Source organism: Amycolatopsis sp. TNS106, assembly GCF_019330265.1.
Classification (GTDB): Bacteria; Actinomycetota; Actinomycetes; order Mycobacteriales; family Pseudonocardiaceae; genus Amycolatopsis; species Amycolatopsis lurida.
The window spans coordinates 5832461-5944963 of the sequence record NZ_CP024972.1 but is presented as its reverse complement, the minus strand read 5'-3'; the positions used below and the strand labels follow the sequence as shown (position 1 = coordinate 5944963).

The window sequence follows — 112503 nt, the reverse complement described above, 5'->3', positions numbered from 1 at the left end:
TCTCGACGGGGTCGCCGACCAGGGCGCCGTCCATGTACGCCTTGGCGTTCGCCGGCGCCAGGTTCACGCAGCCGTGCGAGATGTTCTTCTTGCCCTGCGCCCAGATCGAGGGCGCGTAGCCGTGGATGAACTCGCCGTTGGTCGAGAACCGCACCGCGGACGGGACGACGATGTTCTCGTAGTTGTAGCGCTCGTTGGTCATCGAGTACGTGTCGTGCTTGGACATCACCACGTGCGTGCCGCTCGGCGTGACCCGGCCCGGGTCGGCGTCGAGGCCGTAGCTGGCCGGATAGTCCGCGATCTGCTGCCCGTCACGGATCACCATGAGCCGGTGGGTCTGGGTGTTGCCCTTGACGATCTGCGAGCGGCCGATCGTGAAGCTCGCCGAGCGGTCTTCTTTGCCGTACACGCCTTCGCCGATCTTGACGCCGTAGATCTTGGCGTTGAACTTCACCGTGGTGCCGGGCTGCCAGTAAGCCTTCGGCCGCCAGTGCACCGAGGTGTCGTCGTGGACCCAGGCCCACGATCCCTCGGTCTTCGGCGTGGTCTCGACCGACAGCGCCTTCTCGACCGACGCCTTGTCGGTGACCTTGCTCGGGAACGTCAGCGTGATCGGCATGGCGACGCCGTACGTCTGCCCGTCGAAGACGTTGATGTTCGCGCCCACCTGCTTGCGCGGCTTGACGGTGGTGAAGTTGCCGCCGATCTCGACGGGTTTGCCGTCGGTGCCGGTGGCCTTGCCGGACCACGTGTACGCCTTGCCGTAGCCGAGCTGTTCGGTGGTGGACCAGCTCTTCTTGTCCTCGGACGGCTGGCCCGCGACCTGCTTGCCGTCCGGATTGGTCAGCACGACCTGGTCGAGCGTGCCGTCGGCGACGGTGACCTTGATGGGCTGCCCCGGCGCGACGTCCTGCGCACCGGCGGCGGGCTCGTACGTCAGTTTGGCGGGGGCGGGCGCCTTCCCGCCGGTGTCACTGCTGACCGGTCCGCCGCCGTCCGGCCCGCTGGCCGACACGGTCGGCTCGCTGCTGCACGCCCCCAGCGTCAGAACGGCCACCAACCCCAGTGCCGCGAACGCCGCCCGGCGGCGCGCGGTTTCCGAAAACCTCAAAGCTTCCCCTTTGCTCCCCTGTACACCGACCATGACGTCCGGACCGCCCCTTAAGTTGATCCCACGGAGAGTGATGCGAGTCACAATCGGGTGGGCCGTGGTTCACGATCGGGGCATGACCGACTTCGGTCCGTGTCCGGCGATGACCTGAGGTCGGCGCGCGGCGAAAGGGTAGCGAGGGGGTCCGGCAGAAGCCGGATCGGCATACGACGTTCCGGTGACCTTGGTACTTGGGGGCGCCCAGAGTCCGATCACGGGCTTCAAATATGGCCAGATCCCGGTACGCTGCCATCAGGCCGTCGTTTTGCGTGTTCGTGGCTTCACACTCGCGGAACTTCTGACGCGAGCCATGAGCCGGTGACGCGCTCTTCGCTCGACTCGTTGGAACCGCCCGGGACGGTCTGGGTGTCGCTTCGGAGGCACTCGAAGCGGATGTGCAACGAGGAGTAAAGCGGTGGCGCAAGGCACTGTGAAGTGGTTCAACGCGGAGAAGGGCTTCGGCTTCATCGCGCAGGATGGCGGCGAGGGCGACGTCTTCGTTCACTACTCGGAGATCGAGGGTCGCGGTTTCCGCACGCTCGAGGAGAACCAGCGAGTGGAGTTCGAGGTCGGTCAGGGCCAGAAGGGCCCGCAGGCCCAGAAGGTCCGCGCGATCTGAGTCCGCCCTTCAGGCGTTGCTCAGACTGATCGGAAAAGCCCCCGGCGATCGCCGGGGGCTTTTCTCTTGCCTTGAAGGCTTCTTCTGTTGTGCTGTTCCGTTCCGGGCGACGGGTCAGCGGGGGACGGGCTGCTCCCACGCGTTGGCGTCGAAGCGGAATTCGTCGGTGTGGGCTTCCTCGTGGCGGCGCTGCTGGGCCGAGTTGGCCTGCGACTCCCACGAGAGGCGCTCGAGGATCCATTCCTGCGCCAGCGCCTGCGGCGACAGGTTGCGCTCGGCGGCGGCGTCCTTGAGCTGTTCGCAGGCGATGAGGTTCATGCGCAGCTGGAACACCTGTGCTTCACCGAAGCGCTTGCCGGTGCCGGTGCTTTCCGGGTCGTTCTCAGGGGCGAGGGCACGAAGGTAGCTGGTGAGCTCCGTGTCTTCGACGACCGCTTCGGCCTCCTTGGAGGCGGAGTTGCGGTGACGACCGGGGTTGACCGGCTTCAGGTTCGTGCGGCTGCCGCTACGACGGCTCAAGGAAGGAAGGGGCACCGGGCCACGATAACGGTTCGGTCTCGGCAAACCAACCACAGTGAGCCACGACACACCCATTTATTTGTCTCGAATGGCCCAACCCCGACAGGAAAACCTTTTCCCGTGATCACCACCCGCAACCGGAAGAGGAAAAACCAACGGGACCGGACCTGGGCTGCCAACCGCCGCCGCCAGGAACCTGGGGTCTGGGGGTGGCCCCCAGAAAACGGAGCGACCCCCGCGCCAGGGGGAGGAACGCGGGGGTCGGAGGGGATCTCCACAGGCGCTGACCGGGGGTGTGTCAGCAAATCGATTGTTGCACGGTTTGCTGAGAAGGGCGAGTGGGCGCGGGCAGAATTCCGGGCAGGGCGCCACCTGTGGTTCGCCTGGGGTTCATGTGGCGCGGACATACGCGTGCTCGCTCTGCGTTGTGCGGAGCGTGGCGACAGGTTCACTCTCCGGGGGGCTGTGTGTCGCGGCCGGCTCTGGCTAGCCTCGCGGCCAAGCTGTTCGTTGGCCGTCTGGAGGAACCATGGGTGGGTCTGTGGAAGTTCGACAGTTCCTCCTTCGGTACGAAGGTGCCGATGGGGGAAGCTCGACGACGTTGGCCGGTGGTCTGCCGGCGCAGCGCACCGGTCAGGGGGACGCGCAGCGCGTGTCCGACGACCAGGTGCGCCGTGCCCGGCTGGCGGTGGCCAACGGGGCGTTGGGTGTCGATGACTGTGTCCAGCTGCTGGACATGCTGGGGTTGACGCTGGACGAGGACGGGCAGGCGCCCGTTCAGCGCTGAGTTCGTTCACGGGGCCCGGCCGCGCGGAGTGTGCCGCGCGGCCGGGCTTCGTTTCAGGTCCGGACGGCGGCTCGGGCCTGATATCCTGAAGTCACCGCGTTCTCGCAGGTCCCAGCCCTGTGAACAACTAAGGGACCCCCTGTGCGGAAGCGGAATCGGGGGTGTCCTATAGTTATGTTCGCTCCCGGGGACACCGGAGAGCGCGGGTCGGTCGGTTCGCCGAAACCGAACCGGGCTCCCATCGTCCAGCGGCCTAGGACTCCGCCCTTTCAAGGCGGCAACGCGGGTTCGAATCCCGTTGGGAGTACGCAGTACAGTTACAAAGCAGTATGCAAGGCCCTGTGGCGCAGTTGGTTAGCGCGTCGCCCTGTCACGGCGAAGGTCGCGGGTTCGAGTCCCGTCAGGGTCGCAAGATCGTTCGGCTCCTTGCCGGCGTTCCCGGCCAGGTAGCTCAGTTGGTACGAGCGTCCGCCTGAAAAGCGGAAGGTCGCCGGTTCGACCCCGGCCCTGGCCACCGCTCAACGAACCGCCTTGATCCAGATCAAGGCGGTTTTTTCATGCCTGGGGCGGATTCACGCGACCGCGCGGTGGCGACCGATGTCGCAGGAGCATCGGGCGCCACCGCGCGGTGCGGGACTCGGCGTCTACTTACCGGTCTGCTGCTTGATCCAGTCGCCGAACGCGGTCACGTCGGTGTAGATACCCGGCATCTCCGGGCAGCTCGCGGTCTGACCGCGGCTGGTGGCGCCGACCAGGGTCCACTTGTCACCCGACTTCACGACGGCGGGGCCGCCCGAGTCGCCGTAGCAGGCGCTCGCCTTGCCGCCCTGGTTGTCCATGCACAGCTCGGTCTGCGCGTCGTAGGCGCCGGAGCCGGAGCATCCGCTGTCTTCGGCGATCTTGGTGTCGAGCTGCTGGAGCACCACCGGTGCTTCACCACAGCCGCGCGTGGGGCAGGTCAGTCCCCAGCCGATCTCCCGCACGTCGGTACCCGCGGCCGGGGACTGGCCGATCTCGATCGGCGCCGCCTCCGCCGGCTTGGTCAGGTGCACCAGTGCGATGTCGTACGGGCCCGAGCCGTCGTACTTCTCGTGGACCACGAACTTGTCCACCTCGGCGACCTCGCCGCCCTTGGTGTGGTCGGTGGTGTTGAGGCGGTACTGCCAGTTCGACGGCTGCTCACCCTCGACGCAGTGCGCGGCGGTCACCAGCCACTCCGGTGAGATCAGGGACGCACCGCAGTTGTGGTCACCGCTCTTGGTCTGCATGGACGCCATGAAGCTGTAGGTCTCGGTCGCGTCCACACCGCCCACGATCAGCGGCTGAACGCCCGAGGGCGGTTCGGCGGCGGAAGCCGGCATCGCCAAGCCGAGTACGGCGGCCGCTCCGGTCAGCAGACCGGCGACGAGGGTACGAGTCCTCATCTGCTTTCTCCTTCCATACCGGTGTGTTTCACCGGCTCACTCCGGAAGGGTGGCCAATCGTCACTCGTCCGTGGAAGTGACGAAAGTCGGTGGCCGTTGCCAGTTACCAGTTGGCGGACCTTGACCTCCAGTTAGGTGGAGGTGTCAATCTCGGAGCATGACAATCGCACCTGAGCAGGTCGACGAATGGACCGTCGACGCCCTCGACCTCGACACCTACCTCGGCCGGATCGGCCAGGACCGCGCGAAGCCTTCCGCCGCCGCGCTGCGTGAGCTGGCGAGGGCACACGTCCTGGCCGTCCCGTTCGAGAACGTCGACGTCGTTTTGGGGCAGCACAAGGGAATCGCGCTCGAAGACGTGATCGGCAAACTCGTCTCCCGCCATCGCGGCGGTTACTGCTACGAGCACGGAAGCCTTTTCGCCGCGGCCGCCGAGCAGCTCGGCTACCCCGCACGCCGTCTGGTCGCACGGGTGCAGCCGCAGAAGAACGGGCCGTACACGCATATGACGCTCGTGATCGAGGCGGACGGCATCCCGCATCTGGTCGACGTCGGATTCGGCGCCGGGATGCTGGTTCCGATGCCGCTGGTCGACGGCGCCGTGGTGGATCAGGCCGGCTGGCCGCACCGGCTCGTCGCCGACGGAGACTGGTGGCGCCTGCAGAAGAAGGAGGGCGACGACTGGACCGACCTGCACGCCTTCACACTCACGCCGATGCACCGGATCGACTACGAGGTCTACCACCACTACACGTCTACGCATCCGCGGTCGCCGTTCACCGGACAGCTGGTGGTCATGCGGCTGGAGGAAGGACTCAGCCGCAAACTGGTCGGTGAGGAGTTCATCGTCGAACGCCCGGACGGGACCAAGGAGACCACCACGATCCCGCCCGAGCGGCTCGACGCGACACTGCGCGAACTGGACGTCGTCCTCACCGAGGACGAGCTCGCGAAGCTGCTGACGATCTATCCGGGCTGAGGCTCAGAGTTCGAATTCGGCGCGCTTGTCCTCGGGGACGAGGTCCTCGTACTCGCGGTGTTTCGCGATGAACGAGCGCACGTACGGGCAGTAGGGCAGGACGGACCTGCCCTGCGCCCGGACGTCGTCGAGCGCCGCGGTCACCAGCTTGCCCGCCAGGCCCTGTCCCGCGAAGTCGTCCGAGATCTCGGTGTGCAGGAACAGGATCGCGTCCGGGCGGGTGCGGGTTTCCAGGAACCCGGCGGTCTTCCCGTCCACGACGATGTCGTAGCGGTCTTCTCCGGCTTTGATCTCGACACTCATCCCACGGCTCCGAAAAGTTCGTCCGGCGGGGCGGGGCGACCGAGATGGAAGCCCTGCGCCTGGTCACAGTGCAGCTCACGCAGGATCGCGAGCTGCTCTTCGTCTTCGACACCTTCGGCGACGACGATCAGGTCGACGGCGTGCGCCATCGCGATGATGCTCTTGACGATCGCCGCCGCGTCGCGCGATTCCGCGATGCCGGTGACGAAGGTGCGGTCGATCTTGAGCGTATCCAAGGGGAGCCGTTGCAGCTGGGCGAGCGACGAGTAGCCGGTGCCGAAGTCGTCGATCGCCAGTGAGACACCGAGATCGCGCAACGACGTCAGGACTTCGGCGGCCGCGGCCTGGTCCCGCATCAGCGCGCTTTCGGTGACCTCCAGGGTCAGCGCACGCGGCGGAAGCCCGGTGGTCTTCAGCGCGTCCTGCACGCCGGCGACCAGATGCGGGTCGTCCAGCTGCCGGGCCGAAAGGTTGACCTTGAGGTTGAGGTCGATGCCGAGTTGCTCGCGCCGTCTGGCGATCTCGCGGGTGGTGGTGCGCAGGACGTACTTGCCGATCAGGTTGATCAGGTCGCTTTCCTCGGCGAGCGGGATGAACTCGGCGGGCGAGATCGTGCCGTGTGCCGGATGTTTCCAGCGCAGCAACGCTTCCACGGCGACCATCTCGCCGGATTCGATGTCCACGACCGGCTGGTACGCCGTCCAGAGTTCCTCGTTCTGCAGTGCGTCGCGCAGGTCCTGTTCCATGCGGAGCCGCCGCTGCATCCGTTCTCGCAGCTCGACGTCGAAGAACTCGTAGCGCGCCCGGCCGAGCGTTTTCGCTTGGTACATCGCGACATCCGCGTCGCGCAGGAGGTCTTCGGCGGTCCTGGTGTCGTCGTTGGCCGCGGTGACGATGCCGATACTGGCGTCGATGTGCAGCTGCCTGCCGTTGACGGTGATCGGTTCGGTCAGCGCTTCGCGCAGATGCTCGGCCAGCGCCTTGATCTCGTGCGGCTCGGTGATCTCCGCGGTCACGACGACGAATTCGTCGCCGCCGAGCCTGCCGACGAGATCGTTCTCGCCGATCCCCCGGCGCAGCCGTTCGCCCGCGATGCGGAGCACCTTGTCCCCGACCGAATGCCCGAGGGAATCGTTGATCACCTTGAACTTGTCGAGATCGATGAACAGCAGCGTGGTCAGCTCGGCGCGGCCGGCGCCGGACAGCGCCTCGGCCAGGCTGTCCAGCACCAGCGTCCGGTTCGCGAGTTCGGTGAGCGGGTCGTGCGTCGCCTCGTGGGCGAGCCGTTCACCGATGGCGCGGCGTTCGGTGATGTCGGTGAACGAGGCGACCACCGCCTGGGCCGAGGGGTCTTCCGGGGTCAGCAGCCGCGACGTCAGCGAGATCCAGACGTCGTCGCCGGCGGGCCTCCGCAGCCGCAGTACGAGACCGGTCAGCGTGGCCCCGGTGCGCCGGGTGATCACCGACGGCATCCGGGCGGGCGGGATACGGCCCTGTTCGTCGTACAGCTCCAGTGTCACGCACGGGACGCCGATGAGATCGTCGTGGCCGACACCGATGATCCGGCACGCCGCGGGGTTGGCCGATTCGATGAGACCGCCGGGGCCGATCACGACCACGCCTTCGTCGAGGGACGCGACCACCGTGCTGTAGTGCTGTTCGGCGCGCCGCCGGGCCGTTTCGTCGGCGCAGACCAGGACGAACCCGTCGTTCATCTCCGCGGCCGAGATGCGGATGGCCAGAGTCGAGCCGTTGCGATGGCGGTGGGTCGTCCGCATGACGCCGCCCCTGCGCAGCACCGTTTCCGGGTCCAGCTCGGCGCCGACGAGTTCGCTGACCGTGCCGCCGATCGCCTCGCCCGCCGTCCAGCCGTAGACGTTCTCGGCGGCGGGGTTCCAGCTGGTCACCACGCCGGTGCCGCTGGTCGCGATGATCGCGTCGCTGACGTGGCTGATCAGCGCGGCCTGGTAGCGCAGGGTCGCCTCGGCGGCCTTCTGCGCGCTGATGTCACGCATGATGACTTGGAACGCGGGCCTGCCTTCCCACGTCGTGCGCACCGAAATGCTCTGGACCAGGTACTTCGTGCCGTCGAGGCGGAGCATGACGGTGTCGGCGGGGTCGGTCGACGCGCCTTGGCGGTGCAGCGAAGCGATCCTGTCCAGCAGGGCCGGGAGCGACTCGTCGGCGACGAAGTCCATGATCGGCCGCCCGATCAGCTCGGCGGTCGAAGACGCTCCGAGTGCGGAGACGGCCGCTCGGTTGACGTACGTGACAACCCCGGCTTCGTGGACACAGACCGCGTCGGGGCTGAGTTCCACCAAAAGCCGGTAACGGTCAGTGAGATCTTCGAGGGCTTGCCGGTTCTCGCGGATGTCGGTCACGTCGGTGGCGATGCCGAGCAGGCCCGTCGAACCGTTGTCGTCACCGATGGTGCGCGCACGCAACCGGACCCAGCGGACCTCGCCCGCCGGGTTCCGGAACGACTGTTCGAGTTCGAATTCGCGCCACGGCGGGGAAGTGCGGGTGCCGGAGGTCAGCGGGGCCACCAGGTCGGCGAGCCTCGACTCGATCTCGGCTTCGGTGAGGACGCCGCCACCCAGCAGGTTCTCCAGTCCTGGCAGCCAGGACAGGGTCTCCTGCTCGAAGTCGTACGACCAGATGGCGGCGTGGTCGCCCGCGAGGCCGAGATCGCCGACCGGCCCGTTTCCGAGCGGGGTACCTGCCGGATGACCGGAATTCCCGGCTCCGGGCACGGCGAGGGCGTCAGCCTCCATGGTCCGTCCGAATCCCCTCTTCCGGTGCTGGCAACGTCGATTACACCACCCGCGGGGGGCGCTGTATACGCGAACCGAAGGTCGGCCACCGCCGATAGGAGCGGAAGCGGATGAATGCACGCTGTGTGACTGGCCTACGCTGGCGTGTTCCATCGGGTGAATAATTTTTGGTTAACTTCACCCATTCGGCGGTGAGTTGCGGTAAAACTACTCCTCGCTCGTTCCCGGTGTGAAAGGTTTCAACTGGTGGATGACGACGACGTTTCGGTCGCCGACCTGCTTATTCGCGAGGGCTGGGACGACCACGAGGAGTCACGGGCAAAGTCACGCTGGAGAGTTGTCGCGGTGGTGATCGCCGTGGTCGTCGCCTGCGGCACGGCCGCCGTCCTCGTGGGGTTCGATTCGGACCCGGAACCGAACGCGGCGCCGCACCAGATGAGCGTCATCGAAATGCCGAAGCGGCCTTCGGAGAACGGGGGAGCCGGCGCGACGTCAGCGGTCCCGGCCACCGAGACGGTCGAAACCGGCGAGGGGGAGCCCTCCTCGCGGCCCAGCCGGACGTCGTCCAGCCGCCGCACGTCGAGTTCGGCCGCGTCGACGTCCGACTCCCCGGATCCGACCACGCCGACCTCGTCGAACGAGCCCGCCGATCCGCCGAGGACGACCGGATCCACTGTCGTGCCGCAGCCGCCCAACCCGACTCCGCCACCGCCCTCGACGACGCCGACCGAAGAGTGCAAGCTGTGGCCGAAATGGCTCTTCTGCTAAGGCGCTTGCAGTAGATCCGGCTCCCGGCGTTTGCCCAGGTGGTTGAACAGCAGGTTGAGGCTGAAAGCGACGATCGCGGCGACCGTGATCGGGCTGCCGCAGATGGTCTGAAGCCACGCCGGGAAATGCTGGAAGAAGATCGAGTTCCCGAACCGGTTCGTGGCGAACGCGGGCAGCAGGCCGACGCCGACCGACACCGCGACGATGAAAGTGTTGTGGTTCCCGGAGAACTCCACCTTCTTCAGGTTCTGTACGCCGACCGCGGCGACCATCGCGAACATGACCACCGCGACCGCGCCGATCACCGGCTCCGGCACGGCCGCGACGAAGGCACCGACCTTCGGCACCAGGCCCATCAGCACGAGCAGGCCACCCGCCATCGCGACCACCCACCGGCTGCGCACCCCGGTCATCTGCACGAGACCGACGTTCTGCGCGAAAGCGGTGTCCGGGAACGAGTTCATCGCGCCGCCGAGGATGGCCGAAAGGCCGTCGGTGGCGAGGCCGCGCGCGAGGTCGGAGTCCGTCGCCTGCCGTCCGGTGATCTCGCCGACGGCGACGAGGTCCGCGGTGGATTCGGTGTAGGTCACCAGCATCACGACACACATCGAGAGCACGGCCGCGATCGGGAAGGTCGGCGGGCCGAAGTGGAACGGCGACGCGAGACCGAACCAGCCGGCGTCGGCGATCCCCTTGAAGCTCACCAAGCCCATCGGGATGGCCGCGACCAGACCGATCAGCAGCGCCAGCAGCGGGCCGATCTGGCTCGCGAACCCGCGCAGAACCCGGGTGAACAGGACGATCACCGCGATCACGCCGAACGCGAGCGCGACGTTGGCGGGCTTCGCGTAATCCGGCGATCCGGTGTCGTGGCCGGCGATCAGGCCGACGCCCGGGCCGATGAGCGAAACGCCGATGACCACGAGCAGCGTGCCCGAAACCAGCGGCGGGAAGAATCGGATCATCTTCGCGAACGGTTTCGCGATGAGCAGGCCGAAGACGCCCGACGCGATCATCGCGCCGTAGACGGCCTGCATGCCGTACTGGGACGCGATCATGATCATCGGGTTGACCACGGTGAACGTCGCGCCCGCCACCACCGGCAGCCGGATGCCGAAGATCTTCCCGATCCCGACCGCCTGTATCAGCGTCGCGATGCCCGCGACCAGCAGATCCGCGTTGACCAGCAACGCGATCGTCGCCGCGTCCAGCTTCAGCGCGCTGCCCACGACGAGCGGGACGGCCACCGAGCCCGCGTACATGATCGTCATGTGCTGGAGGCCGAGCAAGGTCAGCTTCGGCAAGGGCGGGCGGGCATCGACCGGGTGGACCTCGGGCCTGGTCATGGAGCCCCCTTCTCACGTGCGGGAACAAGCAGTGGACTCGCCGGGCATGACCGTAGCGCGTCCTCCGCGTGAGGATCACGTTGCGAAGAAGCGGTGTTGAATGGACATCGGGCACAACGGAAGGAGCGCCGATGGAGACCGTCCTCGTCGTAGGGGCCGGGCAGAGCGGGTTCGGAGTGGCGACCTCGCTGCGGGACAAGGGGTTCGACGGCCGGGTAGTGCTGATCGGTGACGAACCCGGCCTGCCGTATCAGCGGCCTCCGCTTTCGAAGGGGTATCTCACCGGGACCGCGGGCGACGCCCAGTTGCGTTTGCGGCCCGAGGACTTCTTCGAGGAGAAGGACATCGAGCTGATCCCCGGCCGGGTCGCTTCGGTGGATCGCGAGGGCACGAAAGTGGTGCTCGAGGACGGGAGTGCCCACGCGTACGACCATCTCGTTCTGGCGACAGGAGCGGACAACCGCGTTCTGCCGGTCGCCGGGTCCACTTTGGACGGTGTGTTCACCCTGCGCACCAAGGATGACGCCGATGTCTTGCGTGCCGCGCTGGAAAGCGCGGAGAACGTGGTGGTGATCGGTGGCGGCTTCATCGGGCTCGAATTCGCCGCGCACGCCGGGCGGCCCGTGACGATCGTCGAGGCGCAGGACCGGTTGCTGGCCCGTGTCGCGACTCCCGAAGTCTCGGCGTACTTCGAGGCTCTGCACGAGGGGGCCGGGCACACGGTCCTGCTCGGCACGGGCGTCACCGCGTTGCACGGTGACGGCCGGGTGACCGAGGTGGAACTGAGCGACGGCAGCCGCCTGCTCGCCGACCTGGTGCTGGTCGGGGTCGGGGTGGTGCCGCGGACCCGGCTCGCCGAAGAGGCGGGGCTCGCCGTGGCGAACGGCGTCGTCGTCGACGAACACCTGCGCACGAGCGACCCGAAGATCTCGGCGGTGGGGGACTGCGCGAACTTCCCGTGTGTCCAGGCGGGTACGGCGACCCGGCTGGAGTCGGTGCAGAACGCCGTCGACCAGGCGCGGGCCGTGGCGGCCGTTCTCGTCGGTGAACCCGCGCCCTACGAGAGCCTGCCGTGGTTCTGGACCGACCAGCTCGGCGCGAAACTGCAGATCGCCGGGTTGCTGACCGGGGCGGACAAGACCGTCGTGACCGGGGATCGGGAAGGCGGGAAGTTCTCGGTGCTGTCGTTCCGCGACGGCGTGCTCGTCGGAGTGGAGTCGGTGAACCGGCCGCCGGACCACATCGCCGCGCGCCGCCTGTTCGCCGCGGATCCGGAGCCGCGGTTCGAAACGCTGGAGGCCAACGGCTTCGATCTCAAAGCCACCTTCGCGTCAACCCGAGGTTGACGACTCGGGGAGCGTCAACCTAAAGTTGACGACATGACGAATCCAGTCCGGCTCGACGACCTCATCTCCCATATCAAGCAGCAGCATCCCGACGGCGACGTGCTCGGCCAGCTCTCCGACGCGGTCTACCTCGGCGAGCACCTCGGCGAAGTGGCCGACCATCTGATCGGCCACTTCGTCGACCAGGCGCGCCGCTCCGGTGCGTCCTGGACCGAAATCGGCAAGAACATGGGGGTGTCCAAACAGGCCGCCCAGAAGCGCTTTGTCGACTCCAGTGGTTCTTCGCTCGAAGACCTGGTGAAGGTGTTCAGCCGCTACACCGATCGCGCGCGACAGGTCGTCGTCGCGTCACGGGACGCGGCGGTCTCGGCGAAGAGCCCGCAGATCGAGCCTGTGCACCTGGTCCTCGGCCTGCTCTCCGAGCCGGCCGCGCTCGCCGCCGGGGCGATCGTGGCGCAGAAGGTGACTCTCGAAGCCGTCCGCGAGGCCGCGGAGGCGAGGCTGCCGGAACCCGCCGACGAACCGGCGGAGGCGGCGAAGATGGCGTTCGGCGCGCAGGCGAAGAAGGCGCTGGAGCTGACCATGCGGGAGTCGCTGCGGCTCGGGCACAACTACATCGGCACCGAGCACATCCTGCTGGCCCTGTTCGAACTCGGCGACGACCTGCTGACCGGGCTCGGACTCACGAAGGAGAAGACCGAGAAGCTGATCCTGCAGGCGCTGGCGGAGATCGTCGCCGCACGCGGGAAATGACACGGGTCGCGCTCACCGTGCTGGTGTTCGTCGCCTTTGTCCTGTTGGCCGCGTGAAGGCCCTCTCGCGGTTTGCCCTCCGTCGGCGGAGGGCGACGACTCTCGTGCCGAATCGGACGTCACGTGGGATTGGGCGGACGTCGGGCGTGATTGGGCGGACGTCACGTGTGGCTGGGCGGACGACGCGCGCATCGTCCGTCCAGCCACACGGGAACTGTCAGGCGGAGGACTCGGGGCGGCCGTCGGCTGCCCAGGCGGTGTGGAACGAACCTTCGCGGTCGACGCGGCGGTACGTGTGGGCACCGAAGTAGTCCCGCTGCCCCTGCACCAGCGCGGCGGGAAGCCGCTCCGCGCGCAGACCGTCGTAGTAGGCGAGCGCGGTCGAGAAGCCCGGGGTCGGGATGCCGAGCCGTACTGCCGTCGAGATCACCGAACGCCATGAGTCCTGGGCGTCCTCGACGGCCTTGCGGAAGCCGCCCGAGGTCAGCAGCGTCGGCAACGCGGGCTCTTCGGCGTACGCGGCCGTGATGTCGTTCAGGAACTTCGCGCGGATGATGCAGCCGCCGCGCCAGATGGACGCGACCTTGCCGAGGTCGATGTCCCAGCCGTATTCGGCGCCGCCCGCCTGGATCTGGTTGAAGCCCTGGGCGTACGCCACCACCTTCGACGCGTACAGCGCCTGCTCGACGTCGTCCGCGAAGGTGTCCAAAGCGGACCCTGTCAGCGGAGCGCGCGAGGGACCGCCGAGGCCGCGGGAGGCCTCACGCAGGTTCGACGAGCCGGACAGCGAACGCGCGAACACGGCTTCGGCGATGCCGCTGATCGGCACGCCCAGATCCAGTCCGATTTGGACGGTCCAGCGACCGGTGCCCTTCTGCTCCGCCTGGTCCGCCACGATGTCGACGAACGGCTTGCCGGAAGAGGCGTCCGTGTGGGCCAGCACCTGCGAGGTGATCTCGATCAGGTACGAGTCGAGCCGCCCCGAATTCCAGGTGCGGAACACCTCGGCGATCTCCGCGGGGGAGTATCCGCCCGCACCGCGCAGGAGATCGAACGACTCGGCGATCAGCTGCATGTCGGCGTACTCGATGCCGTTGTGCACCATCTTCACGAAATGCCCGGCGCCGTCCGCGCCCACGTGCGTGCAGCACGGTTCGCCGTCGACCTTCGCCGAGATGTCCTCGAACAGCGGCCCGAGCGACTGGTACGACTCCTTGGACCCGCCCGGCATGATGCTCGGCCCGTGCAGCGCGCCCTCCTCGCCGCCGGACACTCCGGTGCCGACGAAGTGGATGCCCTTCTCGCGCAGCGCGGCCTCGCGGCGCCGGGTGTCCGCGAAGTGCGCGTTGCCCGCGTCGACGATCACGTCGCCCTTTTCCAGGAGCGGGACGAACTCGTCGATCACGGCATCCGTCGGCGCACCGGCCTTGACCATGATCACGACCTGGCGTGGCCGCTCCAGCGCGTCGACGAACTCCTGCGCCGAATACGCCGGGATGAAGTCGCCTTCGTCGCCGAACTGCTCGACCAGTTCCTTCGTCCGCTGCTCGGAACGGTTGTGCAGGGCCACCGTGTGCCCGTGCCTCGCCAGGTTCCTGGCCAGGTTGCGGCCCATGACCGCCAGGCCCGTGACCCCGATGCTCGCCTTCTTGCTCATCCGCACCCTTCCGCTTCGATTCCCGTGCCGAGCCTATCCCCGTCGAGGGATACGGCGCCGGGGCGAGAACGGATCAACCGGGAGTTGTCCACAACCTGGCCGGCCTGTGGACAACTCGGCTCACCTGGTGCTCGCGGCGGCACGCTGGGGTTCGAGGGTTCCCAGTGCCGCATTGGGGACACTGAGCGTCTCTAATGCGACATTGGGAACACCCGAGCGGCAGGAGCGTGTCACGAGAAGCACCGGATCGGTGCGCCGTTGAAGGTGACCATGTCCGCCAGCGCGGCCCCCAGGTCGATCGGCGCGCCCCACGCCAGCCCGTCCAGTTCGGCATACGCCCGGTGCAGGTTCGCCGGAAGCCGTTCCTGTTCGGACAGTGCCGCGTAGGGCCCGAGATCCGCTTCGCGAGCGGCCTGAAGCGGCGTCAGCCCGGCGGCCTTCCCGTGTGAAGCGAGTTTCTGCAGGAAACCCAGGTATCCGTCGACGACGTCGATCGCTTCGGGACCGCATACCGGGCCGTGGCCCGGGACGATCGTCTCCGGCTCCAGCTCGCGGACCAGGTCCAGTGCCTTCCGCCAGCCGGCAGGCGAGCCCATCAGCGCGAAGGGGCTGCCGCCGTTGAAGATCAGGTCGCCGACGAACAGCACCCGCCGCTCCGGCAGCCAGACGAGGACGTCGTTGGTGGTGTGCGCGGCGTGTCCAGGGTGGATCAGCTCCAGCCGGACGTCGCCGGCGTGCACGGTCAGCCGGTCGTCGAACAGCACCTCGGGCGGCCGCAGCTCCAGATGGCCCCAGTCGTTGCCGGTGAACGAGTTCTCGTAGGTGTTGATCCCGGTCGCGACCATCACCTCGCGCGTCTTCCGATGGCCGACGATCGTGGCGTGGGCCGCCAGGTGGTTGCCGTTCGTGTGGTCGCCGTGGTGATGCGTGTTGACCACGGTGGTCACCGGCGCCCCGCCCGCCGATTCCGCCGTCGCCAGCAGCGCCTTGGTACGCCGTTCGGTGGAACACGTGTCGATCACCACGGTGTGATCGCCCGCGGCGACGAAGCCGCAGTTGTTGATCCACCACGATCCGTCCGGCTGGACGTACCCGAAGACACCGTCGGAGACCTGCCTGGCGAAGGGGGATTGGTCCACTCGGTCACTATGCCCGACCGGCGTGCCCGAAATGTGACGAGATCGCTCCGCCACCAGGGTGACGTACCAGGTGACTGGTGTTTTCGGCCGTTTCCTGGAACGCTGCGCAATGTCATCATCGAACCCCGCAAGGTGAAGTACCCTGGGTGGGTTCGAGTATTCGCGCGCAGGACGGCGGGCAGCCGCGGTCCTGGTTATGAGGTCCGGGAGAGCAAGGCGATGGCCAGCACCGTCACCTCGCGCCGGAAGCAGCTCGGAAACGAGCTCCGGCATGCCCGCAACGCCGCGCGGATGACACAGCAGCAGGTCGCCGAGGTTCTCGGCTGCACCCAGGGCAAGGTCAACAAGATCGAGTCCGGTGCCGTCGGGGTCAAGCTCGGGGATGTGCGATCCATGCTGAACGCGTTCGGGATCAACGGCGACGAGGCCGACACGTTGATGAACCTGGCCCGCGCCGCGGCCGGGCAGCGCGGCCACTGGTCCGGCTACCGATCCGTGGTGCCGCACTGGTTCCGCACCTTCACCGACCTCGAACCCGCGGCCGCGGAGATCCTCACCTGGCACGGCGAGCGCATCCCCGGCCCGTTGCAGTCCGAGCACTACATGCTCAAGCAGTTCACCGAAGCGGGCGCCACCGACGTGACCTCACTGGTTCGCAACCGGCTGGACCGCAAGGCCGTCTTCGAACAGCAGCAGCCGCCCTACTACCGGTTCATCATCAGCGAAGGCGCCTTGCGCCGCGCTCCGGGCGGCTCCGCCCCGGCCGTGATGCTGGACCAGGTCGAGCATCTGCTGGCGCTGGACAAGCATCCGCGCGTGTATGTGCACGTGTTGCCGTTCGGCGCGCGGCTCGCCGCGGTGCCCAACGATTTCACCATCATGCGGTTTCCCGATCGCACCAGGGATTTCGTCTACATCGAACATTCCGCGGGCGGGTTGTACCTCGACGACGTCAAGGACTTCAACATCTTCGTCGACTCCTGGGACCGGCTGCGCGGCGCCGCGCTGGAGCGCCAGGAGACCCGGCAGTTCCTCAAGGAACTCGCCGAGCTGTACAGAACCCAGATGCAATCCTGAGATGGACCCGCGATTCCTGCCCGACGGCGTGGATCTCGAGCGGCCCAACGCCGCCCGGATCTACGACTGGGCGCTCGGCGGAACCGCGAACTGGGCGGTGGACCGGGAATTCGGCGAGCAACTGGTCAAGGCGTTCCCGCTCATCCGCTCGCTCGCCAGGGCCAACCGCGCCTTCCTCGGCCGCGCGGTGCGGTATTGCGCCGAGCACGGCGTGAACCAGTTCCTCGACCTCGGCTCCGGCGTGCCGACGGTCGGCAACGTCCACGAGATCGCCGACGACGTCGACGGCGACAGCCGGTGCGTGTACGTCGACAACGAACCGGTCGCCGTGGCGCACGCCAGGATCCTGCTGGAGCGGAACGGGGATCCCGCCAGGCACGCGGTGCTCGGCGGCGACCTGCGCGACGCGGACGACATCTGGGAACGCGCCATCGACACCGGCGTGCTCGATCCGGCGAAACCGGTGGCCCTGCTCACCGTCGCGGTCCTGCATTTCGTGCCCGGCCCCGGGCTCGACGGCGTCATCGCGCGCTACCGGCGCCTGCTGCCCGCGGGCTCCTTCTACGTCCTGTCCCACGTCACGCTGTCCGATGTGGAAGGCGACGAGCTGGGACAGGTCCAGCGCGTCGTGAAGCAGTACGAGCAGTCGAGCACGCCCGCGTCCTTCCGCGACAAGGAAGAGATCCTCGGTTTCTTCGGTGATTTCGACCTCGTGGCACCGGGTCTGGTCCCGGTCGGCGCATGGCGGCTGGACGATCCCCACTCGCCTGCGCTTAACTGCGCCATCGGCGGGGTCGCCCGCAAACCCGGTTTCTGACGAGGTGTGACGGTATGACGACGCAGCAGGACCCCATCGACCCGGTGGCCCCCGAAGGGGTCGATCTCGAACGACCCAACGTGGCGAGGGTGTACGACTGGTTCCTCGGCGGTTCGGCCAACTGGGCGATCGACCGCGAGTTCGGCTCGCAGGTGCTGAAGCAGTTCCCGGAGGTCAAGACGTTCGCCCGGGTCGGCCGTGACTTCCTCGGCCGCGGTGTGGGGTATCTGGCACGCCAGGGGATCACGCAGTTCCTCGACATCGGCTCCGGGGTGCCCACCGTCGGCAACGTCCACCAGATCGCGAGCGCGGTCAATCCGGACAGCCGGGTCGTCTACGTCGACATCGAGCCGGTCGCCGTCGCGCATTCCCAGCTGTTGCTGGAACGGGAGGGGCTGCTCGGGCGGCACGCGGTCCTGCAGGGCGACGTGCGGGATCCCGCCGACATCTGGAAACGCGCCCTCGAGACCGGGGTGCTCGACCCGCGGCAGCCGATCGGGCTGGTCATGGTCGGCCTGCTGTACTTCCTCGGCCCGGAGGAGCCCGTCCACGAGATGGTCCAGCGGTATCTCGATTTCCTGCCGTCGGGTTCGTACTTCCTGTCGTCGCATCTGACGGAGGACGGGGTCACCCGTAAGGAAGGCGACAACCGGGAGAACGTCCAGGAGCTGTACAAGAAGACGAGCGCGCCGTTCCATCTGCGGTCGCGCGCGGAGTTCACCGCGTTCTTCGACGGGCTGGAGCTGGTGGAGCCCGGCATCGACTGGATGGCCACCTGGCACCTCGACGAAGCGGATTCCCGGGCGAGCGACCGGTTCGCGGACGACCCGACCTTCACCGGCGGGCTCGGCGGGCTGGGCCGCAAGCCCTGAGCGGTCAGGCCCGGCCGGTCAGATGCCCGATCAGGGGCGTCAGCTCGAACTGACCTTCGAGCGGCCGGCCGGTCCTGATCAGGTCCCGGTGCGAGCCGGGCGAATCGACTTCCGAGTTCCACGGCGGCTGTTTGCGCAGTGGTGCCTGGATGAGGCTGAACCCGAACCGCTGACGCAGTTCGAGCCCGATGGTGCGGTGGTGATGCTTCGCCGAGGCCAGGCGTTCGTCCTCACGGCGGAACAGCAGCGTGGTGAGACGGACGGCCACGACGGTCACACCCCCCGGCTCGGACGCGGCAACCGCGCCTGGTCGGCCGAACCGGCGAGGCCGAGACAACGCTCACAGGGCATCCCCGAACCGACGGGAACCCATTCCAGGTGGTCGTACGGCATCGCCGCGCCGCAGCGGGCGTGCAGGAACTCGGGGTGCGAACCCCCGGTGTGCAAGTCGAAGAGATGAGCGGAGCGGCGGCTTTCGCCCGCTGTCCCGGCCATGAGCCTGCCGACGGCGAGTACCGTCGCCGGCATGGTGTCCTGAATGATCACGCTGATCCTCCCCCACGAGGTCGGCGGTGGGTGGTCATGCGCCGCGGGGTGGGTGTCCCTGCCGGTCACCTGCCGTCGGTGGCCTGCCGGAACGGCGAAACTCCCTGCTGACGCACCCGGTGACGTCCGTCGCCGGGGTGTCCGCGTGCTGCGAGCGAATCACCAACAACCGAGCCCCGGCCGCTGCGATTAATCCTACTCCTGGAATAATCTTCATGTCGAGGGTGGGCGGAGTTGATCACCCACTTGGCCGTGCGGGATAGTCCCGTTGAGGCAGGGAGAAGCCGGGACGGTGACGGTTCGCGCAGGTCGCGGCCCGCACCCCCGACCGACGTTCGGAGGTACGACCAATGGCCGATTATCCATCGGCGGCGGATTACGATCCGACCACGGCCGTGTCGCTGTTCGACGACTCCGCGTGGGAGAAGTCCTTCGCGAGTGAGCCCAACGGGGGGAACTGCGTCGAGGTCAACCTCGGCAAAGAAGGCCTGGTGGGGGTCCGTGACACCAAGCTGGCCCAAAGTCCCGTCTTCGTCTTCGATGCCGGTGAGTGGAACGCCTTCCTCGTGGCGGTCAAAGCCGGACAGTTCGATTTGAGCCCATGACGAACGGCTCGCGTGCCCATCGGGACACGCGAGCCATCCGATCTTCGGTCACTTCAAGTCACACCGTGGCGGGGAGCCCGTTCCCGCGCAGCCTGGATTTCGTCCTGCGCCAGGCGACGGCGATCAGCACGGCGAGGACGATCAGCGGGATCAGGCTGATCGACCAGCTCACCGCCATCGGCGGTCCCGGCTGTTCGAGTACCGCCAGCTCCCGCAGTTCTCCCGTGCCCTTGCCCGCGGGTCCCTCGATCTCGAACCGGAACGTCCACGAGCCCTGCGTCTGCAGGGCGCGGATGTCCAGTCCCCACACCTCCAGTTTCCGCGGATGCTTCGCGAGCGGCTGCGGACGGCCCAGCCGCCCGGTCTCCGGATTGACGAACGCGAGCGTCCCCGACTTCCCGGCGATCCCGTCGTCCGGGATGAACGTGAAGTCCAGCGATTGCATGGCGCGCAACGGCCACGTGCTGAAGCCGACCGTCATCCCGTACGGTCCGACCTGGACCCGTTCGGTGTGGACGATGTTCACCGGTTCGTAGGCGTTCGCCGCCGGCGTGGTCGCGAACAGCAAGCCGATCGCGGCCGCCAGGGCCAGCAGTGTCTTACGCATGCGCGTTGTCCCCCTTCGCCGGGGCGAGCAGCCCCAGCATCCCACCGAAGCGCCACCCGGCGAACCCGCCGAGCAGCCCGACCACCGCGCCGGCGCCCGCCGTCGCGAACACGACCGCCCACGGCATCCGGTCGGCGCCGTAGACGATCGCGTTCTGGATCGGCATGCTCGCGCCGACCAGGAGGCCGCCGACCGCGCCTGCCAGCACCGAAACGCGGCCCGTGGACCAGCCGCGCCGCGAAAGCAGGTACACCGCTTCGAGTACGGCCGCGATCGGCAGCAGCGCCATCGGCATCATCGAAGGCATCGCCGGAACGCCGTCGATGTAGTCGCGCATCGGCAGGCCGACGGCTCCCGCGTACGCCTCCGCTGCCCACGGCGAGAACCACCAGGTGATCGCCTGGATGACCGCCAGCGCCGCGGCGACCCGGACCGCGCCGCCGGGCCGCGCCCAGAATCCGGCGCCCGCGGAGACCAGCAGCACCGAAAGCAACGCGATGCCCACGGAGACGACGTCGAGCCCGTCGACGTCGACCTGCTGCAACCCCAGCACGGTCACCGTGCTGAACGCGATCAGCACACCGAGGCTGCCGACCACGCCGACGGTGCCCCAACGGTGCTCCCGCGCGGCCGCGAACACCATGACCGTGCCGATGATGCTCAGCGTGATCGACAGCAGCAGCCCGATGTGCGGCGGCGAGTCGATCACCGCGTCGAAGCCGTAGAGACCGTGCCACCACTGGTCCCACAGGCCGTACAGCAGGAACATCGCCGCGCCGGTGCCGGTCACCAGATAGCCGGCCGGTGCGGCGAAGACCTTGCCGAAGACGTTGATCGCGCGGCCGCCGACGCGCGCGTCGACCGGGCGGCCCGCCCGGCGCGCGGCCGTGGTCATCAGCACGACCACGAGGCTCGCGAGCCCGGAGATCGCGCTGCCCGAATACAGGAACAGATGCGGCATCGTGAAGAACGTGTCCGGGCCGACGTCGCCGTGCCATTGGATGTCCCAGGTCAGCCCGATCAGCGAGATCACCGATCCGGCCAGCACGGTGCCCGCCGGTACGAGACCGGTGCGTTCACTGCGTGCCACCGAGACGGTCCTCGCCCCTCCCGCGGTGAGATCCATACCCCCGACCTCCCTCTCTTTACTTGACCAGCAAAGGAAAAACGTGCTGCGTGGCGCCGGACGGCCCGCGCAGTGAAACGGTGATCTCCCATTGCCCCGACATCGGCAGCAGGACGTCGCCGGTGCGGAACCTCCCCGGGCCTTCCGCGATCGCGGGTGACGGGGCGAGCGCGTGCCCCATCTGCGGCATCACGGGTTCGAGGGTGACGACGTCCGGCGTGGCGCCGGTGACGGTCAGCGTGAAGACGTTGCCGCCCTGATGCGGATCTTCGACCGACAGCTGCACCGTGTACGGGCCCTGCGTCGAGCGCTGGACCTGCGCCCCGCCGCCGCTCGGCCACACCAGCCAGGCCACGATCGCCACCGCGAGCACCGCGACCACGGAGATCAGCAGGACGGGCTTACGTCTGTCCACTGTGGAAATCACTGAGGTGCCCCTTCCGCCGGGACCTCGATCTGCATGGGCACGGTCAGCACCGTGTAATCGCGTTCGGCCTGCACCCAGATCCGGTACTTGCCGGGTGTGGAGAAGGTGTAGGTGAACGGGACGTCGGGGCCGTACGCGGCGACGGTCTCATCCGGTTTTCCCGGCATCCCAGGCGATTGCGGGATCATCGAATGCACATGGGCCCAGGTCGGCGCGGCAGCGGCATCCGCGCCGACCCGGCTGTCGCCGGTGATCGGGCCGACGACGATCAGGTGGCCGAGCATGCCCAGCCAGGGTTGGAGATCCGCCTTCCCGAACCGCGCGGTGATCGTGGTCGGTTTCCCCTGCCGGACCTCGACGTCGATCGGGTTCCCTTGCACGACTCGCTTTCCCGCTCCGGCGGGCACGGGTTCGGCGGGAGAGTCCGTTCCGGTCGCGACGCTCAGCGTGGTGCGGGCCAGTTGCACGCCGCCGCCTCGACGGGCGAGTTCCGCGGCGACGGCGTAGGTCCCGGCCTCGGGCGGGGTGAACTTCACCCGGTAGTCACCGGGGCCGACCCGCACCGGATGCAGATGCCAGAGCCTGCCCGTCGGCGAGATGACGACGAGGTGGATCAAAGCGTTGTCGTGCACCAAAAGGTCGTCGACGGGCCGGCCGGTCGCGCCGTCGGCGAGCGCGACCCGGACCTCGGCGAGCGCCCCCGATCGCGCGTTCGGCGAACGCACGGCCAGATTCACCGGTGGCCGGGAGAAGTCCACAGTGGACATCTGCGCGTTCGCGTACGGGTCCTGGATGTTGTCGATCGTCGGGTCCAGCGCCGTACCGGGCGCGGGCGGCGGCGGGGTGGACGCGGAGAGCATCGCGCCGGTGATCGCGACCGCGAGCGCGGCGACCATCCCGCCGGCGGGGATCAGCGCGAGTTGCGGACGGCGCACCCGCAGCGCGACGACGAGACCGAGTACCAGGAACACACCCGCGGCGACGAAGCCGCCGAAGGTGGCCTTCTCCCACGGTGGGATGACCCTGGCCGGGACGATGAACGGGATCGACGCGGTATCCGTCCCGTCGTCGAGACCGAGTTCCCACGGCCCCGGTTGGTCGACCTGGAGCCGCCCGGAATGCGCGCCGGGTTTGCCGTCCAGCCGCACGGTGGTTTCGGAAAACGTCGCCCCGGCGGCCGACGCGCGCAGTTTCAGCGTTCCCGGCGCGCTTCCGGTGTGCGTGACGACGTCGACGTGCAGCGGCCCTGGCGCGATGTCCATCCGGCGCAGGATGACCGTGAGATCACGGGTGCCCAGTGTCTGCGCGACTTGGACGTCCGCGCCGCTCGACACGCCGTCCGCCTGGGCCGTGCCGCCCAGCAGCAAGGACGCCAGCGCGCAGAGCACGAGTACGCGGGCGATGACCAACGGCGTCGTGCGCCGCCCCCTCGGTGAATTCCCCATCCCGGCCGAAGTTAACGACGATGGTCCGGGAAAGCGTCACGGCGCGGGGTGAACCGGGGTCCCCCGTAAAGGGGACCGCACCCCTTACCGCAGGTGGGGGATTCAGCTGAGCAGAAACGGTTTCAGGTTTTCCAGCAGGGCGCGAGGGCGTTCTTCGGCGAGGAAATGGCCGCATTCTTCGATCGCCGTACCGGAGACGTCGTTCGCGTAGTCCTTCCAGATCTCCAGTGTCGGCAGCTTTCTCAGGAGACCGCTCGCTCCCCACAGCGCCAGCACGGGGAGTTCGAGGCGGCGACCCGCGTCGAAATCGGCGTCGTCCGCTTCGGCGTCGTGCGGGAAGGACGCGCGGTAGTCGTCGAAGCCGGCTCGCAGGGCGCCCGGCGCGGAGAACGCGCGGACGTATTCGTCGACGGCCTCCCGGCTCAGGCCCTGCCGCTGATGGGTCCAGCGTTCGAAGAAATAACCGAGATAGGCGGCGATGTCCCGGCCGGCGAGCAGTTCCGGCAGATCCGGCTGGAGGTGGAACAGCCAGTGCCAGTAGGCGCGGCCGATCCCGGTATCGAGGCGTTTCCAGAGTTCCCTGGTGGGGATGATGTCGAGGACGGCGAGCCGGTCGACCTGATCGGGCCGGTCCAGTGCCCAGCGGTGGGCGACCCGACCACCGCGGTCGTGCCCGACGACGGAAACCCGCTCGAAACCCAGGTGGGTGGCGAGGGCGGCGACGTCCGCCGCCATCGTACGTTTGTCGTAGCCGTCGCGTGGCTTGTCCGATTTTCCGTAGCCGCGCAGGTCAGGGGCGATGACGGTATGCGTTTCGGCCAGTTCGCCGATGATCTCGCGCCAGCAGAAGGACGTCTGCGGCCAACCGTGCAGAAGGAAGAGCGCGGGGCCCTCTCCGGCGCGCAGGTAGTGCAGGCGGATGTCGTCGACCGAAGCGGTCTCGCTGTCTAACCGGTTCATGGGGTTAGAAGTTAGACCGGCGTCCTAACCGATGGCAAGGGTTAGAATCCTGGGATGGAGTGGGTCTTCGACGGCGGGCGACCGTGTCTCGACCTCGTGAACACCGTGCGCGAGCGGCACGAGGAAGGCCGCGAGCTGCTCACCGGCCCCGCCGCCCTCGCGGAATGGCTGCGGCTGATGGGCTTCGCCGTCGCTGGGGCGAGCGTGGGGGAACTGTCGGCCGCACGGGCCTTGCGGGAAGCCGTCGACAACGTGCTGTTGGGGGAGCCGCGGCCGCCGGATGTCCTCCTGGTCAACGAGATGGCGTCCGATGCGCCGTCGCCGTGGTTGAGTTACGACGACGGCAAGCCGGTCAAGGAGCTGAGGCCGGTGTCGGTCGTCGCTGCTCTCGGCGCGCTCGCGGCCGACGCGATCGACCTCGCGACCGAGGCCATCGCGGTCCGGATCTGCGCCGCCGACGACTGTGGCCTGCGCTTCTGCGACGCCTCACCCCGGCGTTCGCGCCAGTGGTGCTCGATGGCGCGCTGTGGCAACCGGGCGAAGGCCCGCGCCCATTACGCCCGCACCCGAAAGCGCGATTAGCGGACTAACCGCCGAGGAGCCGATAGGCGCGGGGGTGCGCCCGGAACCAGACGTTGAGCCTGCCGATCCGGCGCACGAGCGCAGACCGCAACGTCACCGGCACCAGGCCGCCGACCAGCCGCACCGCCGCGCTGAACCGGTCGAACCGGCGCTGGTCCCGGCCTGTCCACTGTAGACCGAGGCGATCGCGGAACGCGGGTGGCAGCGTGGCGCGGATGACGAACATCTGCCCCCGATGTTGCCATCGCTGAAGCCGGGTCCAGCGTTGGTCGGGCAGCCATCGCCACGGTTTCTTCACCGTGCGGATCGTTTCGAACAACGTCGCGATCGTCTCGTTCGGGCCGAAACCGTCGATCATCTCCGCGTAGTACCGCTCGAATTCCGGCCATGTCGGTGGCATGTCCTGCTCTCGCAGACCGAGAAGCCGTCCGACGTCGCACATCTGCGCGTAGTATTCGTCCAATTCGGACGGAGTCATCGGAGTTCCGTAGAACCGTTGTGTGTCAACGGGAACCATGACGAGCGTGGCGTGCACCCAGGCGTACGCGTGCGGGTTCAGCGCGCTGTAGCGGCGGCCGTCGTCGTCGACACCGGTGAACGACCGGTGCAACTCGCGCAGCCGATCCGCCTCGTAACGGGCGCCCTCGGGGCCGCCATAGATGTAGATGGACAGCGACGCGGCCGTGCGCATGAGCCGGGTCCACGGATCTTCGACGTAGTCGGAGTGATCCCGCACCCCGGCCGCGACGACCGGATGCGCGACCTGCAACACCAGCACCTGGCCCGCCAGCAGCCCGGCCCGGAAGTCGCCGAAGTACCTCCACGCCGCCGTCCCCTTGACGATCGGCGGACCGCTCATGACGCGCCGCGGACGAGCATCATCAACGACTGCGCCACCTCGACGCCGTCGTCGCCCGTGGCCAGCCTGCGCAACTGCAGGCCGGCGATCAGCGCGACGACCGGGCCGGTCAGGCGCTCCGGCGACGGCACGCCGAGCGTTTTCAGGATCACCAGCGCCAGCTCGTCGTAAGCGGCGAAACACCGGGCGGCCGCGTCCTGGAGCCCGGGGTCGCGCGCGGCCTGCAGGTACAGCTCGTGCGCGCCGAGTTCGTCGGTGCCGAAGGGCAGTTGCGCGATGACCTGCTCCACCACCGACGCGGCCTGCTCGACGCTCAAGCCCTGCTCGCGGTACGCGTCGACGAATCCGGTCAGCTTCGCGGTCTCTTCTTCGACGAACAGCAGCATCGCCTCACGCAGCAACGCGGTCTGGCTGGGGAAGTGGTAGGTCAGCGTGCCGAGCGAGACACCGGCCGCGGTCGCGATCCGGCGGTTGGTCAGCCCGCCGACGCCCTGTTCCCCGACCACCTTGAGCGCGGCGTGGAGGATGGCTTCGCGGGTGTTCACCAAGCGGTCTCGGGTTTGCGGTCCTGCCACCGTTCGACCTCTTCCAGTTGCGCGGCCAGCGAGATCAGCCGTTCCTCGGCGTGCGAGGGGCCGAGCAGTTGCCCGCCGAGCGGCAGTCCTTCCCGGCTCAGCCCGGCGGGGACGTTGACGCCCGGCCAGCCCAGCACGTTCCACGGCCAAGCGTAGGGGCACGCGGCGATCATGGCCTGATCGGTCTGCCAGCCGGAGAGCGCGTCGAAACTGCCGATCCGCGGTGGTGGCGTGGCCGTGGTCGGCGTGAGGACGACGTCCACCCGGCCGAACACCGAGCCGATCTGCCGTTGCAGCAACGGTTCCGTGGCGCGGGCGAGCCGCAGGGCCGGTCCGGCCAGCGCCGAGCCCTGCCGGGCGTTGGCGCGCGTGCGCGGATCGAGCCGCGCCTGGTCCGGGACGCGACGGGACCAGTCACGCACGCCGACGAGCGAACGCGGCAGGAAGGTCAGGCCGATCAGCCGGTAGTCGGGTTCGACCTCGACGATCTCGTGGCCGAGTTCGGCGAACCGTTCCGCGAGCCGGACGACGGCCGCGTGCGCTTGCTGGTCGAGCCGGGTTTTCGTTGCGGTGAAAGGAATCCTGGTGGAGAGCCCGATCCGCAGGCGGCCCGGTTCGCGGCGGGCGGCCGCCTGGAACGCGGTGCCGGTCCCGGCGGCGACGTCGAGCAGCAGGGCCGCGTCGGCGACGGTGCGCGCGAGCGGGCCGACCACGGTCAGCCCGTGGAAGAGCTCGCGTTCGGTCGGGACGCGGCCGCGCTGCGGTTTGATCCCGACCAGATCGGTCCACGCGGCGGGGATCCGGATCGACCCGGCCCCGTCGGAACCCAGCGCGGCGGCGATCACCCCCGACGCGATGGCCGCCGCCGCGCCGCCGGAGGAACCGCCCGGCGTGCGCTCGGTGTCCCACGGATTGCGGGTCGCGCCGAACGCCGGGCCTTCGGTGAACGGCCACTGGCCGAGTTCGGGGGTGTTGGTCTTGCCGATGAGCACCGCGCCCGCCCGGCGAAGCGCGGCGACCGGCGGGGAGTCCGTCGTCGCGGCGGCGAAGTCGCCTTCGCAGCCGAACGCCGTCGGCAAACCGGTGACGTCGAGGTCGTCCTTGATGGCGGTGGGAACCCCCAGCAGGGGAGCGGTCTCGCCTGCGGCGAGCCTTCGGTCCGCCTCCTCTGCCTCGCGAAGGGCTTCTTCAGCGCGGAGGCATTTGAAGGCGTTGAGAACGGGTTGGCTGGCCTCGGCCTTTTCGAGCGCCAGACGCGTGAGCTCGACCGACGTCGTGGCTCCGGTGGCGAGCATCGAGGCCTGTTCGGCCAGGCCGGTGAACGCGAGGTCCGCCTTCGAGGTGGTCATGGGCTCCCCCTGCTGTATCGTTCGTTCAAACGAACGATACCACCGGGTAGCGTGCCGTTCATGAACCTCGATCGCTTTCCCCGCGTCGACCTCGGCGGCTACCCCACGCCGCTGCATCCGGCACCGCGGCTGGGCGAGGCCCTCGGCCTGCCGAACCTGCTGCTCAAACGGGACGACATGCATCCACTCGGCGTGGGCGGGAACAAACTGCGCAAACTCGAGTTCCTGCTCGGCGCGGCGATCGAAAACGGCGCCGACACGGTGATCACCTTCGGCGCGCTGCAGACCAACCACGGCCGCCAGACCGCCGCGGCCTGCGCGAAGCTCGGATTGCGGTGCGAGCTCGTGCTGACGGCGAAGGTCCCTCGCGAAGGTGACGCGTACGAACGGTCCGGAAACGTGTCCCTCGACCATCTCTTCGGCGCGAACGTACACATCTGCCGCGACGGCGAGGAGACCGGCAGGACCTACGAGTGGCTGATCACCGAGGCCGCGGCCGAGGGCCGCGAGGTGGCCACGTTCCCCGTCGGCGGTTCCGACGGCGTCGGAGCGCTCGGGTACGTGGCGGCCGCGCGGGAGATCGCCGGGCAGCTCGGCGAACTGGGCATCGCCAAGGCGCGGCTGGTCGCCCCGCACGCCAGCGGCGGGACCTCCGCCGGCCTCATCGTCGGAACGGCGGACCTCGACTGGCTGACGCTGGACATCGCCTGCGTCAGCCATCCGGTCGACGAAGCCCTCGACAATCTTGCCGACCTCACCATCGCGGCCTCCGTACTGCTCGGGAGCGAGCCGCCGTCACTCGACGGTCTGCGCATCGACGACCGCACGATCGGCCCCGGCTACGGGATCCCGACCGCCGGGACGTGGGACGCGGTGCGGCTTTTCGGTCGCACGGAAGGGATCGCGCTCGATCCCGTGTACACCGGCAAAGTGGGCGCCGCGCTGATCGAGTGGGCCGCCGAAGGCCACTTCGCGCCCGACGAGCACGTTGTCTTCCTGCACACGGGCGGGCTGCCCGGTCTCTACGGTTACGCCCCCGAATTCGCCGACGCGGTGCGCCGCTGACGCGACCTTCAGCATCCCGGCGATCAGGATCACGTGCGCCACCAGCGAAACCCGTTGCATGACGCCGACCGGCGCGATGTCGGTGAGCGTCTTGAAGAACGGGATGTCGGACAGGCGGACGAAGATGAAGCTGAGCCCGAAGACGATCAACCCGGCCGCGCTGCCCCACGCCAGACGGCCGACCAGCTTGGCCGCCGGCGTGCCGCGCAGGTTGTCGCGCAGGGTGAATCCGGCGGCGGGCAGGCTGAGGAACGCGATGAGGCAGGCGTACAGGTGGATCTCGCCGCTGACCGGATCCGGGAATTCGGGGTAGCTCGCCGGGAAGATCGCGGCCGCCGCCAGCCCGAGCGACCACAGCACGAACAACAGTTTCGTGGTGCGGCTGAGCGGGATTCCCGCCGCGGCCAGCGCGCCGAGCGCGGTGAGCGAGCCGATGGACAGGGAGAGCACGCTGGCGCCGAGCATGCCCGTGCCGCGATCGACGTAGGCGTAGCTGGACAGCGTGTCGAACACCGGATCGCGTGAGCTGATCAGGTGGAGCACGACCATGGTGAACAGTGCCCAGCCGATGGCCGCCCCCGACGCGATCAGCCAGGGCTTGGTCCGCGATCTCTCCCCAGGGAACGTCATGCGTTCAGCCTGCTCGCGCGGGCGCGGATTGCCGATCCGGGAAGCCCCCGGTTTTACCCTGGGGCTACCCCGAAGTCGACCAGTACCAGTAGCTGGTCATCGTGCCTTTTCGCGCGGGGCCAGCGCTCGCCGTCCGGGTCCTGTTTCTCCGCCGTGCGCACCGCGTCGAGGACGGCGTCCGGCCCCCTCTCCCGGCTGATGGCGAGCACTTCCGGCCAGTCGAAGAGGTCGTATTCGTCGACACCGATCGCGACGCCGTCCGTCGCCAAGAGCAGGGCGTCGACCTCCGAACGAGGCCAGCTTCGGCGGACGGCTTCGGCCGCCGCCCTCGGCTCGGCCTCGGCGACCCAGAAGCCGTCCGGCGCGTTGCGTTTCACGCGGACGTCGGCGCCAGTGCGAAGCTGGCCGCTTTCGCGGAGCGAAACGAGCCTGTCGTCGGTGAGCGGATCGGCGCCGGAAGGACCGAAGGCGACGATCGGGCTGTCCGCGAGCACGAGTCCGTCGACAGTGTCGTCCGTCCAGCGCGCGATCGCGACCGTGCTCGACGGGGATCGTCCCGGTTCGAGGCCTTCGCGGCGGGCGACGTCGGCGATCGACTCGGCCAACAGCACCCCGAGATCCGCTTGGGGTTCCGCGGTCAGCGCCCGCGACAGGCTGTGCACGAGCAGGCTCGCGTACCAGCCGCCGGACGGCAGATCCGGCCGTGGCGCGGTCGCCCCGTCGAGCACCACCACGGCGTTGCCGAGTACGGCGACGTGGTCTTCGGTCGGGCGCGTCGCTCCGTCCGCGCCTACTCCGTCCCTTTCCGCCACTGCGATTTCGACCATGACCCGACCCTAACTGTCAACTGAGGTTGACATGCGCGAGATGTCAACGTAGGTTGACGTCATGACCGAAGCGACAGATCTGGCCGCGCGAGCCGGCGACCGCGATCCCCGGGTGGGATTGCGCGCCGTCGCCGCCTTGCGCCGGCTGTTGGAACAACTCGAGGCCGTGCAGGTCCGCAGCGCGCGGGTGCACGGCTGGTCCTGGCAGGAGATCGCGGCCGAGCTGGGGGTCAGCAGGCAAGCGGTGCACAAGAAGTACGGGAGGCATTGATGTTCGAACGCTTCACCACCGAAGCCCGCGATGTCGTCGTCGGTGCCCAGCGCGTCGCGACGGACGAGGTGTCCGGGAACGTCGACCCGCTGCACCTGCTGACGTCCCTCGCCCGGCACACCGGCGTGCTCGCCGCACTGGGCTGCCCGGCGGACGAACTGGCCGACGACCTCCGGCGCGTCCGGCGGCGGGGCGGGATGAGCGACGCCGACGTCGAAGCCCTGAGCGGGTTCGGCATCGACGTCGAGCACATCGTCGAGCGGGTCGAGCAGACCCACGGTCCCGGCGCGCTGACCGGCGGACGGCGCGCCGGGCGCGGCCATCGGCCGTTCACACCCGAGGCGAAGAAGGTGCTGGAGAAGAGCCTCCGCGAAGCCATCGATGTCGGCAGCAAGCGCATCGAAGGCGAGCACCTGCTGCTCGCGATGACCGCCGTTCCCGGTGCCGCGGCCGACGTGCTCGCGCAGCGGGGCATCGACTACCTCGCCGTCCGGCGCCTGCTGGAACAACGGGAGGCCAGCTGACATCCCGCTTCGCGGAACTCGCGTGATCAGACGCGTGACTCGCGTGATTGGAGGCGTAACTCGCGTGCTTGGAGGCCGCACACGTGAGTTACGCCTTCAATCACGCGAGTCACGTCTGTGAGCACGCGAGTTACGCCCCCGATCACGGGCGGGCGCGCTCCCGCCAGATGACGTACGGCAGGAATGCCTGCGTCAGTGGTCCGATCGCGAGCGCGTAGAGGACCGTGCCGACGCCCACGGTGCCGCCGAGCAGCCAGCCGGCGGCCAGAACGGTGATCTCGATGAGCGTCCGGACGAGCCGGATCGACTTGCCCGTCCGGGCCGAGAGCCCGGTCATCAGGCCGTCGCGCGGGCCGGGGCCCAGCCTGGCGCCGACGTAGACGGCGGCGCCGAGGCCGTTGAGGACCACGCCGGCGACCAGGTTGACGATCTGCCAGCCGAGCACGTCCTGGTCGGGCAGGAAGAGCCGCACGAAGTCGACGGTGAGCGAGATGACCACGATGTTGGCTACGGTGCCGATCCCCGGCCGCTGCCGCAGCGGGATCCACAGCAGGAGTACCAGCACCGACGCGATCGCGGTGACCGTGCCGAACGAGAGGCCGGTGATCTTCATCAGCCCTTCGTGGAGCACGTCCCACGGGTCGAGGCCGAGCCCGGACCTGGTCAGCATGGCCATGCTGCCGCCGTAGAGGACGAGCCCGGCGACGAGCTGTACCGACCGGCGGGTGGTGTCCTGGGAGATGCCGACCGGTCTGAGATCCAGTTTGAGTGCCACGCGTCCACCATCAGGGGTAAGTGGCTGCCTTGACCATGACCAATCTGGAACAATTGGCCTTATGGAACCGCTGATCCCACTGACTGGACGCGTTTCAGGTGCGAAATTGGCTATTTTGCTGGGGAACTGGCGCCAAAGTGGTTCTCGACACGGTGCCGCGGACCTCGCGGCGGCCGTCGAGCTGCTGGTGCTCGACGGCAGGCTGCCACTCGGCACGAAACTCCCGGCCGAACGCGAGCTCGCCGACGCGCTGGAGGTCAGCCGCACGCTGATCGGCGCCGCGCTGGACAAACTGCGCGCCGACGGTCTGGTCGCCAGCCGTCGCGGGGCGGGCTCGTGGATCGCGTCTCCCGGCGGCCGGGGCCGGGACGCGATCCTCCCGACCGGCGAGGACCTCATCGACCTCGCCCAGGCCTGCCCGCCCGCCGTCGCCGGCCTGGTCCCGGCCGTGGACGCCGCGCGGAAGGCGCTGGTGGACCACCTCGGCGAGAACGGCTACCAGGTGCGTGGCCTGCGGATCCTGCGCGAGCGGATCGCCCGCCGCTACACCGAACGCGGGCTGCCGACCAATGCCGGCCAGGTGATGATCACCAACGGCGCGCATCACGCGTTCGTGCAGATCCTGCGGATGCTGGCCGGTCCGGGCGACCGGGTGCTGGTCGAGCAGCCGACGTATCCGAACTCGCTGGAGGCCATCGGCGCCGCCCATGCCATCCCGGTGCCGGTGCCGCTGGATCCGGCCACCGGTTGGGACATCGTCGGCATCGAGGCCGCGCTGCGGCAATCCGCGCCGAGGCTCGCGTATTTCGTCGCGGACTTCCAGAACCCGACCGGCCTGCGCATGGACGCCGACAGCCGTCAGCGCCTCGCGGCCGCGCTGAACCGCACCCGTACCCCGGCGATCGTCGACGAGACGCTGGTCGAGCTGGACCTCGAAGGCGATCCGGCCGATGGACCGCCACCGCTGGGCGCGTACCTGGGCGACCTCGGCATCACGATCGGGTCGGCGTCCAAATCGCATTGGGCGGGCCTGCGGCTCGGCTGGATCCGCGCTTCCGAGGACGTCATCGGCAGGCTGATCGCGGCCCGGTTCGCCGTCGACCTGGGGTCGCCGGTCTTCGAGCAACTCGTCCTCGCCGAACTGCTCGACGACGGCGGGGCCGCGCTGGCGCACCGCCGTCAGGAGGCGCTGGCGTTGCGGGACGCGCTGACCGGCGCGCTGAACTGGTACTGCCCGGAGTGGACGTTCACCGTGCCGCGGGGCGGGCTTTCGCTGTGGTGCCGTCTGCCGGAGCCGATGAGCACGCGGCTGGCCGTCGCCGCGGCCGGGCACGGAGTGCAGGTGGCGCCGGGTTCGCGGTTCGGTGTCCACGGTGGACTGGAGCGCTGGCTGCGGCTGCCGTACGCGCTCCCGGCCGAACGGCTTTTCGAGGCCGTGCGGCGGTTGGGCACGGCCGCCGCTTCGGTGGCCGCGACCCCCGCCACGGCCGCTCCGGCCGCCGTCCAGGTCACCTGACTCGCTGGGCTGGAAACGGAAATAGCCGGTGCGCCGGCGGGGCTGCCGATGCTCCAGGGAGGGCATCGGCGCCGCACGACCAGCGCACCGGCTATCCGGCCCGCCCCGAGGCCGAAACCTCGGGACGGGCACCGCGGCGGTTACCCGGCACAGCCCCTCGACGTGCCGGGAACCGCCCGCGGTTCAGGCGGGCTTCGAGCTTGGCCGGCTCCTGCTCGGCGCGGTGAGCAGAAGCCCCCGAAGTCCACCCGGTGCTGGTCCCGGCGCCACAGGGGCAGCGCGGCGCCGGGGCCGGGATCCGAACCGGCCGGGCGCGGTCGGCCGTTCGGGAAGACAGGGGGATGCCTGAAAAAGGGGCAGGCGAAAAAGCGGCTTGAGCCGGCGGGATCAGCAGACGTCGAAACCCGAAGTTGATCTTGGTTTGGACGTGGTTCTCCCCGGCGACCCGGTCAGGTCAGTCGGGGGAAGTGGCGGGAAGCGCGGCTTCCCTGCCGGTGCGCTCGCCTTCGTGGTCGCAGCCGGTTCCGAGGAGTTTCAGCTGCGTGGCGGGCACACCGGAGTCGAGCACGGCGAGCGGCCCGCGGCCGCCGCCGGTGTTGTCGTGGCCCGGCTGGGCGGTCGTCGTGGGCGCGATCGGGGCCACCGGGGTGTTCGGCAGGCCACCGCCGCCACCCGAGCCGCCGCCGTCCGGGGACGCGTGCGTGTCGGATTCGACGGGCGCGGGCGGAGCGGGCTGAGCGTCGGTCTTGACCCGGACGGGCAGCGTGACGCGGTGGTGCTGGCTCACCGTCGCCGGAGCGGGGCTCTCGGCGGGAACGACCGGGCGCGGGGCCGGAGCGGCGGGCGCGGGCGCGTTCTGCGTGACGGCCTTGGCCGGGACGGCGATGGTGACCGAGCCGCTCGCCGATTCACCGGAGCCGCCGCCGAAGACAGGGTCGAGCATGTCGCCGGTACCCGGCAGGATCACCGGGGCACCCGAGCCGCAGCACGGATTCGGCGTGATGATCGGCGCGACGACCTGGTCGCCGATTCCATCGACGACACCGACGACACCGCCGACGGTGTGGACGACGCCGCCGACCGTGGTGGTGACGACGTCGAGCACGCCGCCGATGAGGCCGCCCAGCAAGCCATTGGACGCTTGGGTCTTCGCGGTCTTGGTCGACGCCGGTTCCGGAGAAGAAGTCGTCTCGACGGAACTCGCGCTCGAGACCGCCTCTGCCTCTGGGGCCTCAGGCTCCTCGTTCACAACGGGAGCGGGCTCTTCTTCAGAGGATTCAGTGGTCTCAGCGGGTTTCGCGGTTTCGGTCGCGGTGGAGTCCGAAGTGGACTCGGCAGGCTTCTCGGGAGTAGTCGTTTTCCCGGCCCCGGTTTCGTCCGCGGGCTGGACCACCGAGGTCTCCGGTGTCACGGGCGGCTGTTCGTCCGCCGAAGCCGGGGTGCTCAGCACGGCGCCGAGGATCCAGCCGGTGAGTACGAGTCCGCCCGCGAAAAGGATTCGCTTCGGGGTGGTGAAGCCGCCACGGCGCACGACTGCCGTACCGCTCACAGCAATCACCACCGTCCGCGCCTGAAACCCACGTTTCCCGCGTGAGTTCGATCTTTCTTGGGGTCTCTTCCGGCCAGGTCGCAGTTCCCCCGGGGCTGCACCAGTTTTAGCACCGGAGGGGAGTGTTTCACTTCAGCCGCCGCCGATCCAGCCCGTTAGGCGGAACGACGCAACCGGCTCCGGTGCCTGGAGTAGCGAAGTTGATCACTCTCGGTATGTGCCGAGCGGCCATCCGGGGACGGGTGGAACTACTCAAATCCTGGGTGACCTGACCTTTTCCGGATCCCTGCTGCGGTGCGTGCCGTCGAAGTCGCGTTCGGTGATCGGCGCGGCGGCCGCGAGCCGCCGGGAGGGAAGGGTCCGGGATGTGGGACGTGAACGCGCTGTCGGCGGTGGTGCTCAGGACGTTGAAGGCGTATCGGCTGAGCGAAGCCGACGCCAAGGACGTCTGTCAGGACGCGTGGCTGGACCTGCTTCGCGCGCCCGGCGCACTACGCGACGAAGCGAAGCTCGGCGCTTGGCTGACGACCACCGCGCGGCGCCGCGCGCTCCGGATGATCACCAGGAACAGGCGCGAAATCCCGCGCCCGCTCCCTGAGGCGGAGACGACCCCGGAGGCCGAAGTCGTCCGCGCCGAACGTGACCGTGCGCTCTGGGCGGCGGTCGATCGGCTGCCGGAGTCGCATCGGCGGATGATGCGGCTCCTCGCGTACCGGCCGGAGCTGTCCTATGCCCAGCTCGCGGGGGAGCTGGGCATCAGCCCGGCCAGTGTGGGCAGGCTGCGAAGACGATGCCTGGACCGGCTCAAAAGGACGCTCGAAAAGGGCGGCTGGGCGTGAGCAGTGCCGCGAACATCGGACGAGTCACCGAAGTTTGCGCAATCGGGTGACCGCTTCGTCGATGACCTCGTTGCGTTTGCAGAACGCGAAGCGCAGGAGGTGTTTCCACTCTTCCGGGTGATCGGTGAACACCTTTACGGGCACGGCCGCCACGCCCACCCGTTCGGGGAGCTCCCAGGCCAGTTCGGCGGCGTCGTCGAAGCCGAGCGGCCGGACGTCGACGCAGACGAAGTACGTCCCGGCGGTCGGCCGGACCGCGAACCCGGCCTCCGCGAGACCCGCCGCGAGCCGGTCCCGTTTGCCCTGCAGGCTTGTGCGCAGGTCTTCGGCCCACGGCAGTTCGTGGTCCAGCGCGTGGGCGACGGCGGGCTGGAACGGGCCGCCCGAGACGAAGGTGATGAACTGCTTCGCCGCCTTCACCGCCGCGACCAGTTCGGGGCTCGCGCAGACCCAGCCGATCTTCCAGCCGGTGCAGTTGAACGTCTTGCCCGCGCTGGAGATCGAGACGGTCCGGTCGCGCATGCCGGGAAAGGTCGCCAGCGGCAGGTGCTCGGCGTCGTCGAAGACCAGGTGCTCGTACACCTCGTCGGTGATCGCGATCAGATCGTGCTCCACGCAGAGCGCGGCGACGGCCTCCAGTTCCGCGCGGGTGAACACCGTGCCCGTCGGGTTGTGCGGCGAGTTGATCAGGATCGCCCTGGTCCGGCCGGTCACCGCGGCGCGCAGGCCCTCGACGTCCAGCGCGAACCGGCCGTCGCGTTCCACCAGGCCGACGACACGCCGCTCCGCACCCGCCATGGCGACCGCGGCCGCGTACGAGTCGTAGTAGGGCTCGATGACGATGACCTCGTCGCCCGCCTGGGTCAGCGCGATCAGCGACGCCGCGATGGCCTCGGTGGCGCCGGCGGTGACCAGGATCTCCGTGTCCGGGTCGTATTCGACGCCGTAGCGGAGACGATGCCGCGCGATCGCCGCGCGCAGCTCCGGCCGTCCGGGACCCGGCGGATACTGGTTCGCGCCCCCGAACAGCGCGTTCTTGGCGGCGTCGAGCATTCCGGCGGGGCCGTCGGTGTCGGGAAAACCCTGGCCGAGGTTGACGGCTTCGTGGCGGACGGCCAGTGCCGTCATCTCCGCGAAGATGGTCGACGTGAAGGGCTGGAGGCGGGGTACGAGGACAGGTTCGCGCACGATGAGCCATCCTCACGGACAATGGCGGTGTGGAGCAACTGACGCCCGCCAAGGTGACCCCAGCCGATCCGCCCGGTGGAACCGCCGCCGAGGAGGAGAAGCGCCGCGGCCTGCGCAAGATGAAGATGGTCGCGCTGTCGTTCCTGCTCGGCGCGACGGTGATCTTCCTGTTGACCAGCTGGGCCGAAGCCGCCGGCTGGCCCGCCTGGGTCGGCTACGTCCGCGCCGCCGCCGAAGCCGGGATGGTCGGCGCGCTCGCCGACTGGTTCGCGGTGACGGCGCTGTTCCGGCATCCGCTGCGGATCAAGATCCCGCACACCGCGATCATCCCGAACAAGAAGGACGCCCTTGGCAGCAGCCTCGGTGACTTCGTCGGTTCGAACTTCCTGTCCGAGACCGTGATCCGCGAGAAACTGAGCCGGATCGAGGTCTCGAAGCGGCTCGGCGGCTGGCTCTCGCAGCCCGCCAACGCGGAGCGGGTGACGTCGGAACTGGCCACTGTCGTCCGGGCGGCGGTCAAGGTGCTCCGCGACGAAGACGTCCAGGCGATCATGGAACAGGCCGTGGTCAAGCGGATCGTGGACAAGCCGTGGGGTCCGCCGCTCGGCAAGATCCTGGCCGGGGTGTTCGCCGACGGGGCGCACCACAAGCTGGTCGACCTGATGTGCGACCGCGCCTACGAATGGGTGCGGGACAACCACACGACGATGCTGCGCGTGGTCTCGGACCGGGCGCCGAGCTGGTCGCCGAAATTCGTCGACGAGATGCTCGCGGACAAGGTCTACGGCGAGGTGCTGTCGTTCGTCTGGGCGGTGAAGACCGACGTCAACCACCCCATGCGGCTGGCGCTGGACAAGTTCCTCGGCGAGTTCGCCCAGGACCTGCAGACCGACCCCGAGGTGATGGCGCGTGCCGAGCAGGTCAAGTCCCAGATGCTGGGGCACGACGAGGTGCAGAAGCTGATCGGCTCGGCGTGGGCGACGGCGAAGGAGATGCTGCTCAACGCCGCCGAGGACCCGTCGAGCGAGCTGCGGCGCCGCGTGCGCACCGGCCTCGAGTCCCTCGGCGGGCGGCTGGTCTCCGACGACCACATCCGGTCCAAAGTGGACACCTGGGTGGAGGGTGCGGCGGCCTACGTGGTCACGCACTACTCCAAGGAGATCACCACGATCATCACCGACACCGTGGAGCGCTGGGACGCCGAGGAGACCTCGCGCAAGATCGAGCTCCAGGTCGGCCGGGATCTGCAGTTCATCCGGATCAACGGCACGGTGGTCGGCGCGCTCGCCGGGCTGGTCATCTACGCGGTCGCGCAGCTGCTCTTCTGAGCGGCTGCGCCTATACCACACTCCGGAGGCCTCACCGGGAGTTGTCCACAGGAAGTGGAGTCATCCCCAGGGTTATCCACAGCTTTTCACGTCTTTGGCCTAACGGTGTGCACAACCCCTGGGGGTAACTCCGGGGTGGGTGACACCAGAAGTTGTGGTCGGAGGCCGTAACTCGCGTGCCTGGAGGCGTCACTCGCGTGCTTGGAGGCGTAACTCGTCCGATCACGCGAGTTACGGTTCTGATCACGCGAGTTACGCCCTCGATCACGCGAGTTCCGCGCGCGGCTCGCCCCGCAAGTAGGTGACTACTTGCGCGAAGTGGCTCAGGTCGAGATGTCCGCCGTCCGCGCCCGCCAGGCCCGCGCCTTCTCCCGGTTGCCGCAGGCCCGCATCGAGCACCACGTCCTCGACCGGTTCCGTGATTCGTCGTAGAACGCCCACAGGCAGTCGTCCGCCGGGCAGATCTTGAGCCGGATCCATTCGCCGAGCACGGTCAGCCGCGTCGACGCCGCCATCACCGCCTCGCAGACCGTTTCCGAGACGAGGAGCGGGCCTTCCGGGCCGAGGACGATCTCCGCCGGCGCGCGCAGGCCGGGCCGCGGGAGCCGAGGGTCGCCGATCGCGGCGCGCAGCGCGTCCCGGGTTTCGCGTGCGGCCGCGGGGGTATCCGCGCGAAGCCGGTGATCCCGCGCCCAGTGCTGCCAGGACTCCAGATCATCCAGGAGGTCGGTGCCGCGTTCGACGTTCACCGTGTTCAGAAACTCGACCACCAGGGACGCGTCGGTGTTCACCTTCCCCAGTGTACGGGCGAGACCGGTTGTCATCGGCTCCGATAACCCGCATACTCATTTCACTGGTTACTCAATCATCTTGGGAGGCTGAACCATGGGTGCGGTACCGACCTTCGGCGCGGTGGCGCTCGACTGCCCGGACCCGGTCGCGCTCGCGGAGTTCTACCGCGAGCTGCTCGACTGGGAAGCGGCAGAAGTCGCCGAAGACGGCCATTGGGTGACTCTGCGGAATCCGGAGGGCGGCGCGCGGTTCTCGTTCCAGCGCGTGCCCGACCACCGGCCGCCCGCGTGGCCGTCCGCCGAGAACCCGCAGCAGGCCCACGTCGACCTCGACGTCACCGACATGGAGGCCGCGCACGAGCGCGCGCTGAAGATCGGCGCGAAGCTGCTCGACGACTCGCCGGAGACCTTCCGCGTGTACGCGGATCCGGCCGGGCACCCGTTTTGTCTGTGCGCCTGCTGACCTCGGACGAGAAAAATGCGTAATCTCTGATACGTGATTTGTCCGAAGTGCCAGAACGCCATGAAGACCGTCGACAAGAACGGCATCCACATCGACCAGTGCCAGGGGTGCCGCGGCATCTTCCTGGACCGGGGTGAGCTGGAAGCCATCGCCGGTGCCGAGAACTCGTACTACGGCGGAGGGCACCAGCCGCCCCCGCCGTACCAGGGAGGTGGACACGCGCCGGCGCCGCACTACGGACGGCCGGACTCCCCGCGGCCGCATCGCGGCGGCTACGCGGACTCGCCGAAGGGCTACCGGGGCGGTTACGCCGACTCGCCCAAGGGGTACCGCGGCGGCTACGCGGACTCGCCCCACGGTTACGGCCACAAGCGTCGTAAGGGCGGCTTCCTCGAAGGCCTCTTCGACTGACCGTGGTCCTCGATCTCAAGATCTGCCCGGCCTGCGGTGATCGCGCCGAACGGCCACGAGTCGAGAGCGAGCTGCTGGTGTGCGCGGTATGCGCGCACCAGTGGCCGTTCCGGCGGCTCCCGCTCTTCGCGCTGACCGGCCCGAGCGGTGCCGGCAAGTCGACGGTCGGGCCGCGGCTCGCGGAACGGCTCGGCGATCTCGCGCTCGTGGTCGAGCAGGACGTGTTGTGGACCGGGGCGCTGCGGGACGACGTCCCCGGCCATCCCGCGTTCCGCTCGACCTGGCTGCGGATGGCGGCGATGCTGCACCAGAACGGGCGGCCGGTCGTGCTCTGCGGCACCGTCGCGCCGCCCGAATTCGAGCGTTTGCCCGAGCGCGTCTTCTTCTCCGACATCCACTACCTGGCGCTCGTCAGCGAGCCCGAAGCGCTGCGCAAGCGTTTGCTCGCGCGGCCGGCCTGGCGCGAGTGGGACGAGGAGCGCGTCGAGGAGATGCTGGAGTTCAACGAGTGGCTGCGAGCGGAAGCGCCCTCGATGGAGCCGCCGGTCGAGTTGTTCGACACCACCCACATCCCGGTGGACGACGCCGTCGACCACGTCGAGCAGTGGGTGCGAGGCCTGCTTTCAGGGAAACAGCGGCCAAGTACGGCCGTCGGGTGAATCCAGCCAGATCACCTGTTCTACGCCGTCGAGGCTGAGCCCGAACCGCTCCCGCCCCGGTTCCCCGAGGCCGAGCCAGTCTTCGTGCGCCGCTTCGACGATCTCCCACAGCCGCCGCGGGCCTCCTTCGGCCACTTCGAACTCGCCGCCCCGCTGCCGATGCCGCATCCATGAGCCGTCCGGGTGGACCAACGTGGTGCTCTGGCCCGCCCGCGCGGCCGTCACGCCGGGGAGGTGGAGCCCGGCGAAGAACTCGAAGCGGCTGCGGACTTCGGTGAGCACGCCCATCGGCAGCCGGGTCGGCCGCCAGGAGACATCGCCATCGAGCGCCTTCGACGGCTTGAAGCGGTGTGCGCGCAGTGGCATGAAGCGACCGTCGCGCGCGAGCACCCGCCCCTGTCCCGTCGCGCCCTCGCCCGCGACGATCCGGACGAGCCCACCGCCGATCGGCCGGTTCAGCGTGGTGACGATCAGCCCGCCCGGCACCGTCTGCTCCAGCCACGCGGGCGGGATCGACGACACCGAACAGGTGCACAGCACCCGGTCGTAGAGGACACCCGCCGGGAAACCCTCGGCGCCGTCGGCCGCCGCGCACGAAGGCGCGTACCCGATCTCCGCCAACCGTTTGCGCGCGGCGTCGACCAGTTCCGGATCGATGTCCACCGTGTACACGAGCCCGGATCCGAGTCGATGGCACAGCAGGGCGGTGTTGTAGCCGGTGCCCGTGCCGATCTCCAGCACGCGATGCCCGTCGGTGACCCGGAGCTCTTCGAGCATGATCGCCATTATCGACGGCTGGCTGGACGAACTCGTCGGCGTTCCCGGCTGGGCGCCGAGATAACGCGCCCGTTCCCAGAGTCCCGAGTCGTCGTCGAGCTGGACGACCAGCACATCGGGGGAGTACACGCGCCGGAGCCACTCGTCGTCGCCGCTTTCGACCGCGGCCCAGCCGTTCGCCGCCGGGACGAAGAACCGCGGCAGGAAGACGTGTCTCGGCACGGAGCGGAACGCGGTCATCCAGCGCGCGTCGTGCAGCACGCCCTCGGCGAGCAGATGCTCGACGAGGCGCCGCCGCAGCCGCGTCGCGTTCGACATCCCTCCACGGTAGCGGGGTGAGGACCAACACACCCGATGGTTGCAAGCAGAGTGCTTGCAATTGCTAGCACCCGCGCGTAGCGTTGAAGACGTCGCGAGGAGGTGACCGATGTCAGACATCGACCGGGATCAGCCCGCATCGGGTGGACCGATGGAGAAGGTCGCGGACATCGCTTCCGACATCGGCGAGTACATCCGCCAGCAGCGCAGCAACGCGAAGATCTCCTTGCGGCAGCTGTCGAAACTCGCCGGCGTGTCCAATCCGTACCTGAGCCAGATCGAGCGCGGGGTCCGCAAGCCCAGCGCGGAGATCCTCCAGCAGATCGCCAAGGGCCTGCGAATCTCGGCCGAGGCGCTCTACGTGCAAGCGGGAATCCTCGATCTGCCCACGGGCGGCCCGGTCGGCGACGCGATCCGCGCCGACGCCGAGCTGACCGAACGGCAGAAACAGGTCCTGCTCGACGTCTACGAATCGTTCCGCCGCGAGAACGCCGCCGCGAAACCCGCGGTGGCGGCCAAGGCGAAAACCGAAGACCAAGTCACCGAAACCAAGGAGTCAGCATGACCACGGCCACCAAGACCGACCGCAAGCACACCGCCCTCGACCAGGTCCGCACGCCGCTGCTGGCCGCGCTGGGCGCCGGCAACCTGGCGGGCCAGGCCGTCGTCGACGCCGTGTCCAAGGCCAAGGAGAAGGTCGTCGAGGGCAGCGAGACCGCCCGCAAGAACATCGAGGAGCTCCCGCACGACGTCGAGGGCCTCCGCGAGAAGCTGGACCCGGCCGAGCTGCGCAAGGTCATCGACGAGTACACCGAAGCCGCGCTGAAGCTGTACAACAAGCTGGCCGAGTCCGGCGAGCAGGCGTGGGACAAGATCGCCGCGCAGCCGCAGGTCAAGAAGGCCATCGAGCAGCTGGAAGACGCGATCAGCACCGCGCAGGACCGGGTCGAGGGCGCGACCACCGACGCCCGTGAGCGCATCGACACCGTGCTCGGCAAGGTCACCAAGGGCACCCGCTCCGTCGGCGAGAAGACCGCCCGCAAGGTGACCGAGGTCGCCGGCGAGATCGCCGACGAGGTCGAGGAGATCGGCGACGACCTCGCGCACGAGACCCGCTCGGCTTCGCGCAAGGTCGCCAACAAGACCGCGCCGAAGACCACGACCACCGCGCGCCGCACCACCACCAGCCCGGCCGCCAAGAAGCCGGCCACCGCGCCGAAGACCACCGAGAAGTAAGGTCCGCGTGAACTCCCGGGCCCCCGTCACCGCCTTCGGTGCCGGGGGCCCGGGTCATTCGCCCGGTTTGACGTAAGCTGAGTTCGTGTTCGTTGCCACCTGGATCCTCATCGCCATCCATTGGGGCGGCGCGCTGACGGGGCTGTTCGCTTTCGTGCATGCGCTGTTGCAGCGCGCGGACGCGTACTCGGCCGCCGATCGGAAGACCAAGCCCATCTGGATGCTCATCACCGGTGGGTCCACCGTGGTGCTGACGTTCTTCCAGTTCTACGGCGGCGGCATGATCCTGTGGCTGCCCGCGCTGGTCGCGGTCCTGGTCTACCTCGTGGACGTCCGCCCCAAGCTCATCGAGGTGCAACGCGGCGGCCGCAACTGGTGATTATGGTGGGCCTGTGACCACTTGGACCATCGCCGGAAGCCTCACCGTCGCCCCCGCCCTCTCCCGCACGGACCTGCTCGCCGAGCCTGTCGCCAAGGCGCTCGCCGCCCTGCCCGACCCGGACGCCGTCGGCGTCGTCGAGATCGACGCCGAGCTGGCCGACACCGCGGCCTTCTGCGAGGCGTACGGTTCACCGCTCTCCGCGTCCGCGAACTGCGTCGTCGTCGCCGGCAAACGCGCCGGCGAGGTCCGCTTCGCCGCCGCGATGATCCTCGCCACCACCCGCGCCGACGTGAACGGCGTGATCAAGCGCCGTCTCGATGTCCGCAAGGCCTCCTTCGCCCCGATGGACGAGGCCGTCTCGCTGACCGGCATGGAGTACGGCGGCATCACGCCGGTCGGACTCCCCGCGGAGTGGCCGATCCTGATCGACCAGCGCGTCGCCGACGAACCCGAACTGGTCATCGGCAGCGGTATCCGCGGCGGCAAGCTGCTGATCTCGGGCTCGCGTCCCTGCCCGGCGCCGAAGTGATCGACGGGCTCGCGCGCCCCGTCGAGTGAAGCTGTCCACAAAGGACTTCCCGCTGGCCTCGGCCTTCGAAGCCGGTTTCCTCGAGATCGATCCCGCGTTGCTGGCGGAGCTCGGCGAGAACCGCACCCGTGTCCTAGCCGCGCTGACCGACCGCCCCGTCTACGGCGTGAACACCGGGATGGGGCGGCTCGCGGGGATCGCCGCGCCCGCGTCGAGCGCGCACCAGCGGAACCTGCTGATCGGCCGCGCCGTCGGCGGCCCGCCCTGGCTCTCGGCGGACGAAGTGCGATGGCTGATGCTGGTGCGCCTGCGGGATCTGCTCGCGCCCGAGGCGGGGGCGAGCCCGGAGCTGGTGACGTTCCTCGTCGACCGCCTGAACGAGGGGTTCACTCCCGCCGTACCGCGGACGGGCCTGGGCAGCGCCGGCGAGATCATCCCGCTGGCGCACGCCTTCCAGACCTTCCTCGGTGTCGGCACCGTGCTGGTGGACGGCGTCGAGACGCCCGCGGCGGAAGTGCTGGCGGAGCCGTACGAGCCAGGGCCCAAGGAAGCCGCGACCCTCATCCAGGGCTCGCCGGTGGCGGAGACGCTCGCCGCCCTCGCGCTCACCGAAGTCCGGCGGCTCGTGGACCTGCAGACGCTGGCCGCGGCGATCGCGATCGACGTCCTCGGTGCGCCGCAAGCGGTCTATCGTCCTTCGCTGGCCGGAGACGACCAGGTCCTGCGTTCGGTCCTGCGCGAAGTGAGCGGACTGATCCAAGGTGCCGCCGAACGGCCGGAAGTCGTGCAGGCGCCCGTTTCCGTACGGGTCGCTCCCCGCGCGCTCGCCCATCTGACGCGGGTCGCGGGAGAACTGGAGGAGGTGCTCCGGCGCTCGGTGCCGACCGACTCGCCGGTGTTCCTCGACGGCGAATTCGTGTCCACGACAGGATTCCACGCCGTCGAACTCGGGCTGCGGATGGACGCGGTGACGGCGGCGTTGGTGCATCTCGGCGAAGTGAGCGTGCAGCGGACGCACCGGTTGCTCGACGAGCGATTCAGCGGCCTTCCCGCGCAGCTCGCGGTGGATCCGGGCCCGCAGGCGGGGCTGGTGCCCTTGCACAAACGAGCGGTGGGGGAACTGCACGCGCTACGGCGGCTGGCCACGCCTGCGACGCTGGGTTCTGTCGACACTTCCGGCGGGCAGGAGGATGTGCAGGCGTTCGCCTGGGCGGCGGCGAATCAGCTCCGTGACGCTTGTGCGCGGATGTTCGCCATCACGGCCGGCGAGCTGATCACGGGTTCGCAGGCGCGATGGCTGGCCGACGGGGAGGGGCCGCCCGGACTTCGCACCGCCTATGAGTGGCTCCGGACGGTGGTGCCGCCGGTGGCCGAGGATCGGTCATTGGGGCCGGAAGTGACTGCTCTCGCCGCCGTAATGAATTCTGATTCTTTCAGGCCGTTCCGGCGAGCCACGCGCCCCCGGGAAATGCCTCCGTTCGCGCGATGACGGAAATATCGCCCCTCGAATGACGGAGTGCGTCCGGCGATGCCGCTCCTTTACCGTGGGCGGTCCGAATTCGTTCTCTGAACGGGGATACCGTGAACCGTCGAAGATCCAGTCGTAGCGTACTCGTTGTCCTGCTGGCGATCCTGTCCGTCGCCTCGGTGCAGAGCGTGGCGCTCGGGGCACCCGGGGACATTTCCCCTCAATTCTCCCCGGCCGAGCGGAATACGCCGGAGCCGGTCACCTTCGGCGAATGCTCGCCCAGCCGCCCGGATCCGTTGGCAGGATACGTCAAAAACAGGTTTTCCAGCTGTCAGATCACCAATGTGCGTTATACCCGGCACGCCTGTCCGGAGGCGTCCTGCCCGCTCGTCGCCCAATTGCTCGCGCAGGTGATCGTCATCCGCAACATGGAGCCCGCACAGCGCCGTGTCGTCATCGGTCATCAGGTGGGCATCTTCTCCTACCGCGGCCTGCCCGACACCACACGCTTCGGCATCGGCATGACCCGCACCGCGAAGAACCCGGCCGGGACCGCGAACTGTGACGCGCCGGAAACCAAGATCACGAAGAGCATCGCGGAGTGGAAGGCCCGGCCGGTCGAGTACACCGGGTTCACGATGGGTGGCGAGGACGACCCGAATCCCGCCGACCCGCCGCTGATCCAGGACGAGAAGCGTACCTGGTACCGGCTGGGCCGGTCCCTGTTCATCGAGGGCGAAACCGGTGATCTGGGCGCGCCGCCGCTCTCGTCCGACGTGCGGTGCGACGTCGCCGGCTACGTCCAAGGAAGCAGGTGTGTCTTCCCGAAGACGCCCATGTTCCTCCTGGATGTCCGCGATCCGTACGAAAAACTGGTGTCCGAGGCTTTCCGCGGCGATATCGCCGCCACGTACCCCGGGCGGGCGGAAGGCCGCTACTACGCGGGGAACGCCTCCACGAGCAGCGGAAGACGTACTTACCCGCTCACCCGGATCCACCACGACGGGGCGACCCGGGACGCCAACAAGGCGGTCGCCGAGCGGTACTGTGCGGCGCGATGGGGCCCGGACTGGCATACGGGTCCGGACGGGACGGCCCTCGAGTGCGCCGTGTACCCGTTCACGACGACGCTGGACGGGGCGGCTCTTTCACCGGGGACCACGGAGGGGCCGACGTTCACGGTGAAGCCGGTCGTCGAGCCGGTCTACCGGGCGATGGAGGAGAAGCTGGGAGAATTCCTCGGCCGGAACCACGTTCTCGACGGTGACCAGTACTGGGTCTGGCTTCTCGGCTAGCGGCGGATCAGGTCCGGGCATCCGCGCGGGACTGGAGCGCCAGCCCGCGCGGGGTCACCCAACGCGTGACGAGTGCGAAAACCCCTTCGCACACCAAAGCCAGTACGACGACCGCGATACCACCCGCCAGGATCTCGCCGTGGCCGGGATCGCCGAGGGCGAAACCGTCCACAATGTACCGGCCGAGCCCGCCGCCGTCGTTGACGATCGCGCCGATCGCGACCGTCGCCACCAGTTGCAGGAACGCGACACGGGCACCCGCCAGGATGACCGGCGACGCGAGCGGCAACTCCAGCCGCAGCATGATCTGCCACTCGCGGTAGCCGGTTCCGCGCGCGGCGTCGACGGTTTCCTGCTCCAGCTGGATGACGCCCGCGTAGGTGTTCGTGAACAACGGCGGCAGCGCCAAGGCCACGAGCGCGAGCATCAACGGCCAGAACGTCGTGTCGGCCCCGAGTCGGGCAGCCAGGAACCAGAACAGGATCACGAGCCCGAAGCTGGGGATCGCGCGCCCGATGTTCACCGCGCTCGTGGCGAGGAACTGCGCGCGACGGTAGTGCGCCAGCCACAACGCGGGCGGGATCGTCAGCACGGCCGAGATCGCCAGCGCCAGCAAGGAGAACTGGAGATGCTCGACCGTCCGGTACGGCACACCCGCCGGATCCGTCCAGCTCCAGCGATTCGGTTCGCCGAACCACTCGATGGTCTGGTCGATGATGCTCATCGCGACGCCGCCTTCCGCGACCACGGCGCGAGCGCGCGCCCACCGAGCCACAGCAGCAGGTCCACCACCACGGCCAGCACCACGGAAAGCACGACGCCGACGATGATCGACGTGGGGTTCGGCGTCGCGGTCTGGATCCCGTTGCGGATGAAGTACCCGAGGCCACCCTTGCCGAGCATGGAGGTCACCGTCACGAGCCCGATCGTGGTCACCGCCGCGACCCGCAGCCCCGCGATCACCACCGGCAGCGCGAGCGGGAGTTCGACCTGCCACAGCAACCGCGAACGCGTGAAACCCATGCCAATCGCGGCTTCGCGGACTTCCTTGGGCACTTGTTCGACACCGGTGACGATGTTGCGGATGAGGATCAGCAACGTGTACGTGGCCAAGGGAATCACCGCGGTGGTGAAGGACGTCAAGCCGGTGAAGGGCACCAGTACGGCGAAGGCGCCGAGGCTGGGGATGACGTACAACGAACCCGCCGTGCTCAGCGCGATGACGTAGAACCACCTGCGACGCAGCGAAACCACGGAAACACCGATCGACACCACCAGTCCGATGGCGAGGGCCGCCGCGGTCAGTGTGATGTGCTCGCCGAGCCGCTCGAAGATCTCGTCGAGGTTGCGGTCCACCCACCGCCACTCGAAGAGCGGCCGTCCGCCTTGGGCGGGAACGGGGAACACGGAGGATGCTCGCACCGGCCGACCTTACCCCGATCGGGCGGTCGGATTCCGCTCTCTGGGAGCAGAGGGGGCGCAACTCTCAAAATGTGGATTCTGTCGTGACCCGGGGATACGGTTCATTCCTCTGAACGAGTCATAGGAGTGTGTGCACGTGCGCTGGACACGGAACGTTCGAGTGGGCGCGGTGCTCGCCGCCGCCCTCCTCGGTATGACCGCCTGTGGGGGCGGAGACGACGCGGCGGCCCCGGCCGCGCCGAGCAAGGGCGGGGCGCCGATCGTGGTCGCCTCCTTCAACTTCACCGACAGCCTGATCCTCGCCGAGCTGTACGCGAACGCGTTGGAGGCCAAGGGTTATCCGATCACCCGCAAGCTGAACCTCGGTTCGCGCGAGCTGATCTACCCGGCACTGAAATCCGGCGAACTCCAGTTCATCCCGGAGTACCAGGGCGCCGCCATCACCACCGGCTTCGGCAAGGAGGCCGCGAAGGACGCTGCGGGGGAGCACGAACAGCTCAAGAAGCTGTTCGAGGCCGACGGGATCGCCCTGCTCGACTACTCGCCCGCCGAGGACAAGAACACCTACATCGTGAAGGCCGACCTCGCCAAGGAGAAGGGCCTCGCGAAGATCAGCGACCTGTCCAAGGTCGACAACGTCATCGTCGCGGGCGGGCCGGAGTGCGCGGAGCGGCTTCCCTGCTTCAAGGGCTTCACGGACATCTACAAGCTGAAGGCCACGTTCCAGACCGTGCAGGAAGCGGGCCCGCGCGTCGAGCAGCTGCGGTCCGGCAAGGTCACCGTCATCCCGGTCGACTCGGTGAGCCCGCTCGTCGGGGACCCGCAGTTCGTGGCGCTGGAGGACGACCTCGGCATCGTGCCGACCGAGAACGTCGTGCCCGCGGTCAACAAGAAGGTCCTCGACGAGCGCGGCGCCGACTTCGCGGCCGCCGTCAACGCCGTGAGCAAGGCGCTCGACACCGCACAGCTGCGTGAGCTGAACAAGCGCGTCGACTCGGACGGCGAGAAGCCGGCGGACGTCGCGAAGGACTGGCTGAAGGAAAAGTCCCTCATCTAGAGCTTGAAGTACGTGAAGGCCCCCTTCATTGCGCTAGACGCAGTGAAGGGGGCCTTCACGTACTTGCGCCGAGGGGCCGCCCGCTCCGGCTGCGAGCACCGGTGGAATCGTGGACGCTGTCGTTGCACCACGGGTGAAAGGGAGTGGGATGGGAAAGGTCACGGCCATCGCGGAGCGCACCATCGAGGCGCCGGCGGACAAGGTCAGGGCGCTCGTCGCGGACTACGCCGAAACCCGGCCGAAGCTGCTGACCGAGCACTACCGCGACTACGAGGTCACCGAAGGCGGTGTCGGCGCGGGCACGAAGGCGCGCTGGAAGCTTCAGGCCACGTCGAAGCGCGTGCGTGACGTCGCCGCGACGGTGACCGAGCCGTCCGAAGGCACTCTCGTCGAGACCGACGCGAACTCCAGCATGGTCACCACCTGGACCGTCCGCGAGGTGCCGGACGGCACCGTCGTCCGCATCGAGACGACCTGGGACGGCGCGGGCGGCATCGGCGGCTTCTTCGAGAAGACCTTCGCGCCCGGTGGGCTCAAGCGGATCTACGAGGGAGTGCTCGGCAAACTCGCCGAGGTCGTGTAGTGCTCGCCACAACCGGAATGGTCGCCCCGGTTCGCTCGTTGTACCCGTCGTGAATACGGGGCGATCGCCCCGCTTGGGCAACAGACTTGGAGTTACCTCGTGAACGCAACCGAGATCCGGCTCGCCTCCCGTCCGCACGGCGTCCCCACGCTCGAGAACTTCGAGATCGCCGACGTCGAGATCCCGGTGCCGGGCGAGGGGCAGATCCTGGTCCGCAACCAGGTGCTGAGCGTGGACCCGTACATGCGCGGCCGGATGAGCAGCGCGAAGTCCTACGCCGAACCGTACGAGGTCGGCAAGGTCATGCACGGTGGCGCCGTCGGTGAAGTGCTCGAGTCCACCGTGGACGACTTCCGGCCGGGCGACATCGTGCTGCACGGTCTCGGCTGGCGCTCCCATGCCGTCGTCGACGCGAAGCACGCGGTGAAGGTCGACCCCGAAGCCGCGCCGATCACCGCGTACCTCGGTGTCCTCGGCATGACCGGGCTCACCGCGTACGCCGGCCTGCTCGACGTCGCGGAGTTCAAAGAGGGCGACACCGTCTTCGTGTCCGGCGCGGCGGGCGCGGTCGGTTCCGTCGTCGGTCAGCTGGCCAAGCTGAAGGGCGCGAAGCGGGTCATCGGCAGCGCGGGCACCGACGAGAAGGTCAAGTGGCTGACCGACGAGCTGGGCTTCGACGCGGCGTTCAACTACAAGGACGCCCCGGTCGCCGAGCAGCTGCGCGCGGCGGCGCCCGAGGGCATCGACGTGTACTTCGACAACGTCGGCGGCGAGCACCTCGAAGCCGCGATCGACTCGATCAACCTGCACGGCCGGATGGCGATCTGCGGGATGATCTCGGTCTACAACAACACCGAACCGGCCGCAGCCCCGCGCAACCTCGCGTCGATCATCGCGAAGCGGTTCACCATGCGCGGCATGCTGGTCGGCGACCACTTCGCGCTCCAGCCGCAGTTCGTCAAGGAGGTCGCACCGCTGGTCGCCTCCGGCGAGCTCAAGTACTCGGAGACCATCGTGGACGGCATCCGCAACGCGCCGCAGGCGTTCCTCGACCTGCTGGGCGGAGCGAACACCGGCAAGATGCTGGTCCGCGTCTGACCCCGCCTCCCGATGCTATGAACGGGCCGGTCCTTGCAAAATTTGCAAGGACCGGCCCGTTCATAGCGCGCGCGAGGGCTCAGTACTGAGTGGTGAGCGCGCCTTCGGTCAACGCGGCGTCCAGCGCCTCCGCCGACATGTCCAGCTTCATCTGGTCGCGGAAGATCTGGCCGGCGGTCGGCAGGCTGGACCGCTCCGGCCAGGTTTCCGGCTTCCACAGCGAGGACCGCAGGAAAGCCTTGGCACAGTGCATGTACAGCTCTTCGACCTCGACCATGATCGCCAGCGCGGGCCGCTTCCCCTTGACCACGAGGTCGTCGAAGAACGGCGCGTCCGCGACCAGTTTCGCGCGGCCGTTGATCCGCAGCGTCTCGTTCATCCCCGGGATCAGGAACAGCAGCCCGGCGTGCGGGTTCTCGAGGATGTTGGTCTGGCTGTCGAGCAGCTTGTTGCCCGGGCGGTCCGCCAGCACCAGCGTCTTGTCGTCGAGGACCTTCACGGAACCGGCCGGATCGCCCCGCGGGGAGACGTCACAGGTCCCGTCGGAAGACGCCGTCGCCAGCAGGTAGAACGGCGAGTGCTCGATCAGCGTGCGGGCATGCTGGTCGAGGAAGGGGATGATCTTCCCCTTGGTGCGCTCGGCCGGGTGGCCGAGATGTTCACGCAGCGCTTCACGCGTCTCGATCACTTTGATCTCTGAGGTCCCCATGGAACCAGTGAACCACTAGAACACGACAGTCCGGTTCCCGTGCACCAGCACCCGGCCTTCGAGGTGCCACCGCAGCCCCCGCGCCAGCGTCACCTTCTCGATGTCGCGGCCCTTGCGGACCATGTCCTCCACGGAGTCGCCGTGGTCGACGCGGATGACGTCCTGGTCGACGATCGGGCCCGCGTCGAGATCCGCGGTGACGTAGTGGCAGGTCGCGCCGATGAGCTTCACCCCGCGCGCGTGGGCCTGGTGATACGGCCGCGCGCCGACGAACGACGGCAGGAAGCTGTGGTGGATGTTGAGCGCCCGCCCGGCCCACGCCTCGCACAGTTCCGGGGGCAGGACCTGCATGAACCGGGCGAGAACGACGGCGTGCGGGTCGTGCTCGTCGACGAGTTTCCGCACTTCGGCGAAGGCGGACGCCTTGGCGGCGGCGTCACCGGCGGGGAACGGGACGTGGTGGAACGGGATGCCGTGGGCGCGGGTGATGTCGCCCAGCGAAGCGTGGTTGCCGATGACGGCGGCGACGTCGACGTCCAGTTCGCCCGAGGCGACCCGGCCGAGAAGGTCGTAGAGGCAGTGCCCGGCCTTGGAGACGAGGATCACGGCGCGACGCCGCTCACCGGTGTCGCTGACCTGCCAGCTCGACTCGGCCGAAAGCGACTTCGCGACGTCGGCGAAGCGGGCGCGCAGTTCGGCGGCGTCGAACGGGAGCGAGTCGGCGCGCACGACCTGGCGCGTGAAGAACCAGCCGGTGTCGGGGTCCGTGTGGTACGCCGCTTCGACGATCCAACCGCCGTGTTCGGCGAGGAAACCCGAGATACGGGCGATGATGCCGGTGCGGTCAGGGCAGCCGAAGGAGATCACATAGCGACGTTCAGGGTTCGACACGGACTCCATTGTCGCTGGTCCCGGCCGCCGTGCGGCGCCGGGTCAGTATCCGGACGCGGACCCGCCGCCCGACCTCGATCGCCGCGACGAGCAGCAGGCCGAGCCCGAAGGACAGCAGAAGGCCCTTCTCCGGTTCGTCCGCGAAGGCCGCTCCGCCGACGAGACCGATGAAGACGCTGTACACCGCCCAAATGCTCGCGCCGAGGGCATCCAGCGGGACGAACTTGCGCGGCGGGTAGCCGAGGCTGCCGTTGGCGAGACCGCTCGCGACCCGGCCTCCTGGCAGATAGCGGGCGGCGAGGATCAGCAGGACGGCGTTGCGCCGCACCTGGATTTTCGCCCATTCGTAGCGCCGGACCCCGTCCGGACCGCGCTGCAGGCGGGCGAGCGCTCGCGGACCCGCGGCCGTGCCGACGGTGTAGCCGAGACAGTCGCCCAGCCAGGCCCCGAGCGCGGCGACCAGCGCGAGCAGCGCCAGCTGGGAGAAGTCCGTGCCGATCAGGACGGCGACGGTGATGACGGTGGTCTCGCTCGGCATGAACGGCAGGAGCGCGTCCAACCCGGACACGAGGAACACGATCACCCACAGCCAGGGCGATCCGAGCGTGCCCTCGAGCAGCTCGGTGACGTACTCCAGCAGTTCCACGGTTCCATGGTGATCACCGCAGGTCGCTTTGGGGTGACGGAGCGGGGTTCGACCGATGAATTCCTAGTCGGGAGCCACCGACGACCACGGCACGGTGAGTTCGCCGAGCCGCCACCGCGAGGGCCGGTTCAGCACCGGCCAGCCCCGGGCGGTGAGCAGGTGGACGGTGTGTGCCCAGCGGGCGCGGACGCCGAAGTTCTGGTGCGGCGCCGCCGTCGCCCAGCAGATGTCCAAAAGGGACAGTAGTTCGTGGACGCGTTCGCCGGGAACGTTGCGGTGGATGAGGATCTTGGGCAACCGTTCGGCCACTGTGGACGGACGTTCCAGGCTGGCGAGATGGACCGACAGGGTCAGGCTGCGCGGCCCGGCGGAGCCGACCGCGACCCAGGTGCTGAGCCGCCCGATCTCGTCGCAGGTGCCTTCGACGAGCAGCCCGCCCGGCGCCATCGCGTCCAGCATCAGCGACCAGGCGCCCGGGACCTCGGCTTCGTCGTACTGGCGAAGCACGTTGAACGCGCGCACCAGTACCGGCCGCGTCCCGGCAAGTTCGAAGCCGCCGCGCCGGAAATCCAGCCACGGCCGGTCGGCGGCGGCCTGCGCGACGGCGACCCGTTCGGCGTCCAGCTCCAGGCCCAGCACCCGGACGTCGCGCCGGACCGTGCGCAGCCGGCGCGCCATTTCGACCGTGGTCACCGGTGAGGCGCCGTAGCCGAGGTCCACCACGAGCGGTTCGTCCGCGCGGTGCAGCAGCCCGGTCACGCCGGGGTCGCTCGCGAGCCAGCGGTCGACGCGGCGGAGCCGGTTGGGGTTGGTCGTGCCCCGTGTCGGTGCCCCGACCGGTTTCAGCGCTCGGCCAGCCACTTCGCGACGAATTCGGCCTCGCGTTCCAGCAGCTTGGTGACCTGTTCGGCGATCACGCCTTCCAGCTTCCCGCCGACGAACGGGATCCGCACCTTGACCTCGCCGCTGTTGACCAGCGTCGCCTGCTCGCCTTCACCGGTCAGCGACGTCTTCGCGGTGATCTCGCCCGGCACGCCCGAGACCGATGCCGTCGCGGTGCCGGTGTAACCGGATCCGGCGGTCTTCCAGGTCTGCTCACGCTCGACGATCAGATCGCCCCGGTGCAGCGTCCGCACGGCCGACGGGAGCTTGTCCGAGCTGATGCCCTGACGCAGCTTGTAGCGCACGCCGTCCCCGGTCGTGGCGTACTCCAGCAGCTCCGCGTCGTCGCCGCCGATCTGCTCCAGCCTCGCCCGCAGCGCCGCCTCGCCGGCGACCGCGTCGAACGTGGTCGCGAGGTCTGCGGAGAACGTCGATCGGTGCTCGATACGGGAGGCCATGGCGCCAGACAGTACCGTTCACGGGCGTGAGCACTGCCGAAACTCCCACTCAGCACGCCGCCCTCGCCGACCACACCACGTTGCGGCTCGGCGGTCCGGCACGGCGTTATGCCGAGGCGAAGACCGTGCAGGCCCTGGTCGACGCGGTCCGCGAGGCCGACGAAGCGGGCGAGCCGGTCCTGCTGCTCGGCGGCGGTTCGAACCTCGTCGTCGCCGACGACGGCTTCGGCGGCGCGGTGCTGAAGGTCGCCACCACCGGATGGACCCGTGACGGGGATCTCGTCGAGGTCGCGGCGGGGGAGAACTGGGACGGTTTCGTCGAGGGCCTGGTCGCCGACGGCGCCGGCGGGCTCGAATGCCTGTCCGGGATCCCCGGTTCGGTCGGTGCGACACCGATCCAGAACGTCGGCGCGTACGGCTGCGAGGTGGCCGAGTCCCTGGTCTCGGTCGACCTCTACGACCGCGCCACCCGCGAGATCCGCACGCTGACCGCCGAAGAGCTCGGCTTCGGCTACCGCACGTCGATCCTGAAGGGCACCGACGCGGGCGTCGTGCTCACTGTGCGCTTCAAGGTCACCGAAGACGGCCTGTCCGCCCCGATCCGCTACGCCGAACTTGCCCGCACGCTCGGTGTCGAGATCGGTGACCGGGTCCCGGCGGCCGAAGCCCGCGAAGCCGTCCTCGGCCTGCGTCGCGGCAAGGGCATGGTCCTGGACGCCGACGACCACGACACGTGGAGCGCGGGCTCGTTCTTCACCAACCCGATCATCGGTGAGGCGCGGCTGCCGAAGGTGCTGGCGGGGATCGTGGATGTCGTCGGCGAGGACGTCCGTGTGCCGCAGTACCCGGCGCCCGGTGGCACGAAGCTGTCCGCCGCATGGCTGATCGAGCGGGCCGGGTTCGCGAAGGGCCACGAAGGGCCCGGCGGCAGGGTCTCGTTGTCGACGAAGCACACGCTCGCGCTCACGAACCGCGGTAAGGCCTCGACTGAGGACCTACTCGCTCTGGCGCGCGAAGTGCGCGACGGCGTCGAGGCCCGCTTCGGTGTTTCGCTGCACCCGGAACCCCTGTTGATCAACTGCGCGCTCTGAACCCCGCAATTCGTCATCTACTCGCGATCCTTGCACGCGCAAAGATCGCAAGGAGGTGACGAATTGCGGGAGGGTGAACAACCCCACCCCGGCTTCGTGCGTCTATCCCGGTGAGGGGCGCGGGTGAGTTCCGTCGCCGCGGGTAACGTCGGAGAGGTTCCCAGCGCTGAGCGGGTAGGGGCTCGCGGGGAGCTAACGGGAGGTACACGTGATCGAACGGCGCACGGTGTTCAAGGCCGCGCTCGCCGCGGGGGCGGCCATGCTGGCCGCTGCCTGCTCCAGTGGAGAAGGCGGCAACGCCAAGCCGGAAGGCAGTGGTGCCGGAGAGCAGAACGCCGCCCCGGTCGCGAAGATCACCGCCGAACCCGCCGCCGACGCCAAGGACGCCTCCGTGGTGACACCGGTCGTGGTGAAGGTCGCCGACGGCAAGCTCACCGAGGTCAAGGTCACCGGGGACAGCGGCAAGGACGTCAAGGGTGAACTTTCGCCCGACGGGCTGACCTGGACCAGCACCGAGGTCCTCGGCTACGGCAAGACGTACACGTACGCCGCGAAGGCCACCGGCAGCGACAACAAGCCTGCCGAGTTCAAGGGCTCGTTCAGCACGGTCAAGCCGGCCAAGGAGATTCGCGCCACGCTGAACCCGACCGACGACGCCGAGGTCGGCGTCGCGATGCCGATCAGCGTGAAGTTCGCGTCCCCGGTCAAGGACAAGGCGGCCGCCGAGAAGGCGCTCAAGGTGAAGACCGACAAGGACGTCGAGGGCTCCTGGGGCTGGCTGTCGGACACGCAGGTCGACTGGCGGCCCAAGGAGTACTGGCCCGCCAACATCAAGGTCAGCGTCGAGGCGAAGCTCTACGGCGTCGCGCTCGGCGGCGGCGCGTACGGCAAGGCCGACGTGACCACCGAGTTCAAGATCGGCCGCAACCAGGTGGTCAAGATCAACACCCCCGACCATGTGATGAAGGTCTACCGGGGCGGGTCGGAATCAGCGAGCTACCCGTGCTCGAACGGCCTCGACTCCGACGTCCAGCGCAACACCCCGAACGGCACGTTCATCGTGATGACGAAGGAGCCGACGGCGCGGTTCGACAACGCGCGCTACGGCTACACCAACGTCAACAAGAAGTGGGCCTGCCGGATCTCGAACAACGGCGAGTACATCCACGAGAACCAGGACAACGCGGCGAACATCGGCAAGGCCAACACCTCGCACGGCTGCGTGAACCTGCTCGACGCGGACGCGAAGAAGTACTTCGACACGGCGATGATCGGCGACCCGGTCGAGATCACCGGCTCGAAACTGGGCAGCCCGACCAAATCGGACGTCAAGGACTGGTTCTACGACTGGAAGTCCTGGAAGGCCCTCTCGGCGATCAAGTAGCCCCCTTGCCACTCACGAGCCCACGCATACCGGAACCTCATAGGGTGACGCCCATGAAGACCGAGGTAGTCGGCTACGGCGGGACCCGCATCGGCCTGTGGGTCGAGGGCGCCGAGAACACCCGTCCGATCGTGTTCGTGCACGGCTGGGCCCAATCCGCCAAGGCCTGGGCGCCGCAGCTGGCGGATCCCGCGCTCAGCGAGCGGTTCCGCCTGGTCGCGATGGATCTGCGCGGTCACGGCGATTCCGAGGTGCCCTCGGCAGGCTATGACGATCCGCGGGTCTGGGCCGAAGATCTCGCCTCGGTCCTCGACTTCGCCGGTGACGACGCCATCGTCGTCGGCTGGTCCTACGGCGGGCTGGTGATCACCGATTACCTCCGCGTGCACGGCTCGTCGAGGCTCGGAGGTGTCGTTTTTGTGGGCGCCATCACAGAAATCGGCAAGAACCGGCCCGGCGGCAAGGTCGGGCCCGCCATGCGCGACGCCATCCCGGCGGTGCTGGCGGACGATCCGGCGGTCGCGATCCCCGCGTTGGTGCAGTTCAGCGAGCGGATGACCGCCGCCCCCGTGTCCGGCACGCTTGCCCAGTCCTTGCTCGGCGCGTGCCTTTCCACCCCGCCCGCGGTGCGCTCCGCGTTGTTCCGGCGCGACATCGGGAGCGAGGACGTACTTCGCGATCTGGACAAACCGGCACTTATCGTCCATGGTCTCGCGGATGCTGTGATCGATCCGACGTCGGCGGAATACGCGGCGGGGAAGATTCAGGGGGCCGTCGTGCGTTGGCTACCTGAGGTGGGGCATCTGCCGTTCGCCGAAGCGGCGGACGAGTTCGGTGATCTACTGCGCCGGTTCGCCGATCAGTAGGACTTCGGGAGTGTTGACCAGGTGACGATCCCTCTGCACGGGTTCGACGCCGCGCCCAGGCGCGTCGCGGTGCTGTCGTTGCACACCTCTCCGCTGGAGCAGCCGGGTACCGGCGACGCCGGCGGCATGAACGTCTACGTGAGCCAGACGGCCACCGAGATGGCCCGCCGCGGCGTCGAGGTCGAGGTGTTCACGAGGGCGACGTCCTCGGATCAGCCCCCGGTCGCCGAGCTGGCGCCGGGCGTGCTGGTCCGGCACATCCCGGCCGGGCCGTTCGAGCCGCTGGGCCGCGACGAGCTGCCCGCGCAGCTGTGCGCGTTCACCGCCGGGGTGCTGCGGGCCGAGGCGTTCCACGAGCCGGGCTACTACGACCTCATCCATTCGCACTACTGGCTTTCCGGCCAGGCGGGCTGGCTCGCCCGCGACCGCTGGGGCGTGCCGCTGGTGCACACCGCGCACACCCTGGCCAAGGTCAAGAACGCCGCGCTCGCCGAGGGCGACACCCCGGAGCCGCGCACCCGCGTGATCGGCGAAGAGCAGGTCGTCGAGGAGGCGGACTGCCTGGTCGCGAACACCCGCGTCGAGGCCCGCGAGCTGATCGAGCTGTACGACGCCGACCCGCACGCCGTGCACGCCATCCCGCCCGGCGTCGACCTCGACCGGTTCACGCCCGGATCCCGGCCCGCCGCGCGCCGGGCGCTGGGCCTGCCCCAGGACGCGATCGTGCTGGCCTTCGCGGGCCGCATCCAGCCGTTGAAGGCGCCGGACGTCCTCCTGCTGGCCGCGGCCGAAATGCTGCGCGAGCGGCCGGAGCTGGCGTCGCGGCTGGTGGTGCTGATCGTCGGCGGCCCGTCCGGGACCGGACTGGAGCAGCCGCAGGCCCTGCGCGAACTGGCCGTTTCCCTCGGGATCGAGGAGCAGACCCGGTTCATGCCGCCGCAGCCCGGCCGCTCGCTGGTCAACGTCTACCGCGCGGCAGACATCGTCGCCGTGCCGAGCTACAACGAGTCGTTCGGGCTGGTCGCGCTCGAAGCGCAGGCCTGCGGAACACCGGTGATCGCGGCCGAGGTCGGCGGGCTGCCGGTCGCGGTCCCGCACGGGGTCTCCGGGCTGCTCGTGCCTTCGCACGACGCGAAGGACTGGGCGGGTGCGCTCGCGAACGTCGCGCTGCGGCCCGGCTGGCGTGCCGAACTTTCGGCCAACGCCGTCGTCCACGCGCGGCGCTTCTCCTGGCGCCGTACGACGGACCGGCTGCTGGACACGTACGCTCAGGCGACCGGCGCGTTCCGGCGCGCCCTCGAACAGCGCGCGGAGGTGGCGGTTTGACGCTCGACGAGACCTTGCGGTCCTCTTTGGACAATGCGGGCCTGGAATACCAAAGGCGTGGCGAGGGAAAGTACTTCGTCACCTTGCCCGGTACCAAGAAGTTGCAGACCAACTGCTGGCTGGTCGCCGGGGATCACGCTTTCGCCGTCGAAGCCTTCGTCTGCCGCCGCCCCGATGAGTCCCATGAGGACGTTTACCGGTTTCTGTTGCGCCGCAACGCGAAGCTGTACGGCGTGCACTACACCGTGGACGCGATGGGCGACATCTACCTGGTCGGCCGGTTCGGCCTGGACACTGTCACCGAGTCCGAGTTGGACAAGATCCTCGGGCAGGTGCTCGAAGCCGCCGACGGCGATTTCAACACGTTGCTGGAACTCGGATTCGCGGAATCGATCAAACGCGAGTGGGATTGGCGCGTTTCCCGCGGCGAGTCGCTGGCGAACCTGCAGGCGTTCAAACATCTCGTCGAGCCCGCGAACGGCCACGAACCCGGAGCCTTGACCGACTCGTGACCCGGATGGTGCAACGGGCCTGAGCCCGGCTCCGTCTCTTTCCGCGACACTGGAGGGAGACGGTCTTGATACGCAAGCGAATGAGATGGGTCGCCGCCGCCGGCATCGTGCTGGCACTGGCGGGCTGTTCGGCGAACGATTCCGGCAGCAGTGAATCCGCCGGGATGCCGATGTCGGCCGACACCAAGCAGGCCGTGCCGAACCAAGGTGGGCCGCCGAACAAGGAGGCACCCGACAGCAAGGCGGGTTCGGGGAAGGCCCCGGCGCCGGCGGGACAGCCGGGCATCGCCGACCGCAAGCTGGTGCGCACGGCGAGCCTGGAGCTCACCGCGCCGAACGTCGCCGACGTGATCTCGCAGGTGCGCGTCATCACCCAGGGCGCCGCCGGCTACACGGGGCAGGAGAGCACACAGGAGAAGCGGGCGTCGGTCAACGTCATCGTGCCCGCCGAGCGTCTCGACGGCGTGCTGGACCAGCTGGGGAAACTCGGGAAACAGGTCAGACGCGAGGTCACCGCGACGGACGTGACCGAGCAGATGGTCGACGTCGATTCGCGGCTGGCCACCCAGCGGGCGAGCGTCGAGCGCATCCGCGCGCTGCTCGCGAGGGCGACGTCGGTCTCGGAGATCGCCTCGGTCGAGAGCGAGCTGACGAGCCGCGAGGCCGAGCTCGAGTCGCTCCAGAAGCGGCGCGAAAGCCTGGCCGGAAGTGTCGCCATGTCGACGATTTCCCTGCAGGTGAAGGCGGAGACGGTCGCGGCGGCGGAGCAATCCCGCAGCGGGTTCCTCGGCGGGCTGGCCGACGGCTGGGACGCGTTCCTGACCTTCGGCGGCGGCCTGCTGACCGTGCTCGGCGCGATGGCGCCGTTCCTGCTGGTCTTCGGCGTCCCCGCGGCCGCGCTGGTGTGGTGGCTGCGCAAGCGGCGCCGTCCGGCGGAGCCCGCGATGGCGACCGCTTCGGATCTGCCGTCCGCGCCCCCGCTGGACTGAGCCTCCACGCAAGCCCTGCGCCCTGCCGCCTGTCCGTGAAGGCCTCCTTGAGGGACTCTGGGTCCCTCAAGGAGGCCTTCACGGACTTTGGCGGCTCCCCGAAGATGAACAGGCGGGACGGCTCGAGGGAGGGGGGAGTCGCGATCTCGAGCCGCCCCGCTGAAGTTCCCGCCAAGGTGGACCCGGTGACGAGGGGGATGCCAACGGGGCCGGCGGGCGCCGCGACTCGGCAGGGGGGAGACGAGTCGCGGTCGTCACCCGCGTCGAACCGGGGAGTGCGTGGAATCCGGCCGCGCGGGACGTAGTCAACCTGTCAGATCTCCACCTGTAATCACAAGACTACCGGTTACTCCGTTCGAGTGAAATTCGAAAACCGGGATAACGGAGTGCAGCCTGATTCCCCGCGATCGGGACTTGTTGGCAACCCGTCTTCTGGACGGGTGAAGGTGTTACTCGTAGGTAACGCACTCTCCGTAGAAACCCGGCGAAGCGCGGCCCTCTGACCGGCGCTTCCGCTCACTCTGGCAGGCTGAACCCCATGGCTGAGCTTGGGACTCTGGTGCTGCTGCGTCACGGGCAGAGCACGTGGAACGCCGAAAATCTGTTCACCGGCTGGGTGGACGTGCCGCTGTCCGAGCAGGGCGAGCAGGAGGCGCGCAAGGGCGGGCAGCTCCTCGCGGAGTCCGGTCTGCTGCCGGACGTCGTCCACACGTCGCTGATGCGCCGGGCGATCTCGACCGCCAATCTGGCGCTCGACGCCGCCGACCGCCACTGGATCCCGGTCAAGCGCGACTGGCGCCTCAACGAGCGGCACTACGGCGCGCTGCAGGGCAAGAACAAGAAGCAGACCCTGGACGAGTTCGGCGAGGAGCAGTTCATGCTCTGGCGCCGCTCCTATGACACCCCGCCGCCCCCGATCGACCCGGCCGACGAGTTCAGCCAGGTTGGCGACGCGCGCTACGCCGACCTCGGTGACGCCGCTCCGCTGACCGAATGCCTCAAGGACGTCGTCGCGCGGCTGCTGCCGTACTGGGAGTCCGCGATCGTGCCGGATCTGCGCGCGGGCAAGACCGTGCTGGTCGCCGCGCACGGCAACTCGCTGCGCGCGCTGGTGAAGCACCTCGACGGCATCTCCGACGACGCGATCGCCGGGCTCAACATCCCGACCGGCATCCCGCTGCGCTACGACCTCACGGAAGACCTCAAGCCGGTCACCGCCGGCGGGACCTACCTGGACCCGGAGGCCGCCAAGGAAGCCGCGGCCGCCGTCGCCAACCAGGGTCGCTAATCCCACGCGATTCGTCCCCTGAACGCGGTAGTTCGCTCTCGAACCACCGCATTCGGGGGACGAATTGCGTTCAGGGGAGAGGCTGGACCGATTCGACCCCCGCGGCCTTCCAGCCCTCGGGCAGCCGCTGGAGGCGCAGGACGATCGGCAGGTACCTCTTCGTCGCCTGCCCGGCCGCGTCCTTGACGTCCGTCGTCGCGAAGAGCAGCACGCTCGCCTTGTCGTCCACGACCTCCATGACCGCGGCGGCCGGGTTCGGGGCCGGGGACGCCTTCGTTCCCCCGGACCGGATCTGGTTCAGCCGCGCCGCCTTGTCCTGCCGGAACTGGGCCAGCAACGGCCCGGTCGACACGGATTCGTAGCGGGCGTAGGTGCCTTCGGGGTCGGCCGGGTCCACGTTCAGCAGGGCCTCCGCGACGCGGAGCGCGCCGTCGCGGGCGGAATCCCGCACCCTCGCGAACACCCGGTCGCCGGCGCCCGGTTTCTCCGCCGGGGGCGAGGGCGCGGCCGGGTTCACCTCGATCTTCCCGATCCGCCAGCGGTCGCCTTCACGCACCGTCGCGAGCAGCACCGACGTGATGCCCTTGCTGGTGGCGCCCGCCCTGGTGCTGCTCTGGTCGAGCACCGTCAGCACCCGTGCCTTGTCCGGGGTCTCCTCGACCGCGGCCGACACGATCACCCTCGTCACGAGTTTGATCGGTTCCGCCGATTTCCGGACCTCGGCGAACAGCTTCGCCAGCTCGTCGCGCGCGCTCGGCGTCAGGTTGTCGGCGATCGCCTTGTCGTAGGCGGGCACGGCCGTGCTGTCGTAGGAGAACACCGCTTCGGTGGCCGTCTTCACCGCCGTGAGCACGGTGGCCGTCCGCGCCGGGTCGACGAGCGCGAGGTTCGAGGGCGGGGTTTCCGGCTCTGGCCCGGCGGTACCGGGGACCGCGGTGGTGCAGCCCGCGAGCACGAACACCACCGCGAGCCCCGCCCAGCGCTTCACAAGAGGCCGAGTTCCCGCGCCCGCGCGTCGACCTGGAGCCGCGACGTCACGCCGAGCGCGACCAGCAGTTCCGAGACACGACGCTGATAGGTGCGCACGCCCATGCCGAGGCTCTTCGCGGCCTTCTCGTCCTTGCAGCCGGTGGTCAGGAACTCGAGGATCTGCGGTGCCTCCATCCGGATGTCGGCGAACCGCGCGTCGAACGTCTCCAGGGTGGTGGACGCCAGCCAGGCGGTCTCGAACAGCGACAGGATGCCCTGCACCAGCTCGGGGCGCGAGATGACGCTGTACGAGCGCACCGCCTTGCCCTCGTCGCCCGCCATGATCGCGACCCGCTCGTCGAGCAGGATCGTCTCGTTGATCTCCTCGGTGCCGATGCGGATCTGCGCGCCGAGGCCGGACAGGTGATGCAGGTGCTCCGCGGTCTGCTCGTTCAGCAGGACACCGGGGCGATACAGCTTGCGGATCCGCTTGTCGTGCACCAGCCGTTCACCCTGCCGCGTGAGCGATGGCCGGGAAAGCGCCCAGGTGTAGAGGTCGTCGGCCGCGCACGCGATGTCGGTCGCCGCGACGAACAGATGAGCCGTCCGGTCGAACAGCTCTTCTTCTCCGCGAATCAGGGAGATGTCACTGACGAGTTCCACGGCGACAGTCTTCCAACATTCCCCGCCGGTGGTGACGGGAACGTCGCTATTCGCCGGTGAGTGGGCAGAACACCGTTCGGATGGTCACGACGAAAGTCGGAATCCGGGCACGAGTCGTCCTCGAAGTCCCCGTTTCGGGTGACCCGCCTCACCCGGGAGGTCTCGGCCACGTGAACGAGGTCTGACCTGCAGGCGAACAGGGTGTCCCCAGGTGTCATAGGCATCACGAGTACGCGGCCGGGACTAGGCCAAAAGACTACCCACGCGCTTACGATTCCCCTGTGACCACGCCTGTTGCACTCGCCATGGCCCTCGGCGGACTGATCGTCGGTGTGGTTTTCGGCTTCCTGATCGCGAGGGGCCGCGCCCGCCGCGAAGAGCGGCGACCGACCGGGCCCACCGTGGCCGAACTGCTCGAACGCCTCGTGCGGTCGAGCAACAACGGCGTCGTCGTGCTCAACAAGTTCGGCGACATGGTCCTGCACAACCCGCGTGCCTACGAGCTCGGCCTGGTGAAGGTCAACCAGGCCGATCCGCGGGCCCGCAAGGCCGCCGAGCAGGTGGTCGAGACCGACGAGCCGATGGAGATCGACCTCTCCCCGCTGGAGGCGAGGGGGCGTCAGCCCGAGGCCGTCCACGGCGAGGTCCGCCCGCTCGGCGACGGGTTCACCGTGGTCGAGGCCGTCGACCACTCCGAGGCGATCCGCCTCGAAGCCGTCCGGCGGGATTTCGTCGCGAACGTCAGCCACGAACTGAAGACGCCGGTGGGCGCGATCGCGCTGCTCACCGAGGCCGTCCTCGACGCCGCGGAAGACACCGAGGAGGTCCGCCGCTTCGGCGGCAAGATCCTCCGCGAATCGACGCGGCTCGGCCAGCTCGTCACCGAACTGATCGCGCTGTCGCGGCTCCAGGGCGCCGAACGGCTGCCCGATCTGAACGTCGTCGAGGTCGACGCCGTCGTCCGCGAGGCGCTCGGCAGGACGACACTCTCGGCGGAATCCGCCGAGATAACCATCACCACCGACGCGGCCAGCGGGCTCCTCATCGAGGGTGACCGGACGCTGATGGTCACCGCGCTGTCGAACCTGCTGGAGAACGCCGTCGCGTACTCGCAGCCGGGCAGCCCGGTGTCGATCAGCAGGCGGCTGGTCGACGGGAAGGTCGAGATCGCGGTGACCGACCGCGGTATCGGCATCGCCGAGGACGAACAGCAGCGCGTCTTCGAGCGGTTCTACCGCGCGGACAAGGCACGGTCGCGGGCGACCGGCGGCACCGGGCTGGGGCTGGCGATCGTCAAGCACGTGGCCGCCAACCACGGCGGTTCGGTCGGCCTGTGGAGCCGTCCCGGCACCGGGTCGACCTTCACGCTGCGAATCCCCGCGCATATCCCCGCCGAACCGGCCGCGGCCGCGAAACAGGCTCCGCCGGCGTCCCGGCCGGAGAAGACCCCCGAGCGGACACCCCGTCTCGTGGCAACAGGGCAAGAAAGCCCCGACCATGGAGGAAACCTGTGACGAGGGTTCTCATCGTCGAGGACGAAGAGTCGTTCGCCGACCCGCTCGCGTTCTTGCTCCGCAAAGAGGGCTTCACCGCCGCCGTCGCCGTGACGGGGCAGCAGGCGCTCGAGGAGTTCGACCGCAACGGCGCCGACATCGTCCTGCTCGATCTCATGCTCCCCGGGATGAGCGGAACGGACGTCTGCAAGCAGCTCAGGCAGCGTTCCGCGGTACCGGTGATCATGGTGACCGCGCGCGACAGCGAGATCGACAAGGTCGTCGGCCTGGAACTCGGCGCCGACGACTACGTCACCAAGCCGTACTCGGCCCGTGAGCTCATCGCGCGGGTGCGGGCGGTGCTGCGCCGCGGTGGCGAGCCGGGCTCCGAAGGCGATCTGGCGCCGCTGGTGCTGGCCGCCGGGCCGGTGCGGATGGACGTCGAGCGGCACGTCGTGACCGTCGACGGCCAGGAGGTCTCCTTGCCGCTGAAGGAGTTCGACCTGCTCGAGTACCTGCTGCGCAACGTGGGCCGCGTGCTCACCCGCGGGCAGCTGATCGACCGGGTGTGGGGCGCGGACTACGTCGGCGACACCAAGACGCTCGACGTCCACGTGAAGCGCCTGCGCTCGAAGATCGAACCGGACCCGGGCTCGCCCCGGCACCTGGTCACGGTGCGTGGCCTGGGCTACAAGTTCGAGACGTGAGATCGCGCGTGAAGGCCCCCTTCCCTCGGCTCAGCCGAGGGAAGGGGGCCTTCACGCGGAGCCTCTGCGATACAGATCACGGTTACGGTTTCGTGACCTGACGTGGGGGCGGGTACCGTAGACGCTCGTGCGCCTAGGGGTACTCGACGTCGGTTCCAATACCGTCCACCTGCTCGTGGTCGACGCCCACCGTGGCGCCCACCCGACCCCGATGCATTCCGAAAAGGCCGTCCTCCGGCTCGCCGAGCAGATCACCCGCAGCGGCGACCTGAGCCGCGCGGGCGCGGACAGTCTCGTGCGAGCGGTCGAATCGGCGAAGGCGGCCGCGGCGCGGCTCGGCTGCGAAGAGGTCATGGCGTTCGCCACCTCCGCGGTCCGCGAAGCCAAGAACGCCCCGAAGGTGCTCGCGAAGGTCCAGGAACAGACCGGCGTCGAACTGAAGGTGCTTTCCGGGATCGACGAATCCCGGCTCACCTTCCTCGCCGTCCGCCGCTGGTTCGGCTGGTCGGCGGGGAAGCTGCTGGTGCTCGACATCGGCGGCGGCTCGCTGGAAATCGCGATGGGCCGTGACGAGGAGCCGGATCTGGCCGAGTCACTGCCGTTGGGCGCGGGCCGGACCACCCGGACGCGGTTCCAGCACGACCCGCCCACCAGGTCGGAGCTGATCGCGACTTCGGCGTGGCTCGAAGAACAACTCGCCCCGCTCGCGAAGAAGGTCGCCAAATTGGGTGAACCCGATCGTGTCGTGGCGACGTCGAAGACGTTCCGGTCGCTCGCCCGGCTGACCGGAGCGGCGCCGTCGGCCAGCGGGCCGCATGTGCGCCGTACCCTGACCGACACCGCGTTGCGCCAGCTCATCGCGTTCATCTCCCGGATGACCGCCCATGACCTGGCACAACTCGAGGGGGTCAGCGCGAGCCGGTCGCATCAGCTGGTGGCGGGCGCGCTCGTCGCACAAGCCACCATGCGGGCGCTTTCCCTGGAAGAACTGGAGATCTGTCCGTGGGCGCTGCGAGAAGGTGTCATCCTTCGACGGCTGGACCATTCGAACGGTGCGGACGACACTGTGGGCGGCAGCGCCCGACTGGACTTAGTCGACGGAGAACGGGCACGGTGAAAAGGTGACGGAGATGCGGATGACGGTGGACAGCGCGTGCGACGCCGCCGATGCCCCGTCGCGTGCCGGTTCGCAACGGCTTGAGCGCGCATTGGACAGCACGGTATGACGGACGAGACAGAGAGCGGCCAGCCACAGAAGACCGTGGCGGAGCTGCTCGCGCAGCACGGAGCCCAGCCCGAGGGCGGGCGCCGCAGGCGACGCCGCGCGGCCGACGACGACGAGGCTCCCGAGCCCACTCGCGGACGGCGCGCGCCGTCGGTGAGCGACACCGCGCCCCAGGCGATCATCGACAGGGTGTCCGGCGACACCCCGCCGCCGCCCAACCGTCCGCCGCGCCGCTCGCGCCCGCAGGACTCCGCACCGCGTCCGCTCCCGCAGCCGCAGCAGGACTCCGCGCCGCTGCCGGTGCCGCCGGACGTCGCCTCCACCCCGACCCGGCAGACGCCGCCGGTGCGCCCGCCGCAGGAGCAGAGCGGCTATCAGCAGCGTCCGCCGCAGCCGCCCCAGCAATCGGGTCAGTTCCTGCGGCCGACTCCGCCGCAGGAGCAGAGCGGTTACCAGCAGCGTCCGCCGCAGCCGCCCCAGCAATCGGGTCAGTTCGTCCGGCCGACTCCGCCGCAGGAGCAGTCCGGTTACCAGCAGCGCCCGCCGGACTCCGAGGGCCTGCCCCCGCGTGGCCGTCCCCGTCCGGCAGGTCCGGAGGAGACCCGCGGCGCGGTGCCGCCGGTCCGCCGTCGCCCCGAACCGCCCGCCGGGCCCCCGTCGTCCGGGCTGTCGGCGAGGCTGGACGGTGGCCTCGACGCTCCGGCCGAAGACGTGCAGGACCAGCCGGGTCCGATGGCGAGCGGCGCGTTCGCGACGCCGCCCGCCCAGCCGGCGCGGCGCCGCCGTCCCGCGGCGCGCCCGCCCCAGCCGAAGGCCGAGCCGAGCACCGAACAGTTCGCCGCCGTCGGCGACGAGGCGGCGCCCGAACCCGAGGCCGCCGCGCCCGTCGAGCCTCCGGCGCCGCCCGCCGGTCTCGCCGGCTGGCGCAAGCGCAGGCAGAAGGTGCAGTCCGAGGACACCGAGATCGGCGGGATCCCGCCGGTACCGCCCCCGGTCGCGCCCGTAGAACCGGACGCCGACCCCGAGCCGGACCCGTTCGACGCGGGCCCGCCCACCATGGCATCTACCCACCAGCCCCACCCGGCGCCGATGCCCTTCGTGCCGCCGCATTCGCTCGACGACCGCGACCGGCAGGACAACCTCGACGAGTACGAGCGCGAGTTCGCCGACCCGGCGTACCCGGACGGCTCCCCGGACTTCGGCCGCGACGACTACGGCTACCGCGCCGACGAGTACGAGGACGACTACGACGACAGCGCCGAGGAGGTCGTCGAGGACGACGAGCCCGCGGCGCCCGCCGAGAAGGTCTCGCCGGGGAAGCAGTGGCTGGCACTGGCCGGTCAGCTCGCCCTCGGCGTCGTCGGTGGCGCCGCTGTCTGGCTGGGCTTCAACTGGCTGTGGGTGAACATCCCCGCCGCCGCGCTGGTCGCCGCGCTGCTGGTGATCGTCGCGCTGGTGTGGATCGTCCGGAAGATCCGCAAGGCGGAGGATCTCCAGACCCTGGTGCTCGCGGTACTGGTCGGACTGGTGGTGACGGTCTCACCGGCCGCACTCCTGCTGGTCGCGCGTTAGCGGCCTCGGGAAGGATGCCGGAATGGTTCAGCAGATTCCGGTAGGCCTCTCGACGGCGTCCGTCTGGCCGTTGCGGGCGGGCACGGCGTTCGAGCTGGCCGCCGACCTCGGCTACGACGGTGTCGAGGTGATGGTCTGGGCGGACCCGGTCAGCCAGGACGTCTCCGCGCTGCGCCGCTGGTCGCGCCGCACCGGCGTGCCGGTGCTGTCGATCCACTCGCCCTCGCTGCTGATCACCCAGCGCGTGTGGTCGCCGGATCCCGAGGTGCGCCTGCGGATGTCCGTGGACGCGGCGCAGGAGCTCGGCGCGCGCACGGTCGTGGTGCATCCGCCGTTCCGGTGGCAGCGCCGCTACGGTGACGCGTTCGGCGACCTCGTCGACGAGCTCGAAGAAACCAGCGGGATCGAGATCGCGGTCGAGAACATGTTCAAGGTCCGCCCGCCCGGCGGCTCGCGGACGTCCCGCGTGTCGGCGTTCCGGCCGTCGATCGACCCTACGGACGTAGGGTTTCGCCACTACACGCTCGACCTGTCCCACACAGCGGCAGCCGGGATGGACGCCCTCGCGCTCGCCGAACGGATGGGTTCCGGCCTCGCGCACGTCCATCTGGCCGATGGCACGGGCCTGCCGAAGGACGAGCACCTGGTGCCCGGACGCGGGATCGAACCCTGCGCCGAACTGCTCGAAAAGCTCGTGAACAGCGATTTCTCCGGGCAGATCGTGCTGGAGATCAACACCCGGCGGTCGCCGAGCGCGGCGCGGCGATCACGCGACCTCGCGGAGTCACTCCTGTTCGCGAGGCTTCACCTCGGTCAGTGACAAAGATCGTCTCCGGGTGCGGAGATTCATTCCTCCCTGCGCTCGAGGCGCTGGTACACGTAAAGTTCCGACCGTGAACCAGCTGCGCTTGTTGATCTCCCGCACCCCGATGGATCGGCTCGTGGCCTGGGTCAGTGCTCGGTGAGCGCGGCCGACGAAACGAGCACCTCCTTCGACGCGGCGTGCGCGACGAGATCACTGGGTGACGGCACTTTCACGGCGGTCCTCCGGACCGAATGGTCGATCGGTGGACACCCCCACGGCGGCTTCCTGATGGCCCTGATGGCCAGGGCCGCCCTGACCTTCCTCCAGGAACGCGGTGAGCCGCCGTCCGAGCCGCTGGCGATCAGCGCGGAGTTCCTGCACCCACCGGCGGTGGGGCCGGTGTTGCTGCGCATGGACGTCCGGAAGGTCGGAAGGCGGTCCTCGGTCGTCGCGGTCACGCTGGAGCAGCGGGGCCGCAGTTGCGTCGAGGCCAGGGTGACCACCGGGCGGCTGCCGATGCGGCGCCCGGAGTGGACCGACGTCCCCGCCATGCCCGCGGAGCCGCCGCCCGGCGCGGTACCCGTGACCGGCGAGACCTCGGAAGGCCTGTTCAACCTCGCGAAGGGCTGCGAGGTCCGGCTCGATCCCGCGAGCGTCGGCTACCTGCACGGCCGGATCGGCGACCCGCCGAGGATCCGGCTGTGGGTCCGGCCGAGGCACGGGCTCGCGGATCCGTACTTCGCCCTGCTCGCGAGCGACGTGAACCCGCCGGTGGTCTACAACCTCGGCCGGGTCGGCTGGGCGCCGACCGTGCAGCTGACCGCGTTGCTGCGCACGCGGCCGGCGCCGGGCTGGCTGCGGGTGCTCGTCCAGAGCCAGTCGGTGCACGAGGCCTGGTTCGACTCGGACGCGCTCGTGGTCGACTCGCAGGGCAGGCTCGTCTGCCAGGCCCGGCAGCTGGCGCTTGCCCCGGCGCCTGGAGCCTGACGGCCGTTTGGCACGCTGAAGCGCATGACTGTGATCGCGGTTCTGGGTGCCGGGAAGATCGGGGAGGCCTTGCTCTCGGGCCTGCTGCACGGCGGACACAGCCCCGCCGACCTGCTGTTCACCGAACGCTATCCGGCGCGCGCGGCCGAGCTGACCGAGCGCTACGGCGTGCACGGGGTCACCGTCGCGGACGCCGCCCGCCGGGCCGACGTGCTGGTCGTCGCGGTCAAACCGCAGGACATCGAACCGGTGCTGGACGAGCTCGCGCCGCTGCTCGGCGCGGAGTCGCTGGTGGTATCGCTGTGCGCGGGCCTGCCGACCGCCCTGTACGAGCGCAGGCTGGCCGAGGGCGTCCCGGTGGTCCGGGTCATGCCGAACACCCCCATGCTCGTCGGAGAGGCGATGAGCGCGGTCTCCGCGGGCGCGCACGCGACCTCCGAGCACATCGCGGTGGTGAAGGAACTGCTGTCGCACGTCGGGCAGGTCGTCGAGGTGCCCGAATCGCAGCAGGACGCCGTCACGGCGCTGTCCGGTTCCGGGCCCGCGTACTTCTTCTACCTGGTCGAGGCCATGATCGACGCCGGGATCCTGCTCGGCCTGCCCCGCGCGCTCGCCGGGCAGCTGATCATCCAGTCGGCGGTCGGGGCGGCGAAGATGCTCGCCGAGTCCGACGAACACCCGGTGCTGCTGCGCGAAGCCGTCACCTCGCCCGCCGGGACGACCATCAACGCCATCCGCGAGCTGGAGAAGCACGGCGTCCGCGCGGCGCTCCTGGCCGCCATCGAGGCCGCGAAGGACCGCTCGACCGAGCTGGGCGCCGCTCACGACCCCCGCAATTAGTCACCTACTTGCGCCGGTCGAGGACGCGCCCGAGCAGGTGTCCCCCGCAAGTAGGTGACTGATTGCGGGGGTCGGACGGGCCCATCTCGGTGACTCGCGTCGCTTTAGCCACACGTGTCCCGCTACTCTCAGGAGAGCACGTGCGTGTCGATACCACAGGTGGGGAAGCCTCGTGGCGCGACACGTGTCGAAGGACACGGTGAATCATGCCGCCGAACAAGAAGGATGACCTGCCTTCAGTGGGCCAGGTCCAGTTCCTGACGGTCGCCGAGGTGGCCACGCTGATGCGGGTCTCCAAGATGACCGTCTACCGACTGGTTCACTCGGGCGAGTTGCCCGCGGTGCGCGTCGGGAAGTCGTTCAGAGTGCCCGAAAAGGCCGTTCACGAATATCTGCAGGGCGCGTACTTCGACGTGGGCTGAGGCCCGTTTCGCGGGACAGAACGTGCCCGCCCGAGGGCGTCTTCCGGGGCGCGAGTACCCTGGAAGACCGCTCGTGCCTGTGCGCTCCACCCGTTGGACGCTGCGCCGGGCAGCGTGACCGACGACGAAGGAAGGAGCGCTCACGATGGGCTCTGTGATCAAGAAGCGCCGTAAGCGCATGTCGAAGAAGAAGCACCGCAAGTTGCTGCGCCGGACGCGCGTTCAGCGTAGGAAGGCCGGCAAGTAAGACACAGCCGGTGAATGGCCCGTCCAGTTTCTGGACGGGCCATTCCCATTTGGTGGGCGGTTTCCGCCCATTCGAGTGAGACGTGCATCCCCTCTGCGAGCGGCTGGTTAATAGCATGTAAGCGCTGGCTCGACTACCCCTAATGAGCGGTAACATCTCAAGGGCAGCCGCGCGATGCTTCCCATGAGTGCAGGTACGCGCACACACGGTCGATGGACCAGCGCTCAAGGTCATCAGGACCCCGTGATCGAAGTCCGAGAACCGCCCAAAGCCGCAGGGAGTCCTATGCCGTCGAACATCGTGCTCGTGACCGGGGTCGGGGGAGACCTTGGCGGGAAGCTGCTCGCCAGACTCGGCAACAATCCGGAGTTCGAGCGGGTGATCGGCGTCGACACCACGCCTCCGCGGAAGTCGGTCCTGCAACGTATGGGCCACGCCGAATACGTCCGTGCCGACATCCGCAATCCGCTGATCGCCAAGGTGATCAGCACGGCCAAGGTCGACACCGTGGTGCACGCGTCGTGCACCGCGCATCCGGCGGGCCCCGCTCGCCGGACGGCGATCAAAGAGGTCAACGTCATCGGCACGATGCGGCTCTTGGCGGCGTGCCAGCGCTCGCCGCTCGTGCGCAAGCTCGTGGTGAAGTCGACGGCCGCCGTCTACGGCGCCGGCGCGCGCTCGCAGGCCGTCTTCACCGAGGATTCCGAACTCATCCCCACCTCGACCAGCGGTTACGCGAAGGACGCCGTCGAGATGGAGGGCTACGTCCGCGGCCTCATGCGCCGCCGTCCCGACATCACGACGACGCTGTTCCGGTTCGCCAACATCATCAGCCCCGAGATCGACACCGTGCTCTCGCGCTACTTCGCGCTGCCGTTCGTCCCGACCGTCTTCGGCTACGACGCGCGGATCCAGCTGCTCCATGCTTCGGACGCGCTGTCCGTGTTCGAGCAGGCGACCCTGAACGACAAGCCCGGCGTGTTCAATGTGGGCTCGGAGGGGGTACTCACCCTTTCTCAGGCGATCCGGCGAGCCGGCCGGGTCGAGCTGCCGATGCCCAGTGGCGTGGTGCCGTCGGTCGGCAAGGTGCTGCGCGGAGCCCGCGTGGTCGACTTCTCCGCCGATCAGGTGCGGCTGCTGAACTTCGGCCGCGTCGTGGACATCACGAAGCTGAAGAAGGATTTCGGCTACACCCCGCGCTGGACGACGCGGGAAGCGTTCGACGACTACATCTCCGGCCGCGGGCTCCGGCCCGTGGTGGACGGCGGCAAGCTGGCCGGGTTCGCGAGCAAGGTGCTGGTGGCCGCGGCGACCGGACAGGCGGCGCGCCGGTGAGCAGGCCATACGAGAACGACCCCGAAAACTCTCACGAAGGCGAGGCGGAAAACGTGAGCGGCGCTGAAGCGCAGGTCATCCCGTTGCACGGCCCCGGCAGAGAGAAGCCGGACCCGGCCGTTCAAGCGGAACGGGATCTTCGCGAGTCGGAAGAAGCGCAGGAACATCTGGAGCAGGAGCGCCGGGCGGACGCGCCCGTCGTCGAATTCCCGGGGGCGGCGCGTGTCGCGCCCGCCAGGACCCGTCCGGCCGACGCGGAGCTCCTCCCGGCTTCGCTCAGGACGGCGCTGGGTTTCCTGCGCGACCGGTTGACCGGTGACTACACCGTCGACGAGTTCGGCTTCGACGCCGAGCTCACCGAGACCCTGCTGTTGCCCCCGCTGCGCGCGCTGTACGAGAAGTGGTTCCGCGTCGACACCTTCGGCGTCGAGAACCTGCCCGCCGACGGTGGCGCGCTGCTGGTGTCGAACCACTCCGGCACGTTGCCGCTCGACGCGCTGATGACCGCCGTCGCCGTGCACGACCACGTCCCCGGCGGCAGGCATCTGCGCGGCCTCGGCGCGGATCTGGTGTTCCAGGTGCCGCTGGTCGGCTCCTTCGCCCGCAAGTCCGGGCAGACCCTTGCCTGCAACGCCGACGCGGAACGCTTGCTGCGCAAGGGAGAACTCGTCGGTGTCTGGCCGGAGGGGTTCAAGGGGATCGGGAAACCGTTCTCGTCGCGGTACAAACTGCAGCGGTTCGGCCGCGGTGGGTTCGTCTCGGCCGCGTTGCGGACCGGCGTGCCGATCATCCCCGTGTCGGTCGTCGGCGCCGAGGAGATCTACCCGAAGATCGGCGACATCAAGCTCCTCGCGCGTCTGCTCGGCCTGCCGTACTTCCCGGTGACGCCGCTCTTCCCGCTGCTCGGCCCGCTCGGCGCGATCCCGCTGCCGACGAAGTGGAGCATCGAGTTCGGCGAACCCATCCGCACGGACACCTACGACGCGGACGCGGTCGACGACCCGATGCTGGTGTTCACGCTGACCGACCAGGTGCGGGAGTCGATCCAGCAGTCGCTGTACAAACGCCTTTCGCAGCGGAAGAGCGTGTTCAAGGGCTAGAACACGTAACTCGCGTGATCAGACCCGTGACTCGCGTGCTTGGGGCCGTAACTCACGAGTTACGGCCCCAAGCACGCGAATGACGGCTTCAAGCACGCGAGTGACGGGTCGGCGCTTCGCAACGTCGTTGAAGGCCAGGACCGCATCCAGAGGACGAAACGCGGTCAGCGCTTCCGGTAGGCCATGCCCGCCGCGACGGCACCGGCCACGGCACCGACACCGAGCACCGAAGGCACGCCGATCTTCGCGGCCTTCCGCCCGGTCCGGAAGTCGCGGATCTCCCAGCCGCGTGCCCGTGCGACGTCACGAAGTCCGCCGTCCGGGTTCACCGCGACCGCGGTCCCGACGACGGACAGCATCGGAACGTCGTTCTGCGAGTCCGAATACGCCGTGCAGCGCTTGAGATTCAGCCCTTCGCGTGACGCCAGCGCCCGGACGGCGTGGGCTTTCGCCCGGCCGTGCAGCAGGTCGCCGACGAGACGGCCGGTGTAGACGCCGTCCTTGGTCTCCGCGACGGTGCCCAGCGCGCCGGTGAGGCCGAGGCGCCGCGAGATGATGGCCGCGAGCTCGATCGGGGTCGCGGTGACGAGCCAGACGCGCTGGCCGGCGTCGAGGTGCATCTGCGCGAGTGCCCTGGTGCCGGACCAGATCTTGTCCGCCATCAGCTCGTCGTAGATCTCTTCGCTGATGTCGGTCAGTTCCTGCACGGTGCGGCCGGCCACAAAGGACAGTGCACGCTCGCGGTGGGTTTTGATGTCCTCTTTGTTCTCCCGGCCGCCGAGCCGGAATTTCACCTGCTGCCAGACGAATCCGGCCAGATCGGCGGAGGTGAAGAACTTGCGCGCGGCCAGGCCGCGGGCGAAGTAGAAGATCGACGCGCCCATCATCATGGTGTTGTCGACGTCGAAGAACGCGGCCGCCGTCAGGTCCGGCGGAGCGGGCGGCGCGGGCGGTTCGAGCGCTTCGGCGGACGCGGTCGCCATGGCGGCCTCGGCCGACGCCTCGCCTGCCAGCTCGGCCAGTCGTTCGAGCTCTTGACTCTTATCCTTGCCCCGCCAAACTGACACGCACACCGCCTCCGGAATCCCAGGTGCCTGTGCACAGCGTAGCGAGCGGCCGAGCACGGTGTCCCGGGTGTGGTGCCTGCCTCACGTGACACCGAGTCAGCCGATGGTTATCGGCGGTAATCCCGGAATGAGCGGCGGAATCGAAATCAGCGGTGGCTTCGGCGTGGTGGTGGTCGTCGGCAGCGGCGGCAGGTTCGTCGGGCCGGGGACGGGTGCCACGGGCGGCGGCGTGCCCCCGGTCGGCGGCGCGATCGGTCCGGTCGGCGCCGCGGTCTCCCCGGCGGACGACGGCGGCGCGGAGGTCACCGGTGCCGGTGACCCGGTCGGTGCCGACGACGGCGGGGAAGACGTCACCGGCGGCAGCACCGCCTCGGGGGAATCGGGGTCGCGGACGCAGTCACCGGCGGCCGGGACCGCGCCCAGTTCGTCGGAAGAGCCCGTGGTGATCGTGTAGCAGACCAGGCGCGAGCCGAGATCCGTCGTGCGCTCCTGGACCTTGTCGAGCAGGGCGCGGGCCGCGGAGAACTTGTCGCGCGCTTCGGCGGGCGCGTGCTCGACCTGGAGACCGAGCCGGTCGGACTGGTTCCGTGCCCAGGTGCGGAGTTCGGCGAGCGGCGTCTGGCCACCCTGATCGGTGACGAGCGCGGTGAGCCGCGAGACACCGGCGCGCAGATCCGTCTCGAAATCGGTGAGGCCGGTGAAGTAGGCGTCGGTGGGCGCGCCCTGCCGCGTCAGTTCGTCGAGCTCGCCGACGCGGTTCGCGGCGAACTCCAGATGCTTCTTCGCCTTGTCCTGTTCGTCGAAGGTGAGCCCGAGCGCGGCCGATTCACCCGCGCGTTTGATGCCGTACAGCGGATCGCCCGGCAACGCGTCCTTGGACAGCAGCAAGGTGATGCCGCCCAGCGCCAGCACGAGTGCGACGGCGGCGGCCGCGAGGTTGGCGACGAGGTGCCCACGACGCTTGGGGGCGGCTTCGGCCTCGGCGAGCCGCCCGGCGATCTCGTCACGGATCCGCTGCCGGGTCTCCGCGTCGGGGGCGCCGCCGGCGCCCAGCTCGCGCAAGCCGCCGACGAGCGCGAGTTCGTGCGCGAACTCGTCGCCGTCCGGGGATTCGGTGCCGTCGACAAGGTCGGCGAAGCGGTCACCGTCCGCCCGCTCCCGCGCGAACCATCCCGGCACGCCCACGGCGAAGTCTCCATCTGCTCAGCCCGGTCCTGACACCGGTCTGGCTGTGAAAACGAGCGGGGACGCCCAAGGGTTACGGCAAGGCCGGGTGAGGGATGAATATTGGATCGATGCCGCAACGCGGAGCGTTTCCGTTGAGGGTGGTGGTGGGTATATCGGCGGGTTAACGCAATCCGGTGGGCAGAAGTTGTGCCAAACGGCGTACCGCGCGGTGCTGAAGGGCCTTGATGGCGCCCTCGTTCCGCTTCATGATCGCCGCGGTCTCGGCGACCGACAGCCCCTGCATGAACCGCAACACGATGCACTCGCGCTGATCCTCGCCGAGTTCGGCGACGCAGCGCAGCAGTTCGGCGCGGGTGGCGCGGCTGATGGCCTGCTGTTCGGGCCCCGCGACCGCCTGCACGCCGACGTTCCCGATCGGAGCCCCGTTGGGCTCGGCGACCTCGTCGGTGACCACTTCGAGACGGAACCGGCTCGACTTCACGTGGTCGAGGATGATGTTGCGCGCGATGGTGACGAACCAGGCGCCGACGTCACGCCCCTGGTAGCTCACCGACGTGATGCGGCGCAGCGCGCGGAGGAACGTCTCGCTGGTGACGTCCTCGGCGAGGTCCCGGTCGCCGAGGCGGAACAGGACGTAGCGGTAGACGACGTCGACGTAGCGGTCGTAGAGCCGCCCGAACGCGGAGGTGTCTCCGCCCTGCGCGGCGCTGACCAGATCCCATGCCTCGGCCTTGGCGGCTTCGGCGGCGTCGTCGTTTTCCTCGACTTTCGGCCGGGCCGGCGCCGCCGCGGGGAAACCACTCCGGCGGAGGATGTGGCCCGCCACCATGGAGACGGGATTCGGCGCGGGAAGAGTCATGGCGCACCTCCCGTTCCGGACAGGGAGTACCGGCCCGCATGTCCCACCGCTGCGTGGGCCTGCAAGATCTGCACGTCCGGACTCCCTTTCTCACCATCGAGTGATCAACACCACTCGACGACGCCCAGCAGCATACGTGTAGTTACCGCGAAGTAGGTAGCGGTGGCGGGGTTACGGAACTGCGACGAAAGCGAGTGACCCCCATGACGGTGGCCGAGATGACAAACTGACAACGCCGTTCACCGAGGGAAGAGGTTCGCAGTTGAGCGCGGAGCAGGTTGCCGAAGGAAGCGTGCCCACTTTGCTCGCCGAGGCCGCCCGTCAGTGGCCCGGCAAGGCGGCCGTCCAGGAGACCGGCGGAGGGGTCGCGCTGACCTGGTCGGGCCTCGACGACGCCGCCCACGCACTGGCGCGCGCCCTGCTCGACGCGGGAATCGAGCGCGGTGACAGGGTGGCGTTGCGGCTGCCGACTTCGGCCGCGTTCGCCGTCTCGCTGTTCGGGGCGCTCCGTGCCGGCGCGGTGGTCGTCCCGATCTCGCCGCAGGCCCCTGCGGCGGAACTGAACGGGTTGCTGGAGCACAGCGGCGCACGGCTCGTCCTGGAACGCGAAGTCACCGAGGAACTCCCCGGCGGAGTGACAAGCCTCTCACCACCTGTTACCTCGGATGGAGCAGCCGGACCGGTCGACGAGTCCGGCTCCGGTGAGGACATAGCGGTCATCTCGTACACCTCCGGCACGACGGGCCCGCCGCGCGGCGTGATGCTGTCGCACCGGGCACTGCTGGCGAACCTCGACCAGCTGAGCCGGATCGTCCCCACGCCGCTCGTACACGGCGATCGCGTGCTCATCACCATCCCGTTGTTCCACGTCTACGGCCTCGGCCCCGGCCTGCTGCAGACCACGGCGGTCGGCGCGACGGCGATCCTGTCCGAACGGTTCCTCGCGGAGCGCACGCTGGCCGACTGCGCCGAATACCGGGTGACGTCGATCGCCGGCGTGCCCGCGATGTACGCCGAATTCGCCGCGATGGACCCCGAGGAACTCGGGCAGGGCCTGTCCACCGTCCGGCGGATGACGTCGGGCGCGGCGCCGCTGCACCCCAAAATCCTCACGGCCCTCCGCGGCGCCACCGGCCTCGACGTCTACGAGGGCTACGGCCTCACCGAATGCGCGCCCGTGGTCACCACGACGCTGGTCACCGGCTACCCGAAGCCGGGTTCGGTCGGGCGGCCGCTGCCCGGCGTCGAGCTCCGGCTGGTCGACAGCGACGGCGACGCGGAGCCCGTCCCGCTGGACCCGGACGACCTCGGCGACGCCTTCGACGAGGACGGCGGCACCGGTCTGGTGTCGATCCGCGGCGCGAACCTGTTCTCCGGTTACTGGCCCGACGGCTCCCACGGTCCCGACGAGGACGGCTGGTTCCGCACCGGCGACGTCGGCTACCTCGACACCGACGGCGACCTGCACCTGGTGGACCGGGCCAACGACCTGATCATCGTCAACGGGTTCAACGTCTTCCCGCACGAGGTCGAGAACGTGATCTCGATGCTGGACGAGGTCGTCGAGGCGGGCGTCGTCGGCGTCGTCGACGAGCGGACCGGCGAAGCGGTGAAGGCCGTCGTCGTTCCCGCGCCCGGCGCTTCGCTTTCGGAGCAGCAGGTCGTCGAGCACTGCGCGGAGCACCTGGCCGGGTACAAAGTGCCGCACACCGTCGAGTTCGCCGAGTCGCTCCCACATTCGGCCACCGGGAAGCTGCGCAGAATGCGCCTCAGGTAAGGATGGGGCCATGGCCCACCACGTGACCGTCATGACCCGCACGGGTTGCCATCTGTGCGAGGTCGCGGAACAGGACATCGAGCGGATCTGCGGCGAACTCGGCGTCGCCTGGTCGGCGGAGGACGTCGACAGCGACCCCGAATGGCGGGCCGAATACGGCGACCGCGTGCCGGTGATCCTGGTCGACGACGCCGAGCACGGCTACTGGCGTGTGGAAGAGGACAGGCTCCGAAAGGCCCTGGCGTAACAGTCTCGTAAGGGCGTTCAGCCGACCTCCGGGCGTATCCGTGGTGAAGATGGAGTCGTGGACGACGAACGCAGGCTCACCTTCTCGCAAGCCGCGCTGACCGGCCTTCTGTCGCTGGTGGCCGCGCTCGGCGTGGGGCATCTCGTCGCGGGCTTCGTCGGGTACACGGCCTCGCCGTTCGTCGCCGTCGCGAACTTCGTCATCGACCACAGCCCGCACGCGGTGGTCGCCTGGGCCGAGCAGACGCTGGAGACCTGGGACAAGTTCGTCCTCAAAATCGGTCTCGCCGTCGTGCTGGTGCTGTTCGCGCTGCTCGCCGGGCAGCTCTCGCGCCGCAACCCGCTCCCGGGCCAGGTGATCGTCGGCTTGCTCGGCGCGGCGGGCGTCGCGGCCGTCTTCGTGCGTACCGACCTCGGGCAGATCGCGCTGCTCGCGCCGGTGCTCGCCACCGTCGTCGCGCTCGTCGTGTTCACCCGGCTGCACTCGTTCTTCCGCCCGAAGGTGTTCTTCGACGACCGTGAAGGCGAAGGCCCGGACCGGCGGAAGGTGCTGATCACGGGCGCGTCGGTCGCAGCGGGGGCGGGGGTCGCCGCGCTGACCGGCCAGATCGTCGGAACCAGGAAGAACGCCGAGGAGTCGCGTGCCGCGGTCGGCAGGCTCGTCGCCGCGAGGACCGCGCCGCCGATCCCGCCCGACGCGGACTTCGCGAAGCTCGGCACCCCGCCGTACATCACTCCTTCGAAGGATTTCTATCGGATCGACACGGCGCTGGTGGTTCCGCAGGTCCGCACCGAGGACTGGAGCCTGCAGATCCGCGGGATGGTCGACCGCGAAGTCACCTACAGGTATGAAGATCTGCGTTCGCGGCCGCTGATCGAACGCGACGTCACCCTGTGCTGCGTCTCCAACGAGGTCGGCGGCCCGTACATCTCCAACGCCCGCTGGATCGGCATCGACCTGCGCGACTTGCTGATCGAAGCGGGGGTGAAACCCGGCGCCGAGCAGATGTTCGCGACCAGTGTCGACGGCTGGACCTGCGGCACCCCGGTCGAAGCCGCACTGGACCCGCGGCGCGGCGCGATGCTCGCCCTCGGCATGGACGGCGAACCGCTCCCGATCGAGCACGGCTTCCCCGCGCGGATCGTGATCCCCGGGCTCTACGGCTACGTGTCCGCCACGAAATGGGTGACCGAACTGGAGATCACCACGTGGGCGGAACGCCAGGCCTACTGGCTCGGCCGCGGCTGGGCCAGGGAAGCGCCGGTGAAGACCCAGTCGCGGATCGACGCGCCCGGTTCGGCCGTGAACGCGGGCAAGGTCGTGGTGTCCGGGACCGCGTGGGCGCAGCACACCGGTGTCGCGAAGGTGGAGGTCCGGGTCGATCAAGGGCCGTGGCAGGAGGCCGTCCTGTCCGCCGAGACGTCGAAGGACACCTGGCGGATGTGGTGGACGGAAGTGCAGGTCGCCCCTGGTCAGCACGAGATCGCCGTCCGGGCGACGGACCAGTCGGGCCACACGCAGACGCAGGAGCGCGCGGGAACCGTGCCGGACGGCGCCACCGGCTGGCACACGGTGTCGGTCAACGCGCGCTAGAGAGACTGACCACAGCACCTACCAGTGACTTTGTGCCTGCGTTCACAAGTGGCTACCGTAGATACGTCGCCTCCGAAAGCGCCCGGCATCGAACCGGACTCAGCGCGGCGGGTCAAGAGCCGATTTTCAGGTTCGGGCGACTCATGTCGTCAGCAGGACCAGAGGAGCGGACAAGCGTGGTGTCGCAACGAGGCCGGCGCACCCGGGTGACACCGGACGCCGACAACGCGCCCACCGCGGAGATGCCCGCCGTCGAGGCCACCGCCGAACCGGAAGCGGTCCGCGCGAAGTCGATCCCCGAAGCCGCCGTCGCCCGCCTCGCCGTCTACCTCCGTGTCCTCTCCGGGCTGGCCGAGCAGGGCGCGACGACGATCTCCAGCGAGGAGCTTTCCCAGGCCGCGGGCGTCAACTCCGCGAAACTGCGCAAGGACCTGTCCTACCTCGGCTCCTACGGCACCCGCGGCGTCGGCTACGACGTCCAGGTCCTGGTCAGCCAGATCGAGCGGATCCTCGGCCTGACCCGCAAGCACAAGGTCGCTGTGGTCGGCATCGGCAACCTGGGGCACGCGCTGGCCAACTACGGCGGCTTCCCGGGACGCGGGTTCCCGGTCGAGGCGTTGTTCGACCTCGACCCCGACCTGGTCGGCGTCCCGGTCGGCGGCCTCCCGGTCTCGCATCTCGACGAGATCCCCAAAGTCTGCGCCGAACGGCAGATCTCCATCGGTGTCATCGCCACGCCGCCCACCGCCGCGCAGTCGGTCTGCGACCGCCTCGTCGCAGGTGGCGTGCAGTGCATCCTGAATTTCGCCCCGGTGGTGCTGCAGGTGCCGGCACATATCGAGGTGCGCAAGGTCGATCTCGCGGTCGAGCTGCAGATCCTGTCGTTCCACGTCGCTCGCCGCGCCGATCTGGCCGCTAACGGCAACGGCGGAGCAGACGGTGGCCCCGGGGGCGCCGACAATGGCAGCGTGAACGGCCACGGCAACGGAATGGTGGTGCGCTGAAATGAGCGTGTTGGCGGTCGGGCTCTCGCACCGCAGTGCCGAGCTGAGCACCCTGGAACGCGTCGCGGTCCCCGCGACCGACGTGACCAAGGTGCTCCACGAACTGCAGCAGGCCGAGCACGTCAGCGAGGCGATCCTCGTCTCGACCTGCAACCGCATCGAGGTCTACGCCGTCGTCGAGACCTTCCACGGCGGCCTGAACGGCGTCTCCGACGTGCTCGCCCGCCAGGCCGGGATGCAGCCCGCGGACCTGTACGACTCGCTGTACGTGCACTACGCGGGTGCCGCGATCGAGCATCTGTTCTCGGTCACCTCCGGGCTGGACTCGATGGTCGTCGGCGAGACGCAGATCCTCGGCCAGATCCGGTCCTCGTACGCCACCGCGCGCGAGGCGGGCACCGTCGGCCGCACGCTGCACGAGCTGATCCAGACCACGCTCCGCGTCGGCAAACGCGTCCACACCGAGACCGGCCTCGACCAGCTGGGCGCGTCGGTGGTCTCCGAGGCGCTGGCCGCCGCGGGCGACATCGCGGGCAAGCACGCGCTGATCGTCGGCGCCGGTTCGATGGGCGCGCTGACCGCGTCCCAGCTGCGCAAATCCGGCATCGGCGAGATCACCATCGCCAACCGCACCGAGGCGAGGGCCGCCCGCCTCGCCGCCGCGAGCGTCGAGCAGGGCGTACCCGCCAAGGCCGTCCAGATGAGCGGCATCGCGGACGCGGTCGCCGAAGCGGACGTCGTCGTCTGCTGCACCGGCGCGCAGGCCGCGGTCTTCACCGCCGCGCACGTCACGGCCCGCGCCGGGCGCCCGCTGGTCGTCTGCGACCTCGGCCTCCCGCGCGACGTCGATCACGACGTCGCCGAGCTGGCCGACGTCACCGTGGTCGATCTCGAGACCATCCAGCGCCGCATGCGGGAAGCGGGCACCCCGACCACCGAACGGCAGACCGCGAAGGCCACCGGCATCGTGCTCGACGAGGTGCGCGAGTACCTCGCCGGCCAGCGCAGCGCCGAGGTCACCCCGACGGTGACGGCGCTGCGGCGCCGCGCGGCCGAGGTGGTCGACGCCGAGCTGCTGCGGCTGGACAACCGCCTGCCGGACCTCGAACCCGGGGTCCGCGAGGAGGTCGGCCGCACGGTCCGCCGCGTGGTCGACAAGCTGCTCCACGCGCCGACGGTGCGGGTCAAGCAGCTGGCCGCCGAGACGGCCGACACCGATTACGCCAACGCGCTGCGCGAGCTGTTCTGTCTCGACCCGCAGGCGCCCGCCGCGGTGGCGAGTCCCACCGCTACGAAAGACAGTGATCATCAGTGAGCAGAGTCATCCGCATCGGGACACGCGGCAGCAAACTCGCCCTCGCGCAGACCGGCACCATCGCCGACGCCCTGCGCGCCACCGGGGCCGAGGTCGAGCTCGTCACCGTGACGACGCCCGGCGACAAGTCGTCCGCGCCGATCCCGACGATCGGGGTCGGCGTCTTCACTTCCGCGCTGCGCGAAGCCTTGCTGCGCGAGGAAGTCGACGTCATCGTGCACTCGTACAAGGACCTGCCGACGAAGCCGGAGCCCGGCATCACGCTCGCCGCCGTGCCGCGCCGCGAGGACCCGCGCGACGCGCTGATCGCCCGTGACGGGCTGACTCTCGGCGAGCTCCCGCCCGGTTCGACCGTCGGCACCGGCTCGCCGCGACGCACCGCGCAGCTGCGCGCGCTCGGTCTCGGTTTGGAAATCGTGCCGATCCGAGGCAATATCGACACCCGCATGCGCAAGGTGACCGACGGAGAGCTGGACGCCGTCATCCTGGCGCGTGCCGGACTGGCCAGGATCGGCCGGGCGGAGGAGATCACCGAGACCCTCGACCCGATCCAGATGCTGCCCGCGCCCGCACAGGGTGCGCTGGCGGTGGAGTGCCGGACCGGGGACGTGGACATCGAGCACCTGCTCGGGTCCACAGTGGACGATGAAGGCACCCGTGCCGTGGCGACCGCCGAACGGGCGTTGCTCGCGGCGCTGGAAGCCGGGTGCAGCGCACCGGTCGGAGCGCTCGCGGAGATCGTCGAGGACCTGGACGCCGAAGGGCGGGTCGTCGAGCGGATCTCGCTGCGGGGCACCGCCGCCGTCGAAGAGGACGGGGACACGGTCGACATGGTGCGCGCTTCCGCGCTCGCCGACAAGCACGAAGCCGAACAACTCGGCCGGACACTGGCCGCCGAGCTGCTCGACCTGGGGGCCGGCGCACTGTCCGGCCCCGCCCAGTGAGTCAGAACGTTGAAGGTAGGGCCGCGCTCGACTGCGGCCGCTCAAGAGGAGAACGCACAGATGACCCCCGCGCGTAAGACCACCGGGCGTGTCGCCTTCGTGGGCTCGGGCCCCGGTGACGCCGGTCTGCTGACCGTCCGCGCTCAGGAGCTGCTCGCCAAGGCCGAGGTCGTGGTGACCGACCCGGACGTCCCAGCAGGCGTCCTGGCCTTCGCCGCCGAAGGTGCCGAAGTGCGCCCCGCCGTAGGCGAGGCCACCGAGGTCGCCAAGGACCTGGTGAACGAGGCCAAGGCCGGACGGCTGGTGCTCCGGCTGATCGCCGGTGACCCGCTGACCCAGCCCGCCGTCGTCGCCGAGGTGCAGGCCGTTTCCCGGACCAGCGCCGTCTTCGACATCATCCCGGGCGTCTCGCCCGGCGCGGCCGTCCCGGCGTACGCCGGTGTCGCGCTCGGTGGCACGCACACCGAGGTCGACGTCCGCGGTGACGTCGAGTGGGCCGCGCTGGCCGCCACCCCCGGTCCGATCGTGCTGCACGCGACGTCGGCGCACCTGGCCGAGGCCGCGTCCGCGCTGACCGAGCACGGGCTGGCGCCGACCACCCCGGTCGCGGTGACGTCCAACGGCACCATCAACACCCAGCGCACTCTGGACACCACGCTGGCCACCGTCGCGAACGAGGCGGGCGAGCTCGTCGGCCCGCTCATCGTGACCATCGGCCAGGCCGTCGGCCAGCGCTCGAAGCTGTCGTGGTGGGAGTCGCGCGCGCTGTACGGCTGGAAGGTCCTGGTGCCGCGCACCAAGGAGCAGGCCGGTGAGATGGCGGAGCGGCTTCGCGGCCACGGCGCCACCTCGCACGAGGTCCCGACCATCTCGGTCGAGCCGCCGCGCAGCCCCGCCCAGATGGAGCGTTCGGTCAAGGGGCTCGTCGACGGCCGCTACCAGTGGATCGTCTTCACCTCCACCAACGCCGTTCGCGCGGTGTGGGAGAAGTTCGAGGAGTTCGGGCTCGACGCCCGCGCCTTCTCCGGCGTGAAGATCGCCTGTGTCGGCGAATCGACCGCCGCGAAGGTCCGCTCCTTCGGCATCATCCCCGAGCTGATCCCGGAGGGCGAGCAGTCCTCGGAGGGTCTCCTCGCCGAGTTCCCGCCGTACGACGACGTCCTCGACCCGGTCGACCGCGTGCTGCTGCCGCGGGCGGACATCGCCACCGAGACCCTTTCGGCAGGCCTGCGCGAACGCGGCTGGGAGATCGACGACGTGACCGCGTACCGCACCGTCCGGGCCGCGCCGCCGCCCGCCGAGACCCGCGAGATGATCAAGACCGGCGGTTTCGACGCGGTCTGCTTCACCTCGTCCTCGACCGTGCGGAACCTCGTCGGCATCGCCGGCAAGCCGCACACCCGCACGCTGGTCGCGTGCATCGGCCCGAAGACCGCGGAGACCGCCGTGGAGTTCGGGCTGCGGGTCGACGTCCAGCCCGAGAAGGCCGACGTCCCGCACCTGGTCGACGCACTCGCCGAGCACGCCGCCCGGCTCCGTGCCGAAGGCGCGCTCCCGCCGCCTCGCAAGGCGAAGCGGGCTCGCCGCTCCTGATCCTCAGGCCGAGAACGCCCTCTCACTCCGCGATTTCCGTGGCGTGAGAGGGCGTTTTCATTCCCTGGTGAAACCTGGGCGGGTGAGCGGCGGTGAACGCTAGCGTCGAGGGACCACCGGAAGAATCACTGGGGAGTGAGCATGAAATCTCTTGCCAACGCCGCCAAGCTCGGTATCGCCACCGGCGCTCTCGCGCTCGGTTTCGTCGGTCTGGCGGGTACCGCCGCCGCGGCGCCGTCCACGTCGTTCGAGGTCTGCAGTCCGCTCGGATGCGCGGTGCAGAGTGTGCGGGGGACCGCCGAGAACGTCGGCGGTCAGATCCGGGTGGTGGCGACCGTCTCCGACAGTTCGCCCTCCGACAGACTGATCGCGTCGTTCGTCTTCTCCGGTTCGACCACGGAAGTCCGGGACGTCATCGTCGACGACGACACGCGAACCCTGATGCTGCAGTCCGGGCCGTTCCAGACGAAATTGACCGTTTCGGCCTGTGGCGGCGGCGGGTGCACCACGAAGCCCATTCCGCTGTGAGGCCCTGAGCGTCTGCATAGGACAATTCCGGGATGGGGTCGTGAGTGGTGAAGAGCGTTAGAACGACACTTACCACTCACGACCCATCGCCCGCTGACGAGTGGTTCAGCTGAAGAACTTCACGACCTCCGTGTACGCCAGGTACGCGAACATCGCCAGGCACACGCCCAGCAGCCCGTTCGAAAGCCACCGCGAACGCCCCTCCCGAGGCACCCGCGAAGTGTTCAGCAGCACCAGCAGGGTCGCCGCCAGGAATGGCATGAACAACGCGCCCAGCACGCCGTAGATCACGGTGAGCTGGAAGGGCTGGTCCAGGAACAGCAACGCCATCGGCGGGAAGGTCAGCCACAGCACGTATCCCCGGTACGCGACGCTGCGTTCACCGGCCTTCTTTTCATATGTCTCAACGCTTTCGGTCGCATCCTTGGGCAGCCGCAGGATTCGCCACCAGTCCGCGAAGAGCAGGCTCACGCCGTGCCAGACGCCGATCACCGACGTGAACGAAACGGCGAAGAAGCCGATGAGGAACGGGATCCGCGCCCACTGCCCGTAATCCGCGGCGAGGGTGTCGCCGAGGAACAGCAGGCCCTTGTCGCCCGAGATGATCTTCTGGCCCATCAGCAGTTCCGCGCCGACGATCAGCATGGCGATCACGAAGATGCCGGTCATGACGTAGCCGACGGCGTTGTCGGTGCGCATCATGGGGAGCCACTTCGACGAACGCCAGCCCTTCGCGAGCGTCCAGTAGCCGTACGCCGCCATGGTGATCGTGCCGCCGACGCCGCCGACCAGGCCGAGGACGTAGACGAGTGAGCCGTCGGGCAGGGTCGGGACGGCGCCCTTGAACAGTTCGGCGAAGTTCGGCACGACGAGGATCGCGGTCCCGACCACGGTCACGAACATGATGCCGACCAGGACGGTCATCAGTTTCTCGATGATCGCGTAGCGCCCGAACCACACCAGCGCGAAGCCGAGCAGGCCGCAGATCATCGCCCAATACCGCACCGACAGCGCGGGGAAGAGCGCGTTCAGCGGCAGGCCCGACGCGGACATCGCGGTCGCGCCGTAGACGAAGCCCCAGATCACCGCGTAGATCCCGAAGTAGATCAGCGCCCAGATCCCGAGCGTCCGCCAGCCGGACAGGATCGTCCGGCCCGAGGTCAGATGCCAGCGGCCGACGGCCTCGGCCAGCGCGAGTTTGAAGATCGTGCCGACGAGTACCGCCCACAGCAGCGTGTACCCGAAGCGCGATCCGGCCACCATCGTCGCGACGAGGTCGCCCGCGCCGACCCCGGTCGCCGCGGCCATGATCCCTGGCCCGACCTGGCGCAGCCGTGCGCGCCAGCCGACGGGCGGTTCTTCCAGTTGGTCGGTCACCGTTGAGCTCGACATGCAGGGGAAGGTAACCCACGTCACACCGCGGAGGAATCGGACAAAGGCGACTCTTTACCGTTCCTTAGGAAAGGTTCGGCCGTTCACCACCTCTCAAGCGAGCGGGAGTACCGTCGTGAGGGTGTTTCCCGAACATCGTCCCCGCAGGCTCCGTACCACTCCGGCGATGCGCAGGCTGGTCGGTGAGACGACGCTGCGCCCACGCCAGCTGATCCTCCCGATGTTCGTGGCCGAGGGCGCCGACGCGCCCCGCCCGATCTCCAGCATGCCCGGCGTCGTCCAGCACACCCGCGACACGCTGCGCAAGGCCGCCGTCGACGCGGTCAACGCCGGGGTCGGCGGGCTGATGCTGTTCGGCATCCCGAAAACACGGGACGCCGAGGGCTCCGGCGCGATCGACCCGGACGGCATCCTCAACGTCGCCCTGCGCGACCTGAGGTCCGAGCTCGGCGACGCGACGGTCCTGATGGCGGACACGTGTCTCGACGAGTTCACCGACCACGGCCATTGCGGGGTCCTCGACGCCGACGGCGGTGTCGACAACGACGCGACCCTGCGCGTGTACGCGGAAATGGGTCTGGCGCAGGCGGAAGCGGGGGCCCATCTGCTCGGCCCCAGCGGCATGATGGACGGCCAGGTCGGCGTCATCCGCGCCGCGCTCGACCGCGCCGGGCGCACGGACACCGGCATCCTCGCGTACTCGGCGAAGTTCGCCAGCGCGTTCTACGGCCCCTTCCGTGAGGCCGTCGATTCGCAGCTGAAGGGCGACCGGAAGACGTACCAGCAGGATTCGGGCAACGTGCGTGAGGCACTGCGCGAGATCGAGCTGGACATCGCCGAGGGCGCCGACATGATCATGGTCAAGCCCGCGCTGTCCTATCTGGACGTCATCAGGGCCGCCGCCGAGTCGTCGACGGTCCCGGTCGCGGCGTACAACATCTCGGGGGAGTACGCGATGGTCGAGGCCGCCGCGGCGAACGGCTGGCTCGATCGCGAGCGCACGATCCTCGAGGTGCTGACGTCGATCCGCCGCGCGGGCGCGGACATGATCCTGACCTACTGGGCCGCCGAAGCCGCCGCCTGGCTGGACTAGGCGCTGTCCTGTAAGTCATGTTCGCGGTCTCCGCGCCCAGGCGGCCCCTGGTGGCACGGGCGGACGCGGCCGAGTACGACCCGGTACGAGGCCGATCCGCCCGCACCGCCAGGAACCACCTGGATCACGAAGCCCATCGAACAGACTTACCGGACACCGCCTAGGCCCCGGAACGACGAAAAGACCCTCTCCGTCGAGGCGGAGAGGGTCTTTTCGTCGTTCTACTCGGCTTGGACCAGGAAAACGTCCACGCTGAGGTTCGACCACCTGCCCGCCACGGCGTAGACGCGATCGTCGGCCCAGAGATACCGGAAGAAGCCCGGGATCGGCCCGGTCTCGTCCTGTTCGGAGTTCCGGATCTGTGCCTCCAGGAACGGTGTCACCTTCCCGTCGGCGACCGCGATCTTGACCGTCCGCTGTGGTCCGGTGTTGTGGACCGGGCCGACCTGGGCGAGGATCTGGCCGTCCACGATCTTGATCGGCGCCTGGATCGTGCCCTCCGGGACCGAGGCCGTCCACTTGCGCCGTCCCGTGCTCAGTTCCACCGCGACGAGCGCGTTCACCTGTCCGCCGATCGTCCTGGTCGGCGTGTAGAACGTGTCGCCTTCCACGATGATGGCGCTCGGATGGTGTTCGGTACCCGAGGCGCTGAGCCCGAAGCCCTGCGAGGTGGTGCCGTCGAGCTCCTCCTCGGAGTTGGGTTTGCCGCCGTCGATCTTCGACTTGAACTTCAAGTCGTCGCCGAAGACGAAGTACGCGCTCTCCTCGGTGTTCGAGCCGTACGCCAGCACGGGCTTCACGGACAGGAGACCGATCCCGGAGATCGAGTAGCCGGAGTGGGGGACGCTGTCCTCCAGCTCGACGTTCCCGGTCGCCGGGTCGATCTGCATCACGGTGACCGAGAAATCACCGGTGAGGCAGGAGACGGCGACGACGGCCTTCCTGTCCCGCGGCAGCATGTCGTGCCCGGCACAGGTGTCCTCGCCGTCGGCCTTGCGGGAGAACGTCTTCGCCCACTTGATCGCGCCGGTGGCCAGGTCGAGCGCCGCGTAACCCTGGTCCGCGGTGACGAACACGACGTCACCCATGATCTGCGTGACCACGGCCTCCACCGAGACCACCCGGTCCGGCATCTTCTGCGGGATGGCCATCGGCACCTGCCAGCCGAGTTTCCCGTCCCTGAGATCGAGGACGGTGGCGTTGTCGCAGCTGCCGTCCTCGCTACCCGCCTTGGCCTTGCCGAAGGCGAGGACGATCTTGCCCTCGACCGGCTCGACTCCGGTACCGCAAAAGATCTTGCCGTCCGGGGCCTCGGCCAGCCAGCGCTGTTTGCCGTCCGCCCTGGTGAAGGCGGCGACGTACTTGTCGCGGACGACGACGAGGTCGTCTTCGTGCAGCCAAGTGGTGATGCCGTGCTTGTACTCCGGGACGTCCTTCGCGCCCGACAGTTCCCATTTCTTCTTCGGCGCCCCGGCCGGCGATCCGGAGGCGGGCGGTGGGGCCGCCTGCCCCTGGCCTTCGTCTCCGCCGCCGCTCAGCGTGATCGGCACGATCACCGCGGCGGCGACCACCACGACGATCAGCGGCACCAGCCAGAAGAGGAACTTCTTGCCCTTGGGGGGTTCCTGCCGCGGGGGGCCGTACTGGTTCTGTGGGTAGGGCTGCTGGTGGGGGTAGGGCGGTGGCTGGTGCCAGCCCTGCCGCTGGTGCGGTTGCCAGGGTTGGTGCGGCTGCCCTTGCCCGCCACCGGGCGGAGTGGGTGGTCTGGTCATTCGGTTCCCCGGTCGTTTCGGTGGGATCTAAGGTTCGACGGTGTAGATGTCCAGGCTGAACTTCGGGAAACGGCCTGATACGGCGTAAACGCGGCCATCCGCCCAGAGATAGCGGTAGAGGCCGGAGATCGGCCCGTTCTTGTCGTTGTCGGCGTTCTCGATCGGCGCTTCGACCATCGGCGTCACCGTTCCGTCCGCGACGGCGACCTTGACCACTCGCTGTGGTCCGGTCCGCGTGACGGGCGCGACCTCGGTGATCACTTGGCCTTCCTCGATCGCGAGCGGAGCCATCACGGTGCCCTCGGGAACCTTCGCCGACCACTTGCGCTGCCCGGTCTTCAGCTCGACCGCGACCAGCGCGTTCACCGTCCCCGCCTGGGGCATCGTGATGGTGTAGAGCACTTCTTCGGAGACCAGGGCCGGGCTGACGAGGTGTTCGGTGCCGGACGCGTCGCTGTCGAAGCCCTGGCCGTCGGCGCCGGTGAGACCGTCCGGCGTGAACGGGTCGCCACCGTCGATCTTCGACTCGAGCTTCAGGTCGTCCCCGAAGCGGAAGTACGTGCCCGTGTCGGTGGTCTTGCCGTAGACCAGGAAGGGTTTCGCCGAGATGATCCCGACGTTGCCGAGCGAACTGCTCTCCTTCGGCTGGTGCTCCGCCACCTCGATGTTCCCGGTCGACGCGTCGACCCGCAGCATGCTCAGGCCGTAGTCCCCGGTGAGGCAGGTCATCGCGACGACGATCTTGCCGTCCCTGGGCACGGCGTCCTGCCCGGCGCAGGTCGGATCGTCGGCTCGATCGGGTTCGCGCGTATGGGTCTTCGCCCACTTCGGGGCGCCGGTGGCGAGGTCGAGCGCGGCCATTCCCTCGCCTTGCGTGACGAAGACGGCGTCACCGGCGACCTGCAGGATCGCGGACTTGGGCGGGCGGTCGCCCTTGAGCTTCTGAGGCACATCCATCGGCTGCTGCCAGCCGAGCTTCCCGTCCTTCAGGTCGATGAGGGCGGCGTTGTCACAGGTCTTTTCCTCGCCGTAGGCGAAGGCGATCTTCCCGTCGACCGGTTCCACGGAGGCACCGCACGCCCGCTTCCCGTCCGGCACCTCGGTGAGCCAGCGCCGCTCACCGTTCGCCCTGGTGAACGCGGCGACGTACTTGTCGCGAACGACTACGAGGGTGTCTTCGTACAGCCAGGTCGTGACGCCCTGCTTGTACTCGGGGACGTCTCCCTCCAGTCCGGACAGCCGCCATTTCACTTTCTCGGCCGCCGGTGCCGAAGTGCTCGGCGGCTGGGCGGCTTGCTCCCGAGGCTTTTCCCCGGTCGTCAGCGCGATCGGGAGCACGACGGCCGCGGCGACGACCACCACGATGAGCGGAATCAGCCAGAAGAGGAACTTCCTGGACTTCCCGGGTGGTGGCGGGGGCGCCTGGTGCCAACCACCCGGGTACTGCTGCTGTGGCGGCTGCGAATAGCCGTATCCCTGCTGTGGCCAGGGCTGTCGCTGCCCTTGCCAGGGCCCATTGGACTGGCTCGGTGTGGTCATCGTGAGATCCCCAGTGTTCGAGTCGATTCGCGCACAAGCTACCCGGGTGGCAACGCTCTGGCCTGCGGAACCACGTAGGCTGCCTCGCGTGAGCGACAGCACAGCCGACGAGACGGACGACGAGCGCCGCAAGCGGGGGATGTCACCGGATCCGATCCTGCCCGGTCAGAAACCACCGAAGATCACGGTGCCGAAGCCGGTCGCGATCTCGTTCTGGCTGTGGATCCTCGCCGGTGTCGTCCTCGTGGCCGGGCAGATCGCCCTGCTGGTGCTGAAGGACGAACTGACCGAGGGCATCCTCAAGCAGATCAGGGAGAACCCGGTTCCCGGCCAGCCCGCCGATCCGGCGCAGGTCGCTTCCGGCGTGAACACCCTGTTGTGGATGCTGTTCGCCGGCGCGCTCACCTTCGCGGTCCTGTTCGCACTGTTCGCGTACAAGGCCCGTGAAGGAACGCGATCGGCCAGGACGGTCCTCACCGTGGGCGCGGTCTTCCTGGTCCTGGTGGAACTGCTGATCCTGCGCGGTTCGCTCAACGTGTTCCTCCTGGTGTCCACCTTGCTGGTCGCGATCGCGCTGGTGCTCATGTACCTGCCCAGCGTCTCCGACCATTTCCCGAAGGTCGGGCGCACGCTGCCATGACCGCCGAGCCGTCCCTCTACGACGAACCCGGCGTCGGCTGGACGGCTTTGCTGTGGGCGCCGCTGTTCGCCCTCGCCGGGCTGCTCGCGGAACTGGCGACGGGCGGCCCGGTCCACTGGCTCGCCTGGATCCTGGTCGCGGTGGGGCTGGTGGCGATCACCGTGCCCTGGGTGTACGCGCGTCGCCGGTACCTCTCGCTCGAAGTCACCGCGGACGGCTACCGGCAGGGCCGGGAAACGCTGGAGGCGGCCCGGATCGCCGAGGTGCTCGAAGACGAGGCCCCGGTCGGCTCACGGGTCCTCGGCGGAGGCTGGACGATCCCCAAGAAGTACGGCGAAGTCGGCTTGAAGCTCGACGACGGCGTTTTCGTCCGCGCCTGGGCCAAGGATCCGGACGCCCTTCGCGAGGCTCTCGGGGATTTGGTGCGTGCCCGCACCACAGAGTCATGAGAAACTGCTCACCGTGATCGACCTTCCCCAGCCGACCGGCGCCGATCTCTGGCCACCGGAGGACTCCCGGCGAGAAGCCCGGCTGCACAAACCCCTGCGCGCCGTGGTGGGGGCGGTCGAACTGATCCTCGCCGCGCTCGCGGTGTGGGGTTCCTTCGCGTGCTGGAAGGCCGGTGTCGTCCCGGTCGTGATCACCTACGGCGAAACGACGACGCTCGAATCGCAGCGCTACTTCGGCGGCCCGCTCGCGGGTGCCATCGGGCTTGGTGTGCTGGCCGCGATCCTGGTGGTGGACGCGATCCGCCAGTTCCTGCTCGCCGTCCGGGCCAAGGGCCGCAAACCCAAGGAGCCGAAGCTCAGTTGAGCCACACGACCGCGGCGTTGACCGCGGTCGAGAACAGCAGCCACAGCAGGTACGGCACGAGCAGCCAGGCCGCGAGTTTCGACCGGCGGCCGAACTCCGCCATCGTGATGGGCACGACGAAGTCCAGTACGACGACGTCGGCCAGCGCCAGGACGTGCGCGCCGCCGGCGAAGAACAGCGGCGTCCACAGCAGGGTCAGCAGCAGGCAGACGCCGTAGAAGGCGAAGCCGCGCGTTTCGCCGTCGGTACGCCAGTAGAACCAGCCCGCGAAGGCGACCAGGAGCAGCAGGACCGACCACATCGGGCCGTAGAGCCAGCCCGGCGGCGCCCACGACGGACGGGCCAGCGCGTTGTGCGTTTCGGAGCGGGTGGCGACCGCCAGCCCGGCCACGATCCCCACGATCGCCGCCATGGCGATGAACCCGGCCAAGGCCTGCCAGCGCAGGCGACGGTGGTGGGTCGGTGGTGACGGCACCGTGGACACGTTGATTCCTCCGCGAGGGTTTCGACGGGAGTGCTCCCACCCTAGTGGGCCTGGTCACGCCGGGCCCGGAACCGCGAGGACTCGGCGGCGGGTGTCCTCCGTGATTTGCGAGACTGGGGAAGTGACTACCGGAGTCGATCAGTCCAAGGCATGGTTCGAACGAGCGAAGGCCGTGGTCCCGGGCGGGGTGAACTCCCCGGTGCGGGCCTTCAACTCCGTCGGCGGCACCCCGCGGTTCATGGTGCGCGGCGAGGGGCCGTATCTCTGGGACGCCGACGGCAACCGCTATGTCGATCTGGTCTCCTCGTGGGGCCCGATGATCCTCGGGCACGCGCATCCGGACGTCGTCTCGGCCGCGCGCGAAGCCGCTGTCGACGGCCTGTCTTTCGGCACCCCGACGCGCGGCGAGGTCGAACTCGCCGAAGAGATCATCGGCCGCGTCGAGCCGGTGGAGCAGGTGCGCCTGGTCAACTCGGGCACCGAGGCGACGATGAGCGCCATCCGGCTGGCCAGGGGGTTCACCGGGCGGGCGAAGATCATCAAGTTCGCGGGCTGCTACCACGGTCACGTCGACGCGTTGCTCGCCGAAGCGGGTTCCGGCGTCGCGACCCTCGGCCTCCCGACGTCGCCCGGTGTCACCGGCGCGCAGGCGGCCGACACGATCGTCCTGCCCTACAACGACCTCGACGCGGTCCGGAAGTCCTTTGCGGACAACCCGGACGCGATCGCCGCGATCATCACCGAAGCCGCCGCCGGCAACATGGGCGCCGTCGCCCCGGCCGACGGGTTCAACGCCGGCCTCAAGGAGATCGCGCGCGAGCACGGAGCGCTGCTGATCATGGACGAGGTGATGACCGGGTTCCGCGTCTCGAAGGCGGGCTGGTTCGGCCTCGAAGGCGTCGCCGGTGACCTGTACACGTTCGGCAAGGTGATGTCGGGTGGGCTGCCTGCCGCGGCCTTCGGCGGCCGCGCCGACGTGATGGCGAAGCTGGCCCCGGGCGGGCCGGTGTACCAGGCGGGGACGCTGTCGGGGAACCCCGTCGCCGTCGCCGCCGGGCTCGCGACGCTGCGCGCGGCCGACGACGCCGTGTACGCGGCTCTCGACGCCAACGCGAAGCGGCTCGGCGACCTGTTCGACCGGTCGCTCACCGAGGCGGGGGTCACGCACACCGTGCAGTACGCGGGCAACCTGGTCAGCGTGTTCTTCAGCGAGCACCCGGTGACGAACTACCCGGGCGCGCAGGCCTCGGAGACCTGGCGGTTCCCGGCGTTCTTCCACGCGCTGCTGGACAACGGCGTGTACGCGCCGCCGAGCGCGTACGAGGCGTGGTTCGTCAACGCGGCCATGGGCGACACCGAGTTCGAGATCATCGAGTCCGCGTTGCGCGTCGCCGCCCGCGCCGCCGCCGAGGCGGTCCAGGCGTGAGCGAGACGACGATCGTGCACCTGCTCCGCCACGGCGAGGTGCACAACCCGGACGGGATCCTGTACGGCCGTCTGCCCGGTTTCAAGCTCTCCGACCGCGGACAGCGCCAGGCGCTGACGGTCGCCGAAGCCGTCGCGACGCACGACATCACCTACGTCGTCGCTTCGCCGCTTCAGCGCGCGCAGGAGACCGCGGCGCCGATCGCCGCCGCGCACCGGCTCGACGTCGACACCGACGATCGGCTCATCGAGGCGGACAACCAGTTCGAAGGCGAGCGGGTCGCCGTCGGCGATGGCGCCCTTCGCCAGCCGAAGCACTGGCCGAAGCTGGTCAACCCGTTCCGGCCGTCGTGGGGCGAGCCGTACGTCGAGATCGCGCACCGCATGCTCGGCGCGATCCACCGCGCGCGCCGGGCGGCCGAGGGCCACGAGGCGCTGTGCGTCTCGCACCAGCTGCCGATCTGGACCGTCCGGCGGTTCCTGGAGGCGAAGCGGCTCTGGCACGACCCGCGCAACCGGCAGTGCTCGCTGGCGTCGTTGACCAGCCTGATCTTCGAGGGCGAAGAACTGGTGCGGATCGTCTACAGCGAGCCCGCCGGCACGACCGATCCGAAGGTGACCGGCGCATGAAGCGACTCGTGGCGGCCGTCGTCGGGCTGGCGCTCGTCGTCACCGGCTGCACCACCGGCAAGGACGCCGTCGTCACCGGCGGTTCGTTCAACTTCGTGTCGCCGGGCGGGAAGGTCGACATCACCTACGACGTCGCGGACCGCCAGCCGTCGCCGACGCTGTCCGGCGACGACCTGATGAACGAGGGCAAGCAGCTTTCGATCGCGGACTTCCCCGGCAAGGTCATCGTGCTGAACCTGTGGGGCCAGTGGTGCGGGCCGTGCCGCGTCGAGGCGCCGGAGATGCAGAAGGTCTACGACCGGACCAAGGCGTCCGGCGTCGAGGTGATCGGCATCGATCTGCGCGACAACGACCGGAAGCCGCCGCAGGACTTCATGCGGGACCGGAAGCTGACGTACCCGTCGATCTACGACCCGTCGGGGCGGACGCTGCTGCAGCTTTCCGGCTACCCGCGCAACATCATCCCGTCGACGATCGTGCTGGACAAACAGCATCGCGTCGCGGCGGTGTTCCTGCGGGAACTGCTGGCTTCGGACCTGCTGCCCGTCGTCGAACGCCTGGCCGCCGAACCCGCCTGACCCCACGCCCGGATCGCGTTTAGCCCGCTGAACGCGATCCGCGCTGGCCGTGGGCTGAACTGCTGTGCCGTGAAGGCCTCCTTGAGGGACCCAGAGTCCCTCAAGGAGGCCTTCACGGACTTGGTGATCGCCATGTACGCCCCATACGCACCATCAGACACAGCGACTGCGTTCACGCCTCGCACGTGATCAACGGCGCCGGAATATCGTGGGTCAAGTCGCGTCTCCGCCAACACGCGTTTCGTCCTCTGAATGCGTTCCTTGCGCGTGCAACTACCGCATTCAGAGGACGAAACGCGATGAAGGGGACGGGACCAAGGTCCTGACCGGGTGCGACGTAGGTCCCGTTGGGTCAGCCCCGGCGTTTTCACCTCGACCACACTGCCTACGCTCCTTTGCGTGAACGGTGTTACCGAGCTGGCGCTCTCAGGGCCGCTGCTGCTCGCGGCGGGCGTGGCGCTGCTGGCCGGGACGATCTCCTTCGCGTCGCCGTGCGTCGTGCCGCTGGTGCCCGGGTACCTCGCGTACCTGGCGGCGCTGGTCGGCGCGGACGCCCCCGCGGTCAGCCCCGACGAGGGGCGCAAGAAGGGCCGCTACGCCGTCGTCGGCGCGGCGGCGCTGTTCGTGCTCGGGTTCACCGTCGTCTTCGTGGTGACGCTGGGGACGCTGGTGTGGATCGCCGACGTCGTCCAGCTCAACATGGATCTCCTCCAGCGCCTCGGCGGCGTGCTGACCATCGCGATGGCGCTGGTCTTCCTCGGCTGGATCCCGGGCCTGCAGCGAGAGTTCCGCTCGCACCACGTTCCGCGCGGTGGGCTCTGGGGCGCGCCGGTGCTCGGCGCGGTCTTCGGGCTCGGCTGGACGCCGTGCATCGGGCCGACGCTGTCCGCGGTCATGTCGATGGCCAGCGCCACCGGCGGGGCGGCAGCGCGCGGGTACGTGCTGATCCTGGTCTATTGCCTCGGCCTCGGTCTGCCATTCCTCATCATCGCGTTCGGCGCCCGCTGGGCCGTCCGCGCCACCGACTGGCTGCGCCGCCACGGCCGTCAGGTGCAGGTCTTCGGCGGTGTCCTGCTGCTGGTCGTCGGCGTCCTGCTGGTGACCGGACTGTGGGGCGATCTGACCGGCTGGATCCGGAACACCCTCGTGAACGACATCAGGCTGCCCTTGTGACCACTCGATACCGCCCGACGGCGCTCAAGCGCGTCTTCGCCTTCCTGCGCAACACCTGGCGCGGACTGACGTCGATGCGCACCGCGCTGGTGCTGCTGTTCCTGCTGGCGCTCGCCGCGATGCCCGGCGCGCTGCTGCCGCAGCGGAACCTCAACGTCGCCAAGACCGACGAGTACATCGCCGCGCACGGCTGGTGGGGCGAACTGCTCGACCGCCTGCAGTTCTTCGAGGTCTACGGCAGCGTCTGGTTCTCGGCGATCTACATCCTGCTGATGGTGTCGCTCATCGGCTGTCTCGCGCCGCGCAGCTTCGAGTACGCGAAGGCGATGCGCGCGAAGCCGGTGCTCACGCCGCGCAAGCTGTCGCGGATGCCGCATCACGTGTCCACCACGACCGACCGGACCCCCGAGACGGTCCTGAAAGACACGCACACGCTGCTCAAGGGCTGGCGTCGTGTCGAGCGCGAAGAAGCCGACGGAAGCCGGAGCATCTCCGCCGAACGCGGGTACCTCCGCGAGACCGGCAACCTCGTCTTCCACTTCGGCATGCTCGGCCTGATCATCTTCTTCGCGCTGGGCAAGCTGTTCGGCTACGAAGGCCAGGTCATCGTCCAGGCCGACGGCAGCCCGTGGTGCAACTCCGGGATCCTCGGCTACGACACCTTCAACGCCGGGCTGCGCGTCGACGGCACCGACCTCAACGCGTTCTGCATCCGCCTCAAGGACTTCGAGGCTCGCTACACCGAGAACGGCCAGGCGAACTACTACCACTCCAACATGGAGTACCAGTCCGGCGAGGACCTGCGGACCGGCGCGTGGAAGCCGTACGGACTCGAGGTCAACTCGCCGCTGCGCACCGCGGGGGACCGCGTCTACCTGCTGAACTTCGGCTACTCCCCGAAGTTCACGGTGACCTTCCCCGACGGCACCGTGCGGACCAACATCACTCCGTGGCGTCCCGCCGACGAGCCGACGAAGCTCTCCGAAGGCGCGACGAAGATCGACCAGCCGGGGATCACCGACCCGATCGAACGCCGCACCCGCCAGCTCGCGATCACCGGCCTGCTCGCGCCGACCGCGTTCATGCACGGCAACGTGCTCACGTCGTCGCGGCCCGAGGCGAAAAAGCCTGCCGTGGCCGTCGACATCTACCGCGGCGACCTCGGCCTCGACGCCGGCCGCGGGCAGTCGATCTTCCAGATCGACCAGTCGCTCGTCGAGGACGGCAGGCTCAAGAAGCTCACGCGGCAGAACCTGGACCAGGGCCAGGAGACCGTGCTGGACGACGGCACGAAGGTCCGCTTCGACGGCGTCCAGGAATGGGTCGCCATCCAGGTCTCGCACGACCCGGTGCAGGGCTGGGTGCTGGTCTGCGCGGTCGCGATGCTGATCGGGCTGGCGGGATCGCTGCTGGTCAAACGGCGCCGGGTGTGGGTCCGGGTGACCCCGGCGCGCGAAGGTGAGACGGGTACCGTGATCGAGGTCGCCGGGCTGGCGCGCACCGATCAGGCGGGCTACGGCGAAGAGTTCCAGCGGATCAGCGACAAGCTGCTCCAGGGGCAGAGAGGCAACTAGAGGTCATGCCGATCAACGAGACGCTGTCCCAGTACAGCGACTACTCCTACACCACCGCGGCGGCGATCTACGTCCTCGCGCTGATGTTCGCCCTCATCGAGCAGGGCTTCGGCGCGAAGGGCAGGCTCGCGGCGGAACGCAGCATGCAGCGCTCTCGCGAACTGGTCGGCGCGGGTGGCCCCCCGGCTTACGGGACGCCGGTCGAGTCCCCGCGCGAGGTCGGCCGCCCCGAGCGCATCGGCCGCATGGGCGCCGCGCTGCTGGTGCTGGCCGCGCTGCTGCACCTGGCCGCGATCGTGCTGCGCGGGCTCGCCGTGCACCGCGCGCCGTGGGGGAACCTCTACGAATACGGCATGGCCACGACCTTCATCGCCGTCGTGACCTGGCTCGTCATCATGCGGAAGTTCCCGGTCCGCCATCTCACCGGCTTCCTGCTGCTGCCGGTCGTGATCCTGATGTTCGTCAACGGCACGATGCTGTACACGACGGCCGCGCCGGTCCAGCCCGCGCTCCAGTCGTACTGGCTGATCATCCACGTTTCCGCGGCGATCATCGGCTCGGGTGTCTTCCTGGTGCCGGGTGTCGCGAGCGTCCTTTACCTTTTCCGCGCCGCCCACGACGACAACCCGGCGAAGTTCGCCAAGTTCGGCCCGAAGCTGCCCGCCGCGGACGTGCTCGACCGCATCGCCTACCGCACCACCATCTTCGCCTTCCCGATCTTCACCTTCGGCGTGCTTTGCGGCGCCGTGTGGGCGGAGGCTGCGTGGGGCCGGTTCTGGGGCTGGGACCCCAAGGAGACCGTCGCCTTCGTGGCGTGGGTCGTCTACGCGGCGTACCTCCACTCCCGTGCCACCGCGGGCTGGCGCGGGAAGCGGGCCGCGATCATCAACATCGTCGGGTTCTCCGCGACGATCTTCAATATGTTCTTCGTGAACCTGGTGACGTCGGGTCTGCACTCCTACGCCGGGGGCTGACCGCCGCCTCTGCGCGCGCGACGACTACCGTCAATACTGAGGTATGGGGGTAGACGTGCGCGGAGGAGGAATTCAGCGGTGACCGGACCCAGCGAAGAATCGGCTCCTGGCCACCCCGAACCGACCGAGAGCGTCCAGCCCTCGGAGTTGTTCTCCGAGGACCGGACCGACTCGGCACCGCATCCGACCGCGGGGGGTTTCGAGGCCGAGCCGACCCAGGTCGTGCAGCCGCAATACCCGCCGCAGCAGGCCCAGTACCCGCAGCAGCCCGCTCCCCAGCAGCCGCCGCTGCCGCAGCCATCGCAAGGGCAGTATCAGCAGCCCTACGACCAGAACCTGCCCCCGCTGCACCCTCAGCAGCCCCAGCAGGCGCCGCCGCAGCAGGCCGCCCAGTACCCGCCGCAGCAGCAGTACGCGCAGTCGCAGCAGGCGGTCCCGGGGCTGCCGCAGCCGCAGGGCAGGCACGCGCTCCCGGACGAACTCGCCACCGCAAGCCTGGTGAAGCCGCAGAAGCGCAAGCCGCAGTCTGGCTGGCGCAAGGCCCTCTACGTGGGCACCGGCAAGCTCGTCAATCCGGGCGAGAGCCCCAAGGACACGCGCAAGCGCGAACTGATCGCGCAGATCAACCAGCCGCTGCGCGGGTGCTACAAGATCGCGATGCTGAGCCTCAAGGGCGGCGTCGGCAAGACCACCACGACGACCACGCTGGGCTCGACGTTCGCGTCGCTGCGCGGTGACCGGGTCGTCGCCGTCGACGCGAACCCGGACCGCGGGACGCTGTCGCAGAAGATCCCGATCGAGACCACCGCGACCGTCCGGCACCTCCTGCGGGACGCGGACAAGATCACCAGGTACAGCGACGTCCGTTCGTACACCTCGCAGGGTGGGAGCCGGCTGGAGATCCTCGCCAGCGAGCAGGATCCGGCGGTTTCGGAAGCCTTCTCCGAGGACGACTACCGGCGCACGGTCAACCTGCTGGAGCACTTCTACAACATCGTGCTCACCGACTGCGGGACCGGGTTGATGCACTCGGCGATGAAGGGCGTCCTTGACGTCGCGGACGCGCTGGTGGTGGTGTCTTCAGGTTCCGTCGACGGGGCGCGCAGTGCGTCGGCGACGCTCGATTGGCTGGAGGCGCACGGCTACGGTGACCTGGTCAAACGGTCCGTCGCGGTGATCAACTCGGTGCGGCCGAAGGGTGGCTCCGTCGATCTGGACAAGCTCTCCGCGCACTTCGGCGCGCGCGTCCGTTCGGTGTGCCGGATCCCGTTCGACCCGCATCTGGAAGAGGGCGCCGAGATCGAGCTGGACCGGCTCGACGCGGACACCCGGCTGGCGTTGCTGGAACTGGCCGCCACCGTCGCCGACGGCTTCGGCGGCCAGCAGTACCAGCAGATCCAGCCCTAGTCCCGCTCTTTACTCTTTGTCCTCGTCTTTACCTTTGCGCTGCTGCTCACCGAGCTTGCGCAGGAAGTCGGGGTCGTCGTCCGGGGCCAGCGTCGGTCGCGACGAGGGCACCCCGACGCGCTCGATCCCGAACGCGCGCCACAACACCACGGCGACGGTGAGCGCTCCGATGGCCGCGAGCAGATAGATCATGCTCGGTCCCTTCCGCGTGGAGGACGTTCCTCAGTCCCACGAGGCTAGCCCCTTTGCCGCGCGCGGGGGGACTCATGGATACCCCAATGTGACGAAGGGCGGTTACGAGCCCTTCGTCACTGGAGTCCTTTTTGCGGGAAACGCCTGCTCAGACCTTGCGAGCGGGCTCGCTGGCGTCGGTGGTGAGCTCGGCGAGGAGTTCGTTCACTTCGGCCTCGCGGAACCGGCGGTGCCCGCCGGGAGTGCGGATCGAGCCGATCCGGCCCGCGGTCGCCCAGCGGGTCACGGTCTTGGGGTCGACCCGGAACAGAGCCGCCACTTCGCCGGGGGTGAGCAACCTGCCGCCCATGGTCGCGGTCATTTTCCGCCTCCTTCACGGTTCCAGTGCTAAACCGGAGGCGGGCCCTGTGCCCGTCGTGCCGGGTAGCCAACACGGCAATCGTTGCATCTCACCCGTCAGGTACTCGAACGGTTGTCCAACAGTAAAGAGCCCTTAAAGGTCAAAACCGACAACCGCGACATGCGCCCATCGGACCCGTGGTCTTGTCACGGATGTACGAAAACGCGCCCTGATCACGCGAATCGGGCCGTGGCACCTAAGGTGTAGCGGTGGACCAGGTGGATCGGAAGATCATCGCGGCATTACGGGAGAACGGGCGGGCTACCTACGCCGACCTCGGCCGGTCTGTCGGGCTCTCGGCTTCATCAGTGCACGAGCGGGTCGGCAAACTCGAGGCCGCCGGCGTGATCACCGGCTACCACGCCATGGTCGACCCGAACACGGTCGGACTCGGGGTGACGGCGCTGGTCGGCATCCATCCCACCGACACCGCGACCGAGGACGACGTCGCCGAGGCGCTCGGGGCACTGGACGAGGTCGAGAGCTGCTATGCCGTCGCGGGCGACGAAGCCTTCGTCGTGAAGGTGCGGGTGGCCACCGTCGACGATCTGGAGCGGACCCTCGGCAGGCTGCGGCGGATCCCCGGTGTCGGCCGCACGAACACCACCGTCGTGCTCTCCACCCGCTTCGAAGGGCGCCCCAACAACGCGGGCCTGGACGAGGGCCGCAACGGCAGCGCGTAGCCTGCCATGGTGTGAGCGATAATCACCTGCCCCGTGACCTGACGCTGTACGTGCTGGCCAGGTTCCTCCTGGTCGGGGTCATCGCAGGCGGCTTGCTGCTGGTCAACGTCCCGCTGCTGGTCGCGTTGCTGATCGGCCTGGTCGTGGGGCTGCCGCTGGGCCTGCTGCTGTTCCGCCCGCTGAACGCGCGCGTGACCGCCGGGCTCGCCCGCCGCAACGAAAAGCGTGCTCGCGCCCGTGCCGAACTGCGCTCGCAGCTGCGCGGCGACCGGGTGGACGGCGCGGCGTGAGCCTCCTGCAGAGCCGCAGCTGGGTCCGCGAAGCCGTCCGCATCATCGAGGCCGACGCGAACCGCAGCGCCGACACGCACCTCCACGTCTTCCCGCTGCCCCCGGAATGGGGCGTGGACCTGTACCTGAAGGACGAATCCGTCCACCCGACCGGCTCGCTCAAACACCGGCTCGCGCGTTCGCTGTTCCTGTACGGCCTGGTGAACGGCCAGATCGGGCCGGACACCGTGCTCGTCGAGGCCTCCAGCGGCTCGACGGCGGTGTCGGAGGCGTACTTCGCGCGGATGCTCGGGCTGCGCTTCATCACCGTGGTGCCGCGCAGCACCTCGCCGGAGAAGATCGCGCTCATCGAGTTCTACGGCGGCGAATGCCACTACGTCGACCGCGCGCCGGACATGTACCCGGAGGCCGAACGGCTCGCTTCGGAGTGCAACGGCCATTACCTCGACCAGTTCACCTACGCGGAGCGCGCGACGGACTGGCGCGGGAACAACAACATCGCCGAATCGGTGTACGCGCAGATGCAGTCCGAACGGCATCCCGTGCCGACGTGGATCGTGGTCGGCGCCGGGACCGGTGGCACGAGCGCGACCTTCGGCCGCTACGTGCGCTACAAGCGGCACACCACGAAGATCGCCGTCGTCGACCCGGAGAACTCGTCGTTCTTCGGCGCCTGGCAGACCGGGGCGCTCGACTACAGCACCGGTATGCCTTCGCGGATCGAGGGAATCGGGCGGCCGCGCGTCGAGCCGTCGTTCGTGCCCGGCGTGATCGACGAGATGTTCCAGGTGCCGGACGCCGCCTCGCTGGCGGCCATCCGCGTGCTGCGCGAGCGGACCGGTCACTGGGCCGGCGGCTCGACCGGGACGAACCTCTTCGGCGCGTTCACGCTGATCTCGCGGATGGTCTCGGAAGGCCAGGCCGGCAGTATCGTCACGCTGCTGTGCGACGGCGGGGAGCGGTACGCCAACACGTACTACGACGATGCGTGGCTGGCGGAGAAGAACATCGACATCGCGCCTTACCTGGAGAAGTACCGGGAGTTCCTGGTGAGCGGAAAGCTTGCCCCGGAGGCCTGAGACCGGCGTTGCACCTGGGGCCGTCCGCGCCGCTCTCGCAACATCGGCTCGGGCGGCCTGCCTCAAGGCCTGAACGGTCCGTTCATCCCCGAGCGCGGTCCGGCGGGCGTCGCGAAAGCCACTTTCGCGACGTCTGATGTCCCGAAAGTGGCTTTCGCGACGTCGCGGGGGGCGTCTACCTCAAGTTCGCCGGATCACCAAAAGAGCAAGGGACCTTTGCTACCGCTAGGGCCGCATCTGGTGACCGCCCCGTTTCCGGAGCACAACGGGTAGTGGCCCGAAGCGAAAAACTCAAGGCATGAACGGTCCGTTCATCCCCGAGCGCGGTCCGGCGCCGATCCGAGCCGGAAGGTGCGTGACCGGACCATTCGTGCCGCACCGTGTGGATTTCGGGTCGTCCAACGCCCCGAAATCCACACAGTCCCGCATCAAAGGTCCAGTGACGGGCTCACAGCGCGAGCGCGACCGCGGTCAGCACCGCCCACCCCAGCATCGCGAAACCGGTGTCCCGCAGCGCCGGGATCAGCGCCCGCCCCTGCGCTCCGCCGCCGACGGCCTTGACCGACTTCAGCAGCAGCGGCGCGGTCAGCAGGCCCAGCAGCGCCCACGGCGTCACGAAGGCGAGCAGCACGCTCACGACGTACGGGACCGCGACCAGCACGAGGTAGAGCCGCCGCGTGCCCTGGTCACCGAGCCGGGTGGCGAGCGTGCGCTTGCCGGACTCGATGTCGGTCGGGATGTCGCGGAGGTTGTTGGCGGTCAGCACACCGGTCGAGAACGAGCCGACGGCGACCGCGCAGCCGAGCGCGGTCCAGCTGAGCTGTCCGGCTTGGACGTACACGGTGCCGAGCACCCCGGCCAGCCCGAAGAAGACGAAGACCGCGATCTCGCCGAAACCGTAGTAGCCGTAAGGCTTCTTGCCACCGGTGTAGAACCAGGCGCCGAGGATGCAGACCGCGCCCATCGCCAGCAGCCACCACAGGCCGCTGATCGCGACGAGCACGAGCCCGAGCACTCCGGCGAGCCCGAGAGCCACGAGAGCGGCCGCCAGGACGGCCTTCGGTTTCGCGACTCCGGAGCCGACCAAGCGCAGCGGGCCGACGCGGTTCTCGTCGGTGCCGCGGATGCCGTCGGAATAGTCGTTGGCGTAGTTGACACCGACGATGAGCGCCAGCGAGACGAGCAGCGCGAGAACGGAGCGGGACCAGGAGAAGCCGTCGAGCGCGATCGCCGCGCCGACTCCGGCGACCACCGGCGCCACCGCGTTGGGCAGCGTCCGCGGGCGCGCCCCTTCGATCCATTCACCAGCAGTCGCCATGCCGCCATTCTGGCCCTGGGCACTACCGGCCGGTATGCGGGGCTCGTCACCTGCTCGAGGCGTCCCGAGCAGGTGACGAGTCGCGCTACTTGAGATCGTCGATCGCGTCTTCCAGAGTCCAGGTGAGCGTGCCGCTGTTCGGAACGGCGGTCTCCGGTTCGTCCGCCAGCGCGGGTCCGGCCAAAGCGACCAGTCCCATCGTGACGGCGGTGCAGGCCAATACGGTGCGTGTCCAGCGCGTCATACCTAGACGTAAACCCGCGGGTAATGACCGTGTCAACAAAGTCCCGGTAATCGGTGGGGAATTCACGACCTTCGTAGGAGATTCCTGACGGCCGTCCTGTCGACCTTCCCGGGGCCTCGCAACGGCAGTTCTTCGGCGAATTCGACCCGCTTCGGAGCGGCGGCCGCGCCGGCCTCTTCGCGGCACGCGGCACGCAGCGAATCGACGTCGCAACCAGCGCCGACGACGAGTGCGACGACCGCTTCGCCCCACTCGGGGTCGGGTACTCCGACCACGCAGGCGTCCCGGATTCCGGGCTGTGCGGTCAAGATCCGTTCGACGGTCGCGGCGGCCACCTTCACCCCGCCGGTGTTGATCATGTCGTCGATCCGGCCGAGGATCTCCAACCGCCCGTCGGCCGACCGCCGGCCGCGGTCGGAAGTGCGGAACCGGCCGTTCACGAAGGCCTCCGCGGTCAGGTCGGGTCGCAGCCGGTAGCCGTGCGCGAGGACGTCACCCGTGATACAGACCCGCTCGTCTTCCAGATCGACGTGTACTCCGTCCAGCGGTACGCCGTCGTAGACGCAGCCGCTCGCGGTCTCGCTCATGCCGTACGCGGGCACGATCTTCACTCCCGCTTCGGCGGCGCGCTCGCGAAGATCCGCTGTCGTCGCCGCGGCGCCGAGAATGATCGCGTCGAACGCGCGGGCCGCCGCCAGCCCGGGGCCGCCCGCGTCGAGCAGTCGTCCGAGCTGGGTCGGCACGAGCGCGGTGTAGCGCGGGCCGTCCAGGGACAGCAGCGGCGCGGCGGCTTCGGCGAAGTCGTCCGGCCGGAAACCGGATGCGTGCAGTACGGACGGCGTCGTCCCGGCCAGCAGTGAACGCACCAGCACCTGGAGTCCGCCGATGTAGTGCGCCGGGGTCGCGAGCAGCCAGTGCCCCTGGCCGCCGAGCCGCTTGTGCGTGGCATGAGCCGACGCGGTGAGCGCCGATGCCGACAGCAGGACCCCCTTCGGCTCACCGGTGGACCCGGAGGTGGCGATGATCACCGCCGTCCCGGGCTCGGCCGCGCGCGTCGGCTCCATCGCGTCCCGCAGAGGCTCCGACGAGTAGGGGAGGACGGCCGGGCCGCCGCCGAGCGCCTCGGCCAGTGCCGAGGTCAGTTCGGTGATCGACTCGGGACTTCCGTCCACCCCTACCGCACGCATCCCGCCAGGCTAACGCCGAAAGGACACTCGGCTCAGCACTCCTTCAGCGCACCGCCGTCGCTGAGGTAGTAGTCGGAGAACCAGCCTTGCTTCTGCGTGCCCGCGATCCGGCCCCAGGTCCACGACGACTTGGCTTCGCTCCCCTCGCCGATGGTCTGGCCCCACGTGTAGCAGTGGTAGTAGATCAGCGTGCCCCCGGCGACCCAGCCGTACGAGGAGCAGCTGGTGTGCGGGCCGGAGCGGTAGCGCATCCTCTGCTTCGTCCGGCCTTCGCCGCTGTCCTTGTTCGAGTGCCCGTGGCTGCAGCTCAAGGTCTGCACGGGGTCCGCGGGTGCCGCGTCGGCGACCCCGCCGACGCCGAGCAGCCCCGCCGCGACGACGCCCGGCAGCGCCAGAGCAGTCCTTCGGAGTGACTTCTTCATCGTTGTTCCCCCTCGATCGAGTCGGGTTTGGGTTGCAACGAGAACCTAAGAGCCGCCGAATGCCCTGCTCCAGGCCTTTTCGCCTGGTCGAAAAGGGTCAGTAGTAGTACGGGAAGGCCGACCAGTCGGGGGAACGCTTCTCCAGGAAGGAGTCGCGGCCTTCGACGGCCTCGTCCTGCATGTACGCCAGCCGGGTGGTTTCGCCGGCGAAGAGCTGCTGGCCGACCAGACCGTCGTCGGTGAGGTTGAACGCGTACTTCAGCATCCGCTGCGCGGTCGGCGACTTGCCGTTGATCGCCCACGCCCAGTCCAGCGCCTCGGCCTCGAGCTGCGCGTGCGGGACGGCGGAGTTCACCGCGCCCATCGCCTGCATCTGCTCGGCGGTGTACTCGCGGCCGAGGAAGAAGATCTCCCGCGCGAACTTCTGCCCGACCTGCTTGGCCAGGTACGCCGAGCCGTAGCCGCCGTCGAAGGAGCCGACGTCGGCGTCGGTCTGCTTGAACCGCGCGTGCTCGGCCGAGGCGAGCGTGAGGTCGCACACCACGTGAAGCGAATGCCCGCCGCCCGCCGCCCACCCCGGGACGACCGCGATGACCACCTTCGGCATGAACCTGATCAGCCGCTGGACCTCGAGGATGTGCAGCCGTCCGGCCCTGGCCGGATCGATCGTGTCCGAGGTCTCCCCGTCCGCGTACTGATAGCCGGAGCGTCCGCGAATACGCTGGTCACCACCGGAGCAGAACGCCCAGCCGCCGTCCTTCGGCGACGGGCCGTTGCCGGTGAGCAGGACGCAGCCGACGTCCGAGCTCATCCGCGCGTGGTCGAGCGCGCGGTAGAGCTCGTCGACGGTGTGCGGGCGGAAGGCGTTGCGGACCTCGGGACGGTCGAACGCGACACGTACGACACGTTTGCCTGAGCGGCTCTCAGAGGAGCGGTGATAGGTGATGTCGGTGAAGTCGAAACCGTCGACTTCCGTCCACAAGGCGGGGTCGAACAGCTCGGAAACCTGGGCGTCATCCACGTTTGGGAGAATAGGACGTGTGGCCGTGAGTCGTAGTGTGAAACCCGAGGTCTGCCGGTGAATCCTTCCACCGCGCAGGCCAGGGTCATCGTCGACGAACTCGTCCGCAACACCGTCTCGCACGTCGTCCTCTGCCCGGGCTCACGCAACGCCCCGCTGTCGATCGCGCTGTACGACGCGGCGGCCGCCGGGCGCCTCCAGTTGCACGTCCGCATCGACGAACGCGGCGCCGGCTTCCTCGCCCTCGGCATCGCCGCGCGCACCGGCCGCCCCGTGGCCGTGCTGTGCACCTCGGGCACCGCGGCCGCGAACTTCCACCCCGCCGTGCTGGAGGCGGACCGCGCGGGTGTCCCGCTGATCGTGCTGACCGCCGACCGCCCGCCCGAGATGCGGGCCGCCGGTGCGAGCCAGGTCATCGACCAGCACCAGCTCTACGGCAACGCCGTCCGCTACTTCGACGAGCTCGCCGTCGCCGAACGCCGTGCCGGGCAGAACTCGTACTGGCGAGGTCAGATCTGCCGAGCCTGGAACGCCGCGTACGGCGAGTGGCGCTGCGGCCCGGTGCACCTGAACATCCCGTTCCGCGAGCCGCTCGTGCCCGATATCGACGACGGTGACAAGGCCGGCGAGTGGTACGAGTCACTTGAAGGGCGTCCCGACGGCGCTCGCTGGACGGAGCTGCCGGACTTCGGCGCGCTTCCCTCTTTCGTGGTGCCCTCGGCGCGCCACGGCCTGGTGATCGCGTGCGACACCGGCGTGCAGGCGGCCAGCGAATGGGCCGAGCTGCACGGCTGGCCGGTCGTCTCCGAGACCGGCGGCATCGGGATGGCGGGCGCGACGGCGATCTCGTCCGGCGCGTGGCTGCTCGGCGTCGAGGAATTCATCTCGCGGCACAAACCCGAACAGGTCCTGTGCATCGGGCGTCCGACGGTGTTCCGGCAGGTCCAGCGGGTGCTGTCCGATCCGGACGTCGAGGTGCTGCTGGTCCGGCCCGATTCGGACTGGCCCGCGCCCGCGCACAACGTCCGCCAGGTCGGCCAGTGGTTCGACGAGCCGACCAAACCGGCCGATCCGGAGTGGCTGGCGAGCTGGCAGCGCGCGGACAAGGCGGCGGCGGGGGCGGTCACCGAAGCGCTGGCCGACGAGCCGTGGCCGAGCGGGCTGCGCCTGGCGACCGAGCTGGTCGACGCGGTCCCGGAGGGGTCGCTGCTGGTCGTCGGCTCGTCCAACCCGACCCGTGACGTCGCCCTCGCCGGACGGCTGCGGCCCGACGTCCTCGTGCACCGCAACCGCGGCGTCGCCGGCATCGACGGCATGGTGTCGACCGCGATCGGCGCCGCGACCGTCCACAGGGGACATTCGTACGCCCTGCTCGGCGACCTGACGTTCCTGCACGACGCGAGCGGCCTGCTGACCGGGCCCGCCGAACAGCGCCCCGACCTGACGATCGTGGTGCTCAACGACGACGGCGGCGGCATCTTCTCGCTGCTGGAGCAGGGCGCGCCCGAGCACAACGCCAGCTTCGAGCGCGTCTTCGGCACGCCGCACGGCGCCGACCTCGGTGCCCTGTGCGCCGGTTACCGCGTGCCGCACGTCGTCGCCGAGACGCTCACCGAATTCCGTGCGGCGCTCAAACCCGCGCCGGGGTTGCGGGTGGTGGAGGTCCGCGTGGACCGAACGCGCCACCGCGAGCTGCACGCGCGCCTCCGTACAGCGGTGTCGTCGGCCGTGCGGGCCGTCTAGCCGATTTTGATCTCAGTCCAGTCGCTGGGAACCCCTCCTTCGGACGTGTCTCCGCGTTGATCGTCTGGCTACGTTCGAGCGCGCTGACAAATCCTGGGAGGATTCGCAATGCGCTTGAAGACTCGCGCCGGCTTCGCCGGATTGACCGCGGGTGTCGTCTCGGTGCTGCTCGCCGGCTCCGCGGCGGCCGCCCCCGCACCCGGCTCGATCGGCATCGGCGACCCGTACTACCCGCACGCCGGGAACGGCGGCTACGACGTCGCCCACTACGACCTCCGGCTGACCTACCAGCCGTCCACCGACCTGCTGTCCGGCGCCACGACGATCCTGCTCACCGCGACGCAGGACCTCTCGGCGTTCAACCTCGACTTCGGGCTGAAGGTGTCGGGCGTCCGGGTCAACAACCGGCCCGCGAAGTTCGCGACGTCGACCGACGGCACCGGTGAGCTGACCGTCACGCCGGTCTCGCCGCTGAAGAAGGGCCAGACGGCGACCGTCGTCGTCGCCTACGCGGACACGCCGTCGAAGGTGAAGATCGACGGTTTCACCGCCTGGAAGAAGACCCCGGACGGCGCGCTGGCCGTCGACGAGCCGCAGAGCGCGGCCTGGTGGTTCCCGTCCAACGACCACCCGACCGACCTGGCCACCTACGACGTCTCGGTCGAGGTCCCGAACGACGTCGCCGCGCTGTCTAACGGCACGCTCGTGCGCAAGACGGTGCAGCGGCCGGGCTGGACGCGCTGGAACTGGCGCAGCACCAAACCGCAGGCGACGTACCTCACGTCACTGGAGGTCGGCAAGTTCGAGGTGAACGAGCAGACCACGCCGGACGGCAAGCCGTTCATCACCGCGTACGGTGCCGACCTCGGCGAATCGCTCGGCGCGGCCAAGGCCAGCATCGAGCGGACGCCGGAGATCACCGAATTCCTCGCCTCGAAGTTCGGGCCGTACCCGTTCGAGGCGCAGGGCGGCGTCGTCACCACCGGCATCACCTTCGCGCTGGAGAACCAGACGCGGCCGGTGTACGGCGCCAGGGCCTTCCGGTCCGGCTCCAACACCTCGATCGTGGCGCACGAGCAGGCGCATCAGTGGTTCGGCGACAGCGTCACGCTCGGCAAGTGGAGTGAGATCTGGCTGAACGAGGGTTTCGCCTCCTACGGCGAGTTCCTGTGGTCGGAGGAGAGCGGCGAGGGCACGGCCGACGAGCTCGCCCAGTACATCTACGACTCGGTGCCCGCCGAGGACCCGTTCTGGCAGGTCCTGCCCGCTGATCCGGGCGCGGACAACCAGTTCGACGCGGCCGTCTACGACCGCGGCGCGCTCGCGGTGCACGCGTTGCGCAAGGCCGTGGGTGACGACACGTTCTTCCGGATCCTGCAGACCTGGCAGCAGGTGAAGAAGGCCAAGTCGGCGGTGATCCCGGAGTTCATCGCGCTGGCCGAGAAGATCTCGGGCAAGCCGCTGTACGACCTGTTCCGGACGTGGCTGTACACGAAGGGCAAGCCCACCGTGGGCCCGAACGGTGTGCCCGCCGCGGCTCAGCGGTCCGCTGTGGCGCCTGTCGCACCGAAGTCGTACCCGCAGATCAAGGCGACCCATGAATTCCTCGCCGAGCGACACGCCCACTGACGGGTAGCGCTACGCTCGCGGCGTGACGGCCAAAACGGAGCGGGTGAGGCGCATCGGGTGGTATGCCGCCCTCGTTGTCGCCTCACTCGTCACCGTGCTCGGCGTCTCCTTGCTGTTCGCCGCCATCCGCAACGACAGCGCGATCGAAGCGCAGCTCGGGCAGGCGACCGCGCAGGTCGAGTCGGTGGCCTTCGACCGCACGATCATCAACTACGCGACCCCCGACGGCATCATGCACAGCCCGGCCAACGGCGTGCTCTACCCGGCCGGGCTGGCCGCCGGGCAGCTGGTGAACATCGAGTACGACGTCGGCGACCCGGAACTCGCGCGGGTGGCCGGCCGCTCGGCGGCGAACACGCTGCTGCCGCTGGGCAGCATGATCTTCTTCACCTGGCTGATCGCCGGCCCGCTGCTGTGGTGGATCCGGCGGCAACGGCTGGCTCACCGGCACTCGCTCGCCGAGTCGTCCATCCAGACACGCGTGTCGTCCGTCTGATCACGTGAGTTACGCCTCTAATCACGCGAGTTACGTCCCCGATCACGCGAGTTACGCCTCTGATCACGTGAGTCCCGTGCTCGGTCGCGCGAGCTTGCCGTGCGGAACCGGCGAACACGTGTGATCAGACGGCGCACTCGCGTGATCCGACGGACGACACGCGTGATCAGGCGGCGAACTCACGTGATTGAGCGGCGAACTCGCGTGATTGGAGGCGCAACTCGCGTGCTCAGAGACGTAACTCAGCCCACTGACTCCTGCCACCAGCCCAGGACCTCGTCGGCCACGCCGGGGGCCGCCACGAGCAGGGCGTCGACCGGCAGCGCGGTGTCCTCCCCGTGCCGGTCCAGCACCACGGCGCCCGCCTCGATG

General features: G+C 69.1%; 119 protein-coding genes, 3 tRNA genes and 2 pseudogenes (2 of these 124 only partly in view). 75 read left to right on the top strand and 49 right to left on the bottom strand.

Annotated elements, in window-relative coordinates; genetic code table 11:
• On the bottom strand, window positions 1–1144 hold the 5' portion of the coding sequence (locus CVV72_RS27020) for an Ig-like domain-containing protein (RefSeq protein WP_219146315.1). Its footprint begins 98 nt before the window's first position; the window shows 1144 of its 1242 coding nt (coding positions 1–1144); the start codon lies at window positions 1142–1144; its stop codon lies beyond the left edge, outside the window.
• A gap of 421 nt (window positions 1145–1565) precedes the next feature.
• Here CVV72_RS27020 and CVV72_RS27015 point away from each other — a divergent pair, with 421 nt between their 5' ends.
• Window positions 1566–1769, top strand: a complete 204-nt coding sequence (locus CVV72_RS27015; RefSeq protein ID WP_003097368.1) for a cold-shock protein — start codon at window positions 1566–1568, stop codon at window positions 1767–1769.
• Between the two features lie 114 nt (window positions 1770–1883).
• On the opposite strand, the gene CVV72_RS27010 is transcribed toward CVV72_RS27015, so the two are convergent.
• Window positions 1884–2303, bottom strand: coding sequence for a hypothetical protein (locus CVV72_RS27010; protein WP_034310430.1), 420 nt, complete (start codon window positions 2301–2303; stop codon window positions 1884–1886).
• A gap of 514 nt (window positions 2304–2817) precedes the next feature.
• On the opposite strand from CVV72_RS27010, the gene CVV72_RS27005 reads away from it, so the two are divergent.
• The 4 genes from CVV72_RS27005 (at window position 2818) to CVV72_RS26990 (ending at window position 3589) form a co-directional block, all read left to right on the top strand.
• Window positions 2818–3075: a hypothetical protein gene (locus CVV72_RS27005; RefSeq protein ID WP_020633070.1), complete on the top strand. Its 258-nt coding sequence runs from the start codon at window positions 2818–2820 to the stop codon at window positions 3073–3075.
• A 234-nt stretch (window positions 3076–3309) separates the two neighbouring features.
• A tRNA-Glu gene (locus CVV72_RS27000) sits at window positions 3310–3382 on the top strand.
• A 28-nt stretch (window positions 3383–3410) separates the two neighbouring features.
• A tRNA-Asp gene (locus CVV72_RS26995) sits at window positions 3411–3484 on the top strand.
• A gap of 31 nt (window positions 3485–3515) precedes the next feature.
• Window positions 3516–3589: transfer RNA gene (locus CVV72_RS26990), tRNA-Phe, on the top strand.
• A gap of 130 nt (window positions 3590–3719) precedes the next feature.
• Here the strand turns inward: CVV72_RS26990 and CVV72_RS26985 are convergent.
• Window positions 3720–4499, bottom strand: coding sequence for a trypsin-like serine protease (locus tag CVV72_RS26985; protein WP_219146314.1), 780 nt, complete (start codon window positions 4497–4499; stop codon window positions 3720–3722).
• A 157-nt stretch (window positions 4500–4656) separates the two neighbouring features.
• On the opposite strand from CVV72_RS26985, the gene CVV72_RS26980 reads away from it, so the two are divergent.
• Window positions 4657–5478: an arylamine N-acetyltransferase gene (locus CVV72_RS26980; RefSeq protein WP_219146313.1), complete on the top strand. Its 822-nt coding sequence runs from the start codon at window positions 4657–4659 to the stop codon at window positions 5476–5478.
• Between the two features lie 3 nt (window positions 5479–5481).
• Here the strand turns inward: CVV72_RS26980 and CVV72_RS26975 are convergent, their stop codons facing one another.
• Window positions 5482–5781: a GNAT family N-acetyltransferase gene (locus CVV72_RS26975; RefSeq protein ID WP_219146312.1), complete on the bottom strand. Its 300-nt coding sequence runs from the start codon at window positions 5779–5781 to the stop codon at window positions 5482–5484.
• Window positions 5778–8555 carry an EAL domain-containing protein gene (locus tag CVV72_RS26970; RefSeq protein ID WP_219146311.1) on the bottom strand — a complete coding sequence of 926 codons (2778 nt, stop codon included), beginning with the start codon at window positions 8553–8555 and terminating at the stop codon, window positions 5778–5780. The genes CVV72_RS26975 and CVV72_RS26970 overlap by 4 nt, the downstream gene beginning before the upstream one ends.
• Before the next feature lie 246 nt (window positions 8556–8801).
• Here CVV72_RS26970 and CVV72_RS26965 point away from each other — a divergent pair, with 246 nt between their 5' ends.
• Window positions 8802–9323 (top strand): serine/threonine protein kinase, encoded by a 522-nt coding sequence (locus CVV72_RS26965; RefSeq protein ID WP_219146310.1) that lies wholly within the window; start codon window positions 8802–8804, stop codon window positions 9321–9323.
• Here the strand turns inward: CVV72_RS26965 and CVV72_RS26960 are convergent.
• On the bottom strand, window positions 9320–10669 hold the full coding sequence (locus tag CVV72_RS26960; protein ID WP_219146309.1) for a nucleobase:cation symporter-2 family protein: 1350 nt from the start codon (window positions 10667–10669) through the stop codon (window positions 9320–9322). The genes CVV72_RS26965 and CVV72_RS26960 overlap by 4 nt on opposite strands.
• 131 nt (window positions 10670–10800) lie before the next feature.
• On the opposite strand from CVV72_RS26960, the gene CVV72_RS26955 reads away from it, so the two are divergent.
• Both CVV72_RS26955 and CVV72_RS26950 read left to right on the top strand, forming a co-directional pair.
• Complete coding sequence (locus CVV72_RS26955) at window positions 10801–12015, top strand: NAD(P)/FAD-dependent oxidoreductase (protein ID WP_219146308.1); 1215 nt, start codon at window positions 10801–10803, stop codon at window positions 12013–12015.
• Between the two features lie 33 nt (window positions 12016–12048).
• Complete coding sequence (locus CVV72_RS26950) at window positions 12049–12768, top strand: Clp protease N-terminal domain-containing protein (protein ID WP_219146307.1); 720 nt, start codon at window positions 12049–12051, stop codon at window positions 12766–12768.
• A gap of 216 nt (window positions 12769–12984) precedes the next feature.
• On the opposite strand, the gene gndA is transcribed toward CVV72_RS26950, so the two are convergent.
• Window positions 12985–14424: an NADP-dependent phosphogluconate dehydrogenase gene (gene gndA, locus CVV72_RS26945; protein ID WP_219146306.1), complete on the bottom strand. Its 1440-nt coding sequence runs from the start codon at window positions 14422–14424 to the stop codon at window positions 12985–12987.
• Window positions 14425–14654: 230 nt separating this feature from the next.
• Complete coding sequence (locus CVV72_RS26940; protein WP_219146305.1) at window positions 14655–15563, bottom strand: MBL fold metallo-hydrolase; 909 nt, start codon at window positions 15561–15563, stop codon at window positions 14655–14657.
• Between the two features lie 219 nt (window positions 15564–15782).
• Here CVV72_RS26940 and CVV72_RS26935 point away from each other — a divergent pair, with 219 nt between their 5' ends.
• Genes CVV72_RS26935 through CVV72_RS26925 form a run of 3 tightly spaced genes read left to right on the top strand, consistent with a single transcriptional unit; the run spans window position 15783 to window position 18329 of the window.
• Window positions 15783–16640 (top strand): helix-turn-helix transcriptional regulator, encoded by an 858-nt coding sequence (locus CVV72_RS26935; protein ID WP_126733165.1) that lies wholly within the window; start codon window positions 15783–15785, stop codon window positions 16638–16640.
• Between the two features lies 1 nt (window position 16641).
• Window positions 16642–17457 carry an SAM-dependent methyltransferase gene (locus CVV72_RS26930; protein WP_219146304.1) on the top strand — a complete coding sequence of 272 codons (816 nt, stop codon included), beginning with the start codon at window positions 16642–16644 and terminating at the stop codon, window positions 17455–17457.
• Window positions 17458–17471: 14 nt separating this feature from the next.
• Complete coding sequence (locus CVV72_RS26925) at window positions 17472–18329, top strand: SAM-dependent methyltransferase (RefSeq protein WP_219146303.1); 858 nt, start codon at window positions 17472–17474, stop codon at window positions 18327–18329.
• Between the two features lie 4 nt (window positions 18330–18333).
• Here the strand turns inward: CVV72_RS26925 and CVV72_RS26920 are convergent, their stop codons facing one another.
• Together CVV72_RS26920 and CVV72_RS26915 are read right to left on the bottom strand one after the other, a co-directional pair.
• Window positions 18334–18606: a hypothetical protein gene (locus CVV72_RS26920; RefSeq protein ID WP_219146302.1), complete on the bottom strand. Its 273-nt coding sequence runs from the start codon at window positions 18604–18606 to the stop codon at window positions 18334–18336.
• Window positions 18603–18875, bottom strand: a complete 273-nt coding sequence (locus tag CVV72_RS26915; protein ID WP_034310462.1) for a hypothetical protein — start codon at window positions 18873–18875, stop codon at window positions 18603–18605. Before CVV72_RS26915 ends, CVV72_RS26920 begins: the two co-directional genes overlap by 4 nt.
• 350 nt (window positions 18876–19225) lie before the next feature.
• Here CVV72_RS26915 and CVV72_RS26910 point away from each other — a divergent pair, with 350 nt between their 5' ends.
• Window positions 19226–19480 carry a DUF397 domain-containing protein gene (locus tag CVV72_RS26910; protein ID WP_034310466.1) on the top strand — a complete coding sequence of 85 codons (255 nt, stop codon included), beginning with the start codon at window positions 19226–19228 and terminating at the stop codon, window positions 19478–19480.
• Window positions 19481–19538: 58 nt separating this feature from the next.
• Here CVV72_RS26910 and CVV72_RS26905 read toward each other — a convergent pair whose 3' ends face one another.
• The 5 genes from CVV72_RS26905 to CVV72_RS26885 form a co-directional block, all read right to left on the bottom strand.
• Window positions 19539–20087 carry a hypothetical protein gene (locus tag CVV72_RS26905; RefSeq protein WP_219146301.1) on the bottom strand — a complete coding sequence of 183 codons (549 nt, stop codon included), beginning with the start codon at window positions 20085–20087 and terminating at the stop codon, window positions 19539–19541.
• Entirely contained in the window at window positions 20080–21213 is a 1134-nt protein-coding gene (locus tag CVV72_RS26900; RefSeq protein ID WP_219146300.1) for a hypothetical protein, read from the bottom strand. The genes CVV72_RS26905 and CVV72_RS26900 overlap by 8 nt, the downstream gene beginning before the upstream one ends.
• Window positions 21214–21232: 19 nt before the next feature.
• On the bottom strand, window positions 21233–21640 hold the full coding sequence (locus CVV72_RS26895) for a FixH family protein (protein WP_219146299.1): 408 nt from the start codon (window positions 21638–21640) through the stop codon (window positions 21233–21235).
• Window positions 21637–23085: a hypothetical protein gene (locus tag CVV72_RS26890; RefSeq protein WP_219146298.1), complete on the bottom strand. Its 1449-nt coding sequence runs from the start codon at window positions 23083–23085 to the stop codon at window positions 21637–21639. Before CVV72_RS26890 ends, CVV72_RS26895 begins: the two co-directional genes overlap by 4 nt.
• Window positions 23086–23187: 102 nt before the next feature.
• Entirely contained in the window at window positions 23188–24045 is an 858-nt protein-coding gene (locus CVV72_RS26885) for an alpha/beta fold hydrolase (protein WP_219146297.1), read from the bottom strand.
• Window positions 24046–24099: 54 nt separating this feature from the next.
• Here CVV72_RS26885 and CVV72_RS26880 point away from each other — a divergent pair, with 54 nt between their 5' ends.
• Complete coding sequence (locus CVV72_RS26880) at window positions 24100–24627, top strand: ABATE domain-containing protein (protein ID WP_219146296.1); 528 nt, start codon at window positions 24100–24102, stop codon at window positions 24625–24627.
• 4 nt (window positions 24628–24631) lie between these two features.
• On the opposite strand, the gene CVV72_RS26875 is transcribed toward CVV72_RS26880, so the two are convergent.
• From CVV72_RS26875 to CVV72_RS26865, 3 genes are read right to left on the bottom strand one after another with little or no spacing between them, the layout of a single operon-like run.
• Complete coding sequence (locus CVV72_RS26875; RefSeq protein WP_219146295.1) at window positions 24632–25486, bottom strand: oxygenase MpaB family protein; 855 nt, start codon at window positions 25484–25486, stop codon at window positions 24632–24634.
• Window positions 25483–26031 (bottom strand): TetR/AcrR family transcriptional regulator, encoded by a 549-nt coding sequence (locus CVV72_RS26870; protein WP_219154148.1) that lies wholly within the window; start codon window positions 26029–26031, stop codon window positions 25483–25485. Before CVV72_RS26870 ends, CVV72_RS26875 begins: the two co-directional genes overlap by 4 nt.
• A complete protein-coding gene (locus CVV72_RS26865; RefSeq protein ID WP_219146294.1) occupies window positions 26028–27410 on the bottom strand; it encodes an amidase in 1383 nt (460 codons plus the stop codon). The genes CVV72_RS26870 and CVV72_RS26865 overlap by 4 nt, the downstream gene beginning before the upstream one ends.
• Window positions 27411–27470: 60 nt before the next feature.
• Between CVV72_RS26865 and CVV72_RS26860 the strand changes: the two genes are divergently transcribed.
• Entirely contained in the window at window positions 27471–28475 is a 1005-nt protein-coding gene (locus CVV72_RS26860) for a D-cysteine desulfhydrase family protein (RefSeq protein WP_219146293.1), read from the top strand.
• A gap of 78 nt (window positions 28476–28553) precedes the next feature.
• On the opposite strand, the pseudogene CVV72_RS26855 reads toward CVV72_RS26860, so the two are convergent.
• Both CVV72_RS26855 and CVV72_RS26850 read right to left on the bottom strand, forming a co-directional pair.
• Window positions 28554–29024: pseudogene (locus CVV72_RS26855) on the bottom strand (DUF998 domain-containing protein); the annotation flags it as partial.
• 134 nt (window positions 29025–29158) lie between these two features.
• Window positions 29159–29932 carry a protein phosphatase 2C domain-containing protein gene (locus CVV72_RS26850; RefSeq protein ID WP_219146292.1) on the bottom strand — a complete coding sequence of 258 codons (774 nt, stop codon included), beginning with the start codon at window positions 29930–29932 and terminating at the stop codon, window positions 29159–29161.
• 61 nt (window positions 29933–29993) lie between these two features.
• Between CVV72_RS26850 and CVV72_RS26845 the strand changes: the two genes are divergently transcribed.
• Both CVV72_RS26845 and CVV72_RS26840 read left to right on the top strand, forming a co-directional pair.
• Entirely contained in the window at window positions 29994–30203 is a 210-nt protein-coding gene (locus tag CVV72_RS26845; protein WP_004559389.1) for a sigma factor-like helix-turn-helix DNA-binding protein, read from the top strand.
• Window positions 30203–30727 (top strand): Clp protease N-terminal domain-containing protein, encoded by a 525-nt coding sequence (locus tag CVV72_RS26840; RefSeq protein WP_219146291.1) that lies wholly within the window; start codon window positions 30203–30205, stop codon window positions 30725–30727. Before CVV72_RS26845 ends, CVV72_RS26840 begins: the two co-directional genes overlap by 1 nt.
• 142 nt (window positions 30728–30869) lie before the next feature.
• Here the strand turns inward: CVV72_RS26840 and CVV72_RS26835 are convergent, their stop codons facing one another.
• The gene (locus CVV72_RS26835) at window positions 30870–31502 is read right to left on the bottom strand and encodes a YitT family protein (protein ID WP_219146290.1); all 633 of its coding nucleotides are present in this window, start codon (window positions 31500–31502) and stop codon (window positions 30870–30872) included.
• Window positions 31503–31563: 61 nt separating this feature from the next.
• Between CVV72_RS26835 and CVV72_RS26830 the strand changes: the two genes are divergently transcribed.
• Window positions 31564–33018, top strand: a complete 1455-nt coding sequence (locus tag CVV72_RS26830) for a PLP-dependent aminotransferase family protein (RefSeq protein WP_219146289.1) — start codon at window positions 31564–31566, stop codon at window positions 33016–33018.
• Between the two features lie 454 nt (window positions 33019–33472).
• Here CVV72_RS26830 and CVV72_RS26825 read toward each other — a convergent pair whose 3' ends face one another.
• Window positions 33473–34567 carry a hypothetical protein gene (locus CVV72_RS26825; protein WP_219146288.1) on the bottom strand — a complete coding sequence of 365 codons (1095 nt, stop codon included), beginning with the start codon at window positions 34565–34567 and terminating at the stop codon, window positions 33473–33475.
• 365 nt (window positions 34568–34932) lie between these two features.
• On the opposite strand from CVV72_RS26825, the gene CVV72_RS26820 reads away from it, so the two are divergent.
• Window positions 34933–35406: an RNA polymerase sigma factor gene (locus CVV72_RS26820; protein ID WP_219146287.1), complete on the top strand. Its 474-nt coding sequence runs from the start codon at window positions 34933–34935 to the stop codon at window positions 35404–35406.
• A gap of 24 nt (window positions 35407–35430) precedes the next feature.
• Here CVV72_RS26820 and CVV72_RS26815 read toward each other — a convergent pair whose 3' ends face one another.
• A complete protein-coding gene (locus CVV72_RS26815) occupies window positions 35431–36594 on the bottom strand; it encodes a pyridoxal phosphate-dependent aminotransferase (RefSeq protein ID WP_219146286.1) in 1164 nt (387 codons plus the stop codon).
• 29 nt (window positions 36595–36623) lie between these two features.
• Here CVV72_RS26815 and CVV72_RS26810 point away from each other — a divergent pair, with 29 nt between their 5' ends.
• The gene (locus CVV72_RS26810; RefSeq protein ID WP_219146285.1) at window positions 36624–37922 is read left to right on the top strand and encodes a DUF445 domain-containing protein; all 1299 of its coding nucleotides are present in this window, start codon (window positions 36624–36626) and stop codon (window positions 37920–37922) included.
• A 323-nt stretch (window positions 37923–38245) separates the two neighbouring features.
• On the opposite strand, the gene CVV72_RS26805 is transcribed toward CVV72_RS26810, so the two are convergent.
• Entirely contained in the window at window positions 38246–38746 is a 501-nt protein-coding gene (locus CVV72_RS26805; RefSeq protein WP_219146284.1) for a CGNR zinc finger domain-containing protein, read from the bottom strand.
• Window positions 38747–38807: 61 nt separating this feature from the next.
• Here CVV72_RS26805 and CVV72_RS26800 point away from each other — a divergent pair, with 61 nt between their 5' ends.
• Genes CVV72_RS26800 through CVV72_RS26790 form a run of 3 tightly spaced genes read left to right on the top strand, consistent with a single transcriptional unit; the run spans window position 38808 to window position 40246 of the window.
• The gene (locus CVV72_RS26800) at window positions 38808–39176 is read left to right on the top strand and encodes a VOC family protein (protein ID WP_034310507.1); all 369 of its coding nucleotides are present in this window, start codon (window positions 38808–38810) and stop codon (window positions 39174–39176) included.
• 60 nt (window positions 39177–39236) lie between these two features.
• Complete coding sequence (locus tag CVV72_RS26795) at window positions 39237–39587, top strand: zf-TFIIB domain-containing protein (RefSeq protein ID WP_255632272.1); 351 nt, start codon at window positions 39237–39239, stop codon at window positions 39585–39587.
• 2 nt (window positions 39588–39589) lie between these two features.
• A complete protein-coding gene (locus tag CVV72_RS26790) occupies window positions 39590–40246 on the top strand; it encodes an AAA family ATPase (protein WP_219146282.1) in 657 nt (218 codons plus the stop codon).
• Here the strand turns inward: CVV72_RS26790 and CVV72_RS26785 are convergent.
• Window positions 40211–41341 (bottom strand): methyltransferase domain-containing protein, encoded by a 1131-nt coding sequence (locus CVV72_RS26785; protein ID WP_219146281.1) that lies wholly within the window; start codon window positions 41339–41341, stop codon window positions 40211–40213. The two genes, CVV72_RS26790 and CVV72_RS26785, sit on opposite strands and share 36 nt — an antisense overlap.
• 151 nt (window positions 41342–41492) lie before the next feature.
• On the opposite strand from CVV72_RS26785, the gene CVV72_RS26780 reads away from it, so the two are divergent.
• The 6 genes and pseudogenes from CVV72_RS26780 to CVV72_RS26755 all read left to right on the top strand — a co-directional run bounded on the left by CVV72_RS26780 (window position 41493) and on the right by CVV72_RS26755 (window position 46251).
• Window positions 41493–41906, top strand: coding sequence for a helix-turn-helix domain-containing protein (locus CVV72_RS26780; RefSeq protein ID WP_219154147.1), 414 nt, complete (start codon window positions 41493–41495; stop codon window positions 41904–41906).
• Window positions 41903–42577, top strand: a complete 675-nt coding sequence (locus tag CVV72_RS26775; RefSeq protein WP_219146280.1) for a hypothetical protein — start codon at window positions 41903–41905, stop codon at window positions 42575–42577. Before CVV72_RS26780 ends, CVV72_RS26775 begins: the two co-directional genes overlap by 4 nt.
• A gap of 85 nt (window positions 42578–42662) precedes the next feature.
• Entirely contained in the window at window positions 42663–42956 is a 294-nt protein-coding gene (locus CVV72_RS26770) for a DUF2516 family protein (protein ID WP_034310520.1), read from the top strand.
• A 13-nt stretch (window positions 42957–42969) separates the two neighbouring features.
• A pseudogene (locus tag CVV72_RS26765) lies at window positions 42970–43517 on the top strand (YbaK/EbsC family protein).
• Entirely contained in the window at window positions 43514–44977 is a 1464-nt protein-coding gene (locus tag CVV72_RS26760; protein WP_219146279.1) for an aromatic amino acid lyase, read from the top strand. The pseudogene CVV72_RS26765 and the gene CVV72_RS26760 overlap by 4 nt, the downstream one beginning before the upstream one ends.
• Window positions 44978–45300: 323 nt before the next feature.
• Complete coding sequence (locus tag CVV72_RS26755) at window positions 45301–46251, top strand: transporter (protein ID WP_255632271.1); 951 nt, start codon at window positions 45301–45303, stop codon at window positions 46249–46251.
• Window positions 46252–46258: 7 nt separating this feature from the next.
• On the opposite strand, the gene CVV72_RS26750 is transcribed toward CVV72_RS26755, so the two are convergent.
• Together CVV72_RS26750 and CVV72_RS26745 are read right to left on the bottom strand one after the other, a co-directional pair.
• The gene (locus CVV72_RS26750) at window positions 46259–46975 is read right to left on the bottom strand and encodes an ABC transporter permease (protein WP_219146277.1); all 717 of its coding nucleotides are present in this window, start codon (window positions 46973–46975) and stop codon (window positions 46259–46261) included.
• Entirely contained in the window at window positions 46972–47658 is a 687-nt protein-coding gene (locus CVV72_RS26745) for an ABC transporter permease (protein ID WP_219154145.1), read from the bottom strand. Before CVV72_RS26745 ends, CVV72_RS26750 begins: the two co-directional genes overlap by 4 nt.
• 151 nt (window positions 47659–47809) lie before the next feature.
• Between CVV72_RS26745 and CVV72_RS26740 the strand changes: the two genes are divergently transcribed.
• From CVV72_RS26740 to CVV72_RS26730, 3 genes are all read left to right on the top strand, one after another.
• Window positions 47810–48730 carry an ABC transporter substrate-binding protein gene (locus tag CVV72_RS26740; RefSeq protein ID WP_255632270.1) on the top strand — a complete coding sequence of 307 codons (921 nt, stop codon included), beginning with the start codon at window positions 47810–47812 and terminating at the stop codon, window positions 48728–48730.
• Between the two features lie 148 nt (window positions 48731–48878).
• On the top strand, window positions 48879–49313 hold the full coding sequence (locus CVV72_RS26735; protein ID WP_219146276.1) for an SRPBCC family protein: 435 nt from the start codon (window positions 48879–48881) through the stop codon (window positions 49311–49313).
• Window positions 49314–49412: 99 nt separating this feature from the next.
• Complete coding sequence (locus tag CVV72_RS26730) at window positions 49413–50411, top strand: NADP-dependent oxidoreductase (protein ID WP_219146275.1); 999 nt, start codon at window positions 49413–49415, stop codon at window positions 50409–50411.
• 79 nt (window positions 50412–50490) lie between these two features.
• On the opposite strand, the gene CVV72_RS26725 is transcribed toward CVV72_RS26730, so the two are convergent.
• From CVV72_RS26725 to CVV72_RS26705, 5 genes are all read right to left on the bottom strand, one after another.
• On the bottom strand, window positions 50491–51120 hold the full coding sequence (locus CVV72_RS26725) for a pyridoxamine 5'-phosphate oxidase family protein (RefSeq protein ID WP_219146274.1): 630 nt from the start codon (window positions 51118–51120) through the stop codon (window positions 50491–50493).
• A 15-nt stretch (window positions 51121–51135) separates the two neighbouring features.
• A complete protein-coding gene (gene purU, locus CVV72_RS26720; protein WP_219146273.1) occupies window positions 51136–52020 on the bottom strand; it encodes a formyltetrahydrofolate deformylase in 885 nt (294 codons plus the stop codon).
• On the bottom strand, window positions 51998–52657 hold the full coding sequence (locus CVV72_RS26715) for a DedA family protein (RefSeq protein ID WP_219146272.1): 660 nt from the start codon (window positions 52655–52657) through the stop codon (window positions 51998–52000). The genes purU and CVV72_RS26715 overlap by 23 nt, the downstream gene beginning before the upstream one ends.
• 63 nt (window positions 52658–52720) lie before the next feature.
• A complete protein-coding gene (locus CVV72_RS26710; protein WP_219146271.1) occupies window positions 52721–53518 on the bottom strand; it encodes a class I SAM-dependent methyltransferase in 798 nt (265 codons plus the stop codon).
• Window positions 53500–53997 (bottom strand): DUF2505 domain-containing protein, encoded by a 498-nt coding sequence (locus tag CVV72_RS26705; RefSeq protein ID WP_219146270.1) that lies wholly within the window; start codon window positions 53995–53997, stop codon window positions 53500–53502. The genes CVV72_RS26710 and CVV72_RS26705 overlap by 19 nt, the downstream gene beginning before the upstream one ends.
• Window positions 53998–54023: 26 nt before the next feature.
• Between CVV72_RS26705 and CVV72_RS26700 the strand changes: the two genes are divergently transcribed.
• The 7 genes from CVV72_RS26700 (at window position 54024) to CVV72_RS26670 (ending at window position 61453) form a co-directional block, all read left to right on the top strand.
• Window positions 54024–55088: a UDP-N-acetylmuramate dehydrogenase gene (locus tag CVV72_RS26700; protein WP_219146269.1), complete on the top strand. Its 1065-nt coding sequence runs from the start codon at window positions 54024–54026 to the stop codon at window positions 55086–55088.
• A 208-nt stretch (window positions 55089–55296) separates the two neighbouring features.
• Complete coding sequence (locus CVV72_RS26695) at window positions 55297–56472, top strand: Ig-like domain-containing protein (protein WP_219146268.1); 1176 nt, start codon at window positions 55297–55299, stop codon at window positions 56470–56472.
• 53 nt (window positions 56473–56525) lie between these two features.
• Window positions 56526–57338 carry an alpha/beta fold hydrolase gene (locus tag CVV72_RS26690; RefSeq protein WP_219146267.1) on the top strand — a complete coding sequence of 271 codons (813 nt, stop codon included), beginning with the start codon at window positions 56526–56528 and terminating at the stop codon, window positions 57336–57338.
• A 21-nt stretch (window positions 57339–57359) separates the two neighbouring features.
• Window positions 57360–58664 carry a D-inositol-3-phosphate glycosyltransferase gene (mshA, locus tag CVV72_RS26685; RefSeq protein ID WP_219146266.1) on the top strand — a complete coding sequence of 435 codons (1305 nt, stop codon included), beginning with the start codon at window positions 57360–57362 and terminating at the stop codon, window positions 58662–58664.
• Window positions 58661–59176, top strand: coding sequence for a YbjN domain-containing protein (locus CVV72_RS26680; RefSeq protein WP_219146265.1), 516 nt, complete (start codon window positions 58661–58663; stop codon window positions 59174–59176). Before mshA ends, CVV72_RS26680 begins: the two co-directional genes overlap by 4 nt.
• Before the next feature lie 80 nt (window positions 59177–59256).
• On the top strand, window positions 59257–60165 hold the full coding sequence (locus CVV72_RS26675) for a DUF4349 domain-containing protein (RefSeq protein WP_255632269.1): 909 nt from the start codon (window positions 59257–59259) through the stop codon (window positions 60163–60165).
• A gap of 538 nt (window positions 60166–60703) precedes the next feature.
• Window positions 60704–61453 carry a phosphoglyceromutase gene (locus CVV72_RS26670; RefSeq protein ID WP_034310552.1) on the top strand — a complete coding sequence of 250 codons (750 nt, stop codon included), beginning with the start codon at window positions 60704–60706 and terminating at the stop codon, window positions 61451–61453.
• A gap of 70 nt (window positions 61454–61523) precedes the next feature.
• Here the strand turns inward: CVV72_RS26670 and CVV72_RS26665 are convergent, their stop codons facing one another.
• Window positions 61524–62441: a hypothetical protein gene (locus tag CVV72_RS26665; protein WP_219146264.1), complete on the bottom strand. Its 918-nt coding sequence runs from the start codon at window positions 62439–62441 to the stop codon at window positions 61524–61526.
• Entirely contained in the window at window positions 62438–63085 is a 648-nt protein-coding gene (locus CVV72_RS26660) for a DNA-binding response regulator (protein WP_219146263.1), read from the bottom strand. Before CVV72_RS26660 ends, CVV72_RS26665 begins: the two co-directional genes overlap by 4 nt.
• Window positions 63086–63366: 281 nt before the next feature.
• Here CVV72_RS26660 and CVV72_RS26655 point away from each other — a divergent pair, with 281 nt between their 5' ends.
• From CVV72_RS26655 to CVV72_RS26605, 11 genes are all read left to right on the top strand, one after another.
• Window positions 63367–64599 carry a cell wall metabolism sensor histidine kinase WalK gene (locus tag CVV72_RS26655; RefSeq protein WP_219146262.1) on the top strand — a complete coding sequence of 411 codons (1233 nt, stop codon included), beginning with the start codon at window positions 63367–63369 and terminating at the stop codon, window positions 64597–64599.
• Window positions 64596–65285 (top strand): response regulator transcription factor, encoded by a 690-nt coding sequence (locus tag CVV72_RS26650; protein WP_034310560.1) that lies wholly within the window; start codon window positions 64596–64598, stop codon window positions 65283–65285. The genes CVV72_RS26655 and CVV72_RS26650 overlap by 4 nt, the downstream gene beginning before the upstream one ends.
• Before the next feature lie 127 nt (window positions 65286–65412).
• Entirely contained in the window at window positions 65413–66402 is a 990-nt protein-coding gene (locus CVV72_RS26645; RefSeq protein WP_219146261.1) for a Ppx/GppA phosphatase family protein, read from the top strand.
• A 105-nt stretch (window positions 66403–66507) separates the two neighbouring features.
• The gene (locus CVV72_RS26640; RefSeq protein ID WP_219146260.1) at window positions 66508–68082 is read left to right on the top strand and encodes a hypothetical protein; all 1575 of its coding nucleotides are present in this window, start codon (window positions 66508–66510) and stop codon (window positions 68080–68082) included.
• A 22-nt stretch (window positions 68083–68104) separates the two neighbouring features.
• Window positions 68105–68902 (top strand): sugar phosphate isomerase/epimerase, encoded by a 798-nt coding sequence (locus CVV72_RS26635; protein WP_219146259.1) that lies wholly within the window; start codon window positions 68105–68107, stop codon window positions 68900–68902.
• 141 nt (window positions 68903–69043) lie between these two features.
• Entirely contained in the window at window positions 69044–69874 is an 831-nt protein-coding gene (locus CVV72_RS26630; protein ID WP_034310570.1) for a thioesterase family protein, read from the top strand.
• 24 nt (window positions 69875–69898) lie between these two features.
• Window positions 69899–70714 (top strand): pyrroline-5-carboxylate reductase, encoded by an 816-nt coding sequence (gene proC, locus CVV72_RS26625; RefSeq protein WP_219146258.1) that lies wholly within the window; start codon window positions 69899–69901, stop codon window positions 70712–70714.
• Between the two features lie 206 nt (window positions 70715–70920).
• Window positions 70921–71136: a helix-turn-helix domain-containing protein gene (locus CVV72_RS26620; protein ID WP_016330918.1), complete on the top strand. Its 216-nt coding sequence runs from the start codon at window positions 70921–70923 to the stop codon at window positions 71134–71136.
• A gap of 145 nt (window positions 71137–71281) precedes the next feature.
• Entirely contained in the window at window positions 71282–71383 is a 102-nt protein-coding gene (locus CVV72_RS26615; protein ID WP_007030867.1) for a 30S ribosomal protein bS22, read from the top strand.
• A gap of 285 nt (window positions 71384–71668) precedes the next feature.
• Window positions 71669–72718 (top strand): NAD-dependent epimerase/dehydratase family protein, encoded by a 1050-nt coding sequence (locus CVV72_RS26610; protein ID WP_219146257.1) that lies wholly within the window; start codon window positions 71669–71671, stop codon window positions 72716–72718.
• On the top strand, window positions 72715–73818 hold the full coding sequence (locus CVV72_RS26605) for a lysophospholipid acyltransferase family protein (RefSeq protein WP_219146256.1): 1104 nt from the start codon (window positions 72715–72717) through the stop codon (window positions 73816–73818). Before CVV72_RS26610 ends, CVV72_RS26605 begins: the two co-directional genes overlap by 4 nt.
• A 164-nt stretch (window positions 73819–73982) precedes the next feature.
• Here the strand turns inward: CVV72_RS26605 and CVV72_RS26600 are convergent, their stop codons facing one another.
• The 3 genes from CVV72_RS26600 to CVV72_RS26590 all read right to left on the bottom strand — a co-directional run bounded on the left by CVV72_RS26600 (window position 73983) and on the right by CVV72_RS26590 (window position 76932).
• Window positions 73983–74885: an HAD family phosphatase gene (locus CVV72_RS26600; RefSeq protein WP_192747707.1), complete on the bottom strand. Its 903-nt coding sequence runs from the start codon at window positions 74883–74885 to the stop codon at window positions 73983–73985.
• 96 nt (window positions 74886–74981) lie between these two features.
• Window positions 74982–76070, bottom strand: coding sequence for a DUF5667 domain-containing protein (locus CVV72_RS26595; protein WP_219146255.1), 1089 nt, complete (start codon window positions 76068–76070; stop codon window positions 74982–74984).
• A gap of 163 nt (window positions 76071–76233) precedes the next feature.
• Window positions 76234–76932, bottom strand: a complete 699-nt coding sequence (locus CVV72_RS26590; RefSeq protein ID WP_219146254.1) for a sigma-70 family RNA polymerase sigma factor — start codon at window positions 76930–76932, stop codon at window positions 76234–76236.
• 292 nt (window positions 76933–77224) lie between these two features.
• Here CVV72_RS26590 and CVV72_RS26585 point away from each other — a divergent pair, with 292 nt between their 5' ends.
• The 8 genes from CVV72_RS26585 (at window position 77225) to CVV72_RS26550 (ending at window position 85933) form a co-directional block, all read left to right on the top strand.
• Window positions 77225–78709 (top strand): AMP-binding protein, encoded by a 1485-nt coding sequence (locus CVV72_RS26585; protein ID WP_219146253.1) that lies wholly within the window; start codon window positions 77225–77227, stop codon window positions 78707–78709.
• 10 nt (window positions 78710–78719) lie between these two features.
• Entirely contained in the window at window positions 78720–78956 is a 237-nt protein-coding gene (locus CVV72_RS26580) for a glutaredoxin family protein (protein ID WP_037332991.1), read from the top strand.
• Window positions 78957–79013: 57 nt separating this feature from the next.
• The gene (locus CVV72_RS26575; protein ID WP_219146252.1) at window positions 79014–80549 is read left to right on the top strand and encodes a molybdopterin-dependent oxidoreductase; all 1536 of its coding nucleotides are present in this window, start codon (window positions 79014–79016) and stop codon (window positions 80547–80549) included.
• A gap of 176 nt (window positions 80550–80725) precedes the next feature.
• The gene (locus tag CVV72_RS26570) at window positions 80726–81553 is read left to right on the top strand and encodes a redox-sensing transcriptional repressor Rex (protein ID WP_228708039.1); all 828 of its coding nucleotides are present in this window, start codon (window positions 80726–80728) and stop codon (window positions 81551–81553) included.
• Window position 81554: 1 nt separating this feature from the next.
• Entirely contained in the window at window positions 81555–82868 is a 1314-nt protein-coding gene (locus CVV72_RS26565; RefSeq protein WP_219146251.1) for a glutamyl-tRNA reductase, read from the top strand.
• Entirely contained in the window at window positions 82865–83812 is a 948-nt protein-coding gene (gene hemC, locus CVV72_RS26560) for a hydroxymethylbilane synthase (RefSeq protein WP_034310599.1), read from the top strand. The genes CVV72_RS26565 and hemC overlap by 4 nt, the downstream gene beginning before the upstream one ends.
• A gap of 60 nt (window positions 83813–83872) precedes the next feature.
• On the top strand, window positions 83873–85405 hold the full coding sequence (locus CVV72_RS26555) for a bifunctional uroporphyrinogen-III C-methyltransferase/uroporphyrinogen-III synthase (protein WP_034310603.1): 1533 nt from the start codon (window positions 83873–83875) through the stop codon (window positions 85403–85405).
• A 141-nt stretch (window positions 85406–85546) separates the two neighbouring features.
• A complete protein-coding gene (locus CVV72_RS26550; RefSeq protein ID WP_219146250.1) occupies window positions 85547–85933 on the top strand; it encodes a hypothetical protein in 387 nt (128 codons plus the stop codon).
• 105 nt (window positions 85934–86038) lie between these two features.
• Here the strand turns inward: CVV72_RS26550 and CVV72_RS26545 are convergent, their stop codons facing one another.
• A complete protein-coding gene (locus CVV72_RS26545) occupies window positions 86039–87325 on the bottom strand; it encodes an Nramp family divalent metal transporter (protein WP_219146249.1) in 1287 nt (428 codons plus the stop codon).
• Between the two features lie 121 nt (window positions 87326–87446).
• Here CVV72_RS26545 and hemB point away from each other — a divergent pair, with 121 nt between their 5' ends.
• Entirely contained in the window at window positions 87447–88418 is a 972-nt protein-coding gene (hemB, locus tag CVV72_RS26540; protein ID WP_219154139.1) for a porphobilinogen synthase, read from the top strand.
• A 221-nt stretch (window positions 88419–88639) separates the two neighbouring features.
• Here hemB and CVV72_RS26535 read toward each other — a convergent pair whose 3' ends face one another.
• The gene (locus tag CVV72_RS26535; RefSeq protein ID WP_219146248.1) at window positions 88640–90190 is read right to left on the bottom strand and encodes a PQQ-binding-like beta-propeller repeat protein; all 1551 of its coding nucleotides are present in this window, start codon (window positions 90188–90190) and stop codon (window positions 88640–88642) included.
• Window positions 90191–90217: 27 nt separating this feature from the next.
• Window positions 90218–91729 (bottom strand): PQQ-binding-like beta-propeller repeat protein, encoded by a 1512-nt coding sequence (locus CVV72_RS26530; protein ID WP_219146247.1) that lies wholly within the window; start codon window positions 91727–91729, stop codon window positions 90218–90220.
• Window positions 91730–91817: 88 nt separating this feature from the next.
• Between CVV72_RS26530 and CVV72_RS26525 the strand changes: the two genes are divergently transcribed.
• Genes CVV72_RS26525 through CVV72_RS26515 form a run of 3 tightly spaced genes read left to right on the top strand, consistent with a single transcriptional unit; the run spans window position 91818 to window position 93182 of the window.
• Window positions 91818–92369 (top strand): hypothetical protein, encoded by a 552-nt coding sequence (locus tag CVV72_RS26525; RefSeq protein ID WP_219146246.1) that lies wholly within the window; start codon window positions 91818–91820, stop codon window positions 92367–92369.
• A complete protein-coding gene (locus CVV72_RS26520) occupies window positions 92366–92818 on the top strand; it encodes a hypothetical protein (RefSeq protein WP_219146245.1) in 453 nt (150 codons plus the stop codon). The genes CVV72_RS26525 and CVV72_RS26520 overlap by 4 nt, the downstream gene beginning before the upstream one ends.
• Entirely contained in the window at window positions 92796–93182 is a 387-nt protein-coding gene (locus CVV72_RS26515) for a hypothetical protein (RefSeq protein ID WP_219146244.1), read from the top strand. Before CVV72_RS26520 ends, CVV72_RS26515 begins: the two co-directional genes overlap by 23 nt.
• On the opposite strand, the gene CVV72_RS26510 is transcribed toward CVV72_RS26515, so the two are convergent.
• A complete protein-coding gene (locus tag CVV72_RS26510; protein ID WP_034310624.1) occupies window positions 93175–93666 on the bottom strand; it encodes a TspO/MBR family protein in 492 nt (163 codons plus the stop codon). The genes CVV72_RS26515 and CVV72_RS26510 overlap by 8 nt on opposite strands.
• Before the next feature lie 121 nt (window positions 93667–93787).
• Here CVV72_RS26510 and hemL point away from each other — a divergent pair, with 121 nt between their 5' ends.
• From hemL to CVV72_RS26475, 7 genes are all read left to right on the top strand, one after another.
• The gene (gene hemL / locus CVV72_RS26505; RefSeq protein WP_219146243.1) at window positions 93788–95092 is read left to right on the top strand and encodes a glutamate-1-semialdehyde 2,1-aminomutase; all 1305 of its coding nucleotides are present in this window, start codon (window positions 93788–93790) and stop codon (window positions 95090–95092) included.
• Window positions 95089–95721 (top strand): histidine phosphatase family protein, encoded by a 633-nt coding sequence (locus CVV72_RS26500; RefSeq protein ID WP_219146242.1) that lies wholly within the window; start codon window positions 95089–95091, stop codon window positions 95719–95721. The genes hemL and CVV72_RS26500 overlap by 4 nt, the downstream gene beginning before the upstream one ends.
• Complete coding sequence (locus CVV72_RS26495) at window positions 95718–96299, top strand: TlpA disulfide reductase family protein (protein ID WP_034310630.1); 582 nt, start codon at window positions 95718–95720, stop codon at window positions 96297–96299. The genes CVV72_RS26500 and CVV72_RS26495 overlap by 4 nt, the downstream gene beginning before the upstream one ends.
• 399 nt (window positions 96300–96698) lie before the next feature.
• Window positions 96699–97472, top strand: a complete 774-nt coding sequence (locus CVV72_RS26490) for a cytochrome c biogenesis CcdA family protein (RefSeq protein ID WP_034310635.1) — start codon at window positions 96699–96701, stop codon at window positions 97470–97472.
• 74 nt (window positions 97473–97546) lie between these two features.
• A complete protein-coding gene (locus CVV72_RS26485) occupies window positions 97547–99046 on the top strand; it encodes a cytochrome c biogenesis protein ResB (RefSeq protein ID WP_255632794.1) in 1500 nt (499 codons plus the stop codon).
• Window positions 99047–99051: 5 nt separating this feature from the next.
• Window positions 99052–100020, top strand: coding sequence for a c-type cytochrome biogenesis protein CcsB (ccsB, locus tag CVV72_RS26480; RefSeq protein WP_219146240.1), 969 nt, complete (start codon window positions 99052–99054; stop codon window positions 100018–100020).
• Window positions 100021–100098: 78 nt separating this feature from the next.
• A complete protein-coding gene (locus tag CVV72_RS26475; protein WP_219146239.1) occupies window positions 100099–101427 on the top strand; it encodes a MinD/ParA family protein in 1329 nt (442 codons plus the stop codon).
• A gap of 9 nt (window positions 101428–101436) precedes the next feature.
• Here CVV72_RS26475 and CVV72_RS26470 read toward each other — a convergent pair whose 3' ends face one another.
• Window positions 101437–101619, bottom strand: a complete 183-nt coding sequence (locus CVV72_RS26470; protein WP_005151794.1) for a hypothetical protein — start codon at window positions 101617–101619, stop codon at window positions 101437–101439.
• Between the two features lie 148 nt (window positions 101620–101767).
• Window positions 101768–101980 carry a BldC family transcriptional regulator gene (locus tag CVV72_RS26465; RefSeq protein ID WP_005151795.1) on the bottom strand — a complete coding sequence of 71 codons (213 nt, stop codon included), beginning with the start codon at window positions 101978–101980 and terminating at the stop codon, window positions 101768–101770.
• A gap of 248 nt (window positions 101981–102228) precedes the next feature.
• On the opposite strand from CVV72_RS26465, the gene CVV72_RS26460 reads away from it, so the two are divergent.
• The 3 genes from CVV72_RS26460 to CVV72_RS26450 are packed head-to-tail and all read left to right on the top strand — an operon-like array spanning window position 102229 to window position 104071.
• Window positions 102229–102702: an Lrp/AsnC family transcriptional regulator gene (locus CVV72_RS26460; protein ID WP_034310644.1), complete on the top strand. Its 474-nt coding sequence runs from the start codon at window positions 102229–102231 to the stop codon at window positions 102700–102702.
• Window positions 102703–102713: 11 nt separating this feature from the next.
• Complete coding sequence (locus CVV72_RS26455; protein ID WP_007030895.1) at window positions 102714–102992, top strand: DUF4229 domain-containing protein; 279 nt, start codon at window positions 102714–102716, stop codon at window positions 102990–102992.
• Complete coding sequence (locus CVV72_RS26450; RefSeq protein ID WP_304511276.1) at window positions 102989–104071, top strand: PLP-dependent cysteine synthase family protein; 1083 nt, start codon at window positions 102989–102991, stop codon at window positions 104069–104071. The genes CVV72_RS26455 and CVV72_RS26450 overlap by 4 nt, the downstream gene beginning before the upstream one ends.
• Window positions 104072–104519: 448 nt before the next feature.
• Here CVV72_RS26450 and CVV72_RS26445 read toward each other — a convergent pair whose 3' ends face one another.
• The 5 genes from CVV72_RS26445 to CVV72_RS26425 form a co-directional block, all read right to left on the bottom strand.
• The gene (locus CVV72_RS26445) at window positions 104520–105389 is read right to left on the bottom strand and encodes a 1,4-dihydroxy-2-naphthoate polyprenyltransferase (RefSeq protein WP_219146238.1); all 870 of its coding nucleotides are present in this window, start codon (window positions 105387–105389) and stop codon (window positions 104520–104522) included.
• 85 nt (window positions 105390–105474) lie between these two features.
• Window positions 105475–105633 (bottom strand): hypothetical protein, encoded by a 159-nt coding sequence (locus CVV72_RS26440; protein WP_167337758.1) that lies wholly within the window; start codon window positions 105631–105633, stop codon window positions 105475–105477.
• A 62-nt stretch (window positions 105634–105695) separates the two neighbouring features.
• On the bottom strand, window positions 105696–106820 hold the full coding sequence (menE, locus tag CVV72_RS26435; protein WP_219146237.1) for an o-succinylbenzoate--CoA ligase: 1125 nt from the start codon (window positions 106818–106820) through the stop codon (window positions 105696–105698).
• A 32-nt stretch (window positions 106821–106852) separates the two neighbouring features.
• Window positions 106853–107242 carry a hypothetical protein gene (locus CVV72_RS26430; RefSeq protein ID WP_219146236.1) on the bottom strand — a complete coding sequence of 130 codons (390 nt, stop codon included), beginning with the start codon at window positions 107240–107242 and terminating at the stop codon, window positions 106853–106855.
• Window positions 107243–107339: 97 nt separating this feature from the next.
• A complete protein-coding gene (locus tag CVV72_RS26425) occupies window positions 107340–108263 on the bottom strand; it encodes a 1,4-dihydroxy-2-naphthoyl-CoA synthase (RefSeq protein ID WP_219146235.1) in 924 nt (307 codons plus the stop codon).
• Window positions 108264–108320: 57 nt separating this feature from the next.
• Between CVV72_RS26425 and menD the strand changes: the two genes are divergently transcribed.
• The 3 genes from menD to CVV72_RS26410 all read left to right on the top strand — a co-directional run bounded on the left by menD (window position 108321) and on the right by CVV72_RS26410 (window position 112131).
• Entirely contained in the window at window positions 108321–110006 is a 1686-nt protein-coding gene (gene menD / locus CVV72_RS26420) for a 2-succinyl-5-enolpyruvyl-6-hydroxy-3-cyclohexene-1-carboxylic-acid synthase (protein ID WP_219146234.1), read from the top strand.
• Window positions 110007–110114: 108 nt separating this feature from the next.
• Window positions 110115–111635 (top strand): M1 family metallopeptidase, encoded by a 1521-nt coding sequence (locus CVV72_RS26415; protein WP_219146233.1) that lies wholly within the window; start codon window positions 110115–110117, stop codon window positions 111633–111635.
• Between the two features lie 22 nt (window positions 111636–111657).
• On the top strand, window positions 111658–112131 hold the full coding sequence (locus CVV72_RS26410; protein ID WP_219146232.1) for a DUF3592 domain-containing protein: 474 nt from the start codon (window positions 111658–111660) through the stop codon (window positions 112129–112131).
• A 242-nt stretch (window positions 112132–112373) separates the two neighbouring features.
• Here the strand turns inward: CVV72_RS26410 and CVV72_RS26405 are convergent, their stop codons facing one another.
• Window positions 112374–112503: the final stretch of an inositol monophosphatase gene (locus CVV72_RS26405; RefSeq protein ID WP_034310664.1), read on the bottom strand. It continues 701 nt past the right edge of the window; 130 of the gene's 831 nt are visible here — the last part of the coding sequence; the start codon falls outside the window, past its right edge — the gene reads right to left on this strand; the stop codon is at window positions 112374–112376.

Coding starts and splice junctions, on each gene's coding strand:
- CVV72_RS27005 (WP_020633070.1), top strand. CDS start 2,818: ATGGGTGGGTCTGTGGAAGTTCGACAGTTCCTCCTTCGGTACGAAGGT.
- CVV72_RS26985 (WP_219146314.1), bottom strand. CDS start 4,499: ATGAGGACTCGTACCCTCGTCGCCGGTCTGCTGACCGGAGCGGCCGCC.
- CVV72_RS26980 (WP_219146313.1), top strand. CDS start 4,657: ATGACAATCGCACCTGAGCAGGTCGACGAATGGACCGTCGACGCCCTC.
- CVV72_RS26975 (WP_219146312.1), bottom strand. CDS start 5,781: ATGAGTGTCGAGATCAAAGCCGGAGAAGACCGCTACGACATCGTCGTG.
- CVV72_RS26970 (WP_219146311.1), bottom strand. CDS start 8,555: ATGGAGGCTGACGCCCTCGCCGTGCCCGGAGCCGGGAATTCCGGTCAT.
- CVV72_RS26960 (WP_219146309.1), bottom strand. CDS start 10,669: ATGACCAGGCCCGAGGTCCACCCGGTCGATGCCCGCCCGCCCTTGCCG.
- CVV72_RS26955 (WP_219146308.1), top strand. CDS start 10,801: ATGGAGACCGTCCTCGTCGTAGGGGCCGGGCAGAGCGGGTTCGGAGTG.
- CVV72_RS26950 (WP_219146307.1), top strand. CDS start 12,049: ATGACGAATCCAGTCCGGCTCGACGACCTCATCTCCCATATCAAGCAG.
- gndA (WP_219146306.1), bottom strand. CDS start 14,424: ATGAGCAAGAAGGCGAGCATCGGGGTCACGGGCCTGGCGGTCATGGGC.
- CVV72_RS26935 (WP_126733165.1), top strand. CDS start 15,783: ATGGCCAGCACCGTCACCTCGCGCCGGAAGCAGCTCGGAAACGAGCTC.
- CVV72_RS26930 (WP_219146304.1), top strand. CDS start 16,642: ATGGACCCGCGATTCCTGCCCGACGGCGTGGATCTCGAGCGGCCCAAC.
- CVV72_RS26925 (WP_219146303.1), top strand. CDS start 17,472: ATGACGACGCAGCAGGACCCCATCGACCCGGTGGCCCCCGAAGGGGTC.
- CVV72_RS26910 (WP_034310466.1), top strand. CDS start 19,226: ATGGCCGATTATCCATCGGCGGCGGATTACGATCCGACCACGGCCGTG.
- CVV72_RS26905 (WP_219146301.1), bottom strand. CDS start 20,087: ATGCGTAAGACACTGCTGGCCCTGGCGGCCGCGATCGGCTTGCTGTTC.
- CVV72_RS26900 (WP_219146300.1), bottom strand. CDS start 21,213: ATGGATCTCACCGCGGGAGGGGCGAGGACCGTCTCGGTGGCACGCAGT.
- CVV72_RS26890 (WP_219146298.1), bottom strand. CDS start 23,085: ATGGGGAATTCACCGAGGGGGCGGCGCACGACGCCGTTGGTCATCGCC.
- CVV72_RS26885 (WP_219146297.1), bottom strand. CDS start 24,045: ATGAACCGGTTAGACAGCGAGACCGCTTCGGTCGACGACATCCGCCTG.
- CVV72_RS26880 (WP_219146296.1), top strand. CDS start 24,100: ATGGAGTGGGTCTTCGACGGCGGGCGACCGTGTCTCGACCTCGTGAAC.
- CVV72_RS26875 (WP_219146295.1), bottom strand. CDS start 25,486: ATGAGCGGTCCGCCGATCGTCAAGGGGACGGCGGCGTGGAGGTACTTC.
- CVV72_RS26865 (WP_219146294.1), bottom strand. CDS start 27,410: ATGACCACCTCGAAGGCGGACCTCGCGTTCACCGGCCTGGCCGAACAG.
- CVV72_RS26860 (WP_219146293.1), top strand. CDS start 27,471: ATGAACCTCGATCGCTTTCCCCGCGTCGACCTCGGCGGCTACCCCACG.
- CVV72_RS26850 (WP_219146292.1), bottom strand. CDS start 29,932: ATGGTCGAAATCGCAGTGGCGGAAAGGGACGGAGTAGGCGCGGACGGA.
- CVV72_RS26845 (WP_004559389.1), top strand. CDS start 29,994: ATGACCGAAGCGACAGATCTGGCCGCGCGAGCCGGCGACCGCGATCCC.
- CVV72_RS26840 (WP_219146291.1), top strand. CDS start 30,203: ATGTTCGAACGCTTCACCACCGAAGCCCGCGATGTCGTCGTCGGTGCC.
- CVV72_RS26830 (WP_219146289.1), top strand. CDS start 31,564: ATGGAACCGCTGATCCCACTGACTGGACGCGTTTCAGGTGCGAAATTG.
- CVV72_RS26820 (WP_219146287.1), top strand. CDS start 34,933: ATGTGGGACGTGAACGCGCTGTCGGCGGTGGTGCTCAGGACGTTGAAG.
- CVV72_RS26805 (WP_219146284.1), bottom strand. CDS start 38,746: ATGACAACCGGTCTCGCCCGTACACTGGGGAAGGTGAACACCGACGCG.
- CVV72_RS26800 (WP_034310507.1), top strand. CDS start 38,808: ATGGGTGCGGTACCGACCTTCGGCGCGGTGGCGCTCGACTGCCCGGAC.
- CVV72_RS26795 (WP_255632272.1), top strand. CDS start 39,237: ATGAAGACCGTCGACAAGAACGGCATCCACATCGACCAGTGCCAGGGG.
- CVV72_RS26785 (WP_219146281.1), bottom strand. CDS start 41,341: ATGTCGAACGCGACGCGGCTGCGGCGGCGCCTCGTCGAGCATCTGCTC.
- CVV72_RS26780 (WP_219154147.1), top strand. CDS start 41,493: ATGGAGAAGGTCGCGGACATCGCTTCCGACATCGGCGAGTACATCCGC.
- CVV72_RS26775 (WP_219146280.1), top strand. CDS start 41,903: ATGACCACGGCCACCAAGACCGACCGCAAGCACACCGCCCTCGACCAG.
- CVV72_RS26750 (WP_219146277.1), bottom strand. CDS start 46,975: ATGAGCATCATCGACCAGACCATCGAGTGGTTCGGCGAACCGAATCGC.
- CVV72_RS26735 (WP_219146276.1), top strand. CDS start 48,879: ATGGGAAAGGTCACGGCCATCGCGGAGCGCACCATCGAGGCGCCGGCG.
- CVV72_RS26725 (WP_219146274.1), bottom strand. CDS start 51,120: ATGGGGACCTCAGAGATCAAAGTGATCGAGACGCGTGAAGCGCTGCGT.
- purU (WP_219146273.1), bottom strand. CDS start 52,020: ATGGAGTCCGTGTCGAACCCTGAACGTCGCTATGTGATCTCCTTCGGC.
- CVV72_RS26705 (WP_219146270.1), bottom strand. CDS start 53,997: ATGGCCTCCCGTATCGAGCACCGATCGACGTTCTCCGCAGACCTCGCG.
- CVV72_RS26690 (WP_219146267.1), top strand. CDS start 56,526: ATGAAGACCGAGGTAGTCGGCTACGGCGGGACCCGCATCGGCCTGTGG.
- CVV72_RS26675 (WP_255632269.1), top strand. CDS start 59,257: ATGAGATGGGTCGCCGCCGCCGGCATCGTGCTGGCACTGGCGGGCTGT.
- CVV72_RS26670 (WP_034310552.1), top strand. CDS start 60,704: ATGGCTGAGCTTGGGACTCTGGTGCTGCTGCGTCACGGGCAGAGCACG.
- CVV72_RS26640 (WP_219146260.1), top strand. CDS start 66,508: ATGACGGACGAGACAGAGAGCGGCCAGCCACAGAAGACCGTGGCGGAG.
- CVV72_RS26635 (WP_219146259.1), top strand. CDS start 68,105: ATGGTTCAGCAGATTCCGGTAGGCCTCTCGACGGCGTCCGTCTGGCCG.
- proC (WP_219146258.1), top strand. CDS start 69,899: ATGACTGTGATCGCGGTTCTGGGTGCCGGGAAGATCGGGGAGGCCTTG.
- CVV72_RS26620 (WP_016330918.1), top strand. CDS start 70,921: ATGCCGCCGAACAAGAAGGATGACCTGCCTTCAGTGGGCCAGGTCCAG.
- CVV72_RS26615 (WP_007030867.1), top strand. CDS start 71,282: ATGGGCTCTGTGATCAAGAAGCGCCGTAAGCGCATGTCGAAGAAGAAG.
- CVV72_RS26610 (WP_219146257.1), top strand. CDS start 71,669: ATGCCGTCGAACATCGTGCTCGTGACCGGGGTCGGGGGAGACCTTGGC.
- CVV72_RS26590 (WP_219146254.1), bottom strand. CDS start 76,932: ATGACTCTTCCCGCGCCGAATCCCGTCTCCATGGTGGCGGGCCACATC.
- CVV72_RS26580 (WP_037332991.1), top strand. CDS start 78,720: ATGGCCCACCACGTGACCGTCATGACCCGCACGGGTTGCCATCTGTGC.
- CVV72_RS26565 (WP_219146251.1), top strand. CDS start 81,555: ATGAGCGTGTTGGCGGTCGGGCTCTCGCACCGCAGTGCCGAGCTGAGC.
- CVV72_RS26555 (WP_034310603.1), top strand. CDS start 83,873: ATGACCCCCGCGCGTAAGACCACCGGGCGTGTCGCCTTCGTGGGCTCG.
- CVV72_RS26550 (WP_219146250.1), top strand. CDS start 85,547: ATGAAATCTCTTGCCAACGCCGCCAAGCTCGGTATCGCCACCGGCGCT.
- CVV72_RS26545 (WP_219146249.1), bottom strand. CDS start 87,325: ATGTCGAGCTCAACGGTGACCGACCAACTGGAAGAACCGCCCGTCGGC.
- CVV72_RS26535 (WP_219146248.1), bottom strand. CDS start 90,190: ATGACCAGACCACCCACTCCGCCCGGTGGCGGGCAAGGGCAGCCGCAC.
- CVV72_RS26530 (WP_219146247.1), bottom strand. CDS start 91,729: ATGACCACACCGAGCCAGTCCAATGGGCCCTGGCAAGGGCAGCGACAG.
- CVV72_RS26520 (WP_219146245.1), top strand. CDS start 92,366: ATGACCGCCGAGCCGTCCCTCTACGACGAACCCGGCGTCGGCTGGACG.
- CVV72_RS26495 (WP_034310630.1), top strand. CDS start 95,718: ATGAAGCGACTCGTGGCGGCCGTCGTCGGGCTGGCGCTCGTCGTCACC.
- CVV72_RS26485 (WP_255632794.1), top strand. CDS start 97,547: ATGCGCACCGCGCTGGTGCTGCTGTTCCTGCTGGCGCTCGCCGCGATG.
- ccsB (WP_219146240.1), top strand. CDS start 99,052: ATGCCGATCAACGAGACGCTGTCCCAGTACAGCGACTACTCCTACACC.
- CVV72_RS26470 (WP_005151794.1), bottom strand. CDS start 101,619: ATGATCTATCTGCTCGCGGCCATCGGAGCGCTCACCGTCGCCGTGGTG.
- CVV72_RS26465 (WP_005151795.1), bottom strand. CDS start 101,980: ATGACCGCGACCATGGGCGGCAGGTTGCTCACCCCCGGCGAAGTGGCG.
- CVV72_RS26445 (WP_219146238.1), bottom strand. CDS start 105,389: ATGGCGACTGCTGGTGAATGGATCGAAGGGGCGCGCCCGCGGACGCTG.
- CVV72_RS26440 (WP_167337758.1), bottom strand. CDS start 105,633: ATGACGCGCTGGACACGCACCGTATTGGCCTGCACCGCCGTCACGATG.
- menE (WP_219146237.1), bottom strand. CDS start 106,820: ATGCGTGCGGTAGGGGTGGACGGAAGTCCCGAGTCGATCACCGAACTG.
- CVV72_RS26430 (WP_219146236.1), bottom strand. CDS start 107,242: ATGAAGAAGTCACTCCGAAGGACTGCTCTGGCGCTGCCGGGCGTCGTC.
- CVV72_RS26415 (WP_219146233.1), top strand. CDS start 110,115: ATGCGCTTGAAGACTCGCGCCGGCTTCGCCGGATTGACCGCGGGTGTC.